The following is a 115,343-nucleotide window of genomic DNA, read 5'->3' on the forward strand; positions in this document are numbered from 1 at the left end:
GGAAGTAGCGGTCGTGGGAGACCACGACCAGCGTCCCGGGCCAGTTGTCGAGGTAGTCCTCGACGACGTTGAGGGTGTCGATGTCGAGGTCGTTGGTGGGCTCGTCGAGCAGCAGCACGTTGGGTTCGTGCAGCATGATCCGCAGGAACTGCAGCCGACGGCGCTCGCCGCCGGACAGTTCCCCGAGCCGGGTGTGCAGGCGGTTGCCGGAGAAGCCGAAGTCCTCCAGCAGAGACGTCGTGGTGACCTCGCGGCCGTCTGCCAGCGAGAGTCGGTTGGCGATCCGCTGCATCGAGGTCAGCACCCGGTCCTCCGGGTCGACCGGCTCGACGTTCTGGTTGAGCCAGCCCAGGTTGAGCGTCTTGCCATGCTTGACCGCACCGGTGTCCGGGGCCAGGTCCTTGGCGAACAGCCGCAGCAGCGTCGTCTTGCCGGCGCCGTTCACCCCGACCAGGCCGATCCTCGCGCCCGGGGCCAGGGACCAGGTCAGGTGCTCGACGATCGGCCGGCCCGGGGTCCCGTCCGGCGCGGCGGGCAACGCGTACGAGACGTCGGACAGGTCGATGACGTCCTTGCCGAGGCGGGTCATCGCGAACTTCTGCAGGCCGAGCGCGTCGCGCGGGGGCGGCTCGTTCGCGATCAGCTCGTTGGCCGCGTCGATCCGGAACTTCGGCTTGGAGGTCCGGGCCGGGGCGCCGCGCTGGAGCCAGGCCAGCTCCTTGCGCATCAGGTTCTGCCGGCGCGCCTCGTTGGCGGCGGCCTGCCGCTGGCGCTCCACCCGGGCCAGCACGTACGCGGCGTAGCCGCCGTCGTACGTGTCGACCGTCCCGTCGTGGACCTCCCAGACCCGGGTGCAGATCGCGTCCAGGAACCAGCGGTCGTGGGAGACGACGAGCATCGCCCGGTCCGCGGTCTGCAGTGCGCGCAGGTGCTCGGCCAGCCAGGCCACCGCCTCGACGTCCAGGTGGTTGGTGGGCTCGTCCAGGACCAGCACCTCGTGCCGGTGCAGCATCGCCGCCACCAGCGCGACACGGCGGCGCTCGCCGCCCGAGAGCCGGCCGACCTCGCGGTCCAGGTCGACGTCGGCCAGCAGGTGCTCGACGATGCCGCGGGTCGTCGCGTCGGCGGCCCAGACATGGTCGGGCGCGCCGTCGACGATCAGGTCGCGGACCGTGGCGGTCGGCTCGAACTCGTCGGACTGGTCGACGATGCCGATGGTGATCCCGCCGGTACGGGTGACCCGCCCGGTGTCGGGCTCCTCCCTGCCGGTCAGGAGCCGCAGCAGCGTCGACTTGCCGTCCCCGTTGCGGCCGACGACGCCGATCACGTCCCCGGGGCCCAGCCCGATCGTCAGGTCGTCCAGGAGCGTACGGGTCCCGTAGGTCTTCGAGATGTGCTCGGCGTTGACGAAGTTCGCAGCGACTGCCATCTGGTGGGTGCTCTCCCGGCTCAGCGGCCGCGCAGGGCGCGACGGCTGCCGCGGGCCTGGCGGGCGCTGGTCGGCATCGGGCCCTTCGGCAGCGGCACGCGCGGACGGACCGCGTCGAGCGCCTTCACCCGGGAGCGGACCTCGGTCACCTGGTACTTGTCCAAGGACTTCGGCAGCTTGCGAATGTGCTTGGCAAGGTCATCCAGGGAGACCTGGCCCTCCTTGGTGCCCATCTGGACCACCCAGACCGGCAGGTCGGCGGTGAGCTGGGCGTGCTTGCGCTCCTCGGCGGCGAGCAACTGCTTCAGCCGGCCGGGCTCGCCCTCGCCGATCAGGACCACCCCGGCCGGGCCGATCGCCCGGTGGATCAGGTCCTGCTGGCGGGTGCCGGCGATGCCCAGGTCATGGGTCCAGATCTTGGTGTTGAGCAGCCCGAGCGCGGCGGCGGCCGAGCCGACCTGGCCGCGGGCCTGCTCCAGGGTGGCCCGCTTCATCCGGTTGGTCAGGATGAAGACGGCCAGCGTGAAGCCGGCGACGACGCCGGTGATGATCCAGAGCACCCAGCTGAACGCCGTGCCCCCGGTCAGGGCCGCGACCAGGATGGCCAGGAGGACCGGCACCGCGAAGGCGCCCGCCATCCACAGGTTCAGCTTCTTGTCGACCTTCGCGGTCGCCTTGTAGGCGTAGGTGATCTGCTTCCACCAGCCCCAGTCACGCGGATCCTCGCTGTTGCGGCGACGCTCCTTCTCGGCGCGGCGGGCGGCCTTCTGCTTAGCTTCCAGCGCCTTCGCGGCCTCACTCTTGGCCATCAGTCATTCACCTTGCTGTCGTGCGGACGGGTGGTCGGCATCGCTGGTCAGGCCTGCGGGCCGCTGGTGGGGTGGACCCCGTGGATCTTCAGGACCGCTGCGCCCTGGCCGCGCGCTTCCTTGGCCTGGCGGTAGAGCCGGCCGGCACGGTAGGAGGAGCGGACCAGCGGGCCACTCATCACACCGGAGAAGCCGATCTCGCGGGCCTCGTCGGCGAACGCGTCGAACTGCTCGGGGGTGACCCAGCGCTCGATCGGGTGGTGGCGCTCGGAGGGGCGCAGGTACTGGGTGATGGTGATGATCTCCGCGCCGGCGGCGTGCAGGTCGCGCAGCGCCTGGGAGATCTCCTCGTCGGTCTCGCCCATGCCGAGGATCAGGTTGGACTTGGTGACCAGACCGGCCTCGCGGGCCATGGTCAGCACCTCGAGGGAACGCTCGTAGCGGAAGCCCGGACGGATCCGCTTGAAGATCCGCGGCACGGTCTCGACGTTGTGGGCGAAGACCTCGGGCTGGGCGTCGAAGACGGCCTGCAGCGCCTTCCGGTTGCCCTGGAAGTCGTCGACCAGCAGCTCCACCCCGCAGCCGGGGATCGCCTCGTGGATCTGGCGGCAGGTCTCGGCGTAGAGCCAGGAGGCGCCGTCGGGCAGGTCGTCGCGGGCGACACCGGTCACGGTCGCGTAGTGCAGGCCCATCTTCTGGACCGACTCGGCGACGCGGCGCGGCTCGTCCAGGTCGTAGCCGGTGGGCTTGCCGGTGGCGATCTGGCAGAAGTCGCACCGCCGGGTGCACTGGTCACCGCCGATCAGGAAGGTGGCCTCGCGGTCCTCCCAGCACTCGAACTGGTTGGGGCAGCCGGCCGCTTGGCAGACGGTATGCAGGTTCTCCGTGGCGACGAGATTCTTCAGATCGCGATAGTTGGGCCCGAATTTTGCGCGCGTCTTGATCCAGGCGGGCTTCTCCTCGATCGGGGTCTCGGCATTCCGGACCTCGAGGCGGAGCATCTTTCGTCCCTCAGGTGCAATCGTCACTCGGCCGATTCTACCTGCTCGCGCCGACGGCGCCGTCGAGGACCGTCGGCGCAGGAAGGATGCCGAACAGCGGCGTCGGGCCTACGGCTCAGACGGTCAGCCCGTACGTCACGGTGCCGGAGGCGGGGACGTCCCCTGCCGGTGCCGACCCGGTGGCGTCACCGGCGGAGCGCTTGCCGTGCGCGGTCTGCGGGTTGTACTCGTGCTCGCCACCCACGTCCGGGGAGGACTCGTACGGCTCGTAGCGCAGCATCAGGTCCAGGTGGGGCCGGACCATCGCGGCCAGCTCGGCGAGCGAGGGGGAGGACCCCAGCTCCTGGGCGATGCTGGTCACCCCGGCGTCGCGGATCCCGCACGGGACGATCCGGTCGTACCAGCTCATGTCCATGTCGGCGTTCAGGGCGAAGCCGTGCATGGTGGCCTTGCGCGAGACCCGGATCCCGATCGCCGCGATCTTGCGCTCCGGGCGGGTGGCGGTGGCTCCCAGCCACACCCCGGTGCGGTGCGGGACGCGGCCGGCGGTGATGCCGAGCTCGGCGAGGGTACGGATCAGCGCCTCCTCGAGCCGGCGGACGAAGTCGACCACGCCGATCCCGCTGGCGGGCAGACGGACGATCGGGTAGCCGACCAGCTGGCCGGGGCCGTGGTAGGTGATGTCGCCGCCGCGGTCCACGTCGACGACCGGCGTGCCGTCGACCGGCCGGTCGGCCGGATCGGTGCGCTTGCCGGCGGTGTAGACCGGATCGTGCTCCAGCAGCAGCACGGTGCCGCGGTCGGTTCCCTCCACCACCCGGGAGTGGAGCTGCTTCTGCAGCTCCCAGGCCTCGAGGTAGTCGGTGGTGGCCGTACGGTCGGGCCACAGGCCGAGGGTGCGGTAGGTGATGCCGAGGGGGGAGACGACCGAGACGTCGGCCCCGGGCACGTTGATGGGGGAGGCGGACATGCGCCCGAGTGTACGCGGCTCCCGAGGGTCCCTCGTCCGATGTCGTAGCCTGCCGGTGTGCTGAGGATCGGACTGACCGGCGGGATCGGATCGGGCAAGTCGACGGTGGCCGCGCTGCTGGCGGCCCGTGGGGCGGTGGTCCTGGATGCCGATCGGATCGCCCGGGCCGTCGTGGAGCCCGGTACGCCCGGGCTGGCGGCGATCCGGGAGCGCTTCGGTGACCGGGTCGTGGGCGCCGACGGAGCGTTGGACCGGGCGGCGCTGGGGGCGATCGTCTTCGCCGACCCGGCCGAACGCCGTGCGCTGGAGGCGATCACCCATCCGCTGATCCGGGAGCGGACCGCCGCGCTCGTCGACGCCGCCGCCCCGGAGGCGGTAGTCATCCACGACATCCCGCTGCTGGTCGAGATCGGGGCCGCCCCCACCTACCACTTGGTGGTCGTCGTGGACGTCGATGCCGAGGAGCGGGTTCGCCGGCTTGTCGCCTCCCGCGGAATGGCGCAGTCCGATGCCCGCGCCCGGATCGGGCACCAGGCCTCGCGGGCCGAACGGCTCGCGGTCGCCGACGTGGTGCTCGACAACAACGGCACGGCGTCGGACCTCGAGGCCCAGGTCGACCGGCTGTGGCAGCGCCTGGTGGAGTTCGACCGGCGGCTGCGGACCGGCGAGCCGTACGCCGGCGACGGACGGCCGGTCCCGCCCGATCCCACCTGGGCCGACCAGGCCGGCCGGACCCTCGCCCGGCTGGCCGACCGGCTCGGTCGGTTGCTGGAGGTCGCACCGGCGCTGCAGCACGTCGGACCGACGGCTGTCCCGGGAGTGTCCGCGCCGGACGTGCTCCACCTGCAGGTAGGCCTGCCGGCAGGTACGGACCTGGACCGGCCCGACCTTCGTACGGTCCTGGAGGGGCTGGGGCACCCCCGGAGGGCGGCGGATCCGGACGCCGGGGACGAGCGCGTGCACCTCTCCTGCGACCCGGACCGGCCGGTGGTCATCTGCCTGCGCCAGGTCGACTCGCCCGGCTGGCGGGACTCCCTGCTGGCCCGGGACTGGCTGCGGGCCGATGGTGCGGCCCGGGCGGACCTCGAGGTGGCCATCCGGACCGCGGGTGCCGGGGACGCCGGCCCCGGGGCAGCGAGGCCCGGGGCGGTGCCGAGCCCGGACGGGTTCCCCGCCGGCTGGTGGGAGGCGGTGCGGGACCGGGCCAGGGACTGGGCGGACGCGACCGGGCGGCGGTACTGAGGGACGGTCCGAGCGGGCCGGACCGTGGACGACGAGGCGGCCCCGGGATCACTCCCGGGGCCGCCTCCTGCGTCGTCAGTCGCTCATCGGCCGGCTGTCAGACCTGCACGCCGAACTCGGCGCCGAAGTCGCCGTCCTCCAGACGGTCCTTGACCGTCACCAGGAAGCGGCCCGCGTCCGCGCCGTCGATGATGCGGTGGTCGTAGGACAGGTTGAGGTGCATCATGTCCCGGATCGCGATGGTCTCACCGAGGTGCTTGTCGAGCAGGACCACCGGCCGCTTCACCATGGCACCGGTGCCGAGGATGGCCGACTCCGGCTGGTTGATGATCGGCGTGTCGCTCAGGGTGCCGATCGAGCCGTAGTTGGTGATGGTGAAGGTGCCACCGGACAGCTCGTCCGGGGAGACCTTGGCATTGCGGGTACGGCTGCCCAGGTCGGCGATCGCCTTGGCCAGCTCGGTGACGCTCAGGTCTCCGGCGTTCTTGAGCACCGGAACCATCAGGCCCTTGGGGGTATCGACGGCCAGGCCCAGGTTCTCGCTGGCCGGGTACGAGATCGTCTTGTCGTCCATGTTCGCGACGGCGTTGACGATCGGGTACTGCTGCAGGGCCTCGAGGGTCGCCTTCGCGATGAATGCGAGGTAGGTCAGGCTGACACCGTTCTTGGCCTTGAAGTCGTCCTTCACCCGGGCACGCAGCCGCGAGATCACAGTGAGGTCGACCTCGACGGTGGCGGTCAGCTGGGCTGCGATGTCCTTCGAGTCGCGCATCCGACGAGCGATCGTCTGACGGATCCGCGACATCTTCTGGGTCGTGCCGCGCAGCGGGGAGACCTCGGGGGCTGCCGCAGCGGCGGCCGGCGCCGGGGCGGCTGCCTCGGCGGGAGCCTTCGCGGCGTCCAGGACGTCCTGCTTGCGGATGCGGCCACCCACACCGGTGCCCTTCAGCGACGCCAGGTCGACGTTATGCTCCGCGGCCAGCTTGCGGACCAGCGGGGTGACGTACGCGGCCTCGGCCACGTCACCTCCGGCGGCGCGCGGGGCAACGGCCGGGGTCGGAGCCGGAACCGCGGGCGCGGACGGCGCCGGAGCTGCGGGAGCAGGAGCCGGAGCTGCAGCGGCGGGGGCCGGAGCGGCCGGGGCAGCGGCCGGAGCGGGGGCGGGGGCGGGGGCCTCGGCGGCTGGTGCCGGTGCCTGCTGGGTCGGGGCGGCGGGTGCTGCTGCTGCGTCGGCGTTGCCGATGACGGCGAGGACGGCGCCGACCTCGACGGTCTCGTCCTCCTGGACGCGGATCTCCAGGATGGTGCCGGCGACCGGGGAGGGGACCTCGGTGTCGACCTTGTCGGTGGAGATCTCGACCAGGGGCTCGTCGACGGCGACGGTGTCGCCGACCTTCTTCAGCCAGGTGGAGACGGTGCCTTCGGTGACGGACTCACCGAGGGCCGGCAGGGTGATCTCGGTGCCCTGGGCGGGCGCGGAGGACGCGGCGGGGGCGGGGGTCTCGGCAGCGGGGGCCTGGGCCTCCTGGGCCGGGGCGGCGGGAGCGGGGGCCTCGGCGGCTGGGGCCGGAGCCTGCTGGGCCGGGGCGGCCGGCTGCGAGGGGGCCTCGCCGGCCTCGCCGATCACGGCCAGCACCGCACCGACCTCGACGGTCTCGTCCTCCTGGACAAGGATCTCCAGCACCGTTCCAGCGACCGGAGAGGGGATCTCGGTGTCGACCTTGTCGGTGGAGATCTCGACCAACGGCTCGTCGACGGCGACGGTATCGCCGACCTTCTTCAGCCAAGTAGAGACGGTGCCCTCGGTAACACTTTCACCAAGGGCCGGGAGGGCTACAGAAGTCGACATGATCGCTTAGGACTCCTTCAGAACGGTGACGACGCAGTCAGTACGTCGTTACCCTACCCGTACGCGCAGGCCTTGAGTACGAGGTTCCAGCGAGCCGCACGGCGCCGGTACGCTGCGGATCCCGGCCCCGGCCACCGCTCATTCCAAGGTGAGCGCGAGGTCCACGAGGGTCCGTACGCCCGCCCCCGTCCCACCCGAGGAGAGGTGTCCCTCGGGCGCGCCGTCGTGCCAGGCGGGCCCGGCGATGTCCAGGTGGGCCCAGTGGGCGTCGCCGACGAAGTGCTCCAGGAAGGCCGCCGCGATCTGCATGCCCAGGTACGTCTCGGTGCTGGCCGAGGCCAGGTCGGCGTACGGGGACTCGAGCTTGTCACGTGCCTCGTCGGTGAGCGGCAGTTGCCACATGGCCTCACCCGAGGACTCGGCGGAGTGCAGCAGGCGACCGGCGACCAGGTCGGAGTTCGCGACAAGGCCGATGGTGCTCGGGCCCAGGGCGCGGATGCAGGCCCCGGTGAGGGTGGCGATGTCGACGACCAGGTCGGCGTCCTCCACCTGGGCGGCGGCCAGGCAGTCGGCCAGCACCAGGCGTCCCTCGGCATCGGTGTTGGTCACCTCGACCGTCGTGCCGTCGCGCATGGTCAGGATGTCGGAGGGCCGGTAGGCGGTCCCCGACGGCATGTTCTCCACCAGGCCCGCGTAGGCGACGACCTCCACCCGAAGGCCCAGGTCGGCGATCGCGCGCAGGGCGGTCATCACGGCCGCGGCCCCACCCATGTCGGACTTCATCGTCAGCATCCGGCCGGCCGGCTTGATGTCGATGCCGCCGCTGTCGAAGGTCACCCCCTTGCCGACAAGGACCAGCTTCTGGGCGGCACCCTCGGGGGAGTAGGCGGCCCGTACGACCCGCGGCCGGTGGGCGGACCCGCCGCCCACGGCCAGGACCCCGCCGAAGCCCTCGGTCCGCAGGCGGTCCTCGTCCAGGACGTCCATCTCGACCGGTGACCCGTCGAACCATCGGGTCAGTTCGTCGGCGAAGGACTCGGGAAAGAGCAGGTTGGCAGGCGCGTTGACCCAGTCGCGGGCCCGGGCGACGGCGGCCGTCACGGCGATCGCGTGCCGCGCCGGGGACTCGTGGTCGGTCGCGTCACGGTCCAGCACGACGACCTCGCCGATCCGGGCCTCCGGGACGGTGCCGACCGGGTGCAGCGTTCGGTAGCCGCCGAGCAGGCCACCCTCGGCGGTCGCGCGAACCATCTCGTGCACCGACATGGCTCCCGCCGCGCCCTCGTGGTGCAGCAGCAGCCCCACTCGTGCACCGGCACCGTCGTCCAGGCCGGCACCGATCCAGCGGACCGCTGCGCCGGCCCCCCGCCGGAGGGCGTCCGGGCTCGGAAGACCCGCCCCGAGGCCGACGGCGACGACCCGGGCTCCGGTGGAGAGTCGCCCCAGCGACGTGGTCGTGCCCAGCTTCGTCCTGCGCTCCGCACCGGAGGACAGCAGGTCCAGGTCGAGCGGCCCGGCGTCCACGTCCTCGGGGAGCGAGTGGCTGACACTGCCGTCGGCCTCCAGCCGGATCCCCACCACCAGGTAGTCCAGTTCGGCGGGCAGTTCCTCGGCCAGGGACAGACGGGGCAGGGTGGTGGTGTTCACCGGAGTTCCTCTCGCGCGACGACGGACGTACGTGACCAGTGGCGCGGCGCCCCGGACGTGCTGGAGGTCCGGCACGAGCCGGTGGCGTGCCGTGCCCTGCGTGCCACGGTAGTCCGGCGCCGGGCGCGACCCAACGGTGGGCGGCCAGGGGTGACCCGGCTCAACGGGACCGTAGGTCCGGGCGGGCGATCAGGCGCTGAGAGACATCGGTCCGTAGACGACAGTGCCGGCCTCGAGCAGCGTGACGGCTTCGATCCCGGCATCGTCCAGCTCGGTCCAGTGCTCGGAGAACCAGGCCTCCGCGGCCGACTGGTCGGGGAAGCCGGTCGCCAGCCCGAGGTCGGCAGCGGTCGCCTCGTCGAGTACGGGGGTGGTCGCCCAGGTGAAGGCCATCGGCTCAGACCTGCTCGCCGCGCTTGACCCGCGGGGCAGGCATGCGCCAGCGGCGGATCTGGAGGGTGCGGTTCATGCCGTAGAGGAACAGCCCGCTGCGGGACTGGCCGGGCAGGCGCTCGTCATGGATCCTGGTGAACTGGCGCCACATGATGACCAGGTCGACCAGCACCGCGAGGACGACCAGGTAGAAGAAGATCATCGTGGCGTTGGCCAGGGCGGGGTTCTTGCCCAGGACCAGGCTGGCGGCCAGCACGATCAGCAGGACCGGCATGACGACCTCGCCGAGCCGGAACTTGGAGTCCACCACGTCACGCATGAGGGTGCGGCCCGGGTCGGAGTCGCGCTCCCGGGTCTGCTCCATCCGCGAGCGACGGCTCGCCTCGGCCTCGCGCTGTCGGCGCTCCTTGCTCGTGAGCGTCGGGTTGAGCCTTGCCTTGCGGGCGGCCTCGGCCTCCCTGCGCGTGGGCGTGGGCCCTTCCTTCTTCTGGCGGCCGGCGGGGGTGGCCGGAGTCGGGGCCACCGGCTGCTCGGCGGCCTTCTCCTTCTTGCTGAACAGTCCCACGTCGACCTTTCACGTTCCGGAACGGGCCTGGCCCGCTGGTGCCGGGGCCCTCGGTTGCTGGGCCCACCTCCCAAGACTAGCCGCACGCACCTCGGCCGAACGCCGCAGTCTGCCGGCGAGAAGGATGGGGGACCTCACCCGCTGACCCCCGAATCGCCTCCCCGGGGTGGTGCCCCTGGCCACCCGAGCGCCTAGGCTGGAGGACGTACGTACGACCCGAGCGCCCCAACGGAAGGACCAGGGACCGTCTATGAGTGGCATCTTCCAGAGAATCTCGACGATCTTCAACACCAAGGCCAACAAGGCCCTGGACCGTATGGAGGACCCGCGCGAGACTCTCGACTACTCCTACGAGCGCCAGCTCGAGCTGCTGCGCAAGGTCCGCCGTGGTGTCGCCGACGTGGCCACCAGCCGCAAGCGGGTCGAGCTACAGGCCAACCAGCTCAACCAGCAGGTCGACAAGCTCGACCAGCAGGCCCGCCGGGCACTCGAGATCGGACGCGAGGACCTCGCCCGCGAGGCGCTGACCCGCAAGTCCGGCGTCACGACCCAGCTGTCCGACCTGCAGACCCAGCACGCCCAGCTCCAGCAGGAGGAGGAGAAGCTGGTCCGCGCCTCCCAGCGGCTGCAGTCCAAGGTCGACGCCTTCCGCACCAAGAAGGAGACGATCAAGGCCACGTACTCCGCCGCCGAGGCGCAGACCCGGATCAGCGAGGCCTTCTCCGGCATCGGTGAGGAGATGGGTGACGTCGGTCTGGCCATCCAGCGCGCCGAGGACAAGACGCTGCAGATGCAGGCCCGCGCCGGCGCGGTGGACGAGCTGCTCGCCTCCGGTGCCCTCGACGACCCGACAGGGATGGTCCAGGACGACATCACCCGCGAGCTCGACCAGCTGGCCTCCACGTCCCAGGTGGAGAACGAGCTGGCGGCGATGAAGCAGCAGCTGTCCCTCGGTGCGAGCCCGGCCGGGCAGGCCCAGCAGGCGATCGGCGGGGCCCCGCAGGCCCAGCCGGCGATCGGCGGGGCGCCCCAGTACAACCAGGGACAGACCCAGGCGCAGGCCCAGGCGTCCCAGCAGCCCGAGGCCGAGCCGGTGGACGCCGAGGTGTTCGAGCAGGCCGAGGGCCAGCAGTCGTACACCTCCAGTCCCCAGCCGATGCAGCCGTTCGGCCAGCCCACCCCCACCTCGCCCACCAATCGGCAGCAGGAGGCGCAGTGATCGTCCGAATCCTCAACGAAGGCCAGTTCCGACTGTCCGAGGAGGCCCTGGCCTCGCTCAACTCCTTCGATGATGCGGTCGAGCAGGCGGTGAACGCGGAGGACCAGGAGGCGTTGACGGCCGTGCTCCAGGCGCTCCTGGACGACGTCCGGGCGCACGGCGAGATCGTGCCCGACGACGAGCTCGCCGATTCCGACCTGATCCTGCCCGATTCCGAGGCGACCGTCGCAGACGTGCGCGAGTGGCTCAGCGACACCGAGGACGGGCTGATCCCTGACTGAGCAGGCTGCCCACAGCATTTCCGGTCCGGTGCGGGTCGTCTTCGCGACGGACCGCATCGGACCCGTCGCCTCCGCCGAGGCGGGGGAGGCCCTCGCCACCGGCTGGCAGCGTCGTCGCCCCCAGGACCTGCTCGCCGTCGTTCCGCTCGGCGCCGCCGGCGCCGGGCTGCTCGAGGCGTACGCGGCACTGTCCGACAGCGAGGTGCTGATGGCCCCCAGGGGTGCCCAGGACCACGAGGCGGATGACGTCACCCTCCTGCTGGCCGTCGACGGCACCGATGGATTGCTCGTCGGGGTCGACGGCCCCACCCCGGGGCCTGCCGCCGGCCCCGTACCTGACGATGGTGCCTCCTCCGCCGCCTGGGGGGAGGCGATCGCCCGCGCGGTCGCCGATGCCGGTCCCCACGGCCCCGGTTCGGGTACGGGGCGGAGCCGTACGCTGGCGGTCGACCTCGGCGGGTGCGTGGCCCGTGATGCGGGTGCCGGATTGCTGGCCATGCTCGGCGCGGTGGCCGACGTCCCTCTCCTCCAAGGGGGCGCAGCCCTCTCCGGTGCCACGACGGTGGACCTGTCCCCCGTCCGGGCGCTGCTGTCCGGGTTCGACGAAGTCGTCGCCATCGTCCCGGCCGACGAGGCCGACCGTCTGCTGCTCGGGATGCGCGGCATCACGTCCCTGTACGGGGCGGCACTGCGCGAGGCCGGGCTGCCCTGGGATCCGGCCGACCTGCTCCGGGCCGATGCCGGGCTGGAACGGTTCAGCCGGCTGGTCGCCCCCGGACTGGCCGACGCACCGGGACTGGGGGCCTGCGGAGGAGCGGCGTACGCCCTCGCCGCTCTCGGGGCCCGGATCGTCACCGGACCGCAGTGGCTCGCAGAACGGGTCGACCTTGCCAGCACGCTGCACTCGGCAGACCTCGTCGTGACCGGTGCCGGAGCCTATGACTTCGCCCACCGGGGCGGTGAGACCGTCGAGGCCGTGGTCGCAATGTCCGGAGCGGCGATGCGTCCGGTGGTTGCGGTGGCCGCAGTGGTGACCATCTCCTCGCGCGAGATGCGTTCGCACGGGTTGGAGGCCGCCTACGCGCTGAGCGAGGCGCCCCCGGGGACCGCGGTCGACCTCTCCGTCGCGGACCTGGCCGCGATGGGGGAGCGGTTGGCCAGGACCTGGACGGCCTGACCCTGCAGGACGAGGGGTTGGATCAGCGGCCGAGGCCACCTAGACTGGGGTCCACAGTTGTTATGTCAACGACATTGCTCGAAACGACTCGGTCCGAAACGACCCGGTTCGCGAACGGGGGTGTTCGGCAAGGGCGAGTGCCCGCCGACGACAGCTGACCGAGAACAAGATCTGTCTGTCAACCACATCCTGGTGTGGTCGGAGGAGGAACGATATGACCGTGCAGAACGAGGCCCCCGTCCAGGGCGCCAAGCTCACCACCGGCGCCGCAGCGAAGGTGAAGTCCCTTCTCGAGGGTGAGGGCCGCGACGACCTGGCCCTGCGCATCGCCGTACAGCCGGGTGGCTGCTCCGGCCTGCGCTACCAGCTCTTCTTCGACGAGCGCGAGCTCGAGGGTGACGTCGTCAACACCATCGACGGCGTCAACGTGGTCACCGACCGGATGAGCGCCCCCTACCTGAGCGGTGCCACCATCGACTTCATGGACACCATCGAGCAGCAGGGGTTCACCATCGACAACCCCAACGCGCAGAGTTCCTGCGCGTGCGGCGACAGCTTCCACTGATCATTCCGTGAGCTGGTGACCGTGCCGATCACCGGCACGGGAAGAGGCCGGGGTCACGTCCTTGAGGACGCGTCCCCGGCCTCTTTCATGCCTGGTCAGACGTATTTCGCGCGCGCCAGAAGTGACCCGCGTCACTCGGCCGGAGGGCCCGACGGGGGAGCGGTCACGAGTAAGTCTCGACGACAGCCAGCGTACCCATTCTCGGTTAATGTGGGAACGACCGGAATAGGCAGCAGGGTTGCGCCCTGCCGCCAGCGCATGATCGGAAGGGTGTGACGTGGGTTTGAAGGGATGGCGGCGACCACGAGTGTGGCTCGCTCTCGGTGCCACTGGTTTGGCGATGACGCTGACCGGTTGCGGCGACATACAGCAAGGGGCCGGTCAAGGCCGGTACCTGGGTCTGCCCGAGCCCACGAGCGATCGTGCTCAGGCTATGGGCCAGATGTACGTGGGTTCATGGATCGCGGCGTTCATCGTCGGTGCCCTCGTGCTCGCGATTCTTATCTACTCCATCATCAAGTTCCGCCGGCGTGACCCCAACGAGGTCCCGCGCCAGGTGCGATACAACCTGCCGATGGAGTTCGTCTACACGCTCGTGCCGATCGTGATCGTGTGCGTGCTGTTCTTCTACACCGTCGGGACGCAGAACTTCGTCCAGGCCAAGGCCGACACGAACACTGTCCACAAGATCGACGTCGTGGGCTTCAAGTGGTCGTGGGCCTTCAACTACAAGGAGGCCGGTAACCCGGCCATCGGGGCCGACGTCAACCAGATCGGCACCATCGAGTCGCCGCCTACACTGGTGCTCCCGGTGAACGAGCCGGTCCGCTTCACCTTGTACTCCCCGGATGTCATCCACTCGTTCTGGGTCCCGTCGTTCTACTACAAGCTCGACGTCATCCCGGGTCGCTCGAACACCTTCGACGTGACGCCCACCAAGCTCGGGACGTTCGCCGGCAAGTGTGCCGAGCTGTGTGGCACCTACCACTCAGCGATGCTGTTCAACGTGCAGATCGTCACCCCGCAGGAGTACCAGGCGTACCTCAAGGGCCTGCAGGCCCAGGGGCAGACCGGCACCTTCTACGGTCCGCTGCAGAACAACCCCCAGCTCCAGAAGGAGGGGAACTGACGATGGCAACTCTCGAACGCGTGGCCGCGCAGTCTGAGACGCGCGACAGGCCCGCCGTCTCCGCCGGCGCCAGGATCCACGATTGGCTCACCACGACCGACCACAAGCTGCTCGGTCACATGTACCTGATGACCGCGCTGTTCTTCTTCGCGGTCGGCGGTGTTCTCGCTCTGTTCATGCGCGCAGAGCTCGCCAATCCCGGTCTCCAGTACCTGAACTACGAGACCTACAACCAGTTCTTCACGATGCACGGCACGATCATGCTGCTGATGTTCGCGACCCCGGCCTTCGCCGGCTTCGCGAACGCCATCATGCCGCTCCAGATCGGCGCCCCTGACGTCGCCTTCCCGCGTCTGAACTCGTTCTCCTACTGGCTGTACCTCTTCGGCTCGATCACCGCCTGCCTCGGCTTCGTCACGCCCGACGGTGCTGCGAGCTTCGGCTGGACCGCTTACGCCCCGCTGGCCAACTCGATCAACACCCCAGGTACCGGCGGCGACCTGTGGACGGCCGGTCTGTACATGCTGGGCCTGTCCTCGATCTTGGGCTCGGTCAACTTCATCACCACGATCGTGACGATGCGTGCGCCGGGCATGACCATGTTCCGGATGCCGATCTTCACCTGGAACGTCCTGGTCACCGCGATCCTCGTCCTGGTCACCTTCCCGGTGCTCGCCGCCGGCCTGATGGTGCTGTTCGCGGACCGTACGCTCGGCACCCAGATCCTCGACCCGGCCAACGGTGGCCCGCTGCTGTGGCAGCACCTGTTCTGGTTCTTCGGGCACCCCGAGGTGTACGTGCTCGCGCTGCCGTTCTTCGGGATCGCCTCGGAGATCATCCCGGTGTTCAGCCGCAAGCCGATCTTCGGCTACGTCGGCCTGGTCATCGCGACCATCTCCATCGGGGGCCTGTCCTTCACCGTGTGGGCGCACCACATGTTCACCACCGGTGCGGTCAGCCTGCCGTTCTTCTCCTTCATGACCTACCTCATCGGCGTCCCCACCGGCGTGAAGTTCTTCAACTGGCTGGGCACCATGTGGGGTGGCTCGATCTCCCTCGACACCCCGATGCTCTGGACGATCGGCTTCGTGGTCACCTTCCTGTTCGGCGGCCTGACCGGCATCATGCTGGCCTCCCCGCCGCTGGACTTCCAGATGCAGGACTCGTACTTCGTGGTGGCGCACTTCCACTACACCTTGTTCGGCACGGTGGTGTTCACCTTCTTCGGTGGCCTGTACTTCTGGTGGCCGAAGTTCTTCGGCCGGATGCTGAACGAGACCTGGGGCAAGATCCACTTCTGGCTCACCTTCATCGGCTTCCACACCACCTTCCTCGTCCAGCACTGGCTGGGCATCGAGGGCATGCCGCGGCGCTATGCGGACTACCTGGTCAACGACCACTTCACCACGCTGAACCAGATCTCCACGGTCGGTGCCTTCATCACCGGCGTCTCGCTGCTGGCGTTCCTGTGGAACCTCTGGATCTCGCGCAACAACCCGCGCGTCGAGGTCGATGACCCGTGGGGTTGGGCACGCTCGCTGGAGTGGGCCACCTCGTGCCCGCCGCCGCAGTTCAACTTCACCTCGCTGCCGAAGATCCGCTCCGAGGGCCCGGCGTTCGACCTGCACTACCCGGAGATCGCCAATGTCGCCCAGGGCCGGGTGCACGAGGAGTACGACCTGACGACCCGCGAACCCAAGGAGGTCAGCAAGTGAAGGCAGAACAGTGGGTCTTCTGGGCCCTGGCCATCTATTTCGCCCTGATGTCGGCGGTCTACCCGTACATCACCCTGAAGACCGAGGGTCATGTCGAGATCATCGGTACGGTCGTCATTCTGCTGACCCTGGTGTTCACGCTGATGGTCGCCGGCTTCCTGTACGCCACCGGTCGTCGGATGGACAAGCGTCCTGAGGACCGCCAGGACGGGACCATCGCCGAGGGCGCCGGAGCCTATGGCTTCTTCGCCCCGTCCAGCATCTGGCCGTTCTGGTGCGGCCTGGTGGTCATGCTGATCTTCCTGGGCTGGATCTTCGGGTTCTGGCTCTCGATCATCGCCGCCGGCATTGGCGTCTGGGCCGTCGCGGGCTGGTCGCTGCAGTTCTACCGCGGGGACTACGCACACTGACCTGACCGCTGTCAGGACGAGCAGGGGCCCGGACGGTTCGACCGTCCGGGCCCCTTCGTCATCCCGTCATCCCCGCCACTCCGCACGGAGCGCCGCACGAGGACCAGGGCGACGTGTCACCAGCTCGAGTCGAGCGGGCGGCCCTCCTCGTAGCCGGAGGAGGACTGGACGCCCACGACTGCTCGCTCGTTGAACTGGGCCAAGGTGCGCGCCCCCGCGTACGTGCAGCTGGAGCGCACCCCCGAGGTGATGAAGTCGAGCAGGTCCTCCACCCCGGGCCGGCGTGGGTCCAGGTACATCCGCGAGCTGGAGATGCCCTCCTCGAACAGTCCGGCCCGGGCCCGGGCGTACGCGTCCGAGTCGCGGGTGCGGTTGCGCACGGCCCGCGAGGAGGCCATCCCGAAGCTCTCCTTGTACGGCCGTCCCTGGGGGTCGACCTGCAGCTCGCCGGTCGACTCGTGGGTACCGGCGAACCAGGAGCCGATCATCACCGAACCGGCGCCGGCCGCCAGCGCGAGGGCGACGTCGCGCGGGTGGCGGACCCCACCATCGGCCCACACCGCCTTGCCCTCGGCCCGGGCTGCCTCCGCGCACTCCAGCACCGCGCTGAACTGCGGGCGGCCCACCCCGGTCTGCATCCGGGTGGTGCACATCGCACCGGGCCCGACCCCGACCTTGAGCACGTCCGCGCCGGCGCCGACCAGGTCGAGCACACCGGAGGTGGTGACCACGTTGCCGGCGACGATAGGCACCCGGACGCCGGTGCGGCTCGCGAACTCGTCGCGTACCCGCCGGACGGCCTGGAGTGCCTCCAGCATCCGGTCCTGGTGGCCGTGGGCGGTGTCGACGACCAGGACGTCTGCCTCGGAGGTCAGCAGGGCGCGCGTACGTCCCTCGACGTCCCCGCTGATCCCGACCGCCGCGGCGACCATCAGCCGGCCCGCGGCGTCCAGGGCCGGCTGGTAGATGGTGGCGCGGACGGCGCCCTTGCGGGTCATGATCCCGACCAGCTGGTCGTCGTCGGCGATCACGGCCACGTCGAGGTGGTGGTTCTCCAGCGCCTCGAAGACGGCTTTCGGGTCGGTGTCCGAGGGGAGGGTGAGGAAGTCGCTGCGCATCACCTCCTGGACCTGGGCGAAGCGGTCGACCTCGGCGAAGTCCTGCGGCTCCAGCAGGCCCACCGCGCGCCCGCCGTCGACAACCACGGCCACGCCGTGGGCGCGCTTGTGGATCAGCCCCATCGCCTGGCCGACGGTGCTCCCGGGGACGACGTGCACCGGGGTGTCGAACACGGTGTGGGAGGCCTTCACCCGCCGGATCGAGCGGTCGATCTGGTCGGTCGGGATATCCTGCGGCAGCACCGCGATGCCGCCGCGGCGGGCGACGGTCTCGGCCATCCGGCGACCGGAGATCGCCGTCATGTTCGCCACGACGAGGGGGAGAGGGGTCCCGATCCCGTCGGTGCTGGTCAGGTCGACGTCGAACCGGGACGTGACGTTCGAGCGGCTGGGCGCCATGAACACGTCACTGTAGGTGAGGTCGAAGGTGGGGGGACTTGTCAGGAATCGCACGTGTCCCATCTTCCTCCATGACCGACCCGGCGTCTCCTCGGACAACCTCGGAGGGCGCCGCCGGTCTGGCGCGTGCCCATCGGTTGGCTCCGGCATGCCCACAGGGACCGCCTGCGGGACAGCAGGAGGCCCCGTACGGACCGGGGACCGTACGGGGCCGATGTGCGCGGGCGACTAGTCCTGGGTCGAGCGAGCGATCAGCACGGCCATCTTGGGGTTGCTCTTGGCGACCTCCTCGGCGAGGTGCGCCTTGGCGCGCTGGCCGCCGATCTCGGTGTTCAGGATGATGAGGTCGGCATGGAGCTGTTCGGCGAGATCGACGATGGCGCCTCCGCGACCGAACAGGGTCGCGGTCAGGACCTGGCCACTGGCCGACACGCCGCTGCCGCTGACCAGGTTGACGTACTCCTGCAGCTGGGCGACGTGGTGCGGGTCGACGGACGTGTCGTTGTCACCCTGGTTGATGACGGAGCTGCCCACCTCGCCAGCCATGACGTGCTCGGGTGCGAGGTAGACCAGGTGGACGTTCTTGCCGGTGAGTCCCACGAACGAGGAGACCCGCTGCCGGGTGAGCTCGTTGCCGGTCTCGTCGACGACGACCATGATGTTGTCGTACAGACGCTCTCCGGTGACCCGGCCGACGGCTGCCTGGCCCGTACGGATCGGACCCGGGGCGGCCTGGACGGCGGTCGACACGGCCTCGGGCTTCGGGTGCGGGAGGATGAGGGTCAGGATCATCGCGACCAGGGCGATGCCTGCCAGCACATAGAAGATGGTGCCCAGCGATCGGCCGAAGGCCACCGCCAGGGCACCGCCGAGGATCGGGCCGAAGACGCCGCCCAGTCGGCCGAACCCACCGGTCCACGCCACGCCGGCGGCGCGGACGTTGGTCCGGTAGTAATTGGCGGCCAGGGCGTAGATCAGGGACTGTACGCCGGAGGTGCCGACCCCGACCAGGGCGACGGTGATCAGCAGGATCAGGACCATCGGCCCGGCGACGTCGGCCGTCGCGCCCGCCTTCACCTGCTCGGCGGACGGCAGCTGGATCGTACTGGCCAGGTAGCCGATCAGGCCGATGGCGAGCACGCCCACGAGGAAGCCCACGGCCACGACCCGCTGGGGACTGTACCTGTCCGCGAAGCGGGAGCCGTACAGGGTGCCGGCGATCGCGCCCGCGTTCAGCACCAGCAGCAGCGCCAGGCCACCGCTGGATCCCAGGACGGGCAGCATGATCTTCGGCAACCAGGTGTTCAGCGAGTAGACCAGCAACAGGCAGGAGGCCGAGATCAGGCCGATCAGGATGGCCGGGACCAGGTACACGGTGAACAGGCCCGCCCACCCCGTACGCGTGTCGCTGCTCTTGGCCACCTCGGGCCTGATCACGACGGCCTCCGGGATCGGCACACCGGTCCGCTCCGAAACCTGGCGGGCCTTGTCCAGCTTGCCGCGGGAGGCCAGCCATCCCACCGATTCGGGCATCTTCCAGATCGCCAGCGGGAGGATGGTGACCAGCGGCAGGGCGCCGATCATGAACATGGTGTGGAAGGCTGCCGTCTGGTCGGCCAAGGGCGCCTTGATGCTCGGCATGATGGCCAGGGCGAGGAGCGCCGAGAGCAGGGACCCCATGGGCACGCCGGTGTAGGTGAACGCGGTGGCGAGGTTCTTCTTGCCGGGCGGGGCGAACTCGGAGACGATGGCGCCGGTGATGCCCACCAGGGCGCCCACGCCGAGGCCGGTGATGAAGCGCCAGATGCTGAACATGGTGATGGTGCTCGACCAGGCGGTGACGAGCATGCCGATGGAGAACCAGCCCAGGGCCCCCAGCACGACGAGGCGGCGACCGACAACGTCACCGATGGTGCCGGCGACCAGGGCGCCGATCATCACCCCGATCATGGCGTACGAACCCACCACGCCGGCCTGGCCGGGCGTCATGGCTGCGCCCAGGACGCCGTGGGTGGCGTCGCCCAGCGTGAGGCGCGGCAGGACCGCGCCGTACACGACGAGGTCGTAGCCGTCGAAGATCAGGCCGGCGAAGGCCAGGCCGACGACCCAGGCGACGGTGCTCCGCCGCTTCTTCTGCATCGCTGGGCTCTCGTAGTCGAGGGGTGGTGCAGCTGTTGCCTGTGACATGGTGCCTCCTTGCACGGATACATTCTGCGCAGCCGCCCACTGGGGGGCCCACCCAAAAGCATGTCACAGCGGGCCGTCACCCATGTTGTCCTTGGGGGTCCCGAGGGGTGCACTTCGTTAACGATCAGGCATCGACCGGTGCCGTGCACCCCTGCGCGTCGAGGTGCTCGCGGATCTCTCCCGGTTCGCCGTCTTCGACACGGCACTTCCCCTCGGTTGTGGTTCCCCCTACTCTGGAGCCATGGCGGATAAAGATGAAGATTCAATGACCGGCGCCTATGTGACCGCCGGTGAGGACTACAAGCGGGACATGAACTACGTCACCACGCGGATCACCGCCGACGGGCGCGACGGCTTCGCGGTCGAGCCGGGGCGGTACCGGCTCGTGGTCTCGCGTGCGTGTCCCTGGGCCAACCGGGCGATCATCGTCCGTCGGCTGCTCGGGCTGGAGGACGTCCTGTCGATGGGAGTGGCAGGCCCCACCCATGACGCCCGCTCGTGGACCTTCGACCTCGACCCCGACGGGCGGGACCCCGTCCTCGGCTACGAGCGACTGCAGGAGGCGTACTTCGCGCTCGATCCGGACTACCCGCGAGGCATCACGGTTCCCGCCATCGTCGACGTGACGACCGGCAAGCTGGTCACCAACGACTTCGACCAGCTGACCCGGGACCTCTCCGGCGAGTGGACTGCCTACCAGCGCGAGGGTGCGCCCGACCTCTTCCCCGCCGACCTGCACGACGAGCAGGAGTCCGTCATGCGCCGGGTCTTCACCGAGGTCAACAACGGGGTCTACCGCTGCGGGTTCGCCGGCTCCCAGGAGACGTACGAGGCCGCGTACGAGCGCCTCTGGACGGCGATGGACTGGTTGGAGGATCGGCTGGCCACCCGTCGCTACCTGATGGGGGAACGGATCACCGAGGCGGACGTACGCCTCTTCACCACTCTCGTACGCTTCGACCCGGTCTACCACGGCCACTTCAAGTGCAACCGGAACAAGCTCACCGAGATGCCGAACCTCTGGGCGTACGCGCGCGACCTCTTCCAGACCCCGGGTTTCGGGGACACCGTGGACTTCGACCACATCAAGGCCCACTACTACGTCGTGCACGCCGACATCAACCCGACTCGGATCGTCCCGGCCGGCCCCAGCCTGGACAACTGGCTCGAGCCGCACGGTCGTGACGGCCTGCCCACCGACACGTGGGGGAGTGGGGGAACGGCCCCTGGTCCGGTCGCGGAGGCCGAGCGGGTCGACCCGGCCCACACCCCGCTGCGCTGAGACCGGCCCCTGGCCCGACATCGCATCGCTGACGCGCCCGCGAGTCCGGTGTCCGAGCGTCCCCGGTCCCACAAGAGGCCCCGGTCACACAAGAGGCCCCGGTCACACAAGAGGCCCCGGTCACACAAGAGGCCCCCGCCTGGTGGCGGGGGCCTCTTCGTGGCTTCGTGGCTTGCGGGTCAGTGCTTGTCGGCGGGCTCGATCTCGTGACCGTCACCGTGGTGCGAGTGGGCCTCTTCGAGCTCCTCGCGGGTGGGGTGCGGGATATTGGACTCGGACCACCAGTGGGAGGCCCGGGCCCGCATCGCGGAGACGTCGCCGTCGGTTCGACGGACGCCGTGGGCGTCTGCCTGCGCAGCGACGGTGAGCGGCTCGGGAGCGTCGATGGCGGTGAGTGCGAAGGCTTCCTCATGGCTGATCGGGACGTGGTCCTCGATGTAGGCGCCGTTGGCGTCGCGGTGGACCTCGCCGGTCGGGGAGCCGTGCAGCAGCCGCTCCTGGTCGCCCTTCTTCAGGCCCAGGCAGATCCGCTTGGTGACCCAGAAGGCGATCACCGGCACCACGAAGATGGCGAAGCGGAGGAACCAGGAGATCGCGTTCAGGGACAGCTTGAAGTGCGTGGCGATGATGTCGTTGGCACCACCGAACTGCAGCAGCAGCATGAAGGTGATGATCGCGACGCCGAAGGCCGTGCGGGTCGGGTTGTCCTGCGGGCGATCGAGCAGGTTGTGGTTGCGCTCGTCACCGGTGAACCAGTGCTCGATCCAGGGCCACAGGGCCATCAGGGTGAAGAAGGCACCCAGCAGTATCACGCCCGGGACGAAGACGTTCCAGGACCAGGTGGTGTGGCCCCAGTGGGACTCCCAGCCGGGCATGATCCGGACCGCGCCCTCGACCCACCCCATGTACCAGTCCGGCTGGGAGCCGGCGGTGACCTGGGAGGGGTTGTACGGGCCGTAGGTCCACACCGGGTTGATGGAGACCAGGGCGCCGAACAGCGTGATGGTGCCGAAGACGATGAAGAAGAAGCCGGTCATCTTGGCGATGTAGACCGGGAACAGCGGGTAGCCGACCACGTTGTGCTCGGTACGTCCCGGGCCGGGGAACTGGGTGTGCTTCTGGTACACCATGATCACCATGTGCGCGGCGATCAGGCCCAGGATCAGGCCGGGGATGAGCAGGATGTGCACCATGTAGAGCCGCGACACGATCAGGTCGCCCGGGAACTGGCCGTTGAAGACGAAGAACTCGGCCCAGGTCCCGATCAGCGGGATGGAGCGCATCAGGCCATCGGCGAACCGCAGGCCGGTGCCGGACAGCAGGTCGTCGGGCAGCGAGTAGCCGGAGAAGCCGGCCATGGTGCCGAGGAACAGCAGGCCGACGCCGATCAGCCAGTTGATCTCGCGTGGCTTGCGGAAGGCCCCGGTGAAGAAGATTCGGGCGGCGTGGGTGAACATCGCCGCGACGAACAGCAGGGCGGCCCAGTGGTGCATCTGGCGCAGCAGCAGGCCGCCGCGGATGTCCATGGAGATGTCGATGGTCGAGGCGAACGCCTGCGACATCATCATGCCCTTCATCAACTGGTACGAGCCGACGTACTCGACCTCTGCCATCGACGGCTTGAACCAGATGGTCAGGAACACGCCGGTGATCAGCAGGACGATGAAGGACCACAGCGCGATCTCACCGAGCAGGAACGACCAGTGGTCCGGGAAGATCTTTCGCATCAGGAACTTGCTGAGACCACCGACACCGAGGCGGTCGTCGGCCCACTTGGCGAGCGGGCCGCCCTGCTTGACCATCACCGGGGGCAGGTCGATGTCGCGCGCGGAGACCGCGCGCTTGCTCGTGGTGGTTGCGGAGCCGGGATCGCGGGTGTCAGCGACAGGAGCTGGCTTGGCCATCACGCGTCACCTTCCTTGAAATCGTTGCGAGAGTCGCGCTCGAAGTAGCTCGGTCCGACCGGGACGGTGAAGTCCTGGGTCGCGATGAGGTAGCCCTCGCCGTCCACGCCGATCTTGAGCTGGGGCAGCGACCGCGCCGCGGGTCCGAAGACCACGTTGCCCGAGTTGCCCAGGTCGAACGTCGACTGGTGGCAGGGGCACAGAAGGTGGTGCGTCTGCTGTTCCCAGAGGGTGATCGGGCAGCCCACGTGGGTGCAGATCTTCGAGTAGCAGAGGATGCCCGAAACCTGCCAGTCGCGACGGGACTCGGGGATCTTGATCGAGTCGGGATCCATCCGGACGAGGATGATCGACGACTTGGCCTTCGCCTGCTGGTACTCCACGTCGTGGAGTTCGCGCAGATTCTCGGGCTGGGCGTTGACCAGCTGTCCGATCTCCAGGTCGGCGGCCCGGAGCGGCTTCCAGCTTACGTCGTTCACCAGGCGGATCGGCTTCTGCGGAGTGGCCTCGGCGAACAGGGTCCGCTCGATGGTCTGCTGGCGGACCCGCTTGGTGGGCCAGGGACCCATGTCCGCGAGGGTGACGATGAGCGGCAGGGCGAAGAGCCCCAGTGCGCCACCGAGGCTGCCCATCAGGAACCTGCGGCGCGCCACGCCGGAGTCGCGGACGCCGTCGCTGAGCATGACCAGCACCTCGGTGCGGGTCTCCTCGGAGGAGGCGGGATCATGCCGCTCCTCGGTCAGCTCCTCGTCGTTCATCAGGTTACGGGCCCACATGATGACGCCGAGACCGATGAGGAGGATGCCCAGGCCCATGGTCACGCCGAACAGCACGTTGTGCAGGTTGCCGTCGAAGCTGCCCACGCGGATCGCGATGGTGTGCGGGACCGCGAAGTAGATCACCACGGAGGACAGTGCGAAGAGTGCCGACAGTCCGAAGCACGCGATCACGCGACGCTCTGCTTCCTTGTCGACCTCCGGGTCCGAAGCCCGGTAGCTCAGGACATGCGGCTCCACGCCCGGGTCATCGACCGGGCGCGGGGTGAGTTCAGTACTCGCATTGGTGTTCACTTCGAGCGAGCTCCCTTCGATGCGATCCAGGTGGCGATCACGACAAGACCGCCGATGCCGACGACCCAGGCCCACAGGCCCTCGGTGACCGGTCCCAGGTTTCCCAGGGAGAGGCCGCCGCCGGGGTTGCGGTTCTGGACGGTCTCGAGGTAGCCGATGATCTGGGTGGCGTCCTCGTCCGTGATGACGTTCTTGGAGAAGACCGGCATCTGCTGCGGGCCGATACGCATGGCCTCGTAGATGTGGACCGGCTGGACACCGGTCAGCGGGGGCGCGTACTTGCCGTTCGGCAGCGCCCCACCCTGGCCCGACACGTTGTGGCAGGCTGAGCAGTTGGTCTTGAACAGGTCGCCACCGCGGGCGAGCTCCTCATCGGTCAGCTTCGACGGGTCCACGACGCTGGCGGCCGGGATGCCCGGGCCGGGGCCGAGGGTCGCCACGTACGACGAGATGGCCGAGATCTCCTCGGGGGAGAATTCCGAATCCTTGCGCGGGGCCTGCTGGCCCGGACGGGCCATCGGCATGCGGCCGGTGCCCATCTGGAAGTCGACCGAGGCGGCGCCGACGCCGACCAGGGACGGGCCCTGGGAGGTGCCTTCACCGTTCAGGCCGTGGCAGGACGAGCAGGAGACCTGGAAGAGGGCCTTGCCCTCCTGGACCTGCTGGGACAGGCCGGGGGCGGCGGAGACCTGGGAGCTCGGGATGACGAGCGCGTACACGGCTCCGACCAGGAACAGGGCGAGCACCAGGATGAGTGGCTTGGCAGCCGGGTGTCGCCTCCGCGTGGACAGATACTTCACAGCAATGTGCCTCTCTGTGGGTTTGGGTCCGTGACGCTCGTCAGTGGAGGAAGTAGATCACCGAGAAAAGGATGATCCACACCACGTCGACGAAGTGCCAGTAGTACGAGATGGCGATCGCGCTGACCGCCTGCTCGTGGGTGAAGGTCCGCGCGAAGTACGTGCGGGCCGTGATGAACAGGAAGCCGACCAGGCCACCGAGCACGTGGAGGCCATGGAAGCCCGTGCCGAAGAAGAAGACCGAGCCGTACGCGTACGACTGCGGGGTCAGGCCCTCGGAGAACAGGGTCGCGTACTCCATGATCTGGCCGGAGATGAAGAAGGCACCCATGATGAAGGTCAGGAAGTACCACTCGCGCATGCCCCAGCCGCTGATCTTGGCCAGCGAGCCGGTGCGCTTCACCCTCCCGTGCTCGGCCGCGTGCACGCCGAGCTGGCAGGTGACGGAGGACAGCACCAGGACGACGGTGACGACGGCCGACTTGGGTACGTCGAGCCACTCGGCCGGGGTCCAGCCGCCGGTGCCGGCCGCCGCGTGGATGTTGCGCATGTTGAAGTACGCCGCGAAGATCGCGGCGAAGAACATGAGCTCGGATGCGAGCCAGATCCACATGCCGACGGCCAGCGGATCAGGGCGGCCCTGGATGCCGCGGAGTCGGGTAGAGGGAACGGGATGGAGGGCTCCGGTGGGAATAGCCCGCCCAGCGCCCAACGAGTCAGTTGTAGAAGCCACGTGTGCATTATTGCCGGAATCCGGCCCGGGCGCTCCCTGTCCGCTCGCGGTGTGGCGTTTGGTTGGGCGATCGTTACGTCGGGCCCGCGGCGGTGCTCGAAAGCTGCGTGGCGCGCACGAGGGCGTGTGGCGTACGTCACGACCGGCCCGGCCCGGCACTATGCCGACAGGCGGCACGGCGCGGAATGCGCCGTGCGGGTGACACCGCCGGGGGCCGGTCCGGCGGTGGCGCTACGATGCTGGTGTCCGTAGCACCACCGACTGCCCAGGAGAGCAGATGAGCGCACACGCGTCGACCGGCGAGAAGAAGGCGACGGTCCTGCTGTACTCCGATGACCGTGCGGTCCGGGAGAACGTGAAGTTGGCCATCGGGCGCCGGGTGGCCGCCGACCTGCCGCCCATCGAGATCCTGGAGACCGCCACCCACGCCGCGACCCAGCACGCGATGGACGAGGGCGGCGTCGACCTGGCCATCTTCGATGCGGAGGCCGCGCCGGCCGGTGGCATGGGGATGTCCAAGCAGTTCAAGGAGGAGATCGCGGACTGCCCGCCGATCCTGCTCCTGGTGATCCGCAAGGACGATGCGTGGCTGGCGGCCTGGTCCCTGGCGGATCGCATCGAGCGCTACCCGATCGACCAGGTCTCCTTCCCGGAGGCCGTCGCGGCCCTGCTGCGCAACCGCCTGGCCGTCACCGGTTCCTGACGTTCCACTGATCCCACCGGTCGTGAGCCGGCGTCCACGCCGTCCCAGGCCGTCGGCCGCGTTGTCCCAGGGTGGGACACCGGCACCCCTGAAGGAGGAGTGACATGACTGCGAGGAGCCAGACCTGGCCGGACGTGCTGACCGGCCTCGTGAAGGGTCAGGACATGACCCCGGAGGTCACCCGCTGGGCCATGGGCGAGATCCTCAGTGGGAACGCCTCTCCGGTGCAGATCGCCGGCTTCGCCGTCGCGCTGAGCGCGAAGGGTGAGACGGTCGACGAGGTCGCCGGGCTCGCCGAGGTGATGCTGGAGTTCGCCAGGCCGGTGCACGTGGACACCCGCGCGGTCGACGTCGTCGGCTCCGGGGGCGACCGGGCCAACACCGTCAACATCTCCACCATGTCGGCCATCGTGGCTGCCGCCGGGGGAGCCAAGGTGGTCAAGCACGGCAACCGGGCCGCCTCGTCCATGTGCGGCACCGCCGACTGCCTCGAGGCGCTCGGCCTCGTGCTGGACCTGGCTCCCGAGAAGCAGCAGCAGGTGATGGACGAGGAGGGGATCGTCTTCCTCTTCGCCCCGATGTACCACGGCTCCCTGAAGCACGCCGCGGCCCCGCGGCGCGAGCTCGGCATCGCCACGATCTTCAACTACCTGGGCCCGCTGTCCAACCCGGCGCGCCCGCAGGCCCAGGCCATCGGCATCGCCAACGAGAGGATGGCCGGCCTGATCGCCGGTGTCCTCGCCAAGCGCGGCAACCAGGGGATGGTCTTCTTCGGCGGGGACGGGCTCGACGAGCTCACCACCACGACGAGTTCGCGGCTGTGGCTGATCAACGGGGGACGGGTCGTCGCGACCAGTCTGGACCCGCTCGACCTGGGCATCGCGCGAGCCCAGAAGTCCGACCTGGTCGGTGGCGATCCCAGCGTCAACGCCGCGATCGTCCGGGAGACGTTCGCCGGGAAGCCGGGACCCGTACGGGACATCGTCCTGCTCAACGCGGCTGCGACCATGCTCGCCTACGATGGGCCGGACCTCGACGCAGACGCCACCGAGCAGTTCCGGGTCTACGTCGACCGGGCCCGGGAGACCATCGACTCCGGTCGTGCGCTGGCACGACTGGACAGCTGGATCGCGGCCACGCAGCGGCTCGCCTCCGCCTGAGGGGCGGTCACGCGACGAGCGGCCCCGTCGGCTGCGCCAGGAGCGCAGCGGCGGGGCCGAGCCACATCCAGGGCCCGTACGCGTACGGGCCGCGGTGCCCGGCCACGGATCGTACGATCCCCCACACCGCGCCCAGCAGCGGCCCGGCGGCGAGGGCGACCCACCACTCGGTCCAGGACAGAGCGGCGCCGAGCGCGCCCAGTAGCGGGCTGATGCGCACGTCACCGAACCCGAGGCCGCGCCCCACCCGCCAGAGCGCGAGGTAGAGGGCGCCCGCAGCGGCTGCACCGAGCAGGACGCGGACCGGATCGGCGGCCGTGCCGCGTCCGAGCGCGAGGACGAGGCCTCCGGAGAGGGCCAGCGCAACGGCCCCTGCCGCCCAGGTGGCCCGGGTCAGTCCCAGCGGAAGCCAGGTGGTGGCCGCGTCGACGCCGACCAGGACGACGAAGAGGGTGGACCAGACCAGCCACAGCGGCAGCCAGGGCAGGGGCGCCAGGGTGAGGACGAGCAACGAGGCGACCAGCGAGACCGCTCCGCAGGCCGTCGCGAAGCCGCGGCCGGCCAGCGCCCCGTAGTCGGGCGGACGATCCGGCGGCGCCGACCCGAGGAGCGTCGGTCCGGCGGGTCCGGTGCCCTGGGTGTCGCCTGCCTCGGACTCGGTCTCGGCCGGCAACATCCGCAGCAGCGGGCCGGTCGCCGTGGCAGTGGCGATCCCGAGCAGGACGGCGGTGGGCACGGCGGCGACCAGGGGGATCGTCGGGCTCAGCACGGGACTCCTGTCCGGGGAACGGTCCCCACTCGCTCGGGACTACCGTGGTCATTTCTGCCACGGCGGACGGAGGGGAGGGTGACGGCCGGGGGGCTTGGCGATGAACGGATCGTGACGATCCGGTGGTGCGCCCGCGACCGGGGTGCCGGGTCGCGGCGATCCGGAGGAGGCGGACAGCGCTGGGTCGGCGGATGGAACAGGAGAGGGGCGGGAGGTCCATGACCTCCCGCCCCCCAGCTACGTCCTCGCGGCTACCTCAGCGGGTGGCCTTGGTGAAGCCGGCGGCCTGGGCGGCCTCCTCGGTGGCGAACCACACGTCGGTGATGGTGCGGTCGAAGGAGTCCGAGCCGGGCACGTGGTACTTCATCGACCGGGGGTTGCCCTTGATCGGGTACTCCGCCGGCGCGTCGGTCCCGATGTAGGAACCCTCGCCGTAGCCGGTGTCGACGGCGGACTCGGTGACGGTCTCGGCCTCGTCGGCCAGGGTCGCCGCGTCCGCAGCAGGCTCGGCGGCCGCGACGTCCTCGGCGGCCGTCTCGGTGACGTCCGCATCGGCGGCCGGGGCAGCGTCGGCGACGGGCTCCGGGCGAGGCGCGGCCGGCGGGGTGGGCTGGTAGTTCTGCCAGGCGTCCTGGCTCGGGGTGGCCAGCTTCTTGGCGACCAGGACACCCAGGCCGAGGAGGCCGGCGAGCACCAGGAGCACCTTCCAGGCCTTGCCGCCCTTGCGTCCCCGGCGGCCCTTCGTGGGCTCGACCTCGGCAGCCGCGTCGAGGAACTTCGCCGCCCGCGGGACGACGTCGTCGTGCAGGCGGGTGGCGGCCTCCTCGGCCAGCGGGCCGACGGCCAACAGGGCGTGCTCGAGGCGGGGGGCGAGGTTGTCCAGGGTCCCGCGGGCGCCGGCGGCGCTGCGGATCTTCGCCTCGTGCGCGACCGGGACCAGACGGGTCTGGGCATCGGCCACGTACGGCGCCAGGAAGTCCTGGGCCTGGCCGGCGCGTTCCTTGGCCTGCTCCGCGAACGGGGCGATCCGGTCCTTGGCCTGCTCGGCGAGGGGGACGATCCGCTCGCGGGCCTGCTCGGCCAGCGGCGAGAACCGCTCCCGCGCCTGCTCGGCCAGCGGGGCGAGCCGGGTCTGGGCCTCGGTGACCCGGTGGCTGCCGGCCTCACGGGCCTGCTCCAGGTAGGGGGTGGCGGCCTTGATGGCGGCGTCGACGGCATCGACCCCGACCTCGGTCAGGCTCCTGGGGACCTCTGCCTCGATGATGACCTTTTGCGTGTTGCGCTTCACTCTTGCCTCCGAAGATCCGTTTCTCAGCGCTTGTGACGCCCGTACTCAGCTGTCCGGTGGGGAAGGGGCGCGGCGGCCCCCTCGCCGTGTGGGACCAGACTAGCCGCCCGCGTCCGCGGACCGACAGAGCGGGGGGAAGTGACCTTGGACGCGGCGCGGGCCCCTCCGTGGCCACCACGTGGTGACGTCCGACCTTGTCCGGGCGGCTGGGCGTGACAAGATGGGCTCCGAGACATGACCGCGTCGTCGGGTCCCCGCACCCGCCGACCCGACGAAAGGCAGCTCGTGGCCAACTCCACCGCAATCCTGCACACCAACCACGGTGACATCACCATCACCCTGTTCGACGACATGGCGCCGAAGACCGTCGCCAACTTCGTCGGTCTGGCCGAGGGGTCCAAGGAATACACCGACCCGAAGACCAAGCAGCGCACCACGGGCAAGTTCTACGACGGCCTGACCTTCCACCGCATCATCCCCGGCTTCATGATCCAGGGCGGCGACCCGGTGGGCAACGGCACCGGCGGCCCCGGCTACCAGTTCGGTGACGAGTTCCACCCCGACCTGGCCTTCAACAAGCCGTACCTGCTGGCGATGGCCAATGCCGGTCCGGGCACCAACGGGTCGCAGTTCTTCGTCACCGTGGCCGAGACCCCTTGGCTGAACCGTCGCCACACGATCTTCGGCGAGGTCGCCGACGAGGCCTCGCGCAAGGTGGTCGACGAGATCGTCGCCGTGCCGACCGACCGTTCCGACCGGCCGCAGGAGCCGGTCGTGATGGAGTCGGTCGAGATCATCGCGGGCTGATCCCCTCGTGACGCAGCCCCAGGGGAGCCCGGGCCTCAACGGTCCGGGCTTCCGCCCCTGTTACCGGCACCCGGGTCGCGAGACCGGCATCAGCTGCCAGCGGTGCGGCCGACCGATCTGCGGCGAGTGCATGATCCAGGCATCGGTCGGGTTCCAGTGCCCCGAGTGTGTTGCCGAGGCCAAGGGGACCCAGCGCCGTCCGCGGATGCGGGTCCGCGCCGGATCGCTGGCCTCGCAGAGCGCCACCGTGCTGCTCATCGGGCTGATCGTGCTCGTCCAGGCGGTCGACAGCCTGTCCCTCAACCGGCTGCAGGGGTTGCTCGCCTACCAGGGGTACGCCGTCCTCGGCGGCCAGGTGTGGCGGCTGGTCACCCACGTCCTGGTGTCCGGCGGCATCCTGTCCCTGGTCATCAACGGCTTCGTGCTGTGGCTGTTCGGCCGGACGATGGAGACGATGTGGGGCCGGTGGCGCTTCCTGGCCACCTACTTCCTGTCCGGTCTGGGCGCCGCCGTGGTGGTGCTCATCGCCGGCCCGTCGGGCCTGGTGATGGGTGGCGCCTCCAGTGCGATCATCGGACTGCTGGCGGCCAACGCCGGGGCCAAGGTCCATGCCAAGGAGGACGCCCGCTCCGACTTCGTGCTGCTGGCCGTCCTGGTCGGTTTCAGCCTCTTCACCAACCCGGCGTTCGTGCTGGCCGATGTCGGGGCGATCCTCGCCGGCGGTGCCTGCGGCTGGCTGTGGGCCTCGGTGCCCCGCGGCGGGAGCAGCCAGCGTCGTGGCTCGCTCAGCCGGACCGACCAACTGCACCTGCGTGGCGCCCTGGCGGTGTTCGGCACGTGCATCGTCCTGACCGGGGTCGCGTTCCTGGTGCGTTGAGCTGGTCCCGTCCGGTCGGACGGTGATGGACCAGATGCTCGTGAAGGCCCGGTCGGTCGGTTCCGACCGGGCCGTCACGTGGTCTGGTCGCGCGTCGGGGGTCAGCTGCCGAGGCTGAAGGCGGCCTCGAGGTCGTGCTTGGAGTAGGCCCGGAAGGCGATGTGGGTCTCGGTCTCGATGATCCCCTCGACCTTGTTCAGCCGGTCCGACACGACGGCGGCGAGGTCGTCCAGCTCGCGTACGTGCACCATGGCGACCAGGTCGATGTTGCCGGTGACGGAGTACACCTCGGTCACCCCGTCGAGGGAGGCGATCTCCTGGGCGACCTCGGGGATGCGGTCGGTTTCGGCGTTCACGAAGACGATTGCGGTGACCATGGGGTCATCCTAGTCATCCCGGTCCGGACCGTGGCCGGCGAGGATCGCGGGCAGGTCCTCAGCCGCGACGGTGGTGTGCAGTGGCCAGACCCAGTCGCCCTGGATCTCGATCAGCCGGACCCCCGGCTGTTCCAGCCAGCCCGCCACCTGCTCGACCTCCTCGGGGAAGGCTGCGGCCCCCGACCGGGGCGGTGGGACTGACTCGGCGAGCAGGACCGTCTCCTCGGCCACCCGTACGGCGGACTCGCCCGGCCGGGTCCGGGCCGCGCCGGCCAGCCGCCCGTAGCGGATCACGTGGATCTCCCAGCCCGGACGTCCTGCGGCCCCTGCGGGGGCGAACGTGTCGGCGGTCCGGCGCGCCGCGACGATCTGCGGACAGGACGCCACCGAGTCGATCCGGTGGTGGCGGCGGCTCGTGTCGAGGAAGGCCTGCAGGCGACGCCGGACGTCCTCGGCCTCCTCGTACCGCTCGTCGTCGACCAGCGGTCCGAGCCGGGCCCCGTGCGCCGCCACCACCTGGCCGGTCCGTCCCGCCAGGGCGCCGGCCACCAGCCCGATGATCGAGGCATAGTCCTCCGGGGAGATCCGGTGGTCGCAGGGCGCCGGGCAGCGGCCCATCTCCGCCAGGGCACACGCGGGGGAGGGGCTGCGGGCGCTCAGCCGGGCGCTGCAGCGGCGGACCGGGAACGACTCCTGCAGCGCCTCCACCACCAGCTGGGCGGCCTCCCGGCCGGCGAACGGCCCGAAGCGGACCTTCTCCTTGGGGTCGCGCACCACCGACAGGCGCGGGAAGGCCTCCTCGGTCAAGGTGATCCACAGCGGGTGCGCAGCGCGCTTGGAGCGACGGTTGTAGCGCGGCTGGTGGGTGGTGATGAGTCGCAGCTCACGCACCCGCGCCTCCAGCGGGGTGCGGCACTCCACGTACGCCACGCCGTCCGCCTGCCGGATCATGTCCTCCATCCGGGCCCGCTTCTCGGAGGCGGTGAAGTAGCCCTGGACCCGTCGGCGGATGTCGAGGCTGGTGCCCACGTACAGCACCTCCCGTGCCGGTGTCCCGGCAGGCTCCGGCAGCGGAAGCTGATCGTCCGGAGCCGCGGTGGAGGGGGAGCCCGGGGGCCGGCCCCCGCCGGTGTCGTTGCGGTAGAACCAGTAGACGCCCGGGACGTGGGGGAGATCCTTCGCCCAGGGCTTGCGGTCGCGCCTGGTGGGCGAGACGGGCCGCATCGTCGCGACCAGGTCCTCCAGGGTCGTCACGTCCCGGTTGCCCACGCGGGCGATCAGGTAGTGCAACAGGTCCACGGTCGCCCGGACATCCTCCAGTGCCCGGTGGGTCGGGGTGGTGTCGGCGCGGACATGGGCGGCCAGCGTGCCGAGCCGGTAGTTCGCCACCTCGCCGTGGGGGATCACCTGCCGGGCCAGGGCGAGCGTGTCGACCACCTGGCGTGGGCGCCAGTCGTAGCCGAGCTGTTCGCAGCCCCGCCGCAGGAAGCCCATGTCGAAGCGGGCGTTGTGGGCGACCATCACGCAGCCGCGACTGAACTCGAGGAAAGCGGGAAGGGCGGCCGCCAGGGTGGGGGCCCCGCGCAGCATGGACGGGGTGATCCCGGTGAGCACGCTGATCTCGGCCGGCACCGGCCGCTCCGGGTCGACCAGGGTCTGGAACTCCCCGAGCAGCTCCCCGCCGCACACCCGGGCCGCGCCGATCTCGGTGATCGCCGCGTCCCGCCCCGTGCCGGTGGTCTCGAGGTCGACCACGCAGAACTCGACGGCGGACAGTTCCTCGCCGAGGTCGGCGAAAGACGGCTGCAGTCCGTCTCCGGCAAGGAGCCCGTCGAGGGGTCGTCGGTCGATCACGCGGCAAGGCTAGGCAGCGCCGCTGACACATTTCCTCGCCCGTCCAGATTCTCAGCCCGTCGGCAGCCGCGCCGATCGTCGGCAGCCGGACCGCCATCCGTCGCCGTGCCGCGTCGCCTATCGTGATGGGCGGCGTACGGGGGATCTCCCGCCGCCCGTAACAGGAGCCCGACGGGAGGCGCTGATGCCGTTCCAGCAGCCGGCCGCGGTACGCCCGGGACTCGCGGCGGCCGTGACACTCCTCGTGCTGTCGCTCCTGCTCGCGGTGTCCCTCTCCCCGGTCGGAGCGCCGGACCGGCCCGCCGGCTCGGCATCGGCCGGCCAGCGGTCGCTCGCCCTGGAAGCCTCCACCGTGGTGAGGATGCGCGACGGTACCCGGGTAGCCTGCGCCGAGCCCGCCGACTGCCAGGTCTGGGCCGTCGCCCTTGCCGCGGCGAGCAGGGCCCTCGACCCGGTCCTGCCCGCTGTCCCGCCCTTCTCCGCGGTCACGGTCATCGCCCCGACCCTGGCCGGTCAGGTGTCCGTGGTCGGCAACCGCAGCCAGGGCATCCCGGCGGCGACCACCCTGCTGGTCGGCGACGACCTGGTCCGCCGGGGGGTGGCCTCCCCGCAGGACCGCGGGCGGGTCTGGATCGTCGTCAACCCGGCGGTCACCCGGGCGGGCGGCGAGCTGCCCACGAGGGTGCTGACCCACGAGCTCGTCCATGTCCGTACCCGCGCCGCGGACCTTGCCGGACCGCTGTGGGTGGAGGAGGGGTATGCCGTGGCGGTGACCGAGCGTGTGCTGGGGCCATCGGCAGCAATCGCCCGACCAGGACCCGGGACGGGCGACACCCTTGCCCCTCCGGCATGGCCGTCGGACGACTGGGTGCCGAGCACGACCGAGGACTACGCCGTCGCCGGTGCCGTCGTCAAGGCCCTGGCCGGCCGGATCGGCTGGAACGGTGTGGCACGCTGGTACGCGGCGACCGGCGCGGGTGCAGGCTCCCGAACCATCGCCCGGAACCTGGAACAACAGATCACGGGAGGCAGACGTGCCCGCAGCTGACCGGCCATTCGCCATCGGCATCGACATCGGTGGCTCGAAGGTCGCCGCGGGGGTCGTGACCTCGTCCGGCGAGCTCGTCGACCGCCGGACCCTGCCGACACCGACCGATCGCGCCGATGCCGTGGAGGGTGCGATCGTCCGGCTGGTCGCCGACCTGTCCGCCGACCATCCGGTCACCGCCGTCGGGATCGGTGCCGCCGGCTGGGTCGACGAGACCCGGCGGATCGTACGCTTCTCCCCGCACCTGGCCTGGCGCAACGAACCGCTCGCCGACCGGCTCGCCGCCAGGCTCGAGCTGCCCGTCGTGATCGACAACGACGCCAACGCCGCGGCCTGGGGCGAGTACCGCTTCGGTGCCGGGCAGGGCTGCGACACGTTCGCGATGATCACCCTGGGCACCGGCATCGGTGGCGGGCTGGTGATCGACGGCGAGGTCCACCGGGGCCGCTGGGGCGTGGCCGGCGAGTGGGGCCACCTGTGCATGGTGCCCGACGGCCAGATCTGTCCGTGCGGGAACCGCGGCTGCTGGGAGCAGTACTGCTCCGGGGAGGCGCTGCGTCGCGAGGCCCGTGCGCTCGCCGGGACCGGCTCCCCGATGGCCGTCCCCCTGCTGGAGCTGGTCGGCAACGACCCTGAGGCCATCCGCGGCCACCACGTCACCACCGCGGCACTGAACGGGGATCCCGCCTGCCTGGAGATCCTGTGCGGGGTCGGGGAGTGGCTCGGCCGGGGCCTGGCCGGCCTGGCCGCCATCCTCGACCCGGCGCGGTTCGTCATCGGGGGCGGGGTGAGCGAGGCCGGCGAGGTGTTGCTGGCCCCGGCCCGTACCGCCTTCGCCCGGCACCTCACCGGCCGCGGCTTCCGGCCGCTGGCCGAGGTCGTCGCGGCCCGGCTCGGCAACGACGCCGGCCTGGTGGGCGCCGCCGACCTGGCCCGTCGAGCCGCCCAGGAGCCCTCGCCCCGGGCCTGATCGGTGGGCCGGGCGGCGTCGGGATCGCCCCGCCGGCAGCTGCCCGAGCAGACTCCGACCACCGAACGGCTCGCCAGTGGCTACGCTGTTGGACGTGTCCGAGATCGCGTACTCACTGTTCAAGAGCCTGCTGTTCCGCCCGGTGATCGCCGGGGTTTGGCGGCCCTGGGTCGAGGGCGCGGAGAACATTCCCGCCAGTGGTCCCGCGCTGGTGGCCAGCAACCATCTCTCGGCCGGCGACACGGTGGCACTCCCGGCGATGATCCCGCGCCGGATGGTCTTCCCGGCCAAGGCCGAGGCCTTCTCCGGCCACGACCTGAAGTCGAAGGTGGTGGCCTGGTTCCTCAAGGCCGTCGGCATGCATCCGATGGAGCGCTCCGGTGGCCGGGCCAGCGCCGAGGGCCTGCTGGAGGTCGCCGAGGTGCTCGACAACGGTGACCTGCTCGGCATCTACCCGGAGGGCACTCGCTCGCCCGACGGCCGCCTGTACAAGGGGAAGACCGGAGTGGCCCGGCTGGCCCTGCACGCAGGTGTTCCCGTCATCCCGGTCGCCATGATCAACAGCCAACTGCACAAGGGCCTGTTCGGGATCCCGATGATGCGCCGGGCGGGGATCCGGATCGGGCGGCCGCTGGACTTCAGCGAGTACGCCGGCCGGACCAACGACCGCGAGGTGCTGCGCTGGATCACCGATCGCGTGATGGCGGCGATCGACGAGCTGTCCGGGCAGGAGTACGTGGACGTCTACGGGACGAGCGTGAAGTCCGGGAACTTCACCCCTGAGCAACTGGCGGAGAAGGTGCTGGCACGGCCCGGCCTCGGGTCCACCAAGCCCCCGGTGGAGCTGCCGGGCGCGACCGACGACGGGTCCTGACATCGGGGCCGTCAGCCTTGGGTTTGCGCCTAGACTCGGGCTCGTGTCCGATGCCTCACGTATCCCGTCCCTCGACCAGCTGCATGCCATGAACCCGGCCCAGCAGCCGGTCTACGAGGACCAGACCGAGCTGGCCGACGTCGTCGCACAGCTCCGTACGCGCCCGCCGCTCGTCTTCGCCGGGGAGTGCGACGACCTGCGTACGCAACTCGCGGCCGTCGCCCGTGGCGAGGCCTTCGTCCTGCAGGGCGGGGACTGCGCCGAGACCTTCTCCGGCGTCACCGCGTCGAACATCCAGAACAAGCTGCGTACGCTGCTGTCGATGGCCGTGGTGATGACGTACGCCGCCCAGGTCCCGATCGTCAAGATCGGCCGGATCGCCGGACAGTACGCCAAGCCGCGCTCGAAGGACACCGAGACCCGCGACGGGGTGACCCTGCCGGCCTACCGCGGTGACGCGGTCAACGGCTTCGACTTCACCCCCGAGTCCCGGCGCAACAACCCGCGTCGCCTGCTGGAGACCTACAACGCCTCCTCGGCGACGATGAACCTGGCTCGCGCGCTGCTCACCGGTGGCTTCGCCGACCTGCGTACCGCGCACTCGTGGAACGCCGACTTCGTCCGCTCCGGCCCGGTCAACGAGCGCTACCTGCAGCTGGTCCAGGAGATCGAGCGGGCGCTGGCCTTCATGGTCTCGTGCGGCATGGACGACGAGGCGATGCACACGGTCGACTTCTTCTCCTCCCACGAGGCGCTGTTGCTCGACTACGAGCACGCGATGACCCGGATCGACTCGCGCACCCGTACGCCGTACGACGTGTCCGGCCACTTCATCTGGATCGGGGAGCGCACCCGCCAGATCGACGGCGCCCACGTGGAGTTCCTGCGCCACCTGCGCAACCCGATCGGCATCAAGCTCGGCCCCACGACCACGGCGAAGGACGCCCTGGCACTGGCCGACAAGATCGACCCGGACCGGGAGCCGGGCCGGCTGACCTTCATCACCCGGATGGGTGCGGGCAAGATCCGTACCAACCTGCCGCCGGTGATCGATGAGGTGATGGCCTCCGGCCGGTTGCCGGTGTGGGTCTGCGACCCGATGCACGGCAACACCTTCACCACCGAGGGCGGCGTCAAGACCCGTGCGTTCTCCGACGTGGCGGACGAGGTCCAGGGCTTCTTCGACGTCCACGACAAGTGCGGCACCTGGCCCGGCGGCGTCCATGTCGAGCTGACCGGTGACGACGTCACCGAGTGTGTCGGCGGCGTCGGCGAGCTGGGGGAGGGCGACCTCGACCAGCGCTACGAGACCGCCTGCGACCCGCGGCTGAACCGCAACCAGTCGCTCGAACTGGCCTTCACGGTGGCCGAGCGGCTCACCGATGGACGGATCCGTCGGTCCAACCCGGTGCAGGCCTTCGTTCCGGCTTCTTTCTGACCCGTCGAGCCGTCCGTGGCCGGTCCACCGGACCACGGACGGCCCACCCACGGTCCCGGGGCACCAGGGACGACCCGGCCGACGAGGGGATGGCTGATGGACCACCAGTTCCGCATACTGACCGTCTGCACGGGGAACATCTGCCGCTCCCCGGCAGCGGAGCTGCTGCTGCGCCGCGGACTGGGGCCGGGGGTGCTGGTGGAGAGTGCCGGCACGCACGCCCTGGTGGACAGCCCGATCGACCCTCTGATGGCCTCCACCCTGGGGCTGGCCGGTGCCGGCCCGGACAGCTTCCGGGCACGCGCGCTGGTGCCGGAGATGATCGAGCGGGCCGACCTGGTGCTGGCGATGAGCCGCGAGCACCGCTCGGAGGTCGTCACCCTGGTGCCCACCGCAGTCCGCCGGACCTTCACCCTGACCGAGTTTGCCGCGGTGCTGGCCGGCTGGGAGGAGGACGGGCAGTCCCGCCCCTTCTACACGGTCAGGCCGGGCGAGCGGCTGGAGGAGTTCATGGCCGTTGCCGCTCGCAGGCGCAGTTCGGGGCGCCCGGCGGAGTACGACATCCCGGATCCGTTCCGGATGGCGCCGGAGGTCTACCGGGACGCGGCAGACAGGATCAGTCTGGCCGTCGACACGATCGTGGGCTGTCTCGACGAGACCCCTGACGAACCGTTCGTGCTCCCGGTGCCGGAGCCGGTCGAGGAGGCGCGTCCGGGTACGTCAGAGCGCGGACTGCGACGTCTTTTCGGTCGACGCCATACGTGAGCGGGACTCCGCGGCGACGGCCGAGGCGGCCTGTCGGATGGCGGACGGATCGTTCACGTAGCTGTAGGTGTGCACGTCGAAGCCGGCGAGCATCTGGCCCGGGCCCGAGCTGGCCACGGCGAAGTCGCACACCGCGTCCCCGGTGTTGCACACCGACTGCCAGCGCTCCGGGTGGTCCCAGGAGGCGCTGATCGGCAAGGTGGTGGGGCGGTAGCGGTTGCCGGCGACCCACGGAGCCTCGTACGAGATGCCGTAGTGCTCGGTGCCGGAGGCGCTGGTGCCGTAGGACGAGCCGTCCTCGTTCGGGACCCGGTCCGGGTCGGCGATCACGATCACGCCGTCGATCCGGTCCATCAGGTGCGGGCCGTAGGCGTCCTGGTGGGCGGCCATGTCGGCCACGGCGCGGTGCACGACGATGGCACCCTGGGACTTGCCGGACAGCACGTAGCGTTCGGTGGGGCAGGCGGCCGATCGCTCGGCCAGGACACCCTCGAGCTTGGTGACGCCGGTGTCGATGCTGCGGAAGAAGTCCCCGGAGGAGTAGGGGGACGCGAGCGTCGTGACCTGGGCCGAGGGGTAGTCGATCGACATCGCCGCGGCCGACTGGCCCGGGATCTCGTTGCGGAACTGCTGCCAGGCGAGGGTCGACTCGCCACCCATGCCGAACTGGCCGCTGGCCGGGGTCTCGCCCGAGCCGCGCACGCCGACGAACATCACGTCCTGGCAGGGGGCGACGGTGGTGAGGGTGGTGACCGGATCCGGCTTCACCGCAGCATCGGCGGGCAGACCGTAGATCGCGCCGTAGAGTGCCACACCGGCTCCGAACCCAGCTGCCAGGCCACGCCGACGACGTCGGTTCATCACGGGCCTGGGGCCATGGGCAGAGGAGCCGGAGAGGAAGGGGAGGCGCACGCAGATTCCCTCTGTAGAGCGAGTCACCCCGAAGTGCGGGACGACGGTGTTCGTTCTCCCTATAGTACGCTCTCGCATGCTGGATGGTCGAATCGGGCCGTCCAGCGGCACGTACAGTGGGAGGTTGCCATCCCGGCACTCGACCCGCTTCCGGACCGCCGGGGACAGCTCCGCGGCGGGGGTGGGCCTCAGACCAGGAAGAGGGTGATCGTGCTGCCCTTGGCCACCTGGGTTCCCGGCTCCGCCGAGCTCCGCGCCACGAAGCCCAGCCCGAGGTAGTTGACCTCGACCGGCTGCGTGGTCGTACGGAACCCGGCGGCGGCCATCGCTGCCTCGGCGTCCTTGACCGACTTGCCCTTCACGTCCGGGACGGTGACCTTCTCGGGTCCCTGGGAGATGGCCACGGTCACCTTGTCTCCGCGGTACAGCGTCCCCTCCGAGGGAGTCTGGCCGAGCACCTTGCCGGCGGCCACCTGATCGGAGGTCCGGCTCGTGGTGACGACCTTCAGGCCCTGCGCCGCGAGGGCGGCGATCGCGTCGTCGCTGTTGCGGTTGTACCAGTTCTTGACCGTGATGGGCTCGCGTCCCTTGGAGACGACCAGGTCGACCGGCGTTCCCGGCTTGACCGAGGTGCCCTCCTGGGTGGCCGCCGATACCACGGTGCCCTGCGCGACGGTCTCGCTCCAGTGCTCGGTGACCGTTCCGACGGCCAGGTGGTTGGCGTCCAGCGCCTGCCTTGCCTCGTCCAGCGGCTTTCCGACGACGGCCGGTACGGCGTAGCGCTCGGGCCCCTTCGAGAGCACCGCGGTCAGCGTCGCCCCGCGGGCGATGTCCTCGCCCGGGCCGGGAACGGTGGCGATCACCGCGCCGACCGGGACCGTCTCGGAGTACTCCTCCGTGGTCGCGAACTCCAGCCCTGCAGCCTTCACCGCCGCCGAAGCCTGCGGCTGGGTCATGGTGGTCACCACGGGCGCGGCGACGTAGCGGCCGTCGACCAGCCACCAGGTGCCGACCGCGCCCAGGGCGACCACCAGCACCAGGAGTGCTGCGACGAGTGCGCGCCGGGCCCGGCGTCCCCGGGTGGCGCGGGCGATCTCGTACGCGCCCGAGTCGGCCCAGTCGGTCCGGTCCGACTCCTCGGTGCCGGTCCGGTCGCTGTCGGTGCCGTCGCCGGGCCTGTCCGGGCCGGCTGCTCCCACGCCGTCGACGGGGAGGGCGATCGGCTCGGCGTGCTCGTCCTGGTCCCGGGCGCCAGGGTCGTCCTCGAGGGCCCGGAGCGACGAGCCTTCCGACGTGCCGTTGGGCCGCGGGGGGCTCAGCACCGTGCCACCGAGGTCGCCCGGCCGGGCACCCGCGTGGGCGGAACCCGAGCCGACCGAACCCGAGGCCGTGGCGCTCGAGCCGGTGGAAGCCGAGGCCGTGGAAGCCGAGGCCGTGGCGCCCAGGCCGGCCACGGCGAGCATGGCCCGTCGGGTCGGGGTGTACTCGATGTCCACCGGCTCGGTGTCGTCTGCGGCGTTCGGGTCCGCCAGCACGAGGGTCAGGTGCGGGTCGTGCATCACCCCGCTGGACAGGGCCTTGCGCGCGCGACGGACGCAGTCCAGGAAGGCGCGGGCATCGCTCGGTCGCCGGTCGGGGTCGCGTGAGGTAGCGGCGCCGACCAGGGCGTCGAGGTAGGGAGGGATCCCGTCCAGGGAGCGGCGCCAGTCTGTGTCCACCCAGGACGACGGCTTCGGTACGTCCTTGTGGACGTGGGCGTACGCGACCTGGATCGGGCTGTCGCCGGTGTGCGGCTTCCGCCCGGTCAGCATCTCGAACAGCATGATCCCGGCCGAGTAGACGTCCGAGCGCGTGTCGGCATAGCCGTGCTCGACCAACTCGGGCGGCAGGTAGGACACGGTGCCGATCAGCAGTCCCTGGGTTGCAGCCGCCGACTGGGAGGTCACGGCGCGGGCGAGCCCGAAGTCGGCCACCTTGAGCTGGCCGCGCCGGGAGATGAGGACGTTCTCCGGCTTCACGTCGCGGTGGATCAGCCCGGAGTCGTGTGCGGCCGCCAGCGCGGACAGCACCGGGTCCATCAGGTCCAGCGCACGCAGCGGCGTCAGCGGGGCCTCCCGGCTGACGAGCCTGCGCAGGGTCGAACCCTCGACGAGCTCCATCACGATAAATGGTCGGCCGAAATCGTTGCCCTGATCGAAAACAGAGACTATGTTGGGATGCGAGAGGTGGGCAGCCGCCCTGGCCTCGCGGTCGAAGTTGGTGACGAAGGCCTCGTCGTCGCCGAGTCCCTCGTGCATGATCTTGACCGCGACAGTGCGGTCGAGTCGTCGGTCCACCGCGCGGTAGACCGTGGCCATACCGCCACGGGCAAGACGCGAGGTGATCTCGTAGCGACCCTCGAGGGCATGGCCGACAAGAGGATCGCCGATGCTGGAATTGGTCACATCTGCTCCTAACACGGTCTGAAGGGGAAGGTGGCCGTGTCAGCCTTGGTAGGAGTCTAGAGGTGCAGTCGAGGGTTGTCCGGGCAGCGACACGGGGACACGCCCGGAGTGAATCCAGAACGGTATCCATGCCTGCCGCGCAACCACCCGCCGGTGTCGCTGCGGCCCGGCTCCTTCAGCTCCGACGTGGCCGTGACTAGGCTGGGAACGTGACCATCCTGCAGCCTGTTTGTCAGCGCCTCTCCGCAGCACGGCTCTACGCAGTCGTGGTTCCCGCACCGTTCACGCCCCCGGATGCCCTGGTGCGGCGCGTGGAGGACCTGGTGGCCTCCGGGGTCGACATCCTCCAGCTCGACCTCGACGGCTGGGAGCACGATGACGCCGTGGCCGTGCTCAACCGGTGCACGCCGGTGGTCGTCCCGACCGGTCGGCTCCTCGTCGTCGGCCATGCCCCCGACGTGGCCGTCGACCTGGGGGCGGACGCCCTCCTGCTCGGTCCGGCTCAGGCGCTGCCCGGGGACGTCCCCGGACGACTGGGCCCGCAGGCGGCGATCGGTCGTGAGGTGGGCGACGAGGAGCACCTCGGCGAGCTCCTCGAGGGGCGCGACGTCTCGTTCGTCGTGCTCGTCGGCGGCCGGGCCGCACAGGTCGCCGAACGGGCCCACCAGCTGGCCCCGCTCGCAGGCCCGGACGCGTGCGCCGATCCCGCGGCGGGCACGCGCCCATGGTTCGTGGACATCGGCTCGCACTGGCCCGACCCGGTGGCCGTGCCCGAACGCGCCTGCCGGATCCGATTCGAGGTATTCGTCCCGGCCGACTCGCCGATCACCGAGCCCTCGCCGCAGCTGCGCGTCGACATCGCCGACCTGGCCTCCCGGGTGGCCGCGCGGTGGGAGGCCGACGAGGCGCTGGCTGCCGAACGGGACAGGCTCGCCGCGGAGAACTCCGCGGCCAGCACCTCGTTCCGCGCCCGGACGGACGGTGGGCGGTCGGGTGCCGCTGACCCGTACGACACCGACGCGGTGCGCAACTACCGCAGCAGTTCGGAGCGTGCCGGTGGGGAGCGCCTGGACTGGCCGCGCCCGATCCGTGAGTTCTTCGCCCGCGCCTTCCACCGTGCTCCGGCTGGCCGCGGTCCCGCGGACGGGGGGCAGGACGGCTCAGACGCTGCGACTCACGGCGGCGTGCGCGAGTGAGACCAGCGCCTCACGGCCGGCGCCACTGAGCGGTGCCCGGTCCAGGGCGGCGAGCGAACGTTCGAGGTTGGCCTGGATGTCCGCCTCGACCCGGGTGCGGGCCCCGCTGGTGTCGATGATGTCGCGTGCCTCGGTGATTCCCTCCGCACTGAGGTCGGGGGAGCCGACCAGGCTCATCAGCCGGTTCTGCCCGGCCTCGCCCGACCCGGCCAGCGCGTACGCCAGCAGGAGCGTGTGCTTGCCCTCGCGGAGGTCCCCACCGGCAGGCTTGCCGATCACCCGTTCGTCACCGAACACCCCGAGCAGGTCGTCGCGGTACTGGAAGGCGCGCCCCAGCGGTGACCCGTACGCGGCCAGCGCCGCCTGCAGCTGCTCGTCGGCATCGCCCATGGCGGCGCCGAATTGGACCGGGCGTTGCACCGAGTACCGCGCGGACTTGAACTCCACGACCCGGCGGACCTGGTCGATGTTGTCCTGCAACCGGTCCGGACGCAGCGGCTGCGCCTGGGCGACCACGTCGAGGTACTGGCCACAGGTCACCTCCGTACGCATCGCGGCCAGGTAGGGCCGGGCCCGCCCCAGGACCGCCGGCGCCAGCCCGGCGGTCTGCACCATCTCGTCGGACCACACCAGCAGCAGGTCGCCCAGCAGGATCGCCCCGGCCCGGCCGAACTGGTCGGCGGCCCCGACCCAGTCCCGGCGGTCGTGCAGGTCGGCGAACTGCAGGTGGGCGGCCGGTACGCCGCGACGGGTGTCGGAGTTGTCCATCACGTCGTCGTGCATCAGCGCCGAGACGTGCAGCAGCTCCAGGCTCGCCGCGGCGCGGACCAGGGCCGCGTACGTCTCCTCCACCGGCAATCCGGCGGCCGCCACGTACCCCCACAGGGCGAAGGCGGGCCGCAGCCGCTTGCCCCCGCCGGTGAACACCTCGGCGAGTTGGGCCATCGCCTCCAGCTCGGTCCCGACCCCGGCCAGCACCGGCCGTTGGTCGGTGAGGAAGCCGGTCAGGGCGTCCTGGACGTCCTGGCGGAAGGGGGCGGCGAGGGGCTGGGAAGGATCGAGAACGGTGACCACGGACTGAGCCTAGGCTGTCCGCTCTTGATCGGCCAGATTAGGGTATGACACCATGAGCCCCCGCACCATCGACGAGCTGCTGCGTGCCGGCGACCGGCCGCTGCACTCCTTCGAGTTCTTCCCGCCGAAGACGCTCGAGGGTGATGCCATGCTGTGGAAGGCGTTGATGGAGCTCGACGAGCTCGCGCCGGACTTCGTCTCGGTGACGTACGGTGCCAACGGTTCACGCCGCGACATGACGGTGACGATCACCGCCCGGCTGGCCCAGCTGATGAACGAGCGGCGCGCCCGAGACCCCCAGGCCCGGGTGATGCAGGTGATGGGCCACCTGACCTGTGTCAACCAGCCGGTCGACCAGCTGGCCGAGGTGATCGACGAGTATGCCGCGGCCGGGATCGACCACATCCTGGCGATCCGTGGTGACATGCCCGGCGGCCCGACCGTCCCCTGGGTCCGCCATCCGCAGGGCCTGGAGAACGCTACCGAGCTGGTCCGCCTGGTCCGCCGGCGCCACCCCCGCGCCGTGATCGGGGTGGCAGCCTTCCCCGACCTGCACCCGGACAGGCGCGATGCGGCACTGGACGCGCGGATCCTGGTGGAGAAGCAGGAGGCCGGGGCCTCGTTCGCGATCACCCAGCTCTTCTTCGAGCCGTACCGCTACTTCGAGCTGGTCGAGCGGGTCCGCGCCCTCGGCTCGGACCTGCCGATCATCCCGGGCATCCAGCCGGTGACGAACGTCGGCCAGATCCAGCGCTTCGCCGAGTTGTCCGGGGCGCCGCTGCCGGATGCCGTGGTGGCCCGGCTGACCGGCGTCGCCGACGACCCCGAGGCCGTGCGCCGGGTGGGGGTCGACATCGGCGTCGAGTTGAGCCGCGAACTGCTCGCCGGGGGTGCCCCGGGGCTGCACTACTACACGCTGAACCGCTCGCGGGCCACCCGCGAGATCTACTCGCGCCTCAAGGCCGAGGTCCTGCAGGACTGATCGGCGGCGCCCGGACCACGGGCGCTGTTCGGCCCGGCCTGTTCGACCGCCCTGATCGGCGTGCCCTGTACGACGTCGGTGCGGCGTGCGACCCTGTCGACATGCGCTTCGTCTACTACACGGCCTCGACGCTGAACGGCTTCCTGGCCGATCCGGACAACTCGCTGGCCTGGCTGTTCGCCGTCGACAGCCCCGAGCCGGACGTCTCCGACGTCCTGGACACCGTGACGGTGTCGGTGATGGGGTCCACCACGTACGAGTGGGTGCTCGACCACGAGGACCTGCTCGCCCACCCGGAGAAGTGGGAGGCGTCGTTCCTGGGCGTCCGGAGCGTGGTGGTCTTCTCCTCGCGGGAGCTACCGGTCCCCGCCGGGGCCGGCGTCAGGGTCGTCTCCGGCCCGGTCCGCGACCACCTGGCCGAGATCGAGGCGGCCGCCGACGGCGGCGACGTCTGGGTGGTCGGTGGTGGTGACCTGGCCGGCCAGTTCCTGGATGCCGGGCTGTTGGACCGGATCGTGGTGGCGGTCGCCCCCGCCGCGCTGCGGGGCGGCGCCCCGCTGCTGCCGCGGGACGTGATGCCCGACCGGCTGGAGCTGGTGTCCGCCGAGGCGGCGGGCCAGTTCGCGATGCTCCGCTACCGGGTCCGCCCGGGGGATCAGCTGGCCTGAGCCCCTCCGGCCGCCTGGCCCGGGTACTCGTCCAGGTCGGCCCGCCAGGCCCCCGGCGCCAGCGGGGCACCGTTCGGCACGATGTCGATCGTGACGAGCTGCTGGGTCGGTCGGGTCAGGGCGACGTACAGGATCCGGGTGCCGCCGACATGCTCGGCGACGATCTCGTCCGGTGCGACCACTACCACGGCGTCGTACTCCAGGCCCTTGGCCTGCAGCGTGGTCACGCAGGTCAGCCGCTCGCGGACGCTGCGGTCCAGCTCGAGGCCGGCGAGCATCTGCTCCAGGTCGAACTGGCGCGAGGGCGGCGTGATCACACCGATCGTGCCGCGGACCTGGTCGGCCAGCCGGTCGACCTCCTCCTGCAGCGCGTCGGCCAGCTGCCCGCGGTGCACCGTCCGCAGCTCCGGGGCGATCCCGGTGGAACGCACCGCGTGCGGCAGGTCGGCCTCCGGGAAGTCCCTGGCCACCACCTTGGCGGCCAGGTCGAAGACCTCGGCGGGGGAGCGGTAGTTGGTGCTCATCCGGAAGGTCCGTCGCTGGCCGAGGCCGACCAGGGCCTCCACCTCCTGGGCCAGTTCGTCGCGGTCGGGCCATGAGCTCTGCGCCGGGTCCCCGACGATCGTCCAGGAGGCCTGCGCCCCGCGGCGGCGAAGCATGCGCCACTGCATCGGGGTGATGTCCTGGGCCTCGTCGACCAGCACGTGGGCGTACGTCACGAAGCGGTCGGCGTACGGGTCGTCGGTCCGCTCCCGGGCGAGCCGGTCGGAGACCGTGACGATCTCGTTGGCGGAGGACTCGGCAGTGAGGAAGAGCTGCTCCTCGGTGTTGTCGTCGTCCAGCGGGGTGCCGAGCAGGGCGGCGAGCTCGTCCAGCAGGGCCACGTCGGCGACCGACCAGTCCTCGTCGCCCTCGGGGCCGAGCTCGGCGAACGAGTCGAGCAGCGTGCGCTGGTCCTGGGGGCTGAGGATGCCGTCGGCCACCCGGGCCAGGACCTCCGGGTAGGAGAGCCTGCGCAGCTCCATCATCGCGTGCTGGGTCGGCCACCAGGTGGCCAGCGCCTCCAGGAACGCCGGGTGGTCGCTGACCAGGCCGGCGAAGTCCTCGCGCTCCACGTCGTGGTCCTCGGGCATCAGGTCCCAGAGGGCGTTGACCATCAGGTCCCGGCCGGCGCGACGGGCGTGGTTGGTCTTCGTCGCACGGAGCGTCTGCCGGCGCAGGCCGAGCAGGGTCTTGCCGGTGAGTCGCAGCGCATTGCCCTTGACGGTCAGCAGCAGGTCCTTCTCCAGCTTCGGCTGGTGGCCGGTGCGCCCCACCACGGGGACGGTGGCGGGCACCTGGATCAGCCGGGCCAGGATGTCGACCATCCGCACCGAGCCCTTGATCACCGCGGCCTCGGAGTGGTCCGTACGATGCGCGTCGACCGGCAGCACGTCGGAGGGGATCGTGCCGACCGAGTGCAGGGTCACCGAGTCCTCGCCCAGGGAGGGCAGCACCCGCTCGATGTAGTTCATGAACACGTCTGAGGGGCCGACGACCAGCACGCCACCCTGCTCGAAGCGGCGCCGGTGGGTGTACAGCAGGTAGGCGGCGCGGTGCAGCGCCACCACCGTCTTGCCGGTGCCCGGGCCTCCGGTGATGATCGTCACGCCCTGGTAGGGGGCCCGGATCGCCTCGTCCTGCTCGCCCTGGATGGTCGCCACGATGTCGCGCATCCGGTGGCCACGGGCCCGGGTGAGGGCGGCCATCAGGGCACCCTCGCCGATCACCGGCAGGTCGGACGGGGCGGACTCGCCGTCGAGCAGGTCGTCCTCGATGGCGATCACCCGGTCATCGCGGCAGCGCAGCACGCGGCGGCGCACCACGCCCATCGGGTCGGCGGCCGTCGCCCGGTAGAACGGCTCGGCGGCACGGGCCCGCCAGTCGATCACCAGCGGCTCGTAGTCGTCGTCGTGGACGCCGATCCGCCCGATGTAGTCGGTGTCCCCGTCGGTGAGGTCGAGGCGGCCGAAGACCAGACCCTCGTGCTCCGCCTCCAGGATCGCCAGGCGCTTGGCCGCCTGGTAGGCGAAGACGTCCCGCTCGTAGACGCTCGTCATGTCCTCCTCGCGGAGGTAGTCACCCCGGTCGCTCCTGTAGTGCGAGGCACCGCTCTGGGCGGCCCGCTGGGCCTCCTTGGTGGCGACGGCCAGGCGTTCATAGACCTTGTCGACGTGGGCCTGCTCGAGCGCGAGCTCACGGGACAGGTCCGACGAGATGTCATGAGTAGTCAAGAGCGTTTCGTCCTTACCGGGAAATGACTCTCCACTCTATGCCCATCGCAAGGGTCGTCGATCGCCACGCAGCCTCTCGTGGACTGCCCAGCGGAACATTCGTCGATACCGATGTCACTGGTCCTTGTTGGACGGGTGGGTGTCGAGCCCGGTCAGGTCCAGGTGGGCGGCGTACGTGGCCAGGGCCGCCGACATCAGCACCGCCGCCAGGTCGTTCCCGCCCCGCCCCCAGGGCCCCGCGGAGTAGACCCGTTCGCCCAGGCGGACCGGGAGCATCCGCAGCCACGTGCCCGGCCCGTCCCAGGCCGGTCCGTGCCCAGGGTCCGGGACCGGGTCGCCCCAGTCGTGGACGGCGGTCCGCTCGGTGGTGGTCCAGCTGATCCGCCGGGTTGCGTGCTCGACCGTCTCCACGACGCCCTCGACCGGGCGACCGGGGGCGAACCGGCGGCGCGGGCCGACGACCGGCGCCAGGGCTGCGACCCGCCGCGCGGCCCGGGTGCGCAGGCCGTACGCGGCGACCGGATCGTCCAGGTGCCCGGCCAGGACGAGGGCGTCCAGGGGGGCCCCGTTGCCGTTGCCCCTGCCGTCGGGGCGGCGGGGGGAGCCGCCGATCCGGACCGCTCCGGCGCCGCCGACGACCTCGACACGGCGGGTCCGCAGACGTTCCTCGAGCAGGTCCAGCAGGCGGTCGCTGCCGGCCGGCCGGCCCGCTGCATCGACCACCATCCAGCGGCCGAAGGTGCGCTCCACGCTCAGCCGGGCGGCGACGAACGAGGGAGTCCGGGCCGGGTCGTGGCCCCGGCGCCAGGCGCTCTCCTCGACCAGCGCCCGCAGGTGCGGGTGCGGCTGGGTGGCGGCCAGTTCCGCGACGCTGCGGCCCCAGCCCAGGGCGCGGCGGTGCGGCCGGAGCTGTGCGGAGGACTCCAGGGACGTCTCCAGGCCCAGGTTGCGCACCAGCTGCCAGACCGGCTCCAGGGAGTCGACCAGGTCGCGCCACGCCTCTGCGGTCGGGCGGCCGTACGCGGCCTCCATCTGGTGGAACTGCGCTCCCCGGTCACCGCCGAGGACGAGTTCCTCGCCGTCGGCGAAGACGTGGTGGACCGGCGGGGCCGCCACCAGGTCGAGGCCTGCCCGGGCCAGCTCTGCGGGCAGGATCCGGCCGGACTTCTTGAACAGGTCGCGCCAGGGGGCGGGGAAGGCCAGCACGCCCGGCAGGGGCCCGGGGTCCTCCGGGGAGCGGGGGCGCCAGTCCGCGGCGAGCGGCCGGTCGTCGTGCAGCAGGGTCACCCGGTGGCCCCGCTTGGCCAGGCGGGCGGCCGCGGCCATCCCGGCCAGGGTGCCGCCGACGACGGTGATGGCGGCCCGGGGATCAGGGTCACCGGAAGTCATGGGCCGATCGTACCCAGCCGGGCCGGCCGGACCGAGAAGTGTCAGCGGCCCTCCCTACACTCTTTTTTGTCGAACAGGTGTTCGATACAATCGATGGGGCGAGGAGCTGCCGTGCTGAGGTCCGCAGGAGGACAGGAGAGATTCACCCAGGGGTTGGGGACGGACGCCGGACGGTCGCTGGTGATGCAGGGAGAGCCGTCGGGGAGGTGTCTGTCATGAGGAGGTACGACGAGCCGATCGAGGCCTGCTTCGGAGCGGGCAGCTACTCGACGCTGGAGGACGAGCTCCCGGGCCTGCCCGCCGAGTTCCGGTGGCGGCGCCACTCCTGGCAGATCTGCGAGGTCGAGGGCCACTGGGTGCTCGCCGACCCCTGGTGGGAGGGCGACCGGGTGGACGTGGCGGTCGAGCAGCGCGACATCTGGCAGGTCCGGGCCCGGGACCCGTGGCGGGGCCGGGAGGGCGTGTTCCAGATCTACCGGCACCAGGGCAGTGGCACGTGGTCGCTGCTCGCAGTGGTGGACTGAGGGGGACGGCGATGGAGATCTTCGGGGGCGACGACCCCTTCATCCACCTTCGGGTGGCCTCGGGCTACTCGCTGCGCTACGGCGCCTCCCATCCCGCCGACCTGGTACGCACCGCCGCCGAGCACGGGATGGACACCCTCGCCCTGACCGACCGGGACGGCCTGTACGGGGCGGTCAGGTTCGCGAAGGCCTGCCTGCGGGAGGGGATCGCCCCGGTGCTCGGCGTCGACCTCGGCCTGGATCCCCGTGAGCTCGGGGACGGTCCGGCCCTCGGATCGTTCGCCCGTTCCGTGCTCGACGCGACGCACCGACCCGGAGGACGGGCGGCCGGGTCGGTCGTACGCAAGGGGCCGGCCCTGGGCGGGGCGACCCGGGAGGTCGAGGTGCCCCGGGTGGTGGTGCTGGCCACCTCGGGCGCCGGCTGGGCGACCCTGTGCCGGCTCACCTCGGCGGTACACCGGGCGGCCGAGGAGCGTACGCCGGACTCCGGCCTGCCCGAGGGACAGGTACTGCTGGATGCCGCGACGGCCCGTGCCCACCTGCCCGGGGCCGACGTGGTCGTGCTGGTCGGGGCGGACTCCGACGTGGGACTGGCGCTCGCCGCCGGGGACGCTGACGGGGCGGGACGGGCGCTGGACGACTGGGCCGAGCTGGTGGGGGTCCACCGCCTGGCCGTCGCCGCCACCGACCTGTTGCTGCCCGGACTGGGCGTGGGGTCGGGGGAGCAGGCCGCGCGGCTGGTCACCCTGGCCCATGAGCGACGGCTGGAGGCCGTGGTCACCAACATGGTGCGGATGAGTGACGCGTCGCTCGGTGCCACTGTCGACGTCCTCGACGCGGCCCGGCGCGGGGTCCCCCTGGCCCGGGGCGCGGTCCGCCGGAACGAGGAGGACCGGCTCAAGTCCGGCAAGGAGATGCTCGACGTCCTGCACGGCCTGGCCCGTCGCGCCGGGCTCGGCGAGCAGGGGGCGGAGCGGCTGCTCGCCGCCACCCGGCGGCTCGGTCAACGGTGCCGCCTCGACCCGGGCGCCGACCTGGGCCTGGGACAGATCCACCTGCCCGAGTTCGATGTCCTCCAGGGGGAGGGAAAAGGGCCGCAGGCCGCCGACGCCGAGCTGCGCCGCCGCTGCCGGGCCGGGATCGCCACCCGCTACGGCGCCGGGTTCCCGGCCGTCACCGAGCGGCTCGAGGCGGAGCTCGCCACGATCGCCGAACTGGGGTTCGCCGCCTACTTCCTCACCGTCGCCGACATCGTCGACATGATCCACGAGCGGGGGATCCGCTGCGCGGCCCGCGGGTCGGGGGCCGGATCCCTGGTCAACTACCTGCTCGGCATCTCCGGGGTCGATCCACTTGCCTCGGGACTGATCATGGAACGGTTCCTCTCCCCCCTGCGCCGCGCCCTGCCCGACATCGACCTGGACGTCGAGTCGGCCCGCCGGACGGAGGTCTACCGGATGATCCTGGAGCGCTTCGGGACCGAGCGGGTCGCCTGCGTGGCCATGGTGGAGACCTATCGGGTGCGCCATGCCATCCGCGACGTCGGGGCGGCGCTGAGCCTGCCGCCCGGCGAGGTCGACGTGATCGCCAAGGCCTTCCCCCACATCAGGGCCCGGGATGCCCGCTCGGCCCTGCGCGAGCTGCCCGAGCTGCGGTCCAGCGGCCTGGGCGCGGACGACCTGGCCGGCCTGTTCGCCCTGGTCGAGTCCCTCGACGGGCTGCCCCGCCACATCGCCCTGCACCCGTGCGGGGTGGTGCTCTCCGATGCCCGGTTGCTGGACCGGACGCCGGTGGAGACCAGCTCCGAGGGCTTCCCGATGAGTGCGTTCGACAAGGACGACGTGGAGGACCTGGGCTTCCTCAAGCTCGACGTGCTCGGCATCCGGATGCAGTCGGCGATGGCCCACTGCCTCGACGAGATCGAGCGCACCACCGGCAGCCGGGTCGACATCGACTCCTTCGGGACGACCGGCTTCTCCGACCCGGCCACGTACGCGCTGATCGGGGCGGGTCGTACGCTCGGCTGCTTCCAGATCGAGTCGCCCGGCCAGCGCGAGCTGGTCACCACCTTCGGGCCGCAGGAGTTCAACGACATCGTCATCGACATCTCACTGTTCCGGCCCGGTCCGGTGAAGTCCGACATGGTGCGGCCGTTCCTGGAGGTGCGGCAGGGCTGGGCCCGGCCGCGCTACCCGCACCCCTCCCTGGAGCCGGTACTGGCCGAGACCGGTGGGGTGGTGGTCTTCCACGAGCAGGTGATCGGGCTGATCTCCACGATGACCGGCTGCACCCTGGCCCAGGGCGACGAGATGCGCCGGGAGCTGGGCAGCCCGGAGGGCCAGCGTGAGGTGGAGCTGTGGTTCCGGCGCCGGGCGGAGGAGCACGGCTACGCCGAGGACGTGGTCGACGAGGTGTGGAGGGTGCTGGCGGCCTTCGCCTCCTTCGGCTTCTGCAAGGCCCATGCCGCCGCCTTCGCCCTGCCCACCTACCAGTCGGCGTGGCTGAAGACGCACTGGCCGGCGCACTTCCTGGCCGGCATCCTCACCCACGATCCGGGCATGTACCCCAAGCGGCTGCTGTTGGCCGAGGCCCGGCACTGCGGGGTCGGGGTGCTCGGGCTCGACGTCAACGCCAGCGCCGCGACCTACCGGGTGGAGCAGATGGCTGCCGAGGACGAGCGCCAGTGGGGGATCCGGATCGGTCTCGACGACGTCCAGGGGATCACCGCCGAGGAGGTGGCCAGGATCATCGAGGGACGTCCCTGGACCTCGCTCACCGACTTCTGGCAGCGGGCCCAGGTCACCCGGCCGGTCGCCGAGCGGCTGGTCACCGCGGGTGCCTTCGACCGCCTCTACGCGCTGGCCCGGGTGCGCACCCCCGAGCAGGCGACGGTGCTGCCGACCCGCCGCGACCTGCTGCTGTCGATCGCCGACCTGTCCCGCGCCGACCGTGGCCACCGGGGCAGCCGAGGCGTCCGGACCGACCAGCTCGCCCTCGGCATCGACGTCGTGGCGACCCCAGGGACGGGCGGCCTCGGGCCGGACGGTGACATCCTGGACGAAGATGCACCGGACGATGACGGACCGGACCGTCCCGGCCGGCGTCGGGTCCCCGCGGACCTGGCCTGCTCCCGGCTGCCGGACATGAACATGGCCGAGCGGGTGCGGGCCGAGCTGGAGGTCCTGGGCCTGGACGTCAGTCGTCACGTCGTCGACTTCTACCGCCCGCTGATGGCCGCGCTCGGCACCGTCGACGCGGTCGACCTGCTCGGTGCCCGCAATCGCAGCGAAGTGCTCGTGGCCGGGGTCAAGGTCGCCACCCAGACCCCGCCGATCCGCAGCGGCAAGCGGGTCATCTTCCTCAGCCTGGACGACGGCACCGGTCCGGTCGACACGACCTTCTTCGAGGACGCCCAGGGCCCGTACGCCTCGACCGTCTTCAACGGCTGGTTGCTGCTGGTGCGGGGGGTGGTCCGGCGCACCGGCATCCGGGGCGTGTCGGTGCGGGCGACCGGGTGCTGGGACCTGGCCGCCCTCACCGCGGTGTTCCGGGAGCAGGGCATCGCGGCGGTCCACCGGGCGATGCACACCCTCCCCGAGGGCTGGCGGTCCGACTCGTACGCCGGTGTCGGCGAGGTGGTCGGTGCCCCCGGCGATTCCGGCGATCCCGGACGACGGCCCGGGGTGCCCGATCCGTACGAGCACGCCCGCTCCGGTGGGATGGGACAGCGTCGCACCCTCGTCCACGCCAGTGGTTTCCGCAGCTCGCCGTATGCCGACGTCCGCCCGGCCGGACCGGGGGTGGCGACGCCCCGGAAGCTGTGGCACTCCAGCCCGGGGAGTCCGGGACGATGAAGAGGCGACTGGGTAGGCTCGGACCAGCCGTGGTGTCGCCGCGGTGCACGTCCCGATGGAGGATTGACCATGACCCGACCCGACCAGCCGACTGCCGCCCCGACCGCGCTCGCAGCCGACAAGAAGCGTCGGGCCCTGGGCGGGTTCTTCACCCAGCAGGTGGTCCTCGGACAGGCCCAGGTCTGGCAGGGGAACCGGCCGCCGGAGCAGATCAGGATCGTCGACCTCGGTGGTGGGGCCGGTGGCATGGGGGTGCCGCTGGCGCTCGAGGGGTACGACGTGACGGTCGTCGACCCGAGCCCGAATGCGCTGGCCTCCCTGCAGCGACGGGCGACCGAGGCCGCAGTGGCCGATCGGCTGCGGGGCGTCCAGGGCGACTCCTCCGACCTGGTCGACCTGGTCGCGCCGAGCAGTGTGGACCTGGTCACCTGCCACGAGGTCCTCGACGTGGTCGAGGACAAGGCTGCTGCCGTCCGGGCGATGGCCACGGTGCTGCGACCCGGGGGAGCGGTCAGCCTGCTGGTGCGCCAGCGCTACTCCCGGGTGATGCGCAAGGCGCTGGCCGGCGACTTCGCCGAGGCCCGGAAGGCCCTCGCCGACCCGTCGCGGCTGGACCAGGTGCGGATGCGTTCCCTGCTGGAGGACGCCGGCTTCACCGTGGTCGAGATCCGTGGAGTGGGAGCGGTGATCGGGGCGGTGAACGAGGAGTTCCTCGACGTCCCCGGCGCCCGCGAGGAGCTACTGGCGTTGGAGGACGAGATCAGCCGTACCCCGGACATGTGGTCGCTGGCGACCCAGTTGCACGTCCTCGCCATCCTGGGCTGACCTCCTGGAGGGCCGCCGGGGCAGCCACCGCCGGTGTCGCAGCCGCTGGGGTCGATGCCGACGGTAGGTCCCGGTGAGCGGGCAGGTGATCGCCCACCTCGACCTGGACGCGTTCTACGTGTCGGTCGAGCTGCGGCGCCGTCCCGAGCTGCAGGGCAGGCCGGTCTACGTGGGCGGCCGGCACCGTGGCGTCGTCCTGTCGGCCAGCTACCAGGCCCGTGCCCGGGGGATCCGGTCCGCCATGCCGTCGGTGACGGCCCGGCGGCTGTGTCCGGACGCGATCGCACTGGCCCCGGACATGGAGGAGTACGTCGAGGCATCCAAGGCCGTGTTCGCGATCCTGGACACCGTCACCGACGTCGTCGAGGGGGCCTCGGTCGACGAGGCCTACCTCGACCTGACCCGGACCCGCACCAGGCTGGGACGGCCCGAGGACGTGCTCGCCGACCTGCGGGCCCGCATCCTCGGCGAGCAGGGGCTGCCCAGCTCGGCCGGACTGGGTCCCAATCCGTTCGTGGCGAAGATGGCCTCCCGGGAGGCCAAGCCCGACGGCCTGCTCGTGGTGCCGCCGCAGATGGTCACCGACTTCCTGTGGCCGCTGCCGGTCGACCGGATGTGGGGGGTGGGGGAGGCGACCGCAGACACGCTGCACCGGCTCGGGCTGCGCACCATCGGCGACCTCGCCCGGACCCTGCCCGCGACCCTGCAACGCGCGTTCGGGCCCCGCCAGGGGGAGAAGCTCGTCGAACTGGCCAACGGCCGGGACCGGCGCCGGCTCATGGCACGTCGCCCGGAGGAGCACGAGCGCAGCATCGGTGCCCAGGAGACGTTCCCGGTCGACGTGTACGACCCGGTCATCGTCCACCGGGAGCTGCTGCGGCTGGCCGAGCGGACCTCTGCGCGGTTGCGACGGGCCCGGCTGGTGGGACGTACGATCACCCTCAGCCTGCGTTTCGCGAACTTCAGCAGCCTGACCCGGTCCCTCACCCTCCCGGAACCGACCGACCTGACCGACGAGATCCATCGCCGGGCCGTCTGCCTGTACGAGAGGTTGGGCCTGCAGCGGGCCCGGGTGCGCCAGGTCGGGATCAGGGTGGAGGGCCTGCGGGATGCCTCGACGGTGAGCACACAGGCCGACCTGTTCACTCCCGAGCACGGCTGGCGCGAGGCCACGGCAGCGATCGACCGGGCCAATCTGCGCTTCGGGCCGCATGCGGTGCAGCGTGCCTCGCTCACCCAGGACTGGTGAGGGGACCCCGCCCGGTGGATCTCCTTGTCTGGTATGCAGGATCCGCATTTCCGTCCGCGTGCCTTACCACTAAACTGGACCCAGTAGGACCATCGGGGGCGTATGCCTCCGATGCAGGCCACATGACAGTCGGAGGTAGTGGTGGCGCTCTCAGAACACGAGCAGCGGCTCCTGGAGCAGATGGAAGCTGCCTTTGCCGCAGAGGATCCCAAACTGGCGGATACCCTCAGCGGCGGTAGTGGACGGCGCCTCGAGACCCGTCTGGCTGTCGGTGCCGGGCTCGGCTTCGTCCTCGGCATCGCCCTCCTGCTGGTCGGGATCCAGACCTTCTGGCTGCTCAGCATCCTCGGATTCCTCGTGATGCTCGCCGCCACCATCGTCGGCCTGACCGCCTGGCAGAAGAAGGACGGTACGACGCCCCCCAAGCCCGGCCGTACCAAGCCTCCCGTCGGCGCCCACGACCGTCGTTTCATGGGCCGCTTCGAGGACCGGTGGAACCGCCGACAGGAGGGCAACGGCCGCTGAGGCCACCGAGCATCGACCCGTCCCGACCGGGCCAGCGCCTCCGTCCTCCACACCACGACCCCTGTCACACGACCACAACCCACCACCGATCCGGTGGCACACCTGGCGATACGGCTCCCTTCGCGAGCAACGCAGCACAGCTCCCACCCAGTGACAGCTGAACAGCGACAGTCGAAGAACGAATGCGACGAACAGCACCGAGGGCCGGTCTCCACATCTGTGGAGACCGGCCCTCGTCGTTACCCGACCCGCCACAGTGGCGACCTCGGGTGGTCAGCTCGCCCGGCGGCTCTTCCACCAGGTCAGCGCCCGGCCCCGGAGCACCGGCCAGGACAGTGCCACGGCCAGGGCGTTCCACCACGACCGGGGCCACCACTCGCCGATCAGCCGGACATCCCACCCGGTGTCGACACGCAACCCGTCCCGGATGGTCTGGACCATCGCGGCCAGGTCACCGGAGTGCAGGGCCGACCGGGCGTAGCGGGAGCGCTCGACCTCGCGGGACAGCGTGACGAGTGCCTGGCCGGCCTCCTCGGGCAGGCCGACGCCCGCCAGCCGTCCGATCGAGCGGGGGGAGCCCGACGGCCACGGGTGCCCGTAGTCCAGGAAACTGTCCCGGACCTCGGACCACGCCGCGTCGACGCCGCGCCGCGAGGCCTCCAGGTCGTCGGTCGGGGCGGGCTGCAGCCGCCGGGTACGCAGCCGGTGCCGGAGCAGGCCGGGAACCGCGAGCAGGCCGGTGACGAGGACCAGGAGACCCAGCGCGAGGGCGACGCGAGCGAGGATCGCGCCGACGTTGACGCCCTGGCCGGACTCCTGCGGGGCGGTCGTCTCGGAGGGGGCGGTCGACGGCACGGCCGACGGGGTGGAGGAGGCTTCCGCCGACGGGGTGGGCGTGGCCGATGCCGAGGGCTCCTCCGGGGCGGTCAGCGTCCATGCCGGCGGGACGGCCACCCCGGGGGTGGGCTCGAACCGCACCCAGCCGACGCCCTCGAAGTACAGCTCGGGCCAGGCGTGCATGTCGTGCAGGGTGACCTCGTAGCCGTCTCCCTTCTGCTCGCCGGGCAGCCAGCCGACAGCAACTCGCGAGGGGATCCCGACCACGCGCGCCATCGCGGCCATCGAGCCGGCGAACTGCTCGCAGTAGCCCTTGTGGTCCACCAGCAGGAAGCGCTTCATCGCGTCGTAGCCGCTGCCGGGCTGGGGCTCGAGGCTGTAGGTGAACTGGCTGCCGCGCAGGTAGCGCTGGATGGCCGCGGCCTTCAGTGCCGGGGTGGGCTCGGACTGGGTGATCTTCAGCGCCAGGTCGATGATCTCCTGCGGCATGTCCTGCGGCACGCTGGCGGTCAGGTTGGCATCGGAGGGCCGTCCGGCCTGCGCAGTGGAGAGGGTCGCGCCGTCCGGGGTCGGATCGGTGCTGGTCACGTCGTACGACAGGTTGCGGGTGGCGGCCGTACGGTCCTGGCCGGTGGAGACCACGACCAGGGAGTCCGAGCCGTAGGCCCACGAGCCGGAGGCGTCGAACCGTCGCGGGGCGTACGGCAGCGGCAGGTACTCGGAGCGGAAGTCGCCGACCTTGACCTGCGTGTGGATCTCCCGGCCGGGGGCGGTCTGGCCGGGGGCCGGGGGCAGGTTGCTGCCCTGGGTGAGGGGGAAGGACGCGTTCTGCCAGCCGTTGCGGTCCAGCACCGGCAGCGAGGCCATCCGCAGGTACTCGCCCTGGCCCGCATCGGTGGTATACGTCAGCACCGGCGAGTCGGCGGGCAGCGACAGGTTGCGACGCATGTCCAGCATCGGGTCGGCCAGTTGGATCGGTCCGGAGCCCTGGTTCAGGCGTCCGGCGTTCCAGTGCTGGGTCGGGGGCAGCGGGACGAGCAGACCCACCAGCAGGGTCAGCGCTGCTGCGGCGGCGGCCACGATCCCGCCCATCCGCAGCGCCAGCGGGGTGATCCGCCCGGTGAGTCGCACCGTGCGGTCCAGGTTGCGCGGCCAGACCTCCGCGGCATTGATGCCGTCGGCCAGCAGGATCCACAGGTAGCCGAGCGCGAGCAGCACGATCGTCCACCAGGGCAGGTCGCGCAGCAGGCCGACCGCGCCGATCAGGTAGACGGTCAGGGCGGGCAGGATGCCCCAGGCCGGCCGGTTCACGCCGACGGCGAGCAGGTCGGTCAGGACGGTGGTCAGTCCGACGGTCGCCACCAGGAGCACGGTGAGGCCGGGGTTGGCGATCATCGGCGTGGTGTGGGTCGACATGTGCCGGACGCCCTCGGCGAAGAGCCCGAAGAGGTTCTGGCCGGGGGCCGCCAGCGGCAGGCCGATGGCGAACAGGAAGACGACCAGCAGGACGAGGTGCGCCGCGAAGATGACGCCGTCGTGGATCCGCATCCGCCGCAGCACCATCCCGAGCGCCCCCAGCAGCACGGCCAGCGGGATGGCGCTGAACAGGTAGGAGGGGTCCTGGGTGAAGGGCAACAGGATGAAGGCGGCCAGGATGGAGGTGCCGATCACGGCGCCGCCCATCCGGTCAGTCGCGTGGATCACAGCTGCTCTCCCATCCGCGACATCCGGAGCCAGGCCTCGTGCACCGAGGTGCCGCCGGGGACGCGGACCACCCGCCACCCGGCATGGCCGAGCATCTCGACGGCCCGGTCGTGGTCCTCGCGCAGGGCCCTGGTCGCCGCGGGAACGCGGTCCTCCGGGGGCTCCCAGTCCTGTACGTCCAGCACCCACGCCATCGCGTGGGACTGGTTGCGCTGCATCTCGACCAGGTGGGCCGCGTCGGCGGAGCGGATCTGGCCGAGCACGGCGATGGTCATCTGTGACGACGTCGCGCGCAGGCTGGCCGCCGCGGCCCGGTCAAGGCCGGAGCTGTCGGACGGGGTGACGTCGGTGAGCTGGGTGATCGCCTCCCGACGACTCGTCATGGTGCCGAGGTCCCCCAGCTCCGGATCCATCAGCGGGCCGTCTGCTCCGAAGAGGGTGATCGCGTAGCCGTCGGCGAGCAGGTGCACCGTGAGCGAGGCGATCATCGAGACCGCCCATTCGAACGAGCTCTCCGGGCCCTCGCCGCGATGGGCGCTGGCGCGGGTGTCGAGCACGACCGTGGCGCTGGGGTCCCAGGCCTGCTCCTCCTGGCGGACCATCAGCTCGCCGTGGCGTGCGGTGGAGCGCCAGTGCACGCGCCGGACGTCGTCGCCGCGGACGTACTCGCGGACGAGGATGTCGTCCTGGCCCGACAGGCCGAGGCGCTGGGGCCGGGCCTCACCGGTGCTGCCCGAGCCACCGGCATTGCCCATCGCGTCCAGGGGCACGATCCGTGGGGTCACCATCACCTCGCTGGTCGCGTTGAACTGCCGGTCCAGGCTGGCCAGGCCGAACGGGTCGGACACGCGTACCCGCAGCGGGCCGACCCGGAAGCGACCGCGCTGCTGCCCGTGCAGGGGATAGGTCACCTCGCGGCTCCACTCGGCGGCAAGGTTCTGCAGTGTGAAGCGGGGCCGTACGCCCAGCTGGGGCGGGACCTGGTCCTCGAAGCGCAGCACCCCGACGGGGAGCTTGCCGTGCCGGTCCAGGACCAGGCTGCCGGACAGCTCCTCGCCGATCGCCGCCTGCGAGGGGGTGACCTTGCGCTCGCTGGACAGCTTCAGCCGCGTACGGTCCACGAACACCGCGGAGCAGATCGGTACCAGGACGAGCAGCAGGCCGAGCAGTAGCACGTCTCGCTGCCCGAAGAGGGCGGCGAGAACGGCGATCGCGGCCCCGCTGACGAACGTCACCTTGCCCCGCAGGGTCATCAGGCTCCAGGGGTTGCGCAACGGAATGCGCATCGATCAGCTCCGGTCGGGGATCGGGACCGAACGCAGGCAGCTGCCGATGATGTCGTCGACCGAGCGCTTGGCGAGCTGGGCCTCGGTGGAGGCGAGCACGCGGTGCGCGAGGACCGGCACCGCGAGCGCCGCCACGTCGTCGGGAGTCACGTAGTCCCGGCCGGAGATGGCGGCCAGCGAACGGCAGGCCCGCAGCAACTGCAGGCTGGAACGCGGCGAGCCGCCCAGGCGCAGGTCGCGGGTCGTACGCGTGGCGCCGACCACCTGGACGATGTACTGCTCCAGGGCAGGAGCGACATAGACGCCGGTCACGGCCTGGATCAGCCCGTTGATGGTGGCCCCGTCCGTCACCGCGCTCATGTCGGCGAGTGGGTGGCGGCCGCCGTGGTTGCGCAGCATCGCGACCTCGGCCTCCTGGGAGGGGTAGCCCATCTCGATCCGGGCCATGAAGCGGTCCCGCTGGGCCTCGGGGAGGGGGTAGGTGCCCTCCATCTCGATCGGGTTCTGCGTCGCGATCACCATGAACGGGGCGGGCAGTTGGTAGGTGGAGCCGTCGGCGGACACCTGCCGTTCCTCCATCGCCTCCAGCATCGCGGACTGGGTCTTGGGCGAGGCGCGGTTGATCTCGTCGCCGAGCACGATGTTCGCGAAGATGCCGCCCTGCTTGAACTCGAAGTCCCGGGTGGCCTGGTTGTAGATGGACACGCCGGTGATGTCGGTCGGCAGCAGGTCGGGGGTGAACTGCACGCGGTTGACCCGGCAGTCGATCGCCCGCCCGAGGGCCTTGGCCAGCATCGTCTTGCCCACGCCGGGCACATCCTCCAGGAGCAGGTGGCCCTCCGCGAGCATCACGACGAGCGCGGTGTCGATCGCGCCCCGCTTGCCCTCGATCACGGTCTCCACCGCGTCACGCACCTGGCCCATCACCCGGGTCACGTCCGCCAGCGTGTGGCCCGACGTCGCGCGGGTCGTACGGGCGGCGGCGGGGGAACCGGCGGCTACGCGTCCGGCGGCGCTCGCCTGGTAGCTGGGAGCGCTGGGCTGCACCATCGGCGCGGTCGGCTGGTTGGCCGGAGCGCTCGGCTGGTACGCGGGGGCGCTCGGCTGGTTGGCCGGGGCGCTCGGCTGGTTGGCCGGAGTGTTCCCCGGGCGCCCGGGCGCGCCGGCCTGCCCGATCGACTGGTACGAACGGCTGGCGCTCATTGGTGCGGCGGGTGTCGCGGACCGCTGCGGAGCGGGTGTCGCCGAGCGCTGCGGGGCCGGGGTCGCCGAGCGCTGCGGTGCCGGAGTGGCGGACCGTTGCGGAGCGGGTGTCGCGGAGCGCTGCGGGGCCGGGGTCGCCGAGCGCTGCGGGGCCGGGGAGGCTGAGCGTTGGGGTGCCGGTGTGGCGGAGCGCTGCGGGACAGGATCCTGACCGCCGTTCGGGGTGGAGCTCACTGTGCCTCCCTGGATCGTGGCTGGTGTCGCCAACCAACCCTACATGCCCGGGGCCGTCTGCCGTCCTGCCCCAACGGCGTCGCGCCCACTCTGTTCCCTCTGTCTCCACCCCTGCTCGATCGACCTGCGCCCGGTCGGGGCCGGGTGGCCCTCGGCGCCCTCCTGCAGGCCGCCCCCTCTGCACCTGCCGGGCCAGCCCTCCCGGACCCTCCACCCGCCCCCTGCGCCGTACGTGTCCGGTCGCGCCGGATCTCGCCGGCGGCCCTACCGGGCCTCGACCGCTCCCTTTCCCTCCACAGGCCTGGTGGTCTCCGAGGCATACCGCGCACCTACGTGCATCGGGCGCTCCCTGAGCCGGTACCGAGGTCGGTGCCGGACGGCGTCGATCAACCTGCCGTCGGCGTGTCGTCGCGGGTTCGGCGGCGCGTCGGAGCCGTCGATCGGCGCCCTTGCTGGCATCGGGTCGTGCCCTTGCGGAGGGGGGCTGCGACATGCCTGACGGAGGCTGGCAGGGGGGAGGGAAAGGGGTTAAGGTGGAGGAAAGTGGAGGACGGTGGTCCGGACGACCGGGTCAGGGGGTGGCCGACATGTTCCTCGGCACGTACACCCCCAAGCTCGATGAGAAGGGCCGATTCGTCCTCCCGGCGAAGTTTCGCGAGGAACTCCAGGAGGGCATCGTCGTCGCCCGGTCCCAGGACCGGTGCCTGACGATCGAGACCATCGAGGCGTTCACCGCACGAACGAAGGAGTTGGCAGAAGCACCGATGACTGTCCGGCAGGTCCGCGAGTACCAGCGCATGCTGGCCGCCACGGCCTTCGACCAGGTCCCTGACAAGCAGGGACGGGTGACCATCCCGCCGAACCTCCGCAGCTATGCGGGGCTCGACAAGGAGATCGTCGTCACCGGTGTGATCAATCGACTTGAGATCTGGGACGCAGCAGCGTGGGACGAGTACTCCGCCGAGCACGAATCAGCATTCGCCGAAATGAACGAGGACGTCTTCCCGACGGTCTAGGCCGTCGACGAATGGGACCGGCCGTACGGCCTGGCCCCGACCCGAGGGGTGAGCACCCTGACACAACTTCCCCTGTGTCAGGTGGCACTTCCCGCACCTTTCGGGGCGGAACCAGGGCGTACGGCCGCCGCCACGAAGCAGCGGTCAGCGCACGTGCGAAGGAAACGCGAAGGGCAGGACGGGCAACATGGCTCCGATGCAGCACCCAGCAGGCACCCCTGACTCCGACGCCGCACCGACCACCCAGGACCCGACCTCGCAGGACCCGACCCCGCAGGCAGTGGGAAGGGCTCGCCCCGACGCGATCCACGTCCCCGTGATGCGGGACCGGATCATCGAGTTGCTCGCCCCGGCCCTGCGGGAGCCGGGTTCCGTCTTCGTGGATTGCACCCTCGGCCTGGGCGGCCACACCGCGGCGCTCCTGGACGCCTGCCCGCAGGCCCGCGCGATCGGCCTGGACCGGGATCCGGATGCACTCGCCACGGCGGGCGAGCGGCTCGCCCCGTACGGTGACCGGGTCACCCGTGTCCGCGCGGTATACGACGAACTCACCGACGTGCTCGCCGATCTCGGCGTGCCCCGGATCCAGGGTGTACTCGCCGACCTCGGCCTGTCCTCGCTGCAGATCGACGCCCGCGACCGTGGCTTCGCCTACTCCGTGGACTCCCCGCTGGACATGCGGATGGGCCAGGAGGGCCCGACCGCAGCCGACGTGGTCAACACGTACGCAGCCCCGCAGCTCTCCCGGATCCTGCGCCGGTACGGCGAGGAGAGGTTCGCCGACCGGATTGCCCGGGCGATCGTGGCGGCCCGCGAGAGCGAGCCGTTCACCACCTCGGCGCGCCTGGTCGAGACGATCGCCGCGGCGATCCCCGCCGCTGCCCGGCACACCGGCGGACACCCGGCGAAGCGTACGTTCCAGGCGCTGCGGATCGAGGTCAACCGGGAGCTGGAGGCTCTCGAGGGCATGCTGCCGGCCGCGCTGGCAGCCCTCGCCGTGGACGGCCGGATCGCCGTGCTGGCCTACCACTCCCTGGAGGACCGCCTGGTCAAGCAGTCCTTCCGCGAGGCCTCGACCAGCAGCGCGCCCCGCGACCTCCCGGTCGTTCCTGACGAGCTGCTGCCGACCTTCGAGCTCCTCACCCGGGGTGCCGAGCGACCCTCGGTGGAGGAGACGGCAACCAATCCCCGCGCGGCCTCCGCCCGGCTGAGGGCCGCCCGACGGATCAAGGAGTCCCGATGAGTGCCCTGACCTCCCCGGTCCTCGGTGTCCGTGGCAGCCTGGTCGAGGCCGCCCAGCGTCGCCGCGCCCAGCTGCGGGTCGTCCCGGTCCTCACCGCGCAGATCTCGCAGCGGGCCTTCTGGGGCGTCCTGATCGGGGTGTTCATCGTCGGGACGACGCTGTTGCTGATGCTGAACGTCACCCTGCAGAACCAGGCCTTCGCGCTCCGCACCCTCGCCGCCCAGGAGCAGGTGCTGACCAACCAGCAGGCGGCCCTGGAGCAGCAGTTGACCGAGCGCTCATCCTCCGCCCAGCTGGCCCAGCGCGCCATCGACCTCGGGATGGTTCCGGCCACGGAGCCGGGGTACATCATGCTTCCCGACGGCACGCTGCTCGGCGACCCGAAGCCCGTCACCGGTGCCGGACCGTACGCCGGGTTGCGGACGCCGCAGACCCCGGCGGTCCAGCCGTCCGCGGCCCCGACCGGGGTGGCTGCCGCCCAGCCCTCGGCCGCGCCCTCGGCGGCTGCGTCGACCGCGCCCTCGGCGGCTGCGTCGGCCCAGCCCTCGGCGGCCGCATCCGCCAAGCCGTCCACCGGTGCTCCTGCTTCGGCAGCAGCAGCGGCACCGCAGGCGTCCGCCGCCACCGGAACGAACGCGCCGAACGGATCCTCCCAGAAGGGGTGACGATGACAGACAACCGCCGACGGCCCGAGCACCGCCAGCAACGTCCCTCCGAGCGGTCAGCCTCGACGGGACGCGGCGGAGCCTCCTCCGGCCGGCGACCCACCCCCCAGGACCGGCGCGGGACCACCCCGCGCGCCGGCTCCGGCCGTGCCGGGACCCCGGGAGCCGGGACCACCCGCCCCAGCTCCGCGCGGACGAGCTCCCAGCGCTCCGGGGGCCTGCCGCCCCGTGACCCGCGGAGCAGCCGCGCCACCGCTCCCCGCCGTGATGGCCGGTACGACCGCCGCGACCATGCACCCCACGACCGGCGAGGCCCCGGCCGGCCCGACCGCCGACACGCTCCGGCGGGCCCGAACCCCTTCATCGCCAGAATCGGCCGGATGATGCGTCGACCGATGCGCCGCGGTGCGACCGCCGCCCGGATCAACGTGCTGGTGGTCGTGATGGCGCTGGTGGTGATCACCGCAGGGCTGCGCCTGGTGCAGATCCAGGGCCTGGACCCGCAGGCGTACGCGGCCCAGGCCAACAGCCTGGTCAAGCGCTCCCAGCCCCTGCCCGCGGTGCGCGGATCGATCACCGACCGCAACGGCCAGGTGCTGGCCCAGTCCAGCCCCGCGGTCGACGTCACCGCCGACCCGTCGGTCACCGTCGCCCACGCGGACGCGATCGCCGCGATCCTGGCCAAGTACCTGGGGGGCGCCCCCGCGGACTACCTGGAGCCGCTGACCCGTCCCAACACCCGCTACGCAATGATCAAGCGCCAGGTGCCCGCGCACACGTACGACCTGATCCGGGCCGAACTGGCCAAGGCCGGTGACAACGCGCAGTACGGGGGCGGCATCTGGACCTCGACCAACTCGATCCGCACCTACCCGGCGGGCACCCTCGCTGCGAACGTGGTCGGGGTGCTCAAGCAGGACGACGACGGTGTGTTCCGCACCGGGGCGTACGGCTTCGAGTACTCCCGCAACACGTCGCTGGCCGGTGTCGACGGGACCGAGGTCTACCAGGCCTCCCCGGCGGGCACGAAGATCCCGCTCGGCGCGAACGAGGTCACCCCCGCCGAGGACGGCACCACCTACCAGCTCACCATCGACTCCGAGCTGCAGTGGACGGCCGAGCAGGCGGTCCGCAAGGTCGTCGACAGCAGCCAGGCGAAGTCGGGCTACGCGATCGTGATGAACGTCAAGACCGGCGAGGTCCTGGCGATGGCCAACTACCCCTCGTTCAACCCCTCGGACCTCAAGAGCGCCAAGGCCGACAACATGAACAACAAGGCGATCAGCGCCGCGCTCGAGCCCGGATCGGTGGAGAAGGTGCTGACCTTCGCGGCCCTCGCCGACTCCGGCCGGGTCACTCCAGAGACCCAGGTGTTCGTGCCGAGCAAGCTGTCCTCGGCCGACCTGACCATCACCGACTCCGAGGCGCACGGCGACCTCCGGCTGACCGCCAGCGGCGTCCTGGCCCACTCCTCCAACATCGGTACGGTGCAGCTGGCCCGCCAGCTGCCCAAGGCGGACCTGGTCTCCTACCTGAAGAGCTTCGGCCTGGGCCAGCGCAGCGGCATCGAGTTGCCGGGCGAGGCCACCGGCTGGGCCCCGCCAACCAACATGCCGGACTACTCCCGGGACCAGGTCGCCTTCGGCCAGGGCCTGTCGGTCACCGGTATCCAGATGGCCTCCGCCGTCGCCGGCATCCTCAACGGCGGCATCTACAACTCACCGACCATCATCCGCTCGGCCACCGGCGCCGACGGCGCACCGGTGGCGCTGGACCGCCCGGCCCCCCGGCGGGTCATCTCCGAGCAGGCCTCCGCCCTGGTCAACCAGATGATGGAGTCGGTCACGGGTCCGGGCGGCACCGGCAGCGGGATGGCCCTGCCCGGCTACCGCTCGGTCGCCAAGACCGCCACCGCGGAGCGCTACGACGAGAAGACCGGCAGGTACGCGGGCTACACCGCCGGCTTCATCGGTGCCGCGCCCGCCGAGGACCCGCAGATCCTGACGTACGTGGTGGTGGACAACCCGGTCAAGGGCCGCTACGGCTCCACCCTTGCCGGGCCGGCCTACAAGGAGATCATGACCTACGCCCTGCCGCGCTACGGCGTCGCGCCCTCCACCACCAAGGCTCCCGACACCAAGTTGGACTGGTGAGGTCCATGGTCCGCGTGGCGACCGCGCCTCGGTGATGGGTACGGTCTGACTGTGTCGAACTCGTCTGCTCCCCTCCGTCCGCAGATCCTGCACCCGTCATCGCTGCAGGAGCTGTGTGCCCTGGCCGCCGACTCGGGCCACCCCGCGCGCACTCTCGGCATCGACCCCGGCGTACGCGTCAGCGGGCTGACCCTCGACTCCCGCCGGGTGGGGCCCGGCGACGCGTACGTCGCGCTGTCCGGCAGCAGGACGCACGGCATCCGCTTCGCCGCGACAGCGCTCGCCGCCGGCGCCGTGGTGGTGCTCACAGACGAGGCCGGGGCCGCGGACCCGGCAGCGGCCGACCTGCCGCTGGTCATCGTCGACCGGCCCCGTACGGTGATGGCGCACTGGGCCGCGCAGGTGTACGGCCGACCGGCCGAGGCACTGACCATGTACGGGGTGACCGGCACCAACGGCAAGACCACCACCGCCGTCCTGCTGGCGGCCGCCCTGTCCGCCGCCGGACGGACGGCCGGCACCATCGGCACGCTCGGCTTCCGGGTGGGGGAGACCTCGCTGGACTCCTCCCGGACCACCGTGACGACGCCCGAGTCGGTCGACCTGCAGGCCCTGCTGGCCGTGATGGTGGAGGCCGGGGCCGACTCCGTGGCGATGGAGGTCTCCTCGCACGCCATGGTCTACGAGCGCGCCGAGGCGGTGCGCTTCGCCGTTGCGGCGTTCACCAACCTGGGCCGGGACCACCTGGACTTCCATCCCACGATGGAGGACTACTACCAGGCCAAGGCCGGCCTGTTCACCCCGGAGCACACCGCCTCCGCCGTGGTCAACATCGACGACGAGTGGGGCGCACGGCTGGCCGGGGAGACCCGCGGTCGTCTCCACCACGTGGTCACCACCAGCTTCTCCGACCCCACCGCCGACTGGTACGCCGCCGAGGTCACCCCGCTGGCCAATGGGGGCTCGCTCGTACGGGTCGCCTCCCCACAGGGCCCGCTCGACATCGAGGTCGGGATGCCCGGCCTGTTCAACGCCCGCAACGCCGTCACCTGCGCCGCGATGCTGGCCCTGGCCGGCGTCGACCTCGAGGCGGCCCTGCCCGGGCTGGCGCACGCCCAGGTCCCCGGCCGGATGCAGGTCGTCGACCTCGGTCCCGGCGCACCCCTCGCCGTGGTCGACTTCGCCCACACCCCGCAGGCCGTCGCCTCCGCCCTCCAGGCCCTCACCGACCGCCTCCAGCGGGCCGGGGCGGGTGGCCGGGTGGTCGCGGTACTCGGCTGCGGCGGCGACCGGGACCAGGCCAAGCGGGGCCCGATGGGCGCCGCCGCGGCGACCTGGGCCGACACCGTCGTGGTGACCGACGACAACCCGCGCTCCGAGGAGCCCTCGACGATCCGTGCGGCCGTCCTGGCCGGCGCGGAGGAAGCGGTGCGCTCCGGCACGGTGTCCGCCGAGCGCCCAGGACACGGGGGCCACGTCCAGGTCATCGACGGCGGCACGCGGGCCGCGGCCATCGCCACCGCACTGCGCCTGGCCGGCCCCGACGACCTCGTCGCGGTGCTCGGCAAGGGACACGAACAGGGCCAGGTCATCGGGACGGACGTCGTCCCCTTCGACGACGTCGAGGCCATCCGCACAGCCTGGCACTCCAGGGAGGACTGACATGCAACCTCGTTCGCTGACCGACATCGCCCAGGTGATCGGTGCCCGGATCGTCGCGCCCGCCGGCGCCGACCCCGGAGACCCGATGATCGGCCCCGACGTCGTGATCGACTCCCGGCAGGCCACCGCCGGTGCCCTCTTCGTCGCCTTCTCCGGCGAGCGCGTCGACGGGCATGACTTCGTGCCCGCAGCGGCCGCCAACGGTGCCGCCGCGGCCGTCGTCCAGCACCCCGTCGAGGCCGGCGTCCCCTGCCTGGTCGTCGAGGACCCCCAGGTCGCCCTGGCCGCCCTGGCCCGGCACGTGGTGGACACCAGCCCCGACCTGGCGGTGGTCGGCATCACCGGCTCCTCCGGCAAGACCTCCACCAAGGACCTCGTCGCCCAGGTCCTCCGCACCGACGGGCCGACCGTGGCGCCGATCGGTTCGTTCAACAACGAGATCGGCGCACCGCTGACCGCGACCCGCTGCGACGACACCACCCGCTACCTGGTCGCCGAGATGGGCGCCCGCGGGATCGGCCACGTGGCCTACCTGTGCTCGGTCACCCCGCCCACCGTCGCCGTCGTGCTCAACGTCGGCCACGCCCACCTCGGGGAGTTCGGCTCCCAGGAAGCGATCGCCCGGGCCAAGGGCGAGCTCGTCGAGGCGATCGGTCCCGACGGCTGGGCGGTCCTCAACGGCGACGACCCCCGGGTCAGTGCGATGTCCGAGCGGACCGGCGGCCACGTGGCCCGGTTCGCCGTGCACCGGCGTCCGCTCGACGGGGGAGAGGTGCTGGTCTGGGCCGAGGACGTCGTCGCCGACGAACTGGACCGCCACCGCTTCACCCTGCACATCGAGGACCGTACGTCGCTGCTGACCGGCGGCGGGGGCGAGATCGCCACCTCGGCCTTCCCTGTCACGTTGCGCCAACTGGGGGCACACCAGGTGCCCAACGCGTTGGCGGCCGCTGCCGCGGCGTACGTTCTCGGGCTCGACGCCGAGGCGATCGCCCGGGCCCTCAGTGCCGCGGTCGGCCTGTCCCGCTGGCGGATGGAGATCACCGAGCGCCCGGACGGACCGGTGATCCTCAACGACTCCTACAACGCCAACCCCGACTCGATGGCCAGCGGACTGGGCACCCTCGGCCGGATCGGCGACAAGCGTCGCGCCCGGGACCCGCAGGCCCGGATCTGGGCACTGCTCGGCGACATGCTGGAACTCGGCGACGACGCGGCCGCCGAGCACCGGCGGATCGGCGCCCTCGCCGCCGGCCTGGGCGTCACCGACCTGCTGGCGATCGGCGAGTACGCGGCCGACATCGTCGCCGGCGCCCACGACTCCCATGTCGACATCCGGGCAGAGGTCGTTCCTGATAAGTTCGCCCTGACTGCGGCCGCGACGCCCTTGGGCCCCGCCGACGTGGTCCTCGTGAAGGCCTCTCGCGGTCTTGCCCTGGAGACCGTGGCGGCCGACCTCGCCGCAGCCGGGCCCCAGGCATCGGATGCTGGCCAGACTGGAGGCGCACGTTGATCACCATCCTGCTCGCGGGGGCGATCGCCCTGGTGGGAACACTGCTCGGAACCCGGGCCGCCATCGGCGTGCTCGTCAAGAAGGGGTACGGGCAGTTCATCCGGGACGACGGTCCGACGTCGCACCACACCAAGCGCGGTACGCCCACGATGGGCGGCATCGTGATCATCCTGGCGGTCATGCTGGCGTACGGGTTGGCCCACCTGGTCACCTGGAGCGTCCCCTCGGTGAGCGGATTGCTGGTGATGCTGCTGTTCGTCGGCACCGGCTTCGTCGGCTTCCTGGACGACTGGATCAAGATCTCCAAGCAGCGCTCGCTGGGACTCACCCCGGCGCAGAAGCTCACCGGACAGACCGCCGTCGCGGTGGCCTTCGGCATCCTCGCCCTCAACTTCCCCGACGAGCGCGGCATCACCCCGGCCTCGCCGTTCATCTCCTTCCTGCGCGACATCTCCTGGCTGCAGCTGCCGCTGTGGCTGGCAGTGATCTGGTTCCTGCTGCTGGTCCTGGGCACCTCGAACGCGGTCAACCTCACCGACGGCCTGGACGGCCTGGCTGCCGGGGCCTCGACGATGGTCTTCGGGGCGTACGCCCTGATCAGCCTGTGGCAGTACAACCAGTCCTGTGTCTGGGGCGACGCCTCGGCGGCCAAGTGCTACCAGGTCCGCGACCCGCACGACCTGGCTGTGATCGCTGTGGCGCTGGCCGGAGCCTGCTTCGGCTTCCTGTGGTGGAACGCCAAGCCGGCCAAGATCTTCATGGGTGACTCCGGATCGCTGTCCCTCGGCGGCGCGCTGGCCGGGCTCGCGATCACCAGCCGGACCGAGATCCTGCTGGTGGTCCTCGGTGGCCTGTTCGTCATCATCACCATGTCGGTGATCATCCAGACCGGCTTCTTCAAGTTCACCAAGTGGCGCACCGGCACCGGCCGACGGGTGTTCAAGATGGCCCCGCTGCAGCACCACTTCGAGATGCTCGGCTGGGCCGAGGTCACGATCGTGATCCGCTTCTGGATCATCGCCGGGTGCTTCGTCGCGCTGGGCGTCGGCCTCTTCTACGGCGAGTGGGTGACGGGGATGGGCCTGTGAGCGGCATGCGTCCGGACTGGATCGGCTCGGCCGATCGCTTCTCGCCCTGGCCGCAGGCCCGGGTCGTCGTCGCCGGGCTCGGTTCCTCGGGCTTCGCCGCCGCCGATGCCCTGCTCGAGCTCGGTGCCCATGTGGTCGTCCTGGACGACTCCGACAAGCAGGAGACCGCCGAGCGGGCCCAGGTCCTGGAGGTCCTCGGCGCCGAGGTCCGCCTCGGCACCGGCTCGACCGCCCAGCTGCCGGCCGGCACCGACCTGGTCGTCACCTCCCCGGGTTGGCGGCCGAGCACCCCGCTGCTGGCCCAGGCCGCGCTGGCCGGGGTCCCCGTCTACGGCGAGGTCGAGCTGGCCTGGCGACTCCAGCACCCGGACCGTACGCCGGCCTGGCTGGCCATCACCGGGACCAACGGCAAGACCACGACCACCCAGATGCTCGAGTCGATGCTGCAGGCCGCCGGCCTGAGGGCTGTCGCCTGCGGCAACATCGGCAAGCCGGTGATGGAGACGGTCCTGGACCCCGAGCCGTACGACGTGCTGGCGGTGGAACTGTCCAGTTTCCAGCTGCACTGGTCGAACAGTCTGGCGATGCACTCCGCGGCGGTCCTCAACGTCGAGCAGGACCACCTCGAGTGGTACCCCTCGATGGCCGAGTACGCCGCGGACAAGGCCCGGATCTACGAGAGGGTCACCCACTCCTGCGTCTACAACGTCGCCGACTCGAACACCGAGCGGATGGTGGAGGAGGCGGAGGTGACCGAGGGGGCCCGGGCGATCGGGTTCACCCTCGGCGTCCCGGGGCTGTCGATGCTCGGCGTGGTGGACGACCTGCTGGTGGACCGCGCCTTCGTGGCGCAGCGCAAGGACTCGGCGCTCGAGCTCGCCTCGGTCTCCGACGTCCAGCCGTTCGCGCCGCACAACGTCGCCAACGCGCTCGCCGCCGCCGCGCTGGCCCGTTCCTACGGGGTGCCTGCCACGGCGGTCCGGGACGGGCTGCGCAACCTGCACCTGGGCGGCCACCGGATCCAGACCGTTGCCACCGTCGATGGCGTCAGGTACGTCGACGACTCCAAGGCCACCAACCCGCACGCCGCCCTCTCCTCCCTGCGCGCCTTCGAATCGGTGGTCTGGGTGGCCGGGGGACAGGCCAAGGGCACCGAGTTCGACGACCTGGTCGCGGCCGTCGCGCCGCGGCTGCGCGGCGTGGTACTGCTCGGTGTGGACCGGCACGTGATCGGCGCGGCGCTGGCCCGACACGCCCCCGACGTCCCCGTCGAGGTGCTGGACTCGTCCGACACTGGGGTGATGGAGCAGGTCGTGGCCACCGCGGCACGGATGGCCCGTCCCGGTGACACCGTCCTGCTGGCACCCGGCTGTGCCAGCAAGGACATGTGGCCGGACTACGCGGCACGGGGGGACGACTTCACCCGGGCGGCGAAGGCACTGGAACAGGCCTGACCGCCGTGGCTGTCGGGCCACGGCACGACAGCATCGGAGGGTTCACCGGATGGCGATCGACACCCGCGACCTGGCGGGGGACACCCGCGACTGGGTCGCCACGACCTCGGCCACCGTGCGGGGCTGGCTGGACCACCCACGGGCCAGCCAGGCCCTGCTGGCGACCTCCGTCGGCCTGTTGCTGTTCGTCGGCTCGATGATGGTGCTGTCAGCCTCCAGCGTGCTGTCGTACGTCAGGTACGACGGCAACTCCTACGCGATCTTCCTGCGCCAGCTCGGCTTCCTCGTGGTCGGCCTGGTCGCCGCTGTGGTGCTGAGCGTGGTGCCTCCCGAACGTTTCCGGCGCGCCTCGGTGGTGCTGTACGGGGTGGCGCTGGTGGGCCTGCTGGCGACGTACACCCCGCTCGGCTACGAGGTCAACGGCAACCGGAACTGGCTGCACGTGGGGCCCCTGAACGGCCAGCCCTCGGAGTTCGCCAAGCTCGCGATCATGTGGTGGGGTGCCCACATCCTGGCCCGCTACGACCGGGAGCTGGACCAGTTGCGCCGGGTGCTCTGGCCCTACCTGGTCGCCAACGGCCTCCTGGTCGGCCTCACCGTGCTGCAGGGGGACCTCGGCTCTGCCGTGATCATGGCCGCCATCATCGCCGTCGTCCTGTGGGTCGCCGGGGTGCCGCTGCGCTTCTTCGCGTTCTTCGGCATCGCCGCGGGCGGCGTGGTCGGGGCCCTGATCGCCACCACCCCGTACCGGATCATGCGCATGCTGGCCTTCCTGCGCCCGCAGGACACCATCACCGACGCCAACTACCAGACGATGATGGGCACGTACGCGCTGGCCTCCGGCGGCTGGTGGGGACTCAACCTGGGGGCCAGCCGGCAGAAGTGGGGTGGCCTGCCCGAGGCCCACACGGACTACATCATGGCGATCCTCGGCGAGGAGCTCGGCCTCTTCGGCACCCTCGCGGTGGTCGCCCTCTTCGCGCTGCTCGGCTGGGCCGGGGTGCGGATCATGCGCCGCTCCGTCCGGCCCTACCAGCGCTACCTCGCCGCCGGGGCCACCGGCTGGATCATCTTCCAGGCCTTCATCAACATCGCCGTCGTGCTCCGGCTGTGGCCCGTGATGGGCGTGCCACTCCCGTTCATCTCGTACGGTGGTTCCTCGGTCGTCGCTACGCTGATGGCGGTGGGACTGCTGATGTCGTGCGCCCGAGCCGAGCCCGGTGCGATCGCCGAGCGGGAGCGCCGGGCACGGGCCCAGGCCCACCAGCAGAGCATCGGGCGGGTCAGCGCCGTGGTGGACGGGCGGGTCGGGGCGGTCGAGCACGTCGGGCAGGCCCCGGAACGCTCCCGGTCCGGCACGGCCGACCGAAGCGGCAACAGGAAGCGACGCGGGGCCAGCGGGGCCACCGCTCGCGGCGAGAAGGGAACGGGAACCAGCAGATGACCAATGTCGTGCTCGCCGGCGGGGGGACCGCCGGCCACACCTCTCCACTGATCGCCACCGCCCACCGGCTGCTGGCGCGCGATCCGCAGACACGGATCGTGGCCGTCGGCACGCCCAAGGGCCTGGAGACGCGGGTGGTCCCGGCGGCCGGCCTGGAACTGCAGCTGATCGATCCCGTCCCGCTGCCCCGTACGCTCAACCTCGACCTGCTCAAGGTCCCGCTGCGCCTGCGCCGGTCGATCAACCAGGCCCGCCGCATCCTCCGAAGCAGTGGCGCCGACGTCCTGGTCGGCTTCGGTGGCTACGTCGCGATGCCCACGTACGTGGCAGCCCGGGAGCTGCGGATCCCGATCGTGGTGCACGAGCAGAACGCCGTGCCGGGCCTGGCCAACAAGGTCGCCACCCGCTTCACCGACCGGATCGCCGTCACCTTCCCCGGCACGCCGCTGCGACACGCGCGCGTCGTCGGCATGCCGCTGCGCCCGGAGGTCACCGGCCTGGACCGCGACGCCGTCGCCCCGGGGGCCCGGGCCGGGTTCGGCCTCGAGGAGGGCCTGCCCACGCTGCTGGTCAGCGGCGGCTCCCAGGGTGCCCGCAGCATCAACAACGCCATCGCCGACGCCTACCCCGAGCTGATCGCCCGCGGGATCCAGGTCCTGCACGTGCTCGGACCGCGCAACTTCCGGGACGACATGGTCCCGGTCGTCGACGAGGCCACCGGCGCCTCCTACCGCCCGATCGCCTACGTCGACGCGATGGAGAAGGCGTACGCCGTCGCCGACCTGATGGTCGGCCGCTCCGGTGCCGGCACGGTGATGGAGACCATCGCCGTCGGCCTGCCGACGGTGCTGGTCCCGCTGCCGCACGGCAACGGCGAGCAGGCCCGCAACGCCGATGCCCTGGTCGCCGCCGGCGGCGCACTGCGACTGGCGGACGCCGAGTGTACCGGCGACCGCCTGGTGGACCTCGTCGCCCCGCTGGTCACCGATCCCGCCCGCCTCGCCCGGATGCGGGAGGCCGGCCGCGGCATGGTCCCCGGGAACGCCGCCGACCTGCTCTGCGACATGATCCTGGAGGCGGCCCGGCGATGACCCTGCTCACCCCCGTCGACCTGCTGGATCCCCGTTCCCTGGGCCCGGTCCACTTCATCGCCATCGGCGGCGCCGGGATGTCCGGGATCGCCGCCGCGTACGCCGACCTCGGCGTACGGGTCAGTGGCTCCGACCAGGCAGACTCGGCCAACCTCGCCATGCTGCGCGGCCACGGCGTCACCACGTACGTCGGGCACGACGCCGGCCAGCTCGGTGATGCCGAGACGGTCGTGGTCTCCTCCGCGGTACGCGAGAGCAACCCCGAGCTGGCCGAGGCCCGCAGTCGCGGGCTGCGCGTCTGGCATCGCAGCGCCGCCCTCGGCGCCCTGATGCTCGGCCGTCCCGGCGTCGCCGTCGGCGGCACCCACGGCAAGACCACCACCTCGGCGATGATCGCCCATGTGCTGACCGCCTGCGGCACCGACGGTGGCTACGTGGTCGGCGCGCCCCTGGCCACCGGGGAGAGCTCGCGGCTCGGGGCCCCCGGCAGCCCGTTCGTCGTCGAGGCCGACGAGTCCGACGGCTCCTTCCTGCAGTACCCGGCCGCGCTCCGCGTGGTCACCAACGTCGAGGCCGACCACCTGGACAACTGGGGCACCCCGGAGGCGTACGCCGAGGGCTTCGCCAGGTTCGCCGCCGGAGCCGACGGCGAGGCCGTCGTCGACATCGACGACGCCGGAGGAGCGGCCCTCGCCGCAGCCCTCGGCTCCCACCCGCTCGTGACGTACGGGACGTCGCCGGACGCCGACGTGCGGATCACCGACGTCAGCCACGATGCCGCCGGCGTCCGCGGCACGATCCTGCTGGCCGGTGTCCCGGTGACGCTGGCCCTCGGCGTGCCGGGGCTGCACAACCTCGCCAACGCGACTGCCGCCCTGGTCGTCGCCGCCCGGCTCGGCATCGACCCGCAGCAGGCCGCGACCGCGCTGGCAGGCTTCCACGGCGCCCACCGCCGCTTCGAGGCGGTCGGCGAGGTCGGCGGCGTACGGGTGGTGGACGACTACGCCCACCACCCGACCGAGATCGACGCCGTGCTCGCCGCCGCCCGCGACTCGGTGGGGGAGGGCCGGGTCATCGCCTGCTTCCAGCCGCACCTGTACTCGCGCACCCGCGACTTCGCCACGGGGTTCGGCGAGGCACTGGCCGCCGCGGACGAGGTGGTGCTGCTGGACATCTACGGCGCCCGCGAGGAACCGATGCCCGGGGTGACCAGCGCGCTGATCGGTGACGTCACGACCGCCCGGCTGGGACCTGGGCGGGTGCACGCCGCGTCCTCCCTCCAGGACGCCGCGGTGGTCCTGGCCGGACTGGCCCGCCCCGGTGACATCGTCCTGACGGTCGGTGCCGGCGACGTGACCACCGTGGGCCCGCTCGTGGTGCGAGCCCTGGCAGGTGTGGGGCGCTGATGGCTGCTCGTCCCCGCAAGGGGCGCGGTGCCGACGACGACCGTGACATCGCCGACCTGACCGGTCCGATCCGGCTGCGGCACGAGCGCGCCGTCCGCCGACAGCGTCGCCGGCTGCTGGTGGTCCTGGTGATCGGGGTCCTGGCGATCGCGGGGACCTGGGTGGTCGCCTTCTCGCCGGTGCTCGCCACCCGCACAGTCAAGGTCAGCGGGACGACGCTGCTGACGCCCGCCCAGGTGACCCAGGCCGCCCGGGTCCCGCTCGACGTGCCGCTGGTCCAGCAGGACACCGGCGCCATCGGTACGGCGGTCCGGGCCCTCGCTCCCGTACGTGACGTGGCGGTGGTCCGCTCCTGGCCCACCACCCTCGACATCCGGGTGACCGAGCGGACCCCCACCGTCGCCTACCCGGTGGAGGGCGGCTTCGTACTGGTGGACGGCGACGGGGTGGCGTACGCCATGGTCCCGAAGCTGCCCAAGGACGTCCTGCAGGCCCGGGGGAGCGGGACGGACCCCGACATCACCGCGGCGGTCGGCCGCACGGTCGGTACGCTTCCCGCGGAGGTGCGCAGCCAGGTCCGCGGCGTGCGTGCCGATTCCGCGGCCGCAGTGACGCTCGAATTGGACGGTTCGCGTACCGTGGTGTGGGGCGGGCCGGAGGACCCCGGCCTCAAGGCCGAGGTACTGATGGTCCTGCTCAAGCAGGTGCCGTCGGCCAAGGTCTACGACGTGTCCGCGCCGGCCTTCCCGACCACTCGCTGAGCGCTCCGGAGGGGTCCAGGCGCGGCCGACGGGTCAGGCCTAGACCTCAGGTTTAGACTCTCGGCGCGTCGCAGGGGGGCTTGTGGACTTTGTTCCCGGGATCCTCCTAGCCTGAACAACAGTCTGGGGCAGCAGCGTGCCCCAGTGTTCGGACAGGTGAGCGGCGTCCGATCCGCCCCCGCAGGCGGTTCGGGCTTCCCGCATCGCGAAACCTGTTGGACGTCCGATTTTCAGAAACGAGGCGGGAACCCCGTGGTGAGTGCATCCCAGAATTACCTGGCCGTGATCAAGGTCGTCGGTGTCGGCGGCGGCGGTGTCAATGCCGTCAACCGCATGATGGAGGCCGGGCTCCAGGGTGTGGAGTTCATCGCGATCAACACCGACGCCCAGGCCCTCCTGATGAGTGACGCGGATGTCAAGCTTGACATCGGTCGCGAGCTCACCCGTGGGCTCGGGGCGGGGGCGGACCCCGACAAGGGGCGCCAGGCCGCCGAGGACCACGCCGACGAGATCGAGGAGGCGCTGAAGGGCTCCGACATGGTCTTCGTCACCGCGGGCGAGGGTGGCGGCACCGGTACCGGTGGGGCGCCCGTCGTGGCCCGTATCTCCCGGGCGCTCGGCGCCCTGACCATCGGTGTCGTGACCAAGCCGTTCAAGTTCGAGGGCAAGCGGCGCAGCCGCCAGGCCGACGACGGGATCGCCACGCTGCGCGAAGAGGTCGACACCCTCATCACCATCCCGAACGACAAGCTGCTCGACATGACCGACCAGCAGGTCGCGATCCTCGACGCGTTCCGCCAGGCCGACACTGTGCTCTACCAGGGCGTCTCCGGCATCACCAACCTGATCACCACCCCGGGCCTGATCAACCTCGACTTCGCCGACGTCAAGTCGGTGATGGCCAACGCCGGCTCCGCGCTGATGGGCATCGGCATGGCACGTGGGGAGGACCGCGCCCGGATCGCCGCGGAGATGGCGGTCTCCTCCCCGTTGCTGGAGGCCAGCGTCGACGGTGCCCACGGCGTGCTGCTGTCGATCGCCGGCGGCTCCGACCTCGGCCTGTTCGAGGTCTCCGCCGCTGCGGACCTGATCGAGGAGGCCGCGGCCGACGACGCCAACATCATCTTCGGCACGATCATCGACGACTCCCTCGGTGACGAGGTGCGGGTGACGGTGATCGCCGCGGGCTTCGACGGCGGTGAGCTGCCCAAGCGCGAGCAGGGCGTCACCCGCCGCACCAACGAGCCGCCGCAGCGCCATGCCGCCCCGCCGACCCCTGCCCCCGCCGCCCCCGAGCGCAACGCGTGGGGCGGGCAGCAGCCCGAGCAGGGCCGGCCCGCCCAGTATTCCCACCAGGCGCCGGTCCAGCAGCCCAGCCCGCAGCAGCAGGCCTCCGAGGTCCGCAACGGCTTCGGCCCCTCGCCGTCCAAGCCGCAGGACGACCTCGCCGACATCGACCTGCCCGACTTCCTGAGCTGAGTCGCCGCACGTGTGGGCCTTGCTGAAGCGACCGGACGTCGATCCCGCCGAGGGGATCGGCGTCGGTTTCACCGATCGTGACGGGGGTGTCACGCCGGCCGAGGGAACGCTGAGCTTCGGCGCGACGGACGGCGGCCCCGACCGCCTCGCCGAGAACGTCCGCCGGATCCGCGAGGATGCCGGCTTCCGGCGGCTCGTGACCCTCCACCAGGTGCACTCCGCGCGGGTGCACCTCGTCGACGACGCGTTCCTCGCCGGCCAGGACCGTGGCGAGCAGCCGGACGGCGACGCCCTGATCGCCGGCCCCGGGATGCCCGGCGTCGCGCTGGCCGTCCGAGCCGCCGACTGCGTACCCGTCATCCTCGCCGACCCTCATCGCCGTGTCATCGGAGCCGCCCACGCGGGCCGCGCCGGCGTGCTGTCCGACGTGGTCGGCGCCACCGTGGCGGCGATGCACGACCTGGGGGCCCGCGACCTGGTGGCCTGGGTCGGTCCGCACATCCACGGCGAGTGCTATGAGGTGCCCGCCGGGATGGCCGAGGCCGCCGCGGCCCTGGTCCCCGCCACCCGGGCCACGACCCGCTGGGGCACGCCCGCGATCGACCTCACCGCCGGTGTCCGGTCCCGGCTCGACGAGCTCGGGATCCCGGTCGCGTACGTGGGGGCGTGCACCCTGACCGACAGCACGCTGCACAGCCACCGCCGCGACGGCGCGGCCGCCGGGCGCCAGCTCGGCCTGGTCTGGTCCGCCTGACTCCCCGGTCCTGACTCCCGGTTGGCGTGTCGGTGGCGGGTTCCCCCTCGACCTGCCGGGTCACGGTATCGTCACTGGTGACTGCAGCCATGCCCGGGCGACCGTGGCGAGCTGCGTCTGCGGCGGACGACCACGGCAGAAGGGATCTCGGATGGCTGACTGGGTCAAGCGCGCCAGCGAGTGGATTGGCCTGGGCCCCCGGGACACCGATCGCTACGACGACTACGAGAGCGACGTGCCGCCTCGTGCGCGCGGCGACGAACGTGTCCTCGGCGACGAGTACGGCGACGAGTCCGAGACGTACGAGGACAGCCAGGCGTACGACCGGGTCTACCTGCGTGACGACGAGGACTTCGACGAGCCGGCCTCGGAGCACACCGAGGTGACCGAGCTCGTCCCCACGCACCGTCCCCGCACCCAGGCCCCGGCACCGGCCGCGGTACCCACGCCCCCGGCCCGGCCGGAACCCGTTCAGGAGCAGTCAGTGGAGCAGCCGCACACGGCGGACATCAACCGGATCATCTTCATCACCCCGAAGACCTTCAACGAGGCCCGGAGCATCGGGGAGAACTTCCGGGACGGCTTCCCGGTGATCATCAACCTCTCGTTCATGGAGCACGACCACGCCCGCCGCGTCGTCGACTTCGCCTCCGGACTGATCTTCGGCCTCAACGGCTCGATCGAGAAGGTGGACAACGGTGTCTTCCTGCTCTCGCCGCACAACGTCAGGGTGACGACCGAGGACAAACAGCGAATTGCCGAGGGCTTCTACAATCAGAGTTGAACGTTCTTCCTACTGATTCGGAGTCCCCGTTGGCCACCATCGGTCTTGTCATCTATTCGGTGCTGTGGCTCTTCATGGCCCTCCTGTTCGTCCGCATGATCCTGTCGTGGGTGGAGGTCCTGTCCCCGCGGTGGAAGCCCAAGGGCCTGGTGCTGATCGTCGCGGAGACGGTCTACACCATCACCGATCCGCCGCTGCGGTGGCTGGGTCGCTTCATCCGGCCGGTCCGGATGGGCAACATCGGCTTCGACGTCTCCTACATCGTCCTGGTGTTCGCGGTCTGGATCCTGATGCGACTCACCGCCTCGTTCCTGATCGTCGCCTGACCGCTCCGAGGGGGTCCTGACAGGCCGGGGAACCTTAAGGTGCAGCCTGAGGGTTGATAACGGTCATGTTGCGACAGGCCCGATCCGTCAATACGGTAGGAGCGAAGAGGCGCACGATACTGTGGAGTAGGCTTGTGGGCCGACCGCAGTAGCCTCGACCATGAGGCGGGCCAAAGATTTCCGTTGGACAGCTGGTCCATTGGACGATTTCGAGGTGAACGTATGACCACACTGACGCTTGACGAAGTGCGCAACACGAAGTTCCACATGGCCCGGCGTGCGGGCTACGAGGTGACCGACGTCGACCTCTTCGTCGACCGGGTGGAGGCGTCCTTCGCGAAGCTGGTGGAGGAGAACGAGATGCTGCGGCGCCAGGTCGAGGCGCTCCAGCAGGCCGCCGACAACGCCGCAGAGGCCCAGCAGGCCACCTCGCAGTTCCAGCCGGTGATGGAGGAGCCCGAGCCGTCGCCGGTCGCAGTGGCCCCGGCGCCGGCACCCGAGCCGGTGCCGGCCCCCGTCGCCCAGCCGGTCCAGGCCGGCATCGAGCGGATCGTGGTGACCACCTCCTCCGAGGCGAGCCCCGCCGTGGTCCGCTTGGTCCAGATGGCCACCGAGCAGGCCGAGCGCCTGGTCGCCGAGGCCGAGACCGAGGCGCACAGCACCATCGAGAGCGCCAACCGCCAGGCCTCCGAGACGATCGAGAACGCCGATCGCCAGGCGTCCGAGACGATCGAGAACGCGAACCGCCAGGCGAGCGAGACGATCGACAACGCGAACCGCCAGGCGACCGAGGCCGTCGACGGTGCGAACCGCCAGGCCCACGAGATCACCACCGATGCGCAGACCCGCGCCGACCGGATCCAGTCCGAGGCGCGCGTCAATGCCGAGCGGCTGGTCAACGAGGCACAGAGCCGTGCGGACAACCTCGACAACGAGGTGAACATGCGCCGCGCCGAGCTGTTCAGCGGGCTTGAGGACGAGCGGGACCAGCTGCAGCGGAACGTCGTCGCGCTCCGCGAGTACGAGAGCACCTTCCGCCGCAACTTCGGCGATCGCATCCGCCAGCAGCTCGCCGCCCTCGAGGAGGCCGTGTTCGAGCCGGAGAACCGTCCGGCCCTCGCACAGGACCTCGAGTCCCGCGGTCAGCAGGGGTCCTCGACCCCCCGCCTGGACGCCCTGATGGGCGGCAAGTGAACCATTCGCGCCGGGTCTGACCGGGCCGCCACGGCCCGGTACTGACCGGACATGCATGGAAGGGTCCCGCTGGTGCGGGACCCTTCGTGTACTCTCGGCGCACGAGATTCGGAACAGAAAGAGACGAGACTCCACTATGCCCACGACTGACGCATCGCGACCGGCCGAAGATTCGGTCTGGCGCGAGGCACTCGATCCCGCTGCGTTCCCGGTAGAGCCTGATGAGGATCCCTGGACGCTGGACGAGTTGCAGGAGGTGATCACCGAGCTGGAGTCCGACATCGCCCGCCAACGCGAGATCATCGAGATGACCCAGGCCGAGCTGGTCGGTATCCGGGACGGCTCGGACGTCACGGGCCGGGATCCCGCCGACGTCGGGTCCGCGAACTTCGAGCGCGACCACGAGATGTCGCTGGTGCGCAACTCGGAGGAGATGCTCGACCAGTCCGAGCGTGCGCTGGCGGCCATCCGCCGCGGCACGTACGGCAGCTGCGAGAACTGCGGCCAGCCGATCGGCAAGGGCCGCCTGCAGATCATCCCCCGCGCCACCCTGTGCCTCACCTGCAAGCAGCGGGAGGAGCGGCGATAGTGCCGCGCTCCGCGCGTACCGGCGTCGTGTCACCGGGTCTGGCCCGAGCCGTGATGGTCGGTGTGGCCGTCGTCGGCATCAGCGCCGACCAGGCGACGAAGCAATGGGCGATCGCTGCCCTCGCCCCCGCTGATCCGGTCCCGCTGCTCGGACGCTTCCTGCAGCTGTACCTGATCCGCAACCCGGGGGCAGCGTTCAGCCTGGGCGAGGGCTTCACCATCGTCTTCACCCTCCTCGCCGCCGTCGTGCTCGCCGGCCTGCTGCTGTTCGCACTGCCGCGGGTGCGGCACTGGGTCTGGGCGCTCGCCTTCGGCCTGGTCACTGCCGGGGTTGCGGGCAACCTGATCGATCGGGTGGGCCGTCCGCCGGCGCCGTTCCACGGCCACGTGGTGGACTTCCTGATGCTGCCGCACTGGCCGGTGTTCAACATCGCCGACTCGATGCTGACCTCGGCTGCCGTGCTCGTCGTCGCACTGAGCTTCCTCGGCTCCCGCGGACCGGGCGGGCGACCGTACCAGAAGGACGACGAGTCAGCCTCGCTCGACGAGGAGGCCAAGGCATGAGGTCACGCATCCTGCTGGTACCCGACGGCCTGGCCGGGGACCGGGTGGACGCCGCCGCCGCGCGGATGCTCGGGCTGTCCCGCTCCTACGTCGGCGACCTGATCGCTGACGGCGGCGTACGCCTCGACGGTGCCCGGGCCGCGAAGTCGGACCGGGTCAAGGGCGGCGCGATGCTCGAGGTCGACCTGCCCGACGAGGACCCCGGGGTCCGGGTCGTACCGCGGATCGTGGAGGGCATGCGGATCGTCCACGACGACCGCGACATCGTCGTGGTGGACAAGCCGGTCGGTGTCACCGCCCACCCCTCGCTGGGCTGGGAGGGGCCGTCCGTGGTCGAGCACCTCGCGGCCGCCGGTTTCCGCATCTCCACCTCCGGTGCCCCCGAGCGGCAGGGCATCGTCCAGCGGCTCGACGTGGGCACCTCCGGCCTGATGGTGGTGGCCAAGAGCGAGGTCGCCTACACGGTGCTCAAGCAGGCCTTCCGGGACCGTACGGTCGACAAGACCTACCATGCGCTGGTCCAGGGCCACCCGGACCCGTTCACGGGGACGATCGAGGCCCCGATCGCCCGCCATCCGGGCCACGACTGGAAGATGGCGGTGGTCGCCGGCGGCCGCGCCAGCGTGACCCACTACGAGATGCTCGAGGCCTTCCGCGGCACCACGCTGCTCACCATCCACCTGGAGACCGGCCGCACCCACCAGATCCGGGTGCACATGGCGGCGATCCACCACCCGTGCGTGGGCGATCCGCTCTACGGCAGCGACCCGGCCCTGGCCGCCCGGCTGGGACTGGAACGGCAGTGGCTGCATGCGGTGCGGCTGGGATTCGTGCATCCGACCTCGGGGGAGTACGTCGAGTTCGAGTCGCCGTACCCCGATGACCTGCAGCGGGCGATCGACATCGTCAGCGCCGACTGAGGCGGTTCGTCCTTGCCCGGGCCTCAGGTGCGGGGCACTTCGCGTGCAAGTTCGGACAACTGGCCCACTCCTGTGCCGTGTTCAGGGCGCCTCGGCTAGGGTCGGCATGTGCGTAGAGCGAAGATCGTTTGTACCCTCGGCCCGGCTTCCACCGACCCGGACCGTCTCCTCGACATGATCAATGCGGGCATGGACGTCGCCCGTTTCAACATGAGCCACGGCTCCTACCCCGAGCACGAGGCCCGGCTGGCCAACCTGCGGGAGGCCGAGGCCCGCGCCGCGCGCCCGATCGGCCTGCTCGCCGACCTGCAGGGCCCCAAGATCCGGCTCGGCACCTTCGGTGGCCCGGTTGTCCTGGAGGACGGCCAGGAGTTCACCGTCACCACCAGGGACGTGGTCGGCGACAGCACCCAGGTCGGGTGCACCCACCCCGGGCTCCCGAAGGACGTCAAGCCCGGTGACCAGATCCTGGTCGACGACGGCAAGATCCTGATGGTGGCCAAGGAGGTGACCGACACCGACGTCCTCTGCACGGTGGTCGTCGGCGGGCCCGTCTCCGACCACAAGGGCTTCAACCTTCCCGGCGCCTCGGTCTCCGTGCCCGCGCTGAGCGAGAAGGACGTCTCGGACCTGCGCTGGGCGCTGCGCGCCGGGTTCGACATGGTCGCACTGTCCTTCGTCCGCACCGCCGGCGACGTCGAGCGCGTCCGCCAGATCATGGCGGAGGAGGGCCGTACGGTCCCGGTGATCGCCAAGCTGGAGAAGCCGCAGGCGATCGAGAACCTCGACGACATCATCGACGCCTTCGACGCGTTCATGGTCGCCCGCGGTGACCTCGGCGTGGAGCTGCCGCTCGAGGAGGTGCCGTTGGTCCAGAAGCAGATCGTCCGCAAGGCACGCCGCTGGGCGAAGCCGGTCATCGTCGCCACCCAGATGCTGGAGTCGATGATCACCAACCCGCGCCCGACCCGCGCCGAGGCCTCCGACGTGGCCAACGCCATCCTCGACGGCGCCGATGCGGTGATGCTGTCCGGGGAGACCTCCGTCGGCAAGTACCCGGTCGAGACCGTCGCCACCATGGCCAAGATCGTCGACTCGACAGAGGTCCACGGCATGGAGCAGATCTCGGCGATCGACTGGGATCCGCACACCACCGGCGGCGTGATCTCCAAGGCCGCCGTCGACGTGGCCGAGCGGGTGGGCGCTGCCTACCTGGTCGCGTTCACCCAGTCCGGCGACACGGCCCGACGGATGTCGCGGCTGCGTCCGCGGATCCCGATCGTGGCGTTCTCCCCGCTGGAGAAGACCCAGCGCGAGCTGACCCTCTCCTGGGGCATCCCGACCATCCTGGTGCCATCGGTGGAGACCACCGACGACATGGTGCGCCAGGTGGACCAGAAGCTGAAGGAGAAGGGTGTCGTGCAGGACGGTGAGCGGGTCGTCATCGTGGCCGGCACACCGGCAGGCCGCCCCGGCCGGACCAACTCGCTCCGGGTCCACAAGATCGGCAGCATCTGACAAGCAACAGACGCGGGGCCCCTTCGGGCCCCGCGTCCGCTAATGTGCCGGGAAGGGGAGTCGAACCCCTACGTCCTGTTACGGACAGACGGGTTTGAGCCGTCCGCGTCTACCATTCCGCCACCCCGGCGCACGATGGATCACTATAGCTGATCTTCCGATTGCCCCCGGCCACCCCTACCGGGGCTTCACGACAGGTGAGAAACCTCATGACGAGTAGTGACACCCCATCCCCCGAGGGTGAGGAGACCACGCCGGCTCCGACCGAACCGGCCGCGAAGAAGCCGGTGACCAAGAAGGTCGCTGCCAAGAAGGCCCCGGCCAAGAAGGCCCCGGTCAAGAAGGTGGCGGCCGGCAAGACGGCGGCCAAGAAGACCACCAAGAAGGCCACGGCCGTGGCCGAGGAGCCAGCAGTCGCACCGGCTGACGTATCCGGCGATGCCACTGTGACCGGCGAGGCCACTGTGACCGTCGAGGCCGCCGAGAGCGTCGAGGCGCCGCTCGCCGCCGCGGAGCCTGCCAGCGAGCCGGAGGCCGCCGAGGCAACCGCTGCCGAGGCTCCGGTCCCCAGCGCTCCGGTCCCCACCGCACCGAGCCCTGAGTCGATCGCACCCGCGGGGGACCAGGACGTGCCCGCCGTACCGGCGCCCACCCTCACCCGGGTGATCGTGGCCGAGGACGAGGCGCTGATCCGCCTGGACCTGGTCGAGCTGCTCCGCGACGAGGGCTACGACGTCGTGGCCGAGGTCGGTGACGGCCAGGCCGCGGTGGAGAAGGCCCGTGAGCTGCATCCCGACCTCGTCGTCATGGACGTCCAGATGCCGCGGATGGACGGGATCTCGGCGGCCAAGATCATCGCCACCGAGCGGATCGCCCCCGTCGTCATGCTCACCGCCTTCAGCCAGCGCGACCTGGTGGAGCGCGCCCGCGAGGCCGGGGCGATGGCGTACGTCGTCAAGCCGTTCGGTGCCTCCGACGTGGTCCCCGCGATCGAGATGGCGATCGCGCGCTTCCACGAGATCCGTGCCGTCGAGGCCGAGGTCGAGGACCTGGAGGAGCGGCTCGCCTCGCGCAAGGCCGTGGACCAGGCCAAGGGCCTGCTGCAGACCGGCATGGGCATGAGCGAGCAGGAGGCCTTCCGGTGGATCCAGAAGACCGCCATGGACCTGCGCAAGCCGATGCGCGAGGTGGCCGAGGGCATCATCGCGCACGCCAGGAAGCCGAAGAACCAGTAGCGCTGTCGGTGGCCACGGGTAGAGTCTCCGCCGTGGCCACGACGACGACTTCCCCTGCGAGCACCTCTGACCCGGTGGGCGGCCACCGACCCCGTCTCCTGCTGATCGACGGTCACTCGGTCGCCTACCGGGCCTTCTTCGCCCTCCCGGTGGACAACTTCTCCACCACCACGGGACAGCCGACCAATGCGGTGTTCGGCTTCACCTCGATGCTGATCAACCTGCTGCGCGACGAGCGGCCGACCCACCTGGCGGTCGCGTTCGACGTCTCCCGGCGCAGCTTCCGCACCGAGGTGTACGAGGACTACAAGGCCACCCGCAGCGAGTCGCCGGCGGAGTTCCGCGGCCAGGTGGACCTGATCAAGGAGGTCCTCGACGCCCTGCGGGTCCCCTACCTGCAGAAGGAGGGGTACGAGGCGGACGACCTGCTCGCCACGCTGGCCGCCCGTGCCGAGCGCGAGGGCATGGACGTGATGGTCTGCACGGGCGACCGCGACTCCTTCCAGCTCGTCACCGACCACGTCCACGTCTTCTACCCGCGCAAGGGCGTCTCGGACCTGCTCAAGCTCGACCCCGCGGGCGTCGAGGAGAAGTACCTCGTCCCGCCGGCCCGCTACCCCGAGCTCGCAGCCCTCGTCGGGGAGACCTCGGACAACCTCCCGGGCATCCCGGGTGTCGGCCCCAAGACGGCCGCCAAGTGGCTCGCCCAGTACGACGGGCTGGAGAACCTGCTGGCCCGGGCCTCCGAGGTCAAGGGGAAGGCCGGCGAGAGCCTGCGGGAGCACCTGGACGACGTGCGCCGCAACCGCGACCTGAACCACCTGCTGCGGGACGTCGAGCTCGACCTCGGACCCCGGGACCTGGCCCGTCGCGAGGTGGACCGGGAGGCGGTGCACCAGCTGTTCGACCAGCTGGAGTTCCGGGTCCTGCGGGACCGGCTCTTCGCCCTGCTGCCCGGGGAGTCCGATGCCCCCGACGGACCCTCGGGGGGCATCGAGGTGATCGCCGACGCGCCGGCGCAGGGCGCCCTGGCGTCCTGGCTCGACCAGCACACCGCCACTGCCCCCACCGGCCTGGACGTCACCGGTCGCTGGAGCGCCGGCACCGGTGACGTCGCCACGATCGCCATCGCCGCCGCCGACGGACACGCCGTCACCGTCGACCCCTCCGACCTCGACCCGGCCGACGAGCAGGCCCTGGCCGCGTGGCTCGCCGACCCGACCCGGGCCAAGGTCGTCCACGACGGCAAGGGTCCCTTGCTGGCCTGCTGGTCGCGTGGCTGGGCCCCCGCCGGGCTCTGGTCCGACACCGCCCTGGCGGCGTACCTGCTGCGCCCGGACCAGCGGTCGTACGACCTGGCTGACCTGGTCACCCGCGCCCTGCACAAGGAACTCGTCGTCGACGAGTCCGGCGAGGCCCCCGCCCAGCTGGCCCTCGACCTGGGCGACGAGACCACGGACCTCGGCCACGAGTCGCGGGTGCGGGCCGAGGCGGTGCGCCAACTGGCGATGGCCCTGGAGGACGAACTCGCCACGCACGAGGCCACCGGCCTGCTGCACGACGTCGAGCTGCCGCTGATGCAGGTGCTGGCCGGGATGGAGCGCACCGGGGTCGCCGTCGACACCGCTGGCCTGGACCGGCTGAACGGTGACTTCGACACCCGGGTGCGGCAGGCGGCGGAGGAGGCGTACGCCGTGCTCGGCCACGAGGTCAACCTCGGCTCGCCCAAGCAGCTGCAGGCGGTGCTGTTCGACGAGCTCGGCATGCCGAAGACCCGCAAGACCCGGACCGGCTGGACCACCGACGCCGACGCCCTGCAGACCCTGTTCGAGAAGACCGAGCACCCGTTCCTGGCCCACCTGCTGGAGCACCGCGACGCGATCAGGCTCCGCCAGACGGTGGAGGGCCTGCTCAAGGCCGTTGCCGACGACGGCCGGATCCACACCACCTTCCTGCAGACCGTGGCCGCCACCGGCCGGCTCTCCAGCACCGACCCGAACCTGCAGAACATCCCGGTGCGCACGGAGGAGGGCCGCCGGATCCGGCAGGCCTTCGTCGTCGGATCGGGGTACGAGAGCCTGATGACGGCCGACTACTCCCAGATCGAGATGCGGATCATGGCCCACCTCTCGGGGGACGACACCCTGATCGAGGCCTTCCGCTCGGGACGCGACTTCCACTCGGTCACCGCCGCCCACGTCTTCGGCGTCCCGGCCGAGGAGGTCACGCCGGCCCAGCGGGCGAAGATCAAGGCGATGAACTACGGACTGGCGTACGGGTTGTCCGCGTACGGACTGTCCAACCAGCTGCGGATCCCGGTGCCCGAGGCCCGCGGCCTGATGGAGGACTACTTCGGCACGTTCGGGGAGGTGCACACCTACCTGAACGGCGTGGTCGACGAGGCGCGGCGCACCGGCTACACGGCGACCCTGCTCGGCCGGCGCCGCTACCTGCCCGACCTCACCAGCACCAACCGGCAGCGCCGCGAGATGGCCGAGCGGATGGCCCTGAACGCGCCGATCCAGGGCTCGGCGGCCGACATGATCAAGCTCGCCATGCTCAAGGTGGACGCGCGGATGCGTGAGCAGGGCCTGGCCTCGCGGATGCTGCTGCAGATCCACGACGAACTGATGTTCGAGGTCGCGCCCGGGGAGCGGGAGGTCCTCGAGGAGCTGGTCCGCTCGGCGATGGGCTCGGCGATGGCGCTGGACGTCCCGCTCGACGTCTCGGTGGGCACCGGGACCTCCTGGCACGACGCGGCACACTGAGCAGGCGCGGGACCTCGCGAGGGCCGTGGCCCCGGTCCCGCCGGGCCGGGGTGGTCCCGGTCACGGTGGCCCGGGGTGGCGGCGTGCCGTCCGCCGGGCGGCGCCCCCGTTCCGGTTGACCTCGCCGACACGGGGTAGCTACGATGGTGACTGCGTTGTGGCCTGCGCGTCCTCGGACGGAGTAGGGCACGCTCGTGAGCGGCAAATGTGTTGACGTCATTCTGTTCCGGAAACTGAGTTGATCGCTGAGCCGAAGCGAAACAGGGCTGCAGCGCGTCGCATCACATTCCAACCACCGGAGCCCTACTACATGACCTCCTCCCTTGAGGCTGCGCCTCAGGTCGCTGTCGACGACTTTGCTTCTGCAGAAGATTTCGCCCTGGCAGTCGACGGCACTATCAAGTACTTCAACGACGGTGACATCGTCACCGGCACCGTGGTCAAGGTCGACCGTGACGAGGTCCTCCTCGACATCGGTTACAAGACCGAGGGTGTTATCCCTTCCAAGGAACTCTCCATCAAGCACGACGTGGACCCCTTCGAGGTCGTCCAGGTCGGTGACGAGGTCGAGGCCCTCGTCCAGCAGAAGGAGGACAAGGAAGGTCGCCTGATCCTGTCCAAGAAGCGCGCACAGTACGAGCGCGCCTGGGGCACGATCGAGAAGATCAAGGAAGAGGACGGCGTGGTCACCGGCCGCGTCATCGAGGTCGTCAAGGGTGGTCTGATCGTCGACATCGGCCTGCGCGGCTTCCTGCCCGCGTCGCTGGTCGAGATGCGCCGTGTCCGTGACCTCCAGCCGTACGTCGGCCAGGAGCTCGAGGCCAAGATCATCGAGCTGGACAAGAACCGCAACAACGTGGTCCTGTCCCGCCGTGCGTGGCTCGAGCAGACCCAGTCCGAGGTCCGCCACAACTTCCTCAACCAGCTGCAGAAGGGCCAGATCCGCAAGGGTGTCGTGTCCTCCATCGTCAACTTCGGTGCGTTCGTCGACCTGGGTGGCGTGGACGGCCTCGTGCACGTCTCCGAGCTGTCCTGGAAGCACATCGACCACCCGTCCGAGGTCGTCGAGGTCGGTCACGAGGTCACCGTCGAGGTCCTGGACGTCGACATGGACCGCGAGCGCGTCTCCCTGTCGCTGAAGGCGACCCAGGAGGACCCGTGGCAGGCGTTCGCCCGTCTGCACCAGATCGGCCAGATCGTCCCGGGCAAGGTCACCAAGCTCGTTCCCTTCGGTGCGTTCGTGCGCGTCGAGGAGGGCATCGAGGGCCTGGTGCACGTGTCCGAGCTGGCCGAGCGCCACGTCGACATCCCGGAGCAGGTCGTCCAGGTCAACGACAAGGTCATGGTCAAGATCATCGACATCGACCTGGAGCGTCGTCGCATCTCCCTCTCGCTGAAGCAGGCGAACGAGAGCATCGACATCCACGCCGAGGACTTCGACCCGACCCTCTACGGCATGGCCGCCACGTACGACGCCCAGGGGAACTACATCTACCCCGAGGGCTTCGACCCGGAGACCAACGACTGGAAGCCCGGCTTCGACGAGCAGCGCGCGGCCTGGGAGAACCAGTACGCCGAGGCCCAGCGTCGTTGGGAGCTGCACAAGCAGCAGGTCGTCGACGCCGAGAAGGCCGAGGCCACTGCGGCCGTCGACACCGGCGCGACCTACTCCAGCGCCGTCCCGGAGGCCGACGAGGCCGTCGAGGGCTCGCTGGCGTCCGACGAGGCCCTGCAGGCCCTGCGTGACAAGCTGACCGGCGGTCACTGATCGCTGACGGCTGACCCGTCGAGCAGTCGGTGCCCCCGCTCCCTCGTGGAGCGGGGGCACCTTGCGTTCCGGGAGGGCCGGGATCCGGGCCCTTCGGAGTGTCGGAGGGTGCGACTACGCTCGAAGCATGCGCCCGGTCACCGAGATCACCCGTCGAGTCGCCCCGTTCCACGTGGTCAGCGACTTCGAGCCCGCCGGTGACCAGCCCCGCGCCATCGACGAGCTGCAGCGCCGGATCGAGGCGGGGGAGAAGGACATCGTCCTGCTGGGCGCGACGGGGACCGGCAAGACGGCGACCGTCGCCTGGCTGGCCGAGCGCCTGCAACGGCCGATGCTCGTGATGCAGCCGAACAAGACCCTGGCCGCCCAGTTCGCCTCCGAGCTGCGCAACTTCTTCCCCGACAACGCGATCGAGTACTTCGTCTCCTACTACGACTACTACCAGCCGGAGGCGTACGTCCCGCAGTCGGACACCTACATCGAGAAGGACTCCTCGCTCAACGAGGAGGTCGAACGCCTCCGGCACTCGGCGACCAACTCCCTGCTGACCAGGCGTGACGTGATCGTGGTGGCGACGGTGTCGGCGATCTACGGCCTGGGCACCCCCCAGGAGTACGTCGACCGGATGCTGACCCTGACCGTGGGGGAGGAGTACGAGCGCGACGACCTGATGCGCAGGCTGGTCGAGATGCAGTACGCCCGCAACGACATGGCCGGCACCCGCGGCACCTTCCGGGTACGGGGCGACACCGTGGAGATCTTCCCGATGTACGAGGAGTACGCGGTGCACGCCGAGTTCTTCGGCGACGAGCTGGAGTCGTTGTCCACCCTGCACCCGGTGACCGGCGAGGTGCTGACCGAGGACGAGCAGATGTACGTCTTCCCGGCCACCCACTACGTCGCCGGCCCGGAGCGGATGAACCGCGCGCTGAAGGGCATCGAGCTCGAGCTGGAGGACCGGCTGGTCGAGTTGCACGACCAGGGCAAGCTGGTGGAGGAGCAGCGGCTGCGCCAGCGCACCGGCTACGACATGGAGATGATGCGCCAGATCGGTACCTGTTCGGGGATCGAGAACTACTCTCGGCACATCGACGGCCGGGGCCCCGGCACCGCTCCGAACTGCCTGCTCGACTACTTCCCCGAGGACTTCGTGCTGGTCGTCGACGAGTCGCACGTGACCGTCCCGCAGATCGGCGCGATGTTCGAGGGCGACATGTCCCGCAAGCGGACCCTGGTCGACTTCGGCTTCCGGCTGCCCAGTGCGATGGACAACCGGCCGCTGAAGTTCGACGAGTTCGTCGAGCGGATCGGGCAGACCGTCTACCTCTCGGCCACGCCGGGCACGTACGAGATGACCCGGGCGAACGGCACGGTCGAGCAGATCATCCGCCCGACCGGGCTGATCGACCCGGAGGTCATCGTCAAGCCGACCAAGGGTCAGATCGACGACCTGATCGGCGAGATCCGGGAGCGTACGGCGAAGGGGGAGCGGATCCTGGTCACCACGCTCACCAAGAAGATGTCCGAGGACCTGACCGACTACCTGCTGGAGAACCAGATCCGCACCCGCTACCTGCACTCGGAGATCGACACGCTCAAGCGGGTGGAGCTCCTGCGCGACCTGCGGTTGGGGACCTACGACGTGCTGGTCGGCATCAACCTGCTGCGCGAGGGCCTGGACCTGCCGGAGGTCTCGCTGGTGGCGATCCTCGACGCCGACAAGGAGGGCTTCCTGCGCTCGGAGCGGTCCCTGATCCAGACCATCGGACGTGCCGCCCGCAATGTGGACGGCCAGGTGCACATGTACGCGGACCGGATCACCCCTTCGATGCAGCTGGCGATCGACGAGACCAACCGGCGCCGGGCGGTGCAGACCGCCTACAACACCGCCCATGGGATCGACCCGCAGCCCCTGCGCAAGCGGATCTCCGACATCACCGAGATGCTCGCCCGCGAGGACGCCGACACCGATGAGCTGCTCGCCCGCTCCACCGGCCGCGGACAGCACCCGCGCAACGGGCCGACCTCCCCGGCGATCGAGTCCGGCCGGAGCCGGGACCTGACCTCGGTGCCGAAGGCCGAGCTGGCGCAGCTGGTCCAGGACATGACCGACCAGATGCACGAGGCCGCTGCGGCCCTGCAGTTCGAGGTGGCGGCCAGGATCCGCGACGAGATCGCCGAGCTCAAGAAGGAACTGCGCCAGATGGTCGAGGCCACCAAATAGGCGTACGGCGCCACGGTCCGTGGCGTACGGGACCGACGTCTACCGGGGCGACCCACACCTGGCCCACGCATACCGGCCCGGGTATCGGGCGCTAGGCTGGGCCCAGTCGACAGAAGGACGAACGATGCCAGCTGATGCCGCGAACTGGGACCGCCGGTACGCCGAGGCCACCCGGGTGTGGCGGGCCGAGCCGCACGAGGAGGTCGTCGCCGCCGTCGCGGGCCTGACCCCGGGACGCGCGCTCGACGTCGCCTCCGGCGAGGGACGTCACGCCATCTGGCTGGCCGAGAACGGCTGGCAGGTCACGGCGATTGACTTCTCGGCCGTCGGCCTGGACAAGGGACGCGACGAGGCGGCCCGCCGTGGCCTCGACATCGAGTGGGTCGTCGACGACGTCACGACCTGGACCCCCGAGCAGCGCTACGACCTGGTCCTGGTCGCCTTCCTGCACATCGGGACCGAGGTCTACGACCGGCTGCGGGGCTACCTCGCGCCCGGCGGCCACCTGCTGGTGGTCGGACATGCCCGGCGCAACGTCACCGAGGGGGTCGGCGGCCCCCAGGACCCCGCCATGCTCGACAGCCCCGAGACCCTGCGGCTCGCCGCCGGCGACCTGCAGGTGCTGCGCCTGGAGGAGGTCCTGCGACCCACGCCGGCGGGCAACGCGATCGACATCGTCCTGGACGCGCGCCGGGACTGACACTGTCGATCCCGCCGGGGGATCACCAGCCGCGTCGGCGCCATTCCTCCAGGTGCGGGCGCTCGGCTCCGACCGTGGTGCTGTCGCCGTGCCCGGGGTGGATGACCGTGGAGTCCGGGAACCGGTCGAACACCTTCGCGACCGCGTCGCCGTACAGGGAGTCGAAGGCCTCGGGGGAGTTCGTCTTCCCCAGTCCCCCGGGGAAGATGGCATCGCCGGTGAGGAGGTGGGCCGGGCCCCCCTCCTGCTGGATCACCAGCGTGATCGATCCCGGGGTGTGGCCGACCAGGCCGATGACGCCGAGCCCGATCCCGTCGCAGCGCACGACGTCACCGTCCCACACCCCGCGCTGCCGGGTCCCCGTACGTTCCTCGATCGTGGCCCGGTCCGGCTCGCCGCAGACCAGCGACGCCCCGGTGCGCCCGGCCATCTCGGCGAGCACCCGGATGTGGTCGGGATGCTGGTGGGTGGTGACGATGAGGCCGACCGTACGATCGCCGGCCAGTTCGCTGAGCCGATCGGCGTCCGCGGCACAGTCGACCAGGACGATCGGTCCGGACGGGCCGGCGATGAGGTAGGCGTTGTTGTCGGTCGGCCCGACCGATGCCTTGGTCAGCATCAGCTCCCCGACGGGCACCCTCACCTCGGGGCCGCCCGGCTCCACGTGGTACTTCTCGACAGGACTCATGCTGGTTCCTCTCGCTCGGATAGGGGTCACCAGGAGGGGACGGTGACGTCGTCCGCTCCGGAGACGGCCTCGGGTCCCAGTCGTCCGGCCAGCCAGCCGAGCAGGCCGGCCGCCGAGCCGGTCACCTCGACCGGATCACCGGGGACCGGGACGGTCCACGTACGTCCCTCGTCGGCGACCAGCCGCAGGGCCGGGGCCTCGGGCTTGCGGGCGATGGCGGTGACGGCCCAGTCCAGCGCGTACCCGGCCACCTCCGGGTCCAGGTCCTCGAGGCGGTAGCCGATCGCCAGGTCGACGTGGTGCAGCACGACCTCGGCGAGCCGCCCGAACGGCAGCAGGGCCAGCGGTAGCTCGGTGCCCCTGAAGTCCACCGGGACCGACCAGTCCTTCACCTTGTCGAAGCTGGCGTCGAGTTCGCCGCAGGCGGTGTCCAGGTCCTCCTGGATCGCCAGCCCGGAGCGTCCGGCCCCGGCCCGGATGCCCTCCTCGCGCGCCTCGGGCGTGGGGTAGAGCGGGACGGATTCGCCGCGCAGGGCGCCGTCCACGACACCGCGCAGGGCATCGGCGTGCCGGGCGATGTGGGCCGCGAGCTCGGCCCGCGTCCAGCCCGGCAACCCGCTCGGGCCGGCCCAGTCCTCGTCACTGACCTGGATGGTCGCGCCGAGCAGCGCGTGCGTGGAGGTCTGGAGCGCCGCGAGCGCCCCGTTCAGGGCATCGGGTCCGGGGGTTTTCGTCGTCACGCCTCCCACCGTAACCCACCCCCCGGCGTCCCGACAGGGGACGCACGCACTAGCCGACCGGTCCGGGGGCGGCGTGGCGACGGGCATGGGCCAGGGCGATCCCGACCAGCTCGCCTGCCACCCCAGAGGGCCGGCCGCCCTTGGGCCAGACCACCTGCAGCGGCCGGGACAGGCCCGGCCCGGCGGTCGGGACCGCCGAGACCCGGGCCGCCCGGATCGCCTGGGCGGCGTCCAGGCTGTTCAGCACCCCGGGCGAGGCGCCCGCGGCGACCGCCGCCAGCACCCCGGCAGCGGTGGGCCGTTCCGCCCGAGGCGGCACCGGGTCGTACGGTGCGAGCGCGTGGTCGAGCGCCCGGCGGACCGAGGAGTCGAGGGCCGGCAGGACCAGGGGGGTGCGGGCCAACTCGGCCGGGGTCACCGGCACCTCGCGGCGTGCCCAGGGGTGGTGCGGGGCCACCAGCACCACCAGTCCCTCCGAACCGAAGGTCACCACCTCCAGGCCAGCGGCGCGGACCGGCTCCTCCGAGAAGCCCAGCGCGGACTCCCCGCGGGCGACCCTGCGGGCCACCTCCTGGCTGGGGGCGACGGCCAGGTCCACCTCCACGTCCGCCGGGTCCAGGGAGGCACTGCCGTGCTCGGCGCCGGCCCGGTACCACTGCGGTGCCCGGGCCCTGGCGGTGCTGCGCAGCTCGGCGACCCACATCGGGACCAGGTGCTCGGCGATCGTGGGCGTCGCGGCGACCGCGACCCGGGCCGCCCGCTCCCGGCGCAGCAGTGCCACCCCGTCCAGGAGGGTCTGGGCCTGTCCGAGGACGGCGCGGGCCCAGGTGACGACCAGCTCGCCCTCCGGGGTCAGGGTCGACCCCTGCGGCGTACGCTCCAGCAGCACCACCCGCAGCTCCCGCTCGAGCTGGCGCAACGTCCGCGAGGCGTTGGGCTGGGCGATGTCGAGCGAGCGGGCCGCGGCCCCCACGCTGCCCTGCTCCGCCACGGCCACCAGCAGCTCGAGGGCGCCCGGGGCGGGCCAGCGGTGGCTCATCCCCTCAGGATACGGACCTGTCAGGGGGGTGTGCGTACGATGTGGCGGTGAGCCCCCAGAAGCCGACCGATACCAGCAACGAGGCCATCGGACGTGTCCTCGGCCCCGACACCGGCACTGCGCTGGAACGGGTCGGGCACGACCGGATCATCGTCCGGGGAGCCCGGCAGCACAACCTTCGCAACGTCTCGGTGAGCCTGCCCCGCGACGCGATGATCGTCTTCACCGGCCTGTCCGGGTCGGGCAAGTCGAGCCTGGCCTTCGACACCATCTTCGCCGAGGGCCAGCGCCGCTATGTCGAGTCGTTGTCCTCGTACGCCCGGATGTTCCTGGGGCAGATGGACAAGCCGGACGTCGACTTCATCGAGGGGCTGTCCCCGGCGGTCTCGATCGACCAGAAGTCGACCAGCCGCAACCCGCGCTCCACCGTCGGCACGATCACCGAGGTGTACGACTACATGCGCCTACTCTGGGCGCGTGCCGGCCATCCGCACTGCCCGATCTGCGGCGAGCCGATCAGCCGCCAGACCCCCCAGCAGATCGTCGACCGGCTGCTCGAACTGGAGGAGGGCACCCGGCTGCAGGTGCTCGCCCCGGTCGTCCGCGGCCGCAAGGGGGAGTACGTCGACCTGTTCCAGGAGCTGGCCGGCCAGGGCTACGCGCGGGTCCGGGTCGACGGGGAACAGCACCAGCTGAGTGCGCCGCCGAAGCTGTCCAAGCAGAAGAAGCACGACATCGACGTCATCGTCGACCGGGTGGTGGTCAAGGCCAGTGCGAAGCGGCGGCTGACCGACTCGATCGAGACCGCCCTCGGCCTCACCCAGGGCATCGTCGCGGTCGACTTCGTCGACCTGCCGGCCGGTGACCGGGACCGCGAGGTCCGGTTCTCGGAGAACCTGGCCTGCCCCAACGGCCACGACGTGAACATCGAGGAGCTCGAGCCCCGCCAGTTCTCGTTCAACTCCCCGTGGGGGGCCTGCCCCGAGTGTGACGGGATCGGCACCCGGATGGAGGTCGATCCCGACCTGGTCATCCCCGACGACACCAAGTCGATCGCCGAGGGGGCGATCGGCCCGTGGGCCGGCTCGCACACCAGCGAGTACTTCATGCGGGTCCTGGAGGGCCTGGCCAAGGAGGAGGGTTTCAGCCTCGACACCCCCTGGGCCGACCTCGGCCCCGAGGTGCAGGGACTGGTCCTCGGCGGCCACGGCGCCCCGGTCTACGTGTCCTACCGCAACCGCTTCGGGCGGGAGCGCAAGTACACCACCGCGTACGAGGGCGTGGTGCACTGGATCACCCGCCGCCACGACGACGCCGAGACCGACACCACCCGGGAGCGGTTCGCCGGCTACATGCGCGAGGTGCCCTGCACCGCCTGCCACGGCAGCCGGCTCAAGCCCAGCTCGCTGGCGGTCACGGTCGGCGGGAAGTCGATCGCCGAGGTGGCCGACCTCCCGGTCGCCGACGCGGCGGCCTTCCTCCGCGGCCTGGTGCTCAGCGAGCGCGAGTCGCAGATCGCTGAGCGGGTGGTCAAGGAGATCGGGGTGCGGCTGCAGTTCCTGGTCGACGTCGGCCTGGACTACCTCAGCCTGTCCCGCTCGGCCGGTACGCTGTCCGGCGGCGAGGCGCAGCGGATCCGGCTGGCGACCCAGATCGGCGCCGGTCTGGTCGGGGTGCTGTACGTGCTGGACGAGCCGAGCATCGGCCTGCACCAGCGCGACAACGCCCGGCTGATCGGCACCCTGGAGCGCCTGCGCGACCTCGGCAACACCTTGATCGTCGTCGAGCACGACGAGGACACCATCCGCGCCGCCGACTGGATCGTCGACGTCGGCCCGGGGGCGGGGGAGCACGGTGGCGACATCGTCGTGTCCGGGCCGTACGAGGAGCTGCTGGCCAACCACCAGTCGATCACCGGCGCCTACCTGTCGGGGCGCCGCTCGATCCCCGTGCCCTCGGTCCGTCGACCGCGCACCCCGGGCCGGGAGATCGTCGTCCGCGAGGCGTACGAGAACAACCTGCAGCGCGTCACCGTGACGTTCCCCCTCGGCGTGATGACCGCGGTGACCGGCGTCTCGGGGTCCGGCAAGTCCACCCTGGTCAACCAGATCCTCTACCGCGCCCTGGCCAAGCAGCTGTACGCCGCGAAGGCCGTCCCCGGCAAGCACCGCTCGGTGGTCGGGATCGACCGGATCGACAAGGTGATCCACGTCGACCAGTCGGCCATCGGTCGTACGCCGCGCTCCAATCCGGCGACGTACACCGGCCTGTTCGACCAGATCCGCAAGCTGTTCGCCGAGACCCCCGAGGCCAAGATGCGCGGCTACGGGCCGGGCCGGTTCTCGTTCAACGTCAAGGGCGGCCGCTGCGAGGAGTGCCACGGCGACGGCACCCTGAAGATCGAGATGAACTTCCTGCCCGACGTGTACGTGCCGTGCGAGGTCTGCCACGGGGCGCGGTACAACCGCGAGACGCTCGAGGTGCACTACAAGAACAAGACGATCGCCGAGGTCCTCGACATGCCGATCGAGGAGGCGCTGGAGTTCTTCGAGCCGATCAAGCGGATCTCCCGGCACCTGCAGACGCTGGTGGACGTGGGCCTGGGGTACGTACGCCTCGGCCAGCCGGCCACCACGCTGTCCGGCGGGGAGGCCCAGCGGGTGAAGCTGGCCGCCGAGCTGCAGCGACGCTCCACCGGCCGCACCGTCTACGTGCTGGACGAGCCGACCACGGGCCTGCACTTCGAGGACATCCGCAAGTTGCTCGGCGTGCTGGGCCGGCTGGTCGACCAGGGCAACACGGTGATCGTGATCGAGCACAACCTCGACGTGATCAAGACGGCCGACTGGATCATCGACATGGGACCCGAGGGTGGCCGTCGCGGCGGTTCGCTGGTGGTCGAGGGCACTCCCGAGGAAGTGGCGGCCTGCGAGGAGTCGTGGACCGGGCGCTACCTGAAGACGGTCCTGGAGAGCCCGGCCCCGGCAGGGATCAGCCCTTCAGCGCCGTGACGACCAGTTCCTCGCCGCTGTCCTGGACGTGCGCCCGCTCCAGCCCGGTCGGCGCCGGTCCCTCGATGCGCGACCCGTCGGCGACCGAGAAGTAGGAGTTGTGGCACAGGCAGTGGATCTTGTTGTCGGCGGTGATCTGGCGGACCGGGCAGCCCTGGTGCGGGCAGATGTCGGAGAACGCCTCGAAGGTCCCGGCCACCGGCTGGGTCACCACGTAGCCCTGGTCGGGGTAGATCACGCCGGAGCCGACCGGGATCTCGCTCTTCTTCACGCGCAGCTGCCGGTTGTTCCTGGTCCGGGGACGGGCCCCGCCGCCGTACATGTCCGTTCCGCAGCCCGACAGGAGCCCGGCGGCGCCAGCAGCGACGACGCCACCTCCGGCGAGCTTGAAAACGGTGCGGCGCTGAGCTTGCATCCAGGTCCTCCTGAGGGGGTGGCCCGCGTACGGCCGGCACCTCTGCTCGGCGGTCACGGGCGATCGACGCCCCAAGGTTAACCGTCGCCCCGAAACCGCGGGCCGACCGCGCCGTACGGCGGCATTGGTGTGAATATCCTCACAAGAGATCTTGCTCACCCCTCCCGGTGCCGCTGTCTACTACGTGACGTCATAGACTTCTACCTGACGTCCCGTCGAAGTCCCGAGCAAGGAAGCCAGGATCCCGTGATGACGGATTCGAATCGCTATCACCCCTCCCGGGCGCAGGCCCGTACCCCTTTGCATGCGCCCCGTAGAAGTCCCCGCGTCGCGCTCGTCGCGACCATGGTCGGACTGGTGACGCTCCTCGCCGGGTGCGGTGCCGCGGGCTCCGGCACCGCCGGTGCGGGGCACCAGGTCGGCGGCGAGGCGAACCTCGCCCTGCCCGACCTGTCCCAGGTCGACTTCCTCGGTGGCATGAACGGCCGGATGTTGCTGGCGGTCGGACTGGTCGTCTGCCTGTTCGGACTGCTGTTCGGCGTGGTGACCTACTCGCAGCTGCGCAAGCTGCCGGTGCACCGCTCCATGCACGAGGTCTCCGAGCTGATCTACTCCACCTGCAAGACCTACCTGGAGACGCAGGGCCGGTTCCTGCTGATCCTGTGGCTGATCATCGGTGCGGTCATCTTCGCCTACTACAAGTTCCTGGTCGGCTTCGGCTGGGGACGGGTGAGCATCGTCCTGCTGTTCAGCCTGATCGGCATGGCCGGCTCGTACGGCGTGGCCTGGTACGGCATCCGGGTGAACACCTTCGCGAACTCGCGGACGGCCTTCGCCTCGCTGGAGGGCAAGCCGCTGCCGGTGCACTCGATCCCGATGCGGTCGGGCATGTCGGTCGGCATGGTGCTGATCTCGGTCGAGCTGTTCATGATGCTCGTCATCCTGCTGTTCCTGCCCGGTGAGGTCGCCGGGTCGTGCTTCATCGGCTTCGCGATCGGCGAGTCCCTGGGCGCCTCGGTGCTCCGGATCGCCGGCGGCATCTTCACCAAGATCGCCGACATCGGCTCGGACCTGATGAAGATCGTCTTCAAGATCAAGGAGGACGACGCCCGCAACCCCGGTGTGATCGCCGACTGCACCGGTGACAACGCCGGCGACTCGGTCGGCCCGTCGGCCGACGGCTTCGAGACGTACGGTGTCACCGGCGTCGCGCTGGTCACCTTCATCCTGCTCGGCGTGCCCAACGTGACCACCCAGGTGACCCTGCTGGTGTGGATCTTCGTCATCCGCGCCGTCCTGGTGATCGCCTCGGCCCTGTCGTACTTCATCAACGTGGCCATCACCCGGGCGCGCTTCCGCGATGCCGAACGGATGGACTTCGAGATCCCGCTGTCCAACCTGGTCTGGATCACCTCGCTGATGTGCATCGCGCTGACCTTCCTGACCAGCTATGCCCTGATCTCCGACATGGGCGCAGGCGTCTGGTGGAAGCTCGCCTCGATCGTCTCCTGCGGCACCCTGGCCGGTGCCCTGATCCCGGAGCTGGTGAAGGTCTTCACCTCGACCAAGAGCCGCCACGTCCAGGAGGTCGTCAAGTCCTCGCGCCAGGGCGGCCCGTCGCTGAACATCCTGTCCGGCCTGGTCGCCGGCAACTTCTCCGGCTACTGGCTCGGCATCGCCATCGTCGGCCTGATGGCCGTGGCGTACGGCATCTCCACCACCGGGCTCGCCGCCATGATGCTCGCCCCCGCCGTGTTCTCGTTCGGCCTGGTGGCCTTCGGCTTCCTCGGCATGGGGCCGGTGACCATCGCCGTCGACTCGTACGGTCCGGTCACCGACAACGCACAGTCCGTGTACGAGCTGTCGACCATCGAGGAGATCGAGGGCATCGACGAGGAGATCGAGCGCGACTTCGGCTTCCGTCCCGACTGGGAGACCGCCAAGCAGATGCTGGAGGAGAACGACGGCGCCGGCAACACCTTCAAGGCGACCGCCAAGCCCGTCCTGATCGGCACCGCCGTGGTCGGCGCCACCACGATGATCTTCTCGATCATCATGGGCCTGACCCAGGGCATGACCACCGGCATCGAGAACCTCTCCCTGCTGCACCCGCCGTTCCTGCTCGGCCTGATCACCGGCGGCGCCATCATCTACTGGTTCACCGGCGGCACCATCCAGGCCGTCACGGCCGGCGCCTACCGTGCGGTCGAGTTCATCAAGGAGAACATCAAGCTCGACGACACGGTCACCCGCGCCAGCGAGGCCGACTCGAAGAAGGTCGTGGAGATCTGCACCCAGTACGCCCAGAAGGGCATGCTGAACCTCTTCCTCGGGGTCTTCTTCGCCACCCTTTCCTTCGCGTTCGTGGAGCCGTACTTCTTCATCGGCTACCTGGTCTCGATCGCGATCTTCGGCCTCTACCAGGCGATCTTCATGGCCAACGCCGGCGGCGCCTGGGACAACGCGAAGAAGATCGTGGAGACCGACCTGCACGCCAAGGGCACGGCCCTGCACGAGGCGACCATCGTCGGTGACACCGTCGGTGACCCGTACAAGGACACCTCGTCCGTGGCGCTCAACCCGGTGATCAAGTTCACCACCCTGTTCGGCCTGCTCGCGGTCGAGCTCGCCGTCGCCCTGACCGCCCGCGGTCTCGGCGTCCTGGTCGCCGTGCTCGCGGTGGTGTTCTTCCTGGCCTCGGCGTTCTTCGTGTACCGGTCCTTCTACAGCATGCGGATCAACTCCCGCCTGGAGGACACCGGAGCCGACGACGAGTTCGAGGACGAGATCGAGCAGGCCATCGGCGGGCCCGTCCCGCTGGCGGCCGGGACGGCCGTACCGCGGCATGCCGAGTCCGTCGAGCGTCCGCTCGGCACAGTTCCCCAGGGGAGGTGAGCACGGTGTCCGTCCCGCCCAAGGCACCCGCCGATGCGGTGAAGCGCGTCGCGGTGAAGTATGGCTCGCTGAGCCACGAGCAACTGGTCGACGCCGATGGGGACGTGAGCAGCAGGGGAGCCGGTCCCACCCTGGTCCGGCGGCTCCTCCGGCTCTTCCCCCGGCCGATCCTGGTCGGGCCCGAGCAGCGCCGCTGCAACGGCTTCGACGAGATGCCACTGGAGTTCATCGACGGTGCCAGCACCGTGGTCATCAACATGGATGTCCTCGACTCACCGCTCGTCTGGGGAGTACTGAAGGAGCACACCCCCACGCCGCACGTGATGAACTTCTTCTGGCGCAACGTGTCGGAGTACCCCGAGCAGGTCCAGCAGGCCTCCCTCGGCCTGGCGTTCGGCCTGTTCCCGACCTTCGCCAACTCGGAGCGGACCGCGGGGGAGGTGCGCTGCATCCTCGATCGCTGGACCGTCCCGGCCCTGCGCAAGGAGGCGGTCCTCGGCTGGGAGAACCTCGGTATCCGGCTGGAGCACGCCCGGCCGCACCAGGCCTCCAAGATCCCGATCGTGCTCTACCCGGCCGTCAGCCTGTCCAAGCGCAAGCGCCCCGACCTGTTCCTGCGGGTCGTGTCCGCCGTGGCGGCCCGTACGCCGATCACGCTGGAGATGCGCCTGCTGGAGAAGGACCTGGTCACCGAGCGGGCGATGAGGATCTCCCGTGAGAAGTGGACCTGGGTCGGCCCGACGACGAGCCGCGACGAGTACTGGGAGCGACTGGCGTACACCACGGCCTTCCTGGCCACCGCCGCCGACGAGTCGTACGGCATGGAGTACCTGGAGGCACTGCTGGCCGGGGCGGTCGGGGTGTTCCCCAACCTGCCGTGGGCCAGGGCGCTGCTGCCGGAGGGGTACCCGTTCTTCTACGACACCGAGGAGCAGGCCGAGCAGCTGCTGTACCAGGCGGTGACCGATCCGGAGGGCTGCCGTCGCCAGGCGGCCGCAGCGGCCGGCGACATCAAGGACTGGATCGCCGCACGCCACAGCGACGACAGCTTCGAGCGGGCCGTCGCCCGGTACACCAGGGACTGGTTCGGCGCCTGAGCGCAGTGCGCTGACCACCCGACTGCGGGCCCCTCCTCCGGGAGGGGCCCGCTCGTCGTCCGGGGGCCGGGCGGTGAGGGGCGCCGACCTATGCTGGTCGCCATGGCAGATCCGTCCACGTACCGTCCCGCCCCCGGGTCGATCCCGCTCGATCCCGGGGTCTACCGGTTCAGCGACGAGCACGGCCGGGTCATCTACGTGGGCAAGGCGAAGTCCCTGCGCCAGCGCCTGAACTCCTACTTCGCCGACCTCGCCGGGCTGCATCCGCGCACCCAGACGATGGTGCGGACGGCCGCACGGGTCGACTGGACGGTGGTCCGCAACGAGGTCGAGGCGCTCGGCCTGGAGTACACCTGGATCAAGGAGTTCGAGCCCCGGTTCAACGTCATGTACCGGGACGACAAGTCCTACCCGTGGCTGGCGGTGACCTGGTCGGAGGAGTACCCCCGGGTCTTCGTGGGGCGCGGGAACAAGCGCCGCGGCTGGCGCTACTTCGGCCCGTACGGCCACGCCTGGGCGATCCGCGACACCGTCGACACGCTGCTACGGGTGTTCCCGATGCGCTCGTGCAGCGCCGGGACCTTCAAGAACGCCCGGGCGGCAGGCCGGCCCTGCCTGCTCGGCTACATCGGCAAGTGCTCCGCCCCCTGCGTGGACCGGGTGAGCGCCGAGGAGCACCGGGCGATCGCCGACGACTTCTGCCAGTTCATGGCCGGCCGCTCGACCGGTCTGGTGCGACGGCTGGAGCGCGAGATGTCGACCGCCTCGGCCAACCTGGAGTTCGAGCGGGCCGGGGTGCTGCGCGACGACATCGCCGCGCTCAACCTGGCGATGGAGAAGAACGCCGTGGTCCTCGGCGACGGGACCGACGCCGACGTGATCGCGATGGCCGCCGAGCCGCTCGAGGTCTCGGTGATGGTCTTCCACGTCCGGGGCGGCCGGATCCGTGGCCGGCGCGGCTGGGTTGCCGACCGGACCGCGGACCAGGGCGACGACGAGCTGGTCGGCACCTTCCTGACCCAGTTGTACGGGGCGGCCGGCGAGCTGGAGGTCGCCGACGGCGAGGTGAACGGGGAGCGGATGCCGATCCCCAAGGAGGTCCTCGTCCCGGTCCTGCCCGAGGACGCCGACGTCTACCGTGATTGGCTGTGCGAGCGGCGCGGTGCCCGGGTCGACCTGCGGGTCCCGCAGCGCGGCGACAAGCGCACCCTGATGGACACCGTCACGCGCAACGCCGAGGAGGCGCTGGCCCGCCACAAGACCAGGCGCTCCGGCGACCTGACCGCCCGCACCCAGGCACTGGAGGACATCCAGCGGGCCCTCGACCTGCCCGAGCCGCCGCTGCGGATCGAGTGCTACGACATCTCCAACCTGCAGGGCACCAACGTCGTCGCCTCCATGGTCGTGTTCGAGGACGGCCTGTCGCGCCGCTCGGAGTACCGGCGCTTCACGATCAAGGACGTCGAGGGCCAGAACGACGTGGCGTCGATGTACGAGGTGATCACCCGCCGCTTCACCCGAATGCTCGCCGAGCAGGAGGTGCTCAGGAGCGCCCATGCCGGCGACGACGGCGCCCCGGGCCTGGTCGACCCGGCGACCGGCCGGCCGCTGAAGTTCGCGTACGCGCCGGCCCTGGTGGTCGTCGACGGCGGCCCGCCCCAGGTGGAGGCGGCCCGGCGGGCCCTCGCCGACCTGGGCATCACCGGCATCGGCCTGTGCGGGCTGGCCAAGCGCCTGGAGGAGGTGTGGCTGCCGGAGGAGGACCACCCGGTGATCCTGCCGCGCACCTCCGAGGGGCTCTACCTGATGCAGCGGGTCCGTGACGAGGCGCACCGGTTCGCGATCACCCACCACCGGACCCGGCGGAGCCACTCGATGCTCGAGTCCGTGCTGGACGACGTCGCCGGCCTCGGCCCGGCGCGCCGGGCCACGCTGATGAAGGAGTTCGGCTCGGTCAGCAAGCTGCGCGAGGCCACCGAGGAGCAGGTCAGGGCCCTGCCGGGCTTCGGGCCGACGACCGCCCGGGCCGTGCTGGAGGCGGTCGGCTCGGCCCCGACCCGCGAGGTCCTCAACACGGCCACCGGCGAGATCACCGAGGCCTGAGGGCCCTCCCGTATGGCGGAGCCGCCTCGGGATGTCCCCGGGTGGACCATAATGGGGGCGTGGCAGCCCAGGAACAGCGCGTAGTCGTCATCACCGGCCTGACCGGCGCCGGGCGGTCCACCGCCGCCGATGCCCTGGAGGACGCCGGCTGGTACGTGGTCGACAACCTGCCGCCCCGGCTGCTGCCGGACCTGGTCCGGCTCCTCGGTGGCGCCGGCATCTACCGGCTGGCGATCGTGCTCGATGTCCGTGGCCGGGTCCTGTTCCGAGACCTGCTGCCGGCCCTGGAGGAGCTGCGGTCCAGCGAGATCCAGGTCGAGCCGGAGGTGCTCTTCCTGGAGGCGTCCGACGAGATCATCATCCGCCGCCAGGAGTCGGCCCGCCGCCCCCACCCGTTGCAGGCGGGCGGACGCCTGCTGGACGGCGTCCGCGCCGAGCGGGAGCAGATGAGCGCCCTGCGCTCGGTGGCCGACCAGGTGATCGACACCACCAACCTGAACGTCCACCAGCTGCGGGACCGGGTCGGGCACGCCTACGGCGGGCCGGAGCGCAGGTTCCGCGCCAGCATCGTCTCCTTCGGGTTCAAGCACGGCGTCCCGATCGACGCCGACCTGGTCCTGGACGTACGTTTCCTGCCCAACCCCCACTGGATCCCCGAACTGCGCCCGATGACCGGGATGGACCAGCCCGTGCGCGACTACGTCCTGGGCCAGGACGGCGCCGTGGACTACCTGGACCGGGTCGAGTCGTTGCTGACCGAGGTGGTCATCCCGGGCTACACCAAGGAGGGCAAGTGGCTGATGACGATCGCCATCGGCTGCACCGGCGGCCGGCACCGGTCGACGTCGATGGCGATCGACCTGGGCCGCCGGCTCGAGGAGCACGGCGTACCGACCTCGATCGTGCACCGCGACGCGGAGCTGGTCTGACATGCTGGCAGCCGACCTGACCTTCGGCCGCCGTCCTGCCGTCACAGCGCTGGGTGGGGGACACGGCCTGTACGCGAACCTGTCGGCGCTGCGCCGGATCACCGACAGGCTCACCGCCGTCGTCACCGTCGCCGACGACGGCGGCTCCTCCGGGCGGCTGCGCCAGGAGTTCGACATCCTGCCGCCGGGGGACCTGCGGATGGCCCTGGCCGCCCTGTGCGGCGACGACTCGCAGGGCCGGCTGTGGGCCGACATCCTGCAGTCCCGCTTCGCCGGGGACGGCCCGCTCGGTGGCCACGCGATCGGCAACCTGCTGATCGCCGGCCTGTGGCAGAAGGTCGACGCCGTGACCGGGCTCGACATGGTGGCCTCCCTGCTCGGCAGCCGTGGTCGCGTCCTGCCGATGTCGTCGGTGCCCTTGGAGATCGTCGCGGACGTGATCGGGGACGACCCGCTCCACCCGGACGAGACCAGCGTGCTGTGCGGGCAGTACCAGGTCGCGACCACGACCGCGGAGGTGTCGGCGATCCGGCTGATCCCGACCGACCCGCCGGCGGCGCCCGAGGCCCTGCAGGCGGTGCACGAGGCGGACTGGGTGATCCTGGGCCCGGGCTCGTGGTTCACCTCGGTGATCCCGCACCTGTTGGTGCCCGACCTGGCCCGTGCCCTGGTGCAGACCCGGGCCAAGCGGATCCTGACGATGAACCTGCGGCCGGCCGGGGAGACCTCCGGCTTCACCCCCTCCCGGCACCTGGAGGCACTGGCGGACCACGCCCCGACGCTGCGCCTGGACGTGGTCCTGGCCGATCCACGCTTCGTCGCCGACGACCGCGAGCACCTGGAGGGGTTCGCCGCCTCGCTGGGCGCCGAGCTGGTGGTCGCGGACATGGCGATGCGCGACGGTACGGCGCGCCACGACCCGCTCCGGCTGGCCGCCGCCTACTCCGAGGTGATGGGTCTCTGACTCTCGCCGTTCCGATCGGTGCGCCCGGGTGTGGGAGCATGGGGCAATGGCGATGACCCCACAGGTGAAGGCAGAACTGTCGACGGTATCGGTCACGAAGACCTCGGCACGTATCGCGGAGATGGCCGCGACCCTGCGGTTCGCCGGCGGTCTGCACCTGGCCGGGGGACGCATCGTCATCGAGGCCGACCTCGACACCGGCGGGGCCGCCCGCAGGCTCCGGACGGCGATCAGCGAGGTCTTCGGCTACTCCTCCGACCTGGTCGTGGTGAACGGTTCCGGGCTGCGCCGAGCGACCCGCTACGTGGTCCGGATGACCAGCAACGGGGAGGACCTCGCCCGCCGTACGGGCCTGATCGACCACCACGGCCGCCCGGTGCGGGGCCTGCCGCCGCAGATCGTCGGTGGCGACCTCGATGCCGCGGTGGCTGCGTGGCGCGGCGCGTTCCTCGCCCACGGCTCGCTGACCGAGCCGGGCCGGTCGATGGCCCTGGAGGTCACCTGTCCCGGACCCGAGTCGGCCCTCGCCCTGGTCGGCTCGGCGCGCCGCCTCGGGATCGGGGCGAAGGCCCGCGTGGTCCGTGACATCGACCGGGTCGCCATCCGCGACGGCGACGCCATCGCCGCGATGCTGACCCGGCTGGGCGCCCACGACTCGGTGATGGTCTGGGAGGAGCGCCGGATGCGCCGCGAGGTGCGGGCCTCCGCCAACCGGCTGGCGAACTTCGACGACGCCAACCTGCGCCGCTCGGCGCAGGCCGCGGTGGCCGCGAGCGTACGGGTCGAGCGTGCCCTGGAGATCCTCGGCGACGAGGTGCCCGACCACCTGGTGCGGGCCGGGGAGCTGCGGATGCAGAACAAGCAGGCCAGTCTGGAGGAGCTCGGTCGGATGCACGAGCCGCCGCTGACCAAGGACGCCATCGCCGGCCGGATCCGCCGGCTGCTCAACATGGCCGACAAGCGGGCCGCCGAGCTGGGCATCCCGGACACCGAGGCCAGCGTGTTCCAGGACCGCCCGGGCCGGGCCTGAGCCCGGGCCCGGGACGGCGGGGCGTCAGTAGGCCTTGGGTTCCCCGGTGCGGTCGGGGGCCTTGTCGCCCAGGATGTGCGCGACCTGCTCGCGACCGCCGGTCAGCAGCAGCCCGGAGTCACTGCTCGGGTTCACCAGGTCGGCACCCTCCGCAGCCCAGTACCTGGCCTCGTCGGCGTCGGCGCAGTAGATCGCCATCTTCAGCCCGTGGGCGTGGGAGCGCTCCAGGATCGTGTGCACCATGTCGACGATCTGCTGCGGCATCGTCCCGCCGGCCTTCAGCCCCATGCTGAGGGCGAGGTCGTTCGGACCGACGAAGACCCCGTAGAGCCCGGGGGTCGACATGATGTCCTCCATGTTGTCGTAGCCCTCCTTCGACTCGATCTGGGGCCAGACCTGGATCACCTTGTCGGCGTCCTGGTAGTAGGTCGCGCCGGCGTAGAGCGTGCCGCGGGTGGGGCCCAGGGAGCGGGTCCCGGCCGGCGGGTAGAAGCAGGCCCGGGAGACGATCTCGGCCTGCTCGCGGGTGGCCACGTCGGGGATGATCATCCCGTACGCCCCGGCGTCCAGCAGCCAGCCGATCTCGCGCGGGTCCTGGCTGGGGGAGCGGACGAACGGGGAGGCCTGCCCCGCGGACACGGCCTGCAGCATCGCCATGATCGCGTCCCGGCCGAACATGCCGTGCTGGGCGTCGATGGTCACCGCGTCGAAGCCGGCGTACGAGAGGATCTCGGCCACGTACGTGGACTCCATTGTGACCCAGGCGTTCACCGCCGTCCGGCCAGAGGTGATGGCGTCGTCGACGCGGTTCGTACGGAGCATCTTCGGTCCTTTCGCAGCGCTGCAGGGGGGCGCCGGGGACCTGGGGACGGTACCGGACGAAGGCACCCCCGAACATCCTAACGTGCCTCGAATTCAGGACCCCGCCTCCAAGTTCGTCAGGGAGGCTTTATAGGCTTGCGTTGTCCGCAAGGGCGGAAGCGGTGGATCCCGCAGCCGCCCAGTCGTCTTTCAAGGAGACACAGCACATGACCGTCAAGGTTGGCATCAACGGTTTTGGCCGCATCGGCCGCAACTTCTACCGTGCCCTGATCGCTTCCGGCGCTGATGTCGAGGTCGTGGGCGTCAACGACCTGACCGACAACAAGACCCTCGCTCACCTGCTCAAGTACGACTCGATCCTCGGCCGCTTCGAGGGTGAGGTCACGTACGACGAGGAGTCCATCACCGCCAACGGCCACAAGATCATGGCCTACGCCGAGAAGGACCCGGCCCAGCTCCCGTGGGGCCAGATCGGTGCCGACATCGTGATCGAGTCCACCGGCCGCTTCACCGACGCGACCAAGGCCGACGCGCACCTCAAGGCCGGCGCCAAGAAGGTCATCATCTCCGCCCCGGCGAAGAACGAGGACAAGACCATCGTCATCGGCGTGAACGAGGGCGAGTACGACCCGGAGAAGCACAACATCATCTCCAACGCCTCGTGCACCACCAACTGCCTGGCCCCGATCGCCAAGGTGCTGAACGACGAGTTCGGCATCATCAAGGGCCTGATGACCACCATCCACGCGTACACGGCCGACCAGAACCTGCAGGACGGCCCGCACAGCGACCTGCGTCGCGCCCGCGCCGCCGCCCTCAACATCGTCCCGACCAAGACCGGTGCGGCCCAGGCCGTGGCCCTGGTCCTGCCGGAGCTCAAGGGCAAGTTCGACGGCTACGCCCTGCGCGTGCCGACCCCGACCGGTTCGGTCGTCGACCTGACCTTCGAGGCCTCCCGCGAGACCACCGTCGCCGAGGTGAACGCCGCCGTCAAGAAGGCTGCCGAGGCCACCCCGGACGTCATCAAGTACACCGAGGACCCGATCGTCTCCAAGGACATCGAGACCGACCCGCACTCGACCATCTTCGACTCGGGCCTGACCAAGGTGATCGGCAACCAGGTCAAGATCGTCACCTGGTACGACAACGAGTGGGGCTACTCCAACCGCCTCGTCGACCTGGCCGTCCTGGTCGGTTCCAAGCTCTGACCTGATCCACCGGTCGACTGTGCACACCGCGACGGGGTTGGCCGCTGGCCAGCCCCGTCGTTCGCACCCGGCCGACGTACGTTGAGCGGTCCCTCCCGCCCGGGTCGGGGCCCCATGGCACCAACCGCAGCAGTCATCCCCTCAGGAAGGTACGAAGTGAAGTCAATCGAAGATCTGGGTGATCTCCAGGGCAAGCGAGTCGTCATCCGCTGCGACCTGAACGTCCCGCTGGACGGTGAGACCATCACCGACGACGGCCGTATCCGCGCATCCCTGCCGACCCTGAACGCCCTGCGCGACGCCGGCGCCAAGGTCGTCGTGCTGGCTCACCTCGGCCGCCCCAAGGGCCAGGTGAACCCGAAGTACTCCCTGGCCCCCGCGGCCAAGCGGATGTCCGAGCTGCTGGGTGTCGAGGTCAAGCTGGCCGAGGACGTCGTCGGCCCCTCGGCCGAGGCCCTGGTCGCCGGCATGTCCGACGGTGACGTCGTGATGCTGGAGAACGTGCGCTACGAGCCGGGCGAGGAGTCCAAGGTCGAGGCCGAGCGCCAGGCGCTGGCCGACAAGTACGCCGCCTTCGGTGATGTCTTCGTGTCCGACGGCTTCGGTGTCGTGCACCGCAAGCAGGCGTCCGTGTACGACCTGGCCAAGAAGCTGCCGAACGCGGCCGGCAAGCTCGTGTACAACGAGATGCAGGTCATGAAGCAGCTGACCGAGGACCCGGCCCGCCCGTACGTGGTGGTCCTGGGCGGCTCGAAGGTCGCCGACAAGCTCGGTGTGATCGACAACCTGCTCCAGCTCGCCGACGTCCTCGTCGTCGGTGGCGGCATGGCGTACACCTTCCTCAAGGCCCAGGGCTACGAGGTCGGCAGCTCGCTGCTCGACGCGGAGAACATCGAGACCTGCAAGAAGTACGTGGAGCAGGCCGAGGCCGCCGGCAAGAAGATCCTGGTGCCGGTCGACACGGTCGTCTCGCCCTCCTTCCCCTCTGGTGACGGCCCGTTCGAGAAGACCGTGGTCGACTCCGACAAGATCCCGTCCGACCAGATGGGCCTCGACATCGGCCCGAAGACCGCCGCGCTGTACGCGGAGGCCATCAAGGGTGCGAAGACGGTTTTCTGGAACGGCCCGATGGGCGTGTTCGAGGTCGCCGACTTCGCCGACGGCACCCGTGCCATCGCCGATGCGCTGACCCAGGTCGACGGCCTGTCCGTCGTCGGTGGCGGAGACTCCGCCTCCGCCGTACGCAACCTGGGCTTCTCCGACGACCAGTTCGGCCACATCTCCACCGGTGGTGGCGCCTCCCTTGAGTACCTCGAGGGCAAGGTCCTCCCCGGCATCGACGTCCTCGGCTGAGAAGGGATCACCTCATGACTCGCAAGCCCCTGATGGCCGGCAACTGGAAGATGAACCTGGACCACTTCGAGGCCACCAGCCTGGTCCAGAAGCTCGCCTGGGCGCTGGCCGACGCCGACTACGACTCCGAGAAGTCGGAGTGCGTCGTGCTGACCCCCTTCACCGACATCCGTTCGGTGCAGACCCTGATCGAGTCGGACAAGCTGCCGCTGGGCTTCGGCGCCCAGGACGTCTCCGCCCACGACTCCGGTGCGTACACCGGTGAGGTCTCCGCCACCATGCTGCAGAAGCTCAACTGCAGCTACGTGACGGTCGGCCACTCCGAGCGCCGCGAGTACCACGCCGAGACCGACGAGATCGTGAACGCCAAGTCGCGCAAGGTGATCGAGGCCGGGATGACCCCGATCGTCTGCGTCGGTGAGGGCCTCGACATCCGCAAGGAGGGGCGCCAGGTCGAGTACACGGTCGCCCAGGTCGAGGGTGCCTTCGCCGGCTGGAGCGCCGAGGAGGTCGCCCAGGTCGTCGTGGCGTACGAGCCGGTGTGGGCCATCGGCACGGGCGAGGTCGCCACCCCCGAGGATGCCCAGGAGGTCTGCGCGGCGATCCGTGCCAGCCTCGGCTCCTCGTTCGGCGCCGATGTCGCCGACACCGTCCGCGTGCTGTACGGCGGCTCGGTGAAGGCCTCCAACGTCAAGGAGATCATGGCGCAGCCGGACGTCGATGGTGCCCTGGTCGGAGGCGCGAGCCTCAAGGCCGAGGACTTCACCCCGATCGTCACGTTCTACGCCTGACCCTTGGGCCTGCCGGTCGGCAGGCCTCCTTGCAGGAATCCGTCCCGGGGGCGGGTACCCGTCCGCCGGGTGCCCGCCCCCGGGCGTTCCCGGTCCGCCCGGTGGCCGTCCCCGGCGTTCCTGGCCCGCCGGCATGGCTGAATGTCCGCACGAGGGGCGTTCGCATGTGGCGCCCCGGAGCCCGAGGAGGACGATGTTCGACACGTTCACGGAGGAGGCCTTCCGGATGGTGGTGGTGTCCACGGCGGTCGCGGCGGACACGGGCTGGCCGGACACCGTGCCGGGTCACCTGCTGGTGACGCTCGCGGAGGAGGCGCCGGGGGTGCGCGCCGCGCTGCGTGCCGCGGGCGCGGTCCCGGATTACCTGGCCGCCGGCCGACGGACCGACCTGGTCGGCGCCGCCCGCCGGATCGACGGCAAGCAGCGACGGCGCCGCGAGGCCCGCGCGCTGCCGTCCCCACTCATGCCCGTGGCCTTCGATCCGGCGATGAGCGCGACCATCCAGATGGCGGTGCGTGAGGCGCTCAGGCTCGGCGACCGCTCCATCGCCTCCCGCCACCTGATGCTCGCCCTGCTGCGGGTCGCTGCTGACGAGCGAGCCGTGCTGGTCCGCGCCGGCACGGACCTGGACCGGCTGCGGGCGGCCCTGGCGGAGCCATGGGGTGCCGAACCGCGGCGTTCGGACGCCTAGGAAAGCTGCGTGGCAACGGCCGCGCCCACGCGCCGTCCGCGGTGGCCACCGTTTTCAGCGGGGAGGACCGGCTGGGTTAGGGTTGTCGTCATGTGGTGGCCCATCCTGACGCTCTCTATCCTGTTGGTGATCCTGAGCGTGATCCTCACCGGATTCATCCTGTTGCACAAGAATCGCGGTGGCGGACTCTCGGACCTCTTCGGCGGAGGCATGTCCTCGTCGATGGGCGGTTCGTCCATGGCCGAACGCAATCTCGACCGCCTGACCCTGACCATCGGGCTCATCTGGCTGGCGTGCATCATCCTGCTGCTCGTGCTGTACCGGGTCCACCCGGGCCAGTGACGCATCGACCAGTGACCGAACGGATTGAGGGGAACATCAAGTGATCGGTGGTAGCGCGATCCGGGGCAGCCGTGTCGGCGCGGGGCCCATGGGTGAGGCTGATCGCGGTGACGTCGCCGCGCGGATGTACGTCTCGTACTTCTGTGCCAACGGGCACGAGACCCGCCCCGCCTTCGCGGCCGGAGCAGAGGCACCGGCCGAGTGGGACTGCCCGCGCTGCGGCCTGCCCGCCAACACCGACATGCTCAATCCTCCGGCGCGTCCGCACACCGCCGTCTACAAGACCCACCTCGCGTACGTCAAGGAGCGTCGCTCCGACGCCGAGGCGAAGGAGATCCTGGCCGAGGCACTGCAGTCGCTGCGCGACCGTCGGGCCAACGGCGAGGTCATCTACTGAGCACACCGCACTGAGGCCGTCATCGCACGGCGGGCTCGGTGGTGCCCCTGCGCGGTCCTGGCCCGCCTGCTCAGCGCACTGGCCCGCCTGATCAGCGCACTGGCCCGCCTGTTCAGCGCACTGGCCCGGATTGTTTCTCGCGGGGTGCCGGGCGAGGGTGGGCTACCGGGCTCGCTGTCGTTGGCCGGTCTCGGTTCGCTGCCCGTGATCGGCCTCACTGCTGTTGGCCGCACTCGCTGCCCTTGCAGGGGCAGTGGGCTCAGAAGTGGGCAGTGAAGTCTGTGAAGGGCAGCGAAGAGGGCTTGGCCCACGCCCGCCGCGTGCCTCCTGGTGGCGCCGCAACCACGCCACGAGGGTGGGCTACCGGGCTCGCTGTCGTTGGCCGGTCTCGGTTCGCTGCCCTTGATCGGCCTCACTGCTGTTGGCCGCACTCGCTGCCCTTGCAGGGGCAGTGGGCTCAGAAGTGGGCAGTGAAGTCTGTGAAGGGCAGCGAGGAGGGCTTGGCCC

95 protein-coding genes, 1 tRNA gene and 1 pseudogene (1 of these 97 only partly in view) are annotated in these 115,343 nt (G+C 70.8%); 65 read left to right on the forward strand and 32 right to left on the reverse strand.

Going from position 1 to position 115,343, the window contains the following annotated elements:
- The 4 genes from GA0111570_RS01895 to lipB all read right to left on the reverse strand — a co-directional run.
- Nucleotides 1–1,429 carry the 5' portion of an ABC-F family ATP-binding cassette domain-containing protein gene (locus tag GA0111570_RS01895; RefSeq protein WP_092605762.1) on the reverse strand. The gene continues 398 nt to the left of window position 1, outside the view, so only the first 1,429 of its 1,827 coding nucleotides appear in the window; the start codon lies at nucleotides 1,427–1,429; the stop codon falls past the left edge of the window.
- 20 nt (nucleotides 1,430–1,449) lie between these two features.
- On the reverse strand, nucleotides 1,450–2,238 hold the full coding sequence (locus GA0111570_RS01900; RefSeq protein ID WP_092605764.1) for a DUF4191 domain-containing protein: 789 nt from the start codon (nucleotides 2,236–2,238) through the stop codon (nucleotides 1,450–1,452).
- 47 nt (nucleotides 2,239–2,285) lie between these two features.
- Nucleotides 2,286–3,239, reverse strand: coding sequence for a lipoyl synthase (gene lipA, locus GA0111570_RS01905; RefSeq protein ID WP_175557287.1), 954 nt, complete (start codon nucleotides 3,237–3,239; stop codon nucleotides 2,286–2,288).
- Between the two features lie 115 nt (nucleotides 3,240–3,354).
- Complete coding sequence (gene lipB / locus GA0111570_RS01910) at nucleotides 3,355–4,209, reverse strand: lipoyl(octanoyl) transferase LipB (RefSeq protein WP_092605768.1); 855 nt, start codon at nucleotides 4,207–4,209, stop codon at nucleotides 3,355–3,357.
- Nucleotides 4,210–4,266: 57 nt separating this feature from the next.
- Between lipB and coaE the strand changes: the two genes are divergently transcribed.
- Nucleotides 4,267–5,451: a dephospho-CoA kinase gene (gene coaE / locus GA0111570_RS01915; protein WP_092605770.1), complete on the forward strand. Its 1,185-nt coding sequence runs from the start codon at nucleotides 4,267–4,269 to the stop codon at nucleotides 5,449–5,451.
- Nucleotides 5,452–5,548: 97 nt separating this feature from the next.
- Here coaE and sucB read toward each other — a convergent pair whose 3' ends face one another.
- The 4 genes from sucB to GA0111570_RS01935 all read right to left on the reverse strand — a co-directional run bounded on the left by sucB (nucleotide 5,549) and on the right by GA0111570_RS01935 (nucleotide 9,905).
- Complete coding sequence (sucB, locus tag GA0111570_RS01920; protein WP_092605772.1) at nucleotides 5,549–7,300, reverse strand: 2-oxoglutarate dehydrogenase, E2 component, dihydrolipoamide succinyltransferase; 1,752 nt, start codon at nucleotides 7,298–7,300, stop codon at nucleotides 5,549–5,551.
- A 138-nt stretch (nucleotides 7,301–7,438) separates the two neighbouring features.
- On the reverse strand, nucleotides 7,439–8,947 hold the full coding sequence (locus GA0111570_RS01925; protein WP_175557271.1) for a leucyl aminopeptidase: 1,509 nt from the start codon (nucleotides 8,945–8,947) through the stop codon (nucleotides 7,439–7,441).
- 189 nt (nucleotides 8,948–9,136) lie between these two features.
- A complete protein-coding gene (locus tag GA0111570_RS01930) occupies nucleotides 9,137–9,340 on the reverse strand; it encodes a hypothetical protein (protein ID WP_092605776.1) in 204 nt (67 codons plus the stop codon).
- Nucleotides 9,341–9,344: 4 nt separating this feature from the next.
- Nucleotides 9,345–9,905: a DUF3043 domain-containing protein gene (locus GA0111570_RS01935; protein WP_092605778.1), complete on the reverse strand. Its 561-nt coding sequence runs from the start codon at nucleotides 9,903–9,905 to the stop codon at nucleotides 9,345–9,347.
- A 250-nt stretch (nucleotides 9,906–10,155) separates the two neighbouring features.
- Between GA0111570_RS01935 and GA0111570_RS01940 the strand changes: the two are divergent.
- The 7 genes and pseudogenes from GA0111570_RS01940 to GA0111570_RS01970 form a co-directional block, all read left to right on the forward strand.
- Nucleotides 10,156–10,902, forward strand: a pseudogene (locus GA0111570_RS01940) (PspA/IM30 family protein); the annotation flags it as partial.
- A 218-nt stretch (nucleotides 10,903–11,120) separates the two neighbouring features.
- Nucleotides 11,121–11,405 (forward strand): PspA-associated protein PspAA, encoded by a 285-nt coding sequence (gene pspAA / locus GA0111570_RS01945; RefSeq protein WP_092605782.1) that lies wholly within the window; start codon nucleotides 11,121–11,123, stop codon nucleotides 11,403–11,405.
- A gap of 28 nt (nucleotides 11,406–11,433) precedes the next feature.
- Nucleotides 11,434–12,582: a glycerate kinase gene (locus tag GA0111570_RS01950; RefSeq protein WP_175557272.1), complete on the forward strand. Its 1,149-nt coding sequence runs from the start codon at nucleotides 11,434–11,436 to the stop codon at nucleotides 12,580–12,582.
- A gap of 214 nt (nucleotides 12,583–12,796) precedes the next feature.
- Entirely contained in the window at nucleotides 12,797–13,147 is a 351-nt protein-coding gene (locus GA0111570_RS01955; RefSeq protein ID WP_092605786.1) for a HesB/IscA family protein, read from the forward strand.
- Nucleotides 13,148–13,454: 307 nt separating this feature from the next.
- Entirely contained in the window at nucleotides 13,455–14,276 is an 822-nt protein-coding gene (ctaC, locus tag GA0111570_RS01960) for an aa3-type cytochrome oxidase subunit II (protein ID WP_483880028.1), read from the forward strand.
- Nucleotides 14,273–15,991, forward strand: a complete 1,719-nt coding sequence (gene ctaD / locus GA0111570_RS01965; RefSeq protein ID WP_175557288.1) for an aa3-type cytochrome oxidase subunit I — start codon at nucleotides 14,273–14,275, stop codon at nucleotides 15,989–15,991. Before ctaC ends, ctaD begins: the two co-directional genes overlap by 4 nt.
- Complete coding sequence (locus GA0111570_RS01970) at nucleotides 15,988–16,401, forward strand: cytochrome c oxidase subunit 4 (RefSeq protein ID WP_092605791.1); 414 nt, start codon at nucleotides 15,988–15,990, stop codon at nucleotides 16,399–16,401. The genes ctaD and GA0111570_RS01970 overlap by 4 nt, the downstream gene beginning before the upstream one ends.
- Nucleotides 16,402–16,517: 116 nt before the next feature.
- Here GA0111570_RS01970 and GA0111570_RS01975 read toward each other — a convergent pair whose 3' ends face one another.
- Together GA0111570_RS01975 and GA0111570_RS01980 are read right to left on the reverse strand one after the other, a co-directional pair.
- Nucleotides 16,518–17,981, reverse strand: a complete 1,464-nt coding sequence (locus GA0111570_RS01975; protein WP_092605792.1) for a GuaB1 family IMP dehydrogenase-related protein — start codon at nucleotides 17,979–17,981, stop codon at nucleotides 16,518–16,520.
- 165 nt (nucleotides 17,982–18,146) lie between these two features.
- Nucleotides 18,147–20,105, reverse strand: coding sequence for an MFS transporter (locus GA0111570_RS01980; protein ID WP_217633972.1), 1,959 nt, complete (start codon nucleotides 20,103–20,105; stop codon nucleotides 18,147–18,149).
- 241 nt (nucleotides 20,106–20,346) lie between these two features.
- Between GA0111570_RS01980 and GA0111570_RS01985 the strand changes: the two genes are divergently transcribed.
- Nucleotides 20,347–21,387 (forward strand): glutathione S-transferase family protein, encoded by a 1,041-nt coding sequence (locus tag GA0111570_RS01985; protein ID WP_092605794.1) that lies wholly within the window; start codon nucleotides 20,347–20,349, stop codon nucleotides 21,385–21,387.
- A gap of 179 nt (nucleotides 21,388–21,566) precedes the next feature.
- On the opposite strand, the gene qcrB is transcribed toward GA0111570_RS01985, so the two are convergent.
- Genes qcrB through ctaE form a run of 4 tightly spaced genes read right to left on the reverse strand, consistent with a single transcriptional unit; the run spans nucleotide 21,567 to nucleotide 25,774 of the window.
- Nucleotides 21,567–23,291 (reverse strand): cytochrome bc1 complex cytochrome b subunit, encoded by a 1,725-nt coding sequence (qcrB, locus tag GA0111570_RS01990; RefSeq protein WP_425438591.1) that lies wholly within the window; start codon nucleotides 23,289–23,291, stop codon nucleotides 21,567–21,569.
- Nucleotides 23,291–24,382 (reverse strand): cytochrome bc1 complex Rieske iron-sulfur subunit, encoded by a 1,092-nt coding sequence (gene qcrA, locus GA0111570_RS01995; RefSeq protein ID WP_425438594.1) that lies wholly within the window; start codon nucleotides 24,380–24,382, stop codon nucleotides 23,291–23,293. Before qcrA ends, qcrB begins: the two co-directional genes overlap by 1 nt.
- Nucleotides 24,358–25,161 carry a cytochrome bc1 complex diheme cytochrome c subunit gene (gene qcrC / locus GA0111570_RS02000; protein WP_092605795.1) on the reverse strand — a complete coding sequence of 268 codons (804 nt, stop codon included), beginning with the start codon at nucleotides 25,159–25,161 and terminating at the stop codon, nucleotides 24,358–24,360. The genes qcrA and qcrC overlap by 25 nt, the downstream gene beginning before the upstream one ends.
- Before the next feature lie 40 nt (nucleotides 25,162–25,201).
- Nucleotides 25,202–25,774, reverse strand: a complete 573-nt coding sequence (ctaE, locus tag GA0111570_RS02005) for an aa3-type cytochrome oxidase subunit III (RefSeq protein ID WP_092605797.1) — start codon at nucleotides 25,772–25,774, stop codon at nucleotides 25,202–25,204.
- A gap of 397 nt (nucleotides 25,775–26,171) precedes the next feature.
- Here ctaE and GA0111570_RS02010 point away from each other — a divergent pair, with 397 nt between their 5' ends.
- Nucleotides 26,172–26,597 carry a hypothetical protein gene (locus tag GA0111570_RS02010; protein ID WP_092605799.1) on the forward strand — a complete coding sequence of 142 codons (426 nt, stop codon included), beginning with the start codon at nucleotides 26,172–26,174 and terminating at the stop codon, nucleotides 26,595–26,597.
- A gap of 104 nt (nucleotides 26,598–26,701) precedes the next feature.
- Complete coding sequence (gene trpD, locus GA0111570_RS02015; RefSeq protein ID WP_092605801.1) at nucleotides 26,702–27,757, forward strand: anthranilate phosphoribosyltransferase; 1,056 nt, start codon at nucleotides 26,702–26,704, stop codon at nucleotides 27,755–27,757.
- Between the two features lie 7 nt (nucleotides 27,758–27,764).
- Here trpD and GA0111570_RS02020 read toward each other — a convergent pair whose 3' ends face one another.
- Together GA0111570_RS02020 and GA0111570_RS02025 are read right to left on the reverse strand one after the other, a co-directional pair.
- On the reverse strand, nucleotides 27,765–28,526 hold the full coding sequence (locus tag GA0111570_RS02020) for an A24 family peptidase (RefSeq protein ID WP_092605803.1): 762 nt from the start codon (nucleotides 28,524–28,526) through the stop codon (nucleotides 27,765–27,767).
- A gap of 256 nt (nucleotides 28,527–28,782) precedes the next feature.
- Nucleotides 28,783–29,814, reverse strand: coding sequence for a sunset domain-containing protein (locus tag GA0111570_RS02025; protein WP_092605805.1), 1,032 nt, complete (start codon nucleotides 29,812–29,814; stop codon nucleotides 28,783–28,785).
- A 234-nt stretch (nucleotides 29,815–30,048) separates the two neighbouring features.
- Here GA0111570_RS02025 and GA0111570_RS02030 point away from each other — a divergent pair, with 234 nt between their 5' ends.
- Both GA0111570_RS02030 and GA0111570_RS02035 read left to right on the forward strand, forming a co-directional pair.
- A complete protein-coding gene (locus tag GA0111570_RS02030) occupies nucleotides 30,049–30,621 on the forward strand; it encodes a peptidylprolyl isomerase (RefSeq protein WP_092605807.1) in 573 nt (190 codons plus the stop codon).
- Between the two features lie 130 nt (nucleotides 30,622–30,751).
- A complete protein-coding gene (locus tag GA0111570_RS02035; protein ID WP_092605809.1) occupies nucleotides 30,752–31,498 on the forward strand; it encodes a rhomboid family intramembrane serine protease in 747 nt (248 codons plus the stop codon).
- 101 nt (nucleotides 31,499–31,599) lie between these two features.
- Here GA0111570_RS02035 and GA0111570_RS02040 read toward each other — a convergent pair whose 3' ends face one another.
- Together GA0111570_RS02040 and GA0111570_RS02045 are read right to left on the reverse strand one after the other, a co-directional pair.
- A complete protein-coding gene (locus GA0111570_RS02040) occupies nucleotides 31,600–31,875 on the reverse strand; it encodes an Lrp/AsnC family transcriptional regulator (RefSeq protein ID WP_092605811.1) in 276 nt (91 codons plus the stop codon).
- A 9-nt stretch (nucleotides 31,876–31,884) separates the two neighbouring features.
- The gene (locus tag GA0111570_RS02045; RefSeq protein WP_245702979.1) at nucleotides 31,885–33,729 is read right to left on the reverse strand and encodes a DEDD exonuclease domain-containing protein; all 1,845 of its coding nucleotides are present in this window, start codon (nucleotides 33,727–33,729) and stop codon (nucleotides 31,885–31,887) included.
- Nucleotides 33,730–33,913: 184 nt separating this feature from the next.
- Between GA0111570_RS02045 and GA0111570_RS02050 the strand changes: the two genes are divergently transcribed.
- From GA0111570_RS02050 to GA0111570_RS02070, 5 genes are all read left to right on the forward strand, one after another.
- Nucleotides 33,914–34,777, forward strand: a complete 864-nt coding sequence (locus GA0111570_RS02050; RefSeq protein WP_092605813.1) for a hypothetical protein — start codon at nucleotides 33,914–33,916, stop codon at nucleotides 34,775–34,777.
- Complete coding sequence (locus GA0111570_RS02055) at nucleotides 34,764–35,747, forward strand: ROK family glucokinase (RefSeq protein WP_092605815.1); 984 nt, start codon at nucleotides 34,764–34,766, stop codon at nucleotides 35,745–35,747. The genes GA0111570_RS02050 and GA0111570_RS02055 overlap by 14 nt, the downstream gene beginning before the upstream one ends.
- Before the next feature lie 94 nt (nucleotides 35,748–35,841).
- On the forward strand, nucleotides 35,842–36,621 hold the full coding sequence (locus tag GA0111570_RS02060) for a lysophospholipid acyltransferase family protein (RefSeq protein ID WP_245702980.1): 780 nt from the start codon (nucleotides 35,842–35,844) through the stop codon (nucleotides 36,619–36,621).
- A gap of 43 nt (nucleotides 36,622–36,664) precedes the next feature.
- Entirely contained in the window at nucleotides 36,665–38,059 is a 1,395-nt protein-coding gene (locus GA0111570_RS02065) for a class II 3-deoxy-7-phosphoheptulonate synthase (protein ID WP_342689704.1), read from the forward strand.
- 96 nt (nucleotides 38,060–38,155) lie between these two features.
- Nucleotides 38,156–38,824 (forward strand): arsenate-mycothiol transferase ArsC, encoded by a 669-nt coding sequence (locus GA0111570_RS02070; protein ID WP_092605819.1) that lies wholly within the window; start codon nucleotides 38,156–38,158, stop codon nucleotides 38,822–38,824.
- Here the strand turns inward: GA0111570_RS02070 and GA0111570_RS02075 are convergent.
- Both GA0111570_RS02075 and GA0111570_RS18370 read right to left on the reverse strand, forming a co-directional pair.
- On the reverse strand, nucleotides 38,780–39,637 hold the full coding sequence (locus GA0111570_RS02075; protein WP_175557273.1) for a cutinase family protein: 858 nt from the start codon (nucleotides 39,635–39,637) through the stop codon (nucleotides 38,780–38,782). The genes GA0111570_RS02070 and GA0111570_RS02075 overlap by 45 nt on opposite strands.
- 287 nt (nucleotides 39,638–39,924) lie before the next feature.
- Nucleotides 39,925–42,180, reverse strand: a complete 2,256-nt coding sequence (locus GA0111570_RS18370; protein ID WP_092605823.1) for a Stk1 family PASTA domain-containing Ser/Thr kinase — start codon at nucleotides 42,178–42,180, stop codon at nucleotides 39,925–39,927.
- Nucleotides 42,181–42,389: 209 nt separating this feature from the next.
- Here GA0111570_RS18370 and GA0111570_RS02085 point away from each other — a divergent pair, with 209 nt between their 5' ends.
- On the forward strand, nucleotides 42,390–43,376 hold the full coding sequence (locus GA0111570_RS02085; protein WP_092605825.1) for a thiamine phosphate synthase: 987 nt from the start codon (nucleotides 42,390–42,392) through the stop codon (nucleotides 43,374–43,376).
- Here the strand turns inward: GA0111570_RS02085 and GA0111570_RS02090 are convergent.
- On the reverse strand, nucleotides 43,341–44,450 hold the full coding sequence (locus GA0111570_RS02090; RefSeq protein WP_092605827.1) for a polyprenyl synthetase family protein: 1,110 nt from the start codon (nucleotides 44,448–44,450) through the stop codon (nucleotides 43,341–43,343). The two genes, GA0111570_RS02085 and GA0111570_RS02090, sit on opposite strands and share 36 nt — an antisense overlap.
- A 52-nt stretch (nucleotides 44,451–44,502) precedes the next feature.
- On the opposite strand from GA0111570_RS02090, the gene GA0111570_RS02095 reads away from it, so the two are divergent.
- Together GA0111570_RS02095 and GA0111570_RS02100 are read left to right on the forward strand one after the other, a co-directional pair.
- Complete coding sequence (locus tag GA0111570_RS02095; protein ID WP_092605829.1) at nucleotides 44,503–45,432, forward strand: methylenetetrahydrofolate reductase; 930 nt, start codon at nucleotides 44,503–44,505, stop codon at nucleotides 45,430–45,432.
- Nucleotides 45,433–45,533: 101 nt separating this feature from the next.
- A complete protein-coding gene (locus GA0111570_RS02100) occupies nucleotides 45,534–46,100 on the forward strand; it encodes a dihydrofolate reductase family protein (RefSeq protein ID WP_092605831.1) in 567 nt (188 codons plus the stop codon).
- Here GA0111570_RS02100 and GA0111570_RS02105 read toward each other — a convergent pair.
- Nucleotides 46,088–48,346: a HelD family protein gene (locus GA0111570_RS02105; RefSeq protein ID WP_425438595.1), complete on the reverse strand. Its 2,259-nt coding sequence runs from the start codon at nucleotides 48,344–48,346 to the stop codon at nucleotides 46,088–46,090. The genes GA0111570_RS02100 and GA0111570_RS02105 overlap by 13 nt on opposite strands.
- Before the next feature lie 141 nt (nucleotides 48,347–48,487).
- On the reverse strand, nucleotides 48,488–49,762 hold the full coding sequence (locus GA0111570_RS02110; protein WP_092605832.1) for an NAD(P)-binding protein: 1,275 nt from the start codon (nucleotides 49,760–49,762) through the stop codon (nucleotides 48,488–48,490).
- Between the two features lie 215 nt (nucleotides 49,763–49,977).
- On the opposite strand from GA0111570_RS02110, the gene GA0111570_RS02115 reads away from it, so the two are divergent.
- The 5 genes from GA0111570_RS02115 (at nucleotide 49,978) to GA0111570_RS02135 (ending at nucleotide 56,739) form a co-directional block, all read left to right on the forward strand.
- Nucleotides 49,978–50,286, forward strand: coding sequence for a DUF6504 family protein (locus tag GA0111570_RS02115; RefSeq protein WP_092605834.1), 309 nt, complete (start codon nucleotides 49,978–49,980; stop codon nucleotides 50,284–50,286).
- An 11-nt stretch (nucleotides 50,287–50,297) separates the two neighbouring features.
- Nucleotides 50,298–54,140 carry a DNA polymerase III subunit alpha gene (locus tag GA0111570_RS02120; RefSeq protein WP_092605836.1) on the forward strand — a complete coding sequence of 1,281 codons (3,843 nt, stop codon included), beginning with the start codon at nucleotides 50,298–50,300 and terminating at the stop codon, nucleotides 54,138–54,140.
- 69 nt (nucleotides 54,141–54,209) lie between these two features.
- A complete protein-coding gene (locus GA0111570_RS02125) occupies nucleotides 54,210–54,965 on the forward strand; it encodes a methyltransferase domain-containing protein (RefSeq protein ID WP_092605838.1) in 756 nt (251 codons plus the stop codon).
- Nucleotides 54,966–55,038: 73 nt separating this feature from the next.
- A complete protein-coding gene (gene dinB, locus GA0111570_RS02130; protein WP_092605840.1) occupies nucleotides 55,039–56,214 on the forward strand; it encodes a DNA polymerase IV in 1,176 nt (391 codons plus the stop codon).
- A 141-nt stretch (nucleotides 56,215–56,355) separates the two neighbouring features.
- Entirely contained in the window at nucleotides 56,356–56,739 is a 384-nt protein-coding gene (locus GA0111570_RS02135) for a DUF3040 domain-containing protein (RefSeq protein ID WP_092606041.1), read from the forward strand.
- 273 nt (nucleotides 56,740–57,012) lie between these two features.
- Here GA0111570_RS02135 and GA0111570_RS02140 read toward each other — a convergent pair whose 3' ends face one another.
- Genes GA0111570_RS02140 through GA0111570_RS02150 form a run of 3 tightly spaced genes read right to left on the reverse strand, consistent with a single transcriptional unit; the run spans nucleotide 57,013 to nucleotide 61,502 of the window.
- Nucleotides 57,013–59,280: a transglutaminase TgpA family protein gene (locus GA0111570_RS02140; protein WP_092605842.1), complete on the reverse strand. Its 2,268-nt coding sequence runs from the start codon at nucleotides 59,278–59,280 to the stop codon at nucleotides 57,013–57,015.
- Nucleotides 59,277–60,566 (reverse strand): DUF58 domain-containing protein, encoded by a 1,290-nt coding sequence (locus tag GA0111570_RS02145; RefSeq protein ID WP_092605844.1) that lies wholly within the window; start codon nucleotides 60,564–60,566, stop codon nucleotides 59,277–59,279. Before GA0111570_RS02145 ends, GA0111570_RS02140 begins: the two co-directional genes overlap by 4 nt.
- A 3-nt stretch (nucleotides 60,567–60,569) precedes the next feature.
- Nucleotides 60,570–61,502 (reverse strand): AAA family ATPase, encoded by a 933-nt coding sequence (locus GA0111570_RS02150; protein ID WP_425438596.1) that lies wholly within the window; start codon nucleotides 61,500–61,502, stop codon nucleotides 60,570–60,572.
- 1,088 nt (nucleotides 61,503–62,590) lie between these two features.
- Between GA0111570_RS02150 and mraZ the strand changes: the two genes are divergently transcribed.
- The 21 genes from mraZ to pyk all read left to right on the forward strand — a co-directional run bounded on the left by mraZ (nucleotide 62,591) and on the right by pyk (nucleotide 85,626).
- Nucleotides 62,591–63,019, forward strand: coding sequence for a division/cell wall cluster transcriptional repressor MraZ (gene mraZ / locus GA0111570_RS02155; protein WP_092606045.1), 429 nt, complete (start codon nucleotides 62,591–62,593; stop codon nucleotides 63,017–63,019).
- A gap of 280 nt (nucleotides 63,020–63,299) precedes the next feature.
- A complete protein-coding gene (gene rsmH / locus GA0111570_RS02160) occupies nucleotides 63,300–64,262 on the forward strand; it encodes a 16S rRNA (cytosine(1402)-N(4))-methyltransferase RsmH (protein WP_425438597.1) in 963 nt (320 codons plus the stop codon).
- Nucleotides 64,259–64,927 carry a cell division protein FtsL gene (gene ftsL / locus GA0111570_RS02165; protein WP_092605848.1) on the forward strand — a complete coding sequence of 223 codons (669 nt, stop codon included), beginning with the start codon at nucleotides 64,259–64,261 and terminating at the stop codon, nucleotides 64,925–64,927. The genes rsmH and ftsL overlap by 4 nt, the downstream gene beginning before the upstream one ends.
- A gap of 380 nt (nucleotides 64,928–65,307) precedes the next feature.
- Nucleotides 65,308–67,080 (forward strand): peptidoglycan D,D-transpeptidase FtsI family protein, encoded by a 1,773-nt coding sequence (locus GA0111570_RS02170; protein WP_245702981.1) that lies wholly within the window; start codon nucleotides 65,308–65,310, stop codon nucleotides 67,078–67,080.
- A 51-nt stretch (nucleotides 67,081–67,131) separates the two neighbouring features.
- Complete coding sequence (locus GA0111570_RS02175; protein ID WP_245702982.1) at nucleotides 67,132–68,742, forward strand: UDP-N-acetylmuramoyl-L-alanyl-D-glutamate--2,6-diaminopimelate ligase; 1,611 nt, start codon at nucleotides 67,132–67,134, stop codon at nucleotides 68,740–68,742.
- A gap of 85 nt (nucleotides 68,743–68,827) precedes the next feature.
- Complete coding sequence (locus GA0111570_RS02180; protein ID WP_425438598.1) at nucleotides 68,828–70,255, forward strand: UDP-N-acetylmuramoyl-tripeptide--D-alanyl-D-alanine ligase; 1,428 nt, start codon at nucleotides 68,828–68,830, stop codon at nucleotides 70,253–70,255.
- Nucleotides 70,252–71,343: a phospho-N-acetylmuramoyl-pentapeptide-transferase gene (mraY, locus tag GA0111570_RS02185; RefSeq protein WP_092605852.1), complete on the forward strand. Its 1,092-nt coding sequence runs from the start codon at nucleotides 70,252–70,254 to the stop codon at nucleotides 71,341–71,343. The genes GA0111570_RS02180 and mraY overlap by 4 nt, the downstream gene beginning before the upstream one ends.
- 5 nt (nucleotides 71,344–71,348) lie before the next feature.
- Nucleotides 71,349–72,797 carry a UDP-N-acetylmuramoyl-L-alanine--D-glutamate ligase gene (gene murD, locus GA0111570_RS02190; protein ID WP_092606051.1) on the forward strand — a complete coding sequence of 483 codons (1,449 nt, stop codon included), beginning with the start codon at nucleotides 71,349–71,351 and terminating at the stop codon, nucleotides 72,795–72,797.
- A 49-nt stretch (nucleotides 72,798–72,846) separates the two neighbouring features.
- Nucleotides 72,847–74,241 carry a putative lipid II flippase FtsW gene (gene ftsW / locus GA0111570_RS02195; protein ID WP_217633974.1) on the forward strand — a complete coding sequence of 465 codons (1,395 nt, stop codon included), beginning with the start codon at nucleotides 72,847–72,849 and terminating at the stop codon, nucleotides 74,239–74,241.
- Complete coding sequence (gene murG, locus GA0111570_RS02200; RefSeq protein ID WP_092605854.1) at nucleotides 74,238–75,332, forward strand: undecaprenyldiphospho-muramoylpentapeptide beta-N-acetylglucosaminyltransferase; 1,095 nt, start codon at nucleotides 74,238–74,240, stop codon at nucleotides 75,330–75,332. The genes ftsW and murG overlap by 4 nt, the downstream gene beginning before the upstream one ends.
- Nucleotides 75,329–76,738: a UDP-N-acetylmuramate--L-alanine ligase gene (murC, locus tag GA0111570_RS02205; RefSeq protein WP_092605856.1), complete on the forward strand. Its 1,410-nt coding sequence runs from the start codon at nucleotides 75,329–75,331 to the stop codon at nucleotides 76,736–76,738. Before murG ends, murC begins: the two co-directional genes overlap by 4 nt.
- Nucleotides 76,738–77,499: a cell division protein FtsQ/DivIB gene (locus GA0111570_RS02210; protein WP_092605858.1), complete on the forward strand. Its 762-nt coding sequence runs from the start codon at nucleotides 76,738–76,740 to the stop codon at nucleotides 77,497–77,499. The genes murC and GA0111570_RS02210 overlap by 1 nt, the downstream gene beginning before the upstream one ends.
- Before the next feature lie 252 nt (nucleotides 77,500–77,751).
- Nucleotides 77,752–78,978, forward strand: coding sequence for a cell division protein FtsZ (ftsZ, locus tag GA0111570_RS02215; protein WP_092605860.1), 1,227 nt, complete (start codon nucleotides 77,752–77,754; stop codon nucleotides 78,976–78,978).
- A 19-nt stretch (nucleotides 78,979–78,997) separates the two neighbouring features.
- Nucleotides 78,998–79,732 carry a purine nucleoside phosphorylase YfiH/LACC1 family protein gene (locus tag GA0111570_RS02220; protein ID WP_175557275.1) on the forward strand — a complete coding sequence of 245 codons (735 nt, stop codon included), beginning with the start codon at nucleotides 78,998–79,000 and terminating at the stop codon, nucleotides 79,730–79,732.
- Between the two features lie 151 nt (nucleotides 79,733–79,883).
- Nucleotides 79,884–80,516, forward strand: a complete 633-nt coding sequence (locus tag GA0111570_RS18325) for a cell division protein SepF (RefSeq protein WP_092605864.1) — start codon at nucleotides 79,884–79,886, stop codon at nucleotides 80,514–80,516.
- Nucleotides 80,517–80,545: 29 nt separating this feature from the next.
- Complete coding sequence (locus tag GA0111570_RS02230) at nucleotides 80,546–80,842, forward strand: YggT family protein (protein ID WP_092605866.1); 297 nt, start codon at nucleotides 80,546–80,548, stop codon at nucleotides 80,840–80,842.
- A gap of 222 nt (nucleotides 80,843–81,064) precedes the next feature.
- Nucleotides 81,065–82,036, forward strand: coding sequence for a DivIVA domain-containing protein (locus tag GA0111570_RS02235; protein ID WP_092605868.1), 972 nt, complete (start codon nucleotides 81,065–81,067; stop codon nucleotides 82,034–82,036).
- Between the two features lie 136 nt (nucleotides 82,037–82,172).
- Nucleotides 82,173–82,625, forward strand: coding sequence for a TraR/DksA family transcriptional regulator (locus GA0111570_RS02240; protein WP_092605870.1), 453 nt, complete (start codon nucleotides 82,173–82,175; stop codon nucleotides 82,623–82,625).
- Nucleotides 82,625–83,188, forward strand: coding sequence for a signal peptidase II (gene lspA, locus GA0111570_RS02245; RefSeq protein WP_092605872.1), 564 nt, complete (start codon nucleotides 82,625–82,627; stop codon nucleotides 83,186–83,188). Before GA0111570_RS02240 ends, lspA begins: the two co-directional genes overlap by 1 nt.
- Nucleotides 83,185–84,108 (forward strand): RluA family pseudouridine synthase, encoded by a 924-nt coding sequence (locus GA0111570_RS02250; RefSeq protein WP_092605874.1) that lies wholly within the window; start codon nucleotides 83,185–83,187, stop codon nucleotides 84,106–84,108. The genes lspA and GA0111570_RS02250 overlap by 4 nt, the downstream gene beginning before the upstream one ends.
- A 108-nt stretch (nucleotides 84,109–84,216) precedes the next feature.
- On the forward strand, nucleotides 84,217–85,626 hold the full coding sequence (gene pyk / locus GA0111570_RS02255; RefSeq protein ID WP_092605876.1) for a pyruvate kinase: 1,410 nt from the start codon (nucleotides 84,217–84,219) through the stop codon (nucleotides 85,624–85,626).
- Nucleotides 85,627–85,671: 45 nt separating this feature from the next.
- Here the strand turns inward: pyk and GA0111570_RS02260 are convergent.
- Nucleotides 85,672–85,756 (reverse strand) — tRNA-Leu (locus tag GA0111570_RS02260).
- 475 nt (nucleotides 85,757–86,231) lie between these two features.
- Here GA0111570_RS02260 and GA0111570_RS17980 point away from each other — a divergent pair.
- The 5 genes from GA0111570_RS17980 (at nucleotide 86,232) to GA0111570_RS02285 (ending at nucleotide 94,321) form a co-directional block, all read left to right on the forward strand.
- Nucleotides 86,232–86,861, forward strand: a complete 630-nt coding sequence (locus GA0111570_RS17980; protein ID WP_245702991.1) for an ANTAR domain-containing response regulator — start codon at nucleotides 86,232–86,234, stop codon at nucleotides 86,859–86,861.
- A 32-nt stretch (nucleotides 86,862–86,893) separates the two neighbouring features.
- Nucleotides 86,894–89,629: a DNA polymerase I gene (polA, locus tag GA0111570_RS02270; RefSeq protein ID WP_175557276.1), complete on the forward strand. Its 2,736-nt coding sequence runs from the start codon at nucleotides 86,894–86,896 to the stop codon at nucleotides 89,627–89,629.
- Nucleotides 89,630–89,939: 310 nt separating this feature from the next.
- Nucleotides 89,940–91,397, forward strand: coding sequence for a 30S ribosomal protein S1 (rpsA, locus tag GA0111570_RS02275; protein ID WP_092605879.1), 1,458 nt, complete (start codon nucleotides 89,940–89,942; stop codon nucleotides 91,395–91,397).
- Between the two features lie 127 nt (nucleotides 91,398–91,524).
- Nucleotides 91,525–93,621 (forward strand): excinuclease ABC subunit UvrB, encoded by a 2,097-nt coding sequence (uvrB, locus tag GA0111570_RS02280; RefSeq protein ID WP_092605881.1) that lies wholly within the window; start codon nucleotides 91,525–91,527, stop codon nucleotides 93,619–93,621.
- Between the two features lie 124 nt (nucleotides 93,622–93,745).
- Nucleotides 93,746–94,321 (forward strand): SAM-dependent methyltransferase, encoded by a 576-nt coding sequence (locus GA0111570_RS02285; RefSeq protein ID WP_092605883.1) that lies wholly within the window; start codon nucleotides 93,746–93,748, stop codon nucleotides 94,319–94,321.
- Nucleotides 94,322–94,343: 22 nt separating this feature from the next.
- On the opposite strand, the gene GA0111570_RS02290 is transcribed toward GA0111570_RS02285, so the two are convergent.
- Genes GA0111570_RS02290 through GA0111570_RS02300 form a run of 3 tightly spaced genes read right to left on the reverse strand, consistent with a single transcriptional unit; the run spans nucleotide 94,344 to nucleotide 96,788 of the window.
- Nucleotides 94,344–95,009, reverse strand: coding sequence for an MBL fold metallo-hydrolase (locus tag GA0111570_RS02290; RefSeq protein WP_092605886.1), 666 nt, complete (start codon nucleotides 95,007–95,009; stop codon nucleotides 94,344–94,346).
- A gap of 26 nt (nucleotides 95,010–95,035) precedes the next feature.
- Nucleotides 95,036–95,749, reverse strand: coding sequence for a maleylpyruvate isomerase family mycothiol-dependent enzyme (locus GA0111570_RS02295; protein ID WP_175557277.1), 714 nt, complete (start codon nucleotides 95,747–95,749; stop codon nucleotides 95,036–95,038).
- A 49-nt stretch (nucleotides 95,750–95,798) separates the two neighbouring features.
- Nucleotides 95,799–96,788 (reverse strand): LysR family transcriptional regulator, encoded by a 990-nt coding sequence (locus GA0111570_RS02300; protein WP_092605890.1) that lies wholly within the window; start codon nucleotides 96,786–96,788, stop codon nucleotides 95,799–95,801.
- A gap of 122 nt (nucleotides 96,789–96,910) precedes the next feature.
- Between GA0111570_RS02300 and uvrA the strand changes: the two genes are divergently transcribed.
- Nucleotides 96,911–99,799 carry an excinuclease ABC subunit UvrA gene (uvrA, locus tag GA0111570_RS02305; protein WP_092606057.1) on the forward strand — a complete coding sequence of 963 codons (2,889 nt, stop codon included), beginning with the start codon at nucleotides 96,911–96,913 and terminating at the stop codon, nucleotides 99,797–99,799.
- Here uvrA and GA0111570_RS02310 read toward each other — a convergent pair.
- Nucleotides 99,780–100,214: a QcrA and Rieske domain-containing protein gene (locus GA0111570_RS02310; protein WP_092605892.1), complete on the reverse strand. Its 435-nt coding sequence runs from the start codon at nucleotides 100,212–100,214 to the stop codon at nucleotides 99,780–99,782. The genes uvrA and GA0111570_RS02310 overlap by 20 nt on opposite strands.
- 345 nt (nucleotides 100,215–100,559) lie before the next feature.
- Here GA0111570_RS02310 and GA0111570_RS02315 point away from each other — a divergent pair, with 345 nt between their 5' ends.
- The 6 genes from GA0111570_RS02315 to whiA all read left to right on the forward strand — a co-directional run bounded on the left by GA0111570_RS02315 (nucleotide 100,560) and on the right by whiA (nucleotide 109,232).
- Nucleotides 100,560–103,109 (forward strand): sodium-translocating pyrophosphatase, encoded by a 2,550-nt coding sequence (locus GA0111570_RS02315; protein ID WP_092605894.1) that lies wholly within the window; start codon nucleotides 100,560–100,562, stop codon nucleotides 103,107–103,109.
- Between the two features lie 5 nt (nucleotides 103,110–103,114).
- Nucleotides 103,115–104,206: a glycosyltransferase family protein gene (locus tag GA0111570_RS02320; protein ID WP_217633976.1), complete on the forward strand. Its 1,092-nt coding sequence runs from the start codon at nucleotides 103,115–103,117 to the stop codon at nucleotides 104,204–104,206.
- Between the two features lie 102 nt (nucleotides 104,207–104,308).
- On the forward strand, nucleotides 104,309–106,309 hold the full coding sequence (uvrC, locus tag GA0111570_RS02325; RefSeq protein WP_092606061.1) for an excinuclease ABC subunit UvrC: 2,001 nt from the start codon (nucleotides 104,309–104,311) through the stop codon (nucleotides 106,307–106,309).
- Nucleotides 106,310–106,368: 59 nt separating this feature from the next.
- The gene (gene rapZ, locus GA0111570_RS02330) at nucleotides 106,369–107,238 is read left to right on the forward strand and encodes an RNase adapter RapZ (RefSeq protein WP_092605896.1); all 870 of its coding nucleotides are present in this window, start codon (nucleotides 106,369–106,371) and stop codon (nucleotides 107,236–107,238) included.
- 1 nt (nucleotide 107,239) lies between these two features.
- Nucleotides 107,240–108,202, forward strand: coding sequence for a gluconeogenesis factor YvcK family protein (locus GA0111570_RS02335; protein ID WP_092605898.1), 963 nt, complete (start codon nucleotides 107,240–107,242; stop codon nucleotides 108,200–108,202).
- A gap of 46 nt (nucleotides 108,203–108,248) precedes the next feature.
- Nucleotides 108,249–109,232: a DNA-binding protein WhiA gene (gene whiA / locus GA0111570_RS02340; protein ID WP_092605900.1), complete on the forward strand. Its 984-nt coding sequence runs from the start codon at nucleotides 108,249–108,251 to the stop codon at nucleotides 109,230–109,232.
- Between the two features lie 24 nt (nucleotides 109,233–109,256).
- On the opposite strand, the gene GA0111570_RS02345 is transcribed toward whiA, so the two are convergent.
- Complete coding sequence (locus tag GA0111570_RS02345) at nucleotides 109,257–110,054, reverse strand: HpcH/HpaI aldolase family protein (protein ID WP_092605901.1); 798 nt, start codon at nucleotides 110,052–110,054, stop codon at nucleotides 109,257–109,259.
- Between the two features lie 206 nt (nucleotides 110,055–110,260).
- Here GA0111570_RS02345 and gap point away from each other — a divergent pair, with 206 nt between their 5' ends.
- From gap to GA0111570_RS02375, 6 genes are all read left to right on the forward strand, one after another.
- Complete coding sequence (gene gap / locus GA0111570_RS02350; protein ID WP_092605903.1) at nucleotides 110,261–111,262, forward strand: type I glyceraldehyde-3-phosphate dehydrogenase; 1,002 nt, start codon at nucleotides 110,261–110,263, stop codon at nucleotides 111,260–111,262.
- 156 nt (nucleotides 111,263–111,418) lie between these two features.
- Nucleotides 111,419–112,615 carry a phosphoglycerate kinase gene (locus GA0111570_RS02355; RefSeq protein WP_092605905.1) on the forward strand — a complete coding sequence of 399 codons (1,197 nt, stop codon included), beginning with the start codon at nucleotides 111,419–111,421 and terminating at the stop codon, nucleotides 112,613–112,615.
- Nucleotides 112,616–112,629: 14 nt separating this feature from the next.
- Nucleotides 112,630–113,406 carry a triose-phosphate isomerase gene (tpiA, locus tag GA0111570_RS02360; RefSeq protein WP_092605907.1) on the forward strand — a complete coding sequence of 259 codons (777 nt, stop codon included), beginning with the start codon at nucleotides 112,630–112,632 and terminating at the stop codon, nucleotides 113,404–113,406.
- A 193-nt stretch (nucleotides 113,407–113,599) separates the two neighbouring features.
- Entirely contained in the window at nucleotides 113,600–114,097 is a 498-nt protein-coding gene (locus GA0111570_RS02365; protein WP_092605908.1) for a Clp protease N-terminal domain-containing protein, read from the forward strand.
- Nucleotides 114,098–114,187: 90 nt separating this feature from the next.
- On the forward strand, nucleotides 114,188–114,439 hold the full coding sequence (gene secG / locus GA0111570_RS02370; RefSeq protein WP_092605910.1) for a preprotein translocase subunit SecG: 252 nt from the start codon (nucleotides 114,188–114,190) through the stop codon (nucleotides 114,437–114,439).
- A gap of 40 nt (nucleotides 114,440–114,479) precedes the next feature.
- On the forward strand, nucleotides 114,480–114,836 hold the full coding sequence (locus GA0111570_RS02375; RefSeq protein ID WP_092605912.1) for an RNA polymerase-binding protein RbpA: 357 nt from the start codon (nucleotides 114,480–114,482) through the stop codon (nucleotides 114,834–114,836).
- The last annotated feature ends 507 nt before the right edge of the window (nucleotides 114,837–115,343 follow it).

The organism is Raineyella antarctica, from assembly GCF_900092135.1.
In the GTDB taxonomy this organism is placed as follows: Bacteria; Actinomycetota; Actinomycetes; order Propionibacteriales; family Propionibacteriaceae; genus Raineyella; species Raineyella antarctica.

Bases quoted from the DNA above. Each gene is read 5' to 3' on its own strand.
- GA0111570_RS01900 (WP_092605764.1), bottom strand. From the start codon at position 2,238: ATGGCCAAGAGTGAGGCCGCGAAGGCGCTGGAAGCTAAGCAGAAGGCC.
- lipA (WP_175557287.1), bottom strand. From the start codon at position 3,239: ATGCTCCGCCTCGAGGTCCGGAATGCCGAGACCCCGATCGAGGAGAAG.
- lipB (WP_092605768.1), bottom strand. From the start codon at position 4,209: ATGTCCGCCTCCCCCATCAACGTGCCCGGGGCCGACGTCTCGGTCGTC.
- sucB (WP_092605772.1), bottom strand. From the start codon at position 7,300: ATGTCGACTTCTGTAGCCCTCCCGGCCCTTGGTGAAAGTGTTACCGAG.
- GA0111570_RS01930 (WP_092605776.1), bottom strand. From the start codon at position 9,340: ATGGCCTTCACCTGGGCGACCACCCCCGTACTCGACGAGGCGACCGCT.
- GA0111570_RS01955 (WP_092605786.1), top strand. From the start codon at position 12,797: ATGACCGTGCAGAACGAGGCCCCCGTCCAGGGCGCCAAGCTCACCACC.
- GA0111570_RS01975 (WP_092605792.1), bottom strand. From the start codon at position 17,981: ATGGGACACGTGCGATTCCTGACAAGTCCCCCCACCTTCGACCTCACC.
- GA0111570_RS01980 (WP_217633972.1), bottom strand. From the start codon at position 20,105: ATGTCACAGGCAACAGCTGCACCACCCCTCGACTACGAGAGCCCAGCG.
- GA0111570_RS01985 (WP_092605794.1), top strand. From the start codon at position 20,347: ATGGCGGATAAAGATGAAGATTCAATGACCGGCGCCTATGTGACCGCC.
- qcrB (WP_425438591.1), bottom strand. From the start codon at position 23,291: ATGGCCAAGCCAGCTCCTGTCGCTGACACCCGCGATCCCGGCTCCGCA.
- ctaE (WP_092605797.1), bottom strand. From the start codon at position 25,774: ATGTGGATCTGGCTCGCATCCGAGCTCATGTTCTTCGCCGCGATCTTC.
- GA0111570_RS02010 (WP_092605799.1), top strand. From the start codon at position 26,172: ATGAGCGCACACGCGTCGACCGGCGAGAAGAAGGCGACGGTCCTGCTG.
- trpD (WP_092605801.1), top strand. From the start codon at position 26,702: ATGACTGCGAGGAGCCAGACCTGGCCGGACGTGCTGACCGGCCTCGTG.
- GA0111570_RS02030 (WP_092605807.1), top strand. From the start codon at position 30,049: ATGACCGCGTCGTCGGGTCCCCGCACCCGCCGACCCGACGAAAGGCAG.
- GA0111570_RS02035 (WP_092605809.1), top strand. From the start codon at position 30,752: ATGATCCAGGCATCGGTCGGGTTCCAGTGCCCCGAGTGTGTTGCCGAG.
- GA0111570_RS02040 (WP_092605811.1), bottom strand. From the start codon at position 31,875: ATGGTCACCGCAATCGTCTTCGTGAACGCCGAAACCGACCGCATCCCC.
- GA0111570_RS02050 (WP_092605813.1), top strand. From the start codon at position 33,914: ATGCCGTTCCAGCAGCCGGCCGCGGTACGCCCGGGACTCGCGGCGGCC.
- GA0111570_RS02070 (WP_092605819.1), top strand. From the start codon at position 38,156: ATGGACCACCAGTTCCGCATACTGACCGTCTGCACGGGGAACATCTGC.
- GA0111570_RS02095 (WP_092605829.1), top strand. From the start codon at position 44,503: ATGAGCCCCCGCACCATCGACGAGCTGCTGCGTGCCGGCGACCGGCCG.
- GA0111570_RS02100 (WP_092605831.1), top strand. From the start codon at position 45,534: ATGCGCTTCGTCTACTACACGGCCTCGACGCTGAACGGCTTCCTGGCC.
- GA0111570_RS02110 (WP_092605832.1), bottom strand. From the start codon at position 49,762: ATGACTTCCGGTGACCCTGATCCCCGGGCCGCCATCACCGTCGTCGGC.
- GA0111570_RS02115 (WP_092605834.1), top strand. From the start codon at position 49,978: ATGAGGAGGTACGACGAGCCGATCGAGGCCTGCTTCGGAGCGGGCAGC.
- GA0111570_RS02120 (WP_092605836.1), top strand. From the start codon at position 50,298: ATGGAGATCTTCGGGGGCGACGACCCCTTCATCCACCTTCGGGTGGCC.
- GA0111570_RS02125 (WP_092605838.1), top strand. From the start codon at position 54,210: ATGACCCGACCCGACCAGCCGACTGCCGCCCCGACCGCGCTCGCAGCC.
- GA0111570_RS02145 (WP_092605844.1), bottom strand. From the start codon at position 60,566: ATGCGCATTCCGTTGCGCAACCCCTGGAGCCTGATGACCCTGCGGGGC.
- mraZ (WP_092606045.1), top strand. From the start codon at position 62,591: ATGTTCCTCGGCACGTACACCCCCAAGCTCGATGAGAAGGGCCGATTC.
- ftsL (WP_092605848.1), top strand. From the start codon at position 64,259: ATGAGTGCCCTGACCTCCCCGGTCCTCGGTGTCCGTGGCAGCCTGGTC.
- GA0111570_RS02170 (WP_245702981.1), top strand. From the start codon at position 65,308: ATGATGCGTCGACCGATGCGCCGCGGTGCGACCGCCGCCCGGATCAAC.
- GA0111570_RS02180 (WP_425438598.1), top strand. From the start codon at position 68,828: ATGATCGGCCCCGACGTCGTGATCGACTCCCGGCAGGCCACCGCCGGT.
- murD (WP_092606051.1), top strand. From the start codon at position 71,349: ATGCGTCCGGACTGGATCGGCTCGGCCGATCGCTTCTCGCCCTGGCCG.
- ftsW (WP_217633974.1), top strand. From the start codon at position 72,847: ATGGCGATCGACACCCGCGACCTGGCGGGGGACACCCGCGACTGGGTC.
- murG (WP_092605854.1), top strand. From the start codon at position 74,238: ATGACCAATGTCGTGCTCGCCGGCGGGGGGACCGCCGGCCACACCTCT.
- murC (WP_092605856.1), top strand. From the start codon at position 75,329: ATGACCCTGCTCACCCCCGTCGACCTGCTGGATCCCCGTTCCCTGGGC.
- GA0111570_RS02210 (WP_092605858.1), top strand. From the start codon at position 76,738: ATGGCTGCTCGTCCCCGCAAGGGGCGCGGTGCCGACGACGACCGTGAC.
- GA0111570_RS18325 (WP_092605864.1), top strand. From the start codon at position 79,884: ATGGCTGACTGGGTCAAGCGCGCCAGCGAGTGGATTGGCCTGGGCCCC.
- GA0111570_RS02235 (WP_092605868.1), top strand. From the start codon at position 81,065: ATGACCACACTGACGCTTGACGAAGTGCGCAACACGAAGTTCCACATG.
- GA0111570_RS02240 (WP_092605870.1), top strand. From the start codon at position 82,173: ATGCCCACGACTGACGCATCGCGACCGGCCGAAGATTCGGTCTGGCGC.
- GA0111570_RS02250 (WP_092605874.1), top strand. From the start codon at position 83,185: ATGAGGTCACGCATCCTGCTGGTACCCGACGGCCTGGCCGGGGACCGG.
- rpsA (WP_092605879.1), top strand. From the start codon at position 89,940: ATGACCTCCTCCCTTGAGGCTGCGCCTCAGGTCGCTGTCGACGACTTT.
- uvrB (WP_092605881.1), top strand. From the start codon at position 91,525: ATGCGCCCGGTCACCGAGATCACCCGTCGAGTCGCCCCGTTCCACGTG.
- GA0111570_RS02285 (WP_092605883.1), top strand. From the start codon at position 93,746: ATGCCAGCTGATGCCGCGAACTGGGACCGCCGGTACGCCGAGGCCACC.
- GA0111570_RS02290 (WP_092605886.1), bottom strand. From the start codon at position 95,009: ATGAGTCCTGTCGAGAAGTACCACGTGGAGCCGGGCGGCCCCGAGGTG.
- GA0111570_RS02300 (WP_092605890.1), bottom strand. From the start codon at position 96,788: ATGAGCCACCGCTGGCCCGCCCCGGGCGCCCTCGAGCTGCTGGTGGCC.
- GA0111570_RS02310 (WP_092605892.1), bottom strand. From the start codon at position 100,214: ATGCAAGCTCAGCGCCGCACCGTTTTCAAGCTCGCCGGAGGTGGCGTC.
- GA0111570_RS02315 (WP_092605894.1), top strand. From the start codon at position 100,560: ATGGTCGGACTGGTGACGCTCCTCGCCGGGTGCGGTGCCGCGGGCTCC.
- uvrC (WP_092606061.1), top strand. From the start codon at position 104,309: ATGGCAGATCCGTCCACGTACCGTCCCGCCCCCGGGTCGATCCCGCTC.
- GA0111570_RS02335 (WP_092605898.1), top strand. From the start codon at position 107,240: ATGCTGGCAGCCGACCTGACCTTCGGCCGCCGTCCTGCCGTCACAGCG.
- whiA (WP_092605900.1), top strand. From the start codon at position 108,249: ATGGCGATGACCCCACAGGTGAAGGCAGAACTGTCGACGGTATCGGTC.
- GA0111570_RS02345 (WP_092605901.1), bottom strand. From the start codon at position 110,054: ATGCTCCGTACGAACCGCGTCGACGACGCCATCACCTCTGGCCGGACG.
- gap (WP_092605903.1), top strand. From the start codon at position 110,261: ATGACCGTCAAGGTTGGCATCAACGGTTTTGGCCGCATCGGCCGCAAC.
- tpiA (WP_092605907.1), top strand. From the start codon at position 112,630: ATGACTCGCAAGCCCCTGATGGCCGGCAACTGGAAGATGAACCTGGAC.
- GA0111570_RS02365 (WP_092605908.1), top strand. From the start codon at position 113,600: ATGTTCGACACGTTCACGGAGGAGGCCTTCCGGATGGTGGTGGTGTCC.
- secG (WP_092605910.1), top strand. From the start codon at position 114,188: ATGTGGTGGCCCATCCTGACGCTCTCTATCCTGTTGGTGATCCTGAGC.